Consider the following 115,343-nt stretch of genomic DNA (forward strand, 5'->3'; position numbering starts at 1 on the left):
CGCCCACTTGCCGTCTGAGACGTAAAGCTTGGTTGTAGAATGAAACTGCTTTTTTCTTTTCTCCTAAGTTACTATTAAGTTACTATAAACAATGCCAATATAATCGAGAGTATGAGCTTGCCAACTATAATCGCCAACCTCTTGAAATATAGGTAAAGCTTGATTAAAAAATGAGAGAGCTTTTTGATTTTCTTCTAAGTCTATGTAGATACTGCCAATATAATAGAGATTGATAGCTTCTCCACAGTGATAACCCACTTGCTGTCTGAGAAGTAAAGCTTGGTTGTAGAATGAAAGTGCTTTTTCTTTTTCTCCTGAAATATTGTAAAGATTGCCAATATTATTGAGAGTCGTAGCTTCCCCAAGGCGATCGCCCACTATTTCAGATAGATGTAAAGATTGATTATAAAACGAAAGTGCTTTTTCCTTTTCCCCTAAGTTTTTGTAGACAAGGCCAATATTATTGAGAGTAATGGCTTCCCCACGACGATTACCCAAATTTCGATCTAGAACTAAAGTTTGATTGTAGAATAAGATAGCTTTGTCATTTTCTCCTAAATCACTGTAGACAAGGCCAATATTATTGAGAGTCGTAGCTTCCCCACGGCGATCGCCTACCATTTTAGATAGAGGTAAAGCTTGATTGTATAATGAGAGAGCTTTTTCTTTTTCTCCTAAGTTACTATAGACAAGGCCAATGCCTGTGAGAGTGCTTGCTTCCCCACCCCGATCGCCTACTTGTCGTCTGAGAGGTAAAGCTTGATTGTAGTAATTGAGTGCTGTTTGTTTTTTTCCTAAATAACTGTAGACACGGCCAACATTATGGAGAGTAGTTGCTTCCCCACCCCGATCGCCTACTTGCCGTCTGAGAGGTAAAGCTTGATTGTAGTAATTGAGTGCTGTTTGTTTTTCTCCTAAATCACTGTAGACACGGCCAACATTATGGAGAGTAGCTGCTTCCCTACTCAGGTTGCCAGTTTTTCTAAATAGTAATAGTGCCTCTTCCCATTTAGCGATCGCTTGACTCAGAGATTCTGCTGTTCCTTCTTGATACAGTTGCTTTGCTTCATCAAAGGCTTTTTCTGCTGCAACATTAGTGGGGTCTTGAGTCTTTTCTTCTGACTGTTGGGCTATTGTTGCCTCACTAATATTTGCCCCAACGGTAGTTGATAATAATGGGATACTGCCAACTATAGTTAAACTCAAAGAGACACAGCTACCCAATAATATATTAGTAATTGAATTGTGATTTTTGGCCTGTTTAATTCTCTTAACCATAGTTTTTTTCTATCCCCTGTCCATCAAGATTTTGGAGTATTTTATAACTCATATATTTCCCAAATTTGAAAGGTTATGCAAATTGAATCTATAATACTTCTAATAAAATTAGTTTTATAATTTCAATATGCAGATATCATCCCCCATAAAGGAACTTGCTGAAAAAGCAAAACAGGTACTCAATAAAATTACCTATCTCACCTTAGCAACAGTAGATCAAGAAGGACACCCTTGGAACTCACCTGTCTATTACGGCTTTGATGAAAATTACACATTTTATTGGTCATCATGGAAAGAAAATCAACACTCTCAAAATATTATTAATAATGGGCAGGTTTTTGCAGTTATTTATGATTCAACAGCAGTAAGTGGCAACGCATTTGGTGTTTATTTCCAAGGTATAGCTGAAGTTATTGAAGTAGAAAACGAAATATTCAATAAAGCAATTGATAGTATCTACACAAAAAATGGCAAGCCAAAAAGAGACAAAAAATATTTTCTTGACTCAGGACCACGACGTTTATTTCGGTTCATGCCAAAACTATTTGGGTTAATGTGACAGAACCTTATGAGGATTATTTTCTTGATAAAAGAGTAGAAATTACTCAAAAAATAAACCAATAAAAAAAAGCCTGCATTGCAGGCTTTTTGTAAATCTCAACCGTGACAACTTATAGCAGTCGAAACAAAGGTTAGGAGATTACTAAATGCTAAAACTATGTCAGATCTTACTTCTGACTTCTAACTTGCGGGTAGTGCCATAGCTTACTATTCCAATATCTCGAAAGATTCAACTTCCAATACTGGACCAATCATTGCGATCGTCATTACATCATCTCGCACGACACCTGTAACGTTCGCCTTCTGGTCAGACTTACATAGCTCGGTAGGAGCATCCTTTAGTTCATAAGTTACACTATCACTCACTAACGCCCAAGTACCAGTACCAAATCCTTGTTTTTCCACAGTACCATTCACTGTAATACTACTCATGTTAACCTTTCCTCTGTTCTAATTGCCAAACGTGCTAAACCTAAGCATAACAGGGCATTCAAAACTAGGAAAATTTGAGCAGGTATACCAGCACCTAATCCCCAAACAGCAGGATCGATAACTGCACTCACAATTAAACAGCTAGCCACACCAATAGTAGTACCGATCGCTACCCACTTCCATTGCTGATTACCTAATAAGAACACTATTAATAATGCTGGAATCAAAACACTAGCAAAAATGGGATTCAAAATACCACTACCTTGAATTGCTCCACCCAGTTCGGGTACAGAACTACCCATTACACGCATTGGCCATTGGGGTAAATCAAATACATAGAAACCACGCAGGAAAAATAACCCACTGCTACCAGCAACTAATCCAGTATGTAGGGGGAAACTCCAACTGAAAGGGAAATAATTCCGCAGTAACCAAGCTAATATATAAGACCCTAAAACCATTGCCAACTTCGGCAACAAGGCCACTGCGCCACCATCAAGCCAAAAACCAGGATTGAGATAACCGTTATCATACAACCACCGGAAGAAGTCGCGGAAAGTTATTTGACCTTTAATTGCTAACTTTACTGCTGCTGCTGCATCTAACTGACCCGCACCAAAATGATTTAATGGGTCTTCTTTTACAGTTCTGGCAGATTTTTTGAGAATATTAGTTATTTCTTCTGGGTCTTCAATACCACTAGCTTTTATTAATGCTGCCACACCTGCAACGTGGGGAGATGCCATACTTGTTCCTTGGAAGGAAGCAAATACACTCTTGCCATTTTCTGGGTTAATGGTTTCTTGCAGAATACCGCCAGCTTCATTTTGACCTTTAGTGGAACCGCCAGGAGCAGAAATATCAACTCCTGCACCAAAGTTGGAGTAGGGAGCTTTTTCTCCAGCGGGGTCAGTAGCAGAGACACCAACAACATGGGGATAACGAGCAGGATAGCTTGCTGAATTTTGGTTAGCATTGCCTGCCGCAGCAATGACAACTACCCCTTTATTGTGGGCATAGTTAATTGCTTCTTTCATTATTTGGCTTTCACCACCACCACCAAGACTCATATTAATAACGTCTGCACCGTTATCAGCAGCAAATTTTATGGACTCAGCAATATCGGAAACTGTACCACCACCACTAGCAGCTAATACTTTTAGGGGCATGATACTAGCTTCGTAGGCGATACCTGCTACACCATAGTTATTGTTGGTAGCTTGGGCAATAGTCCCTGCGACATGGGTACCGTGACCATTGTCGTCGGTAGCTGATGTGCGGTCGTTAACAAAATCGTACCCTGCTACAAATTTGGTTTTTTGCAGGTCTGGAACTTTGGAAACGCCTGTATCAATAACTGCTACTGTTATGCCGTCGCCTTTCGTTTCATTCCAAGCAGATTCGACATTGATACTCCGGAGGTTCCATTGTTTCCCGTACATGGGGTCGTTAGGAACGTCGTCACCACTTTCAAAGATGATGGCATCCTTGCTGTAGACATAGTTCGGTTCTATATATTCAGTATATTTGCCTAGAGAGCTTCTTAAATTTTTGAGGAGTTGGCGATCACCCTTGACAATATATACATTATCTGATAAAGAAAATTCACTATTTAAACGAGGTGTGACTTGGTATTCATCAGAGATTGTCCTTATTTGATCGACAATTTTAGTAACTCCGATATCTTCACGGAAGTCTAACACAATTGAGTCGTAGACTCCTTTATTGGCCAAACCAGAGAAATTAGATAAGGCCCAACCAAGTCCAATTAAGAATAAGCAGACAAACAGAAATTTTTTCATTGTTTGAGATATTCACTATACTGAGGACTTTTTTACTACTCTAGCTTAGAGTTTACAGTATTGGACGGAAATCTTACGACATGGCCTGCTTACAAGGTATGTTTTTGAGAATTATAGGGATAACCCGGGTCAGACAAAGTAGACTTGGGGGAAAAGTGGAGAAAGGGGAAAATAGAATCAGGTTGAAAAGTCCTCCGCAGCAACAAAAGGGAAGTAATACTAATTTCATCAACTTGGGGAGGTTTGATTTATATTCATTTAAGTAGCGATAGTGCTACGCACCGCTACGCGATCGCGCAATGTTTCACGAACCGCAATTAAAATTAGTCCTAATTTATTTTTACCTGTACCATTTTTGCCACAACCCCAATAATAATCAGTGGGAGAATTCTCTACAATTAACTCATCATCTGTTGACAGTAGAATTTCACGAATATCGGCATGAGTTTCAAATTTTTTTAATACACCTCGTTCCATAATTTCATCTTTGACTTGTTCCCAATCTGTTCGCAGTGGATATTTCCTACTGCGCCCCATTTTTGCTGCTTCTCTTGGGGTTTTTACCTCCCGAATTTTCTTATACCACAGAGGATCTGTAGTAGCAAATTTCTGAGCTTGAAAATAATGTTCATTTGTCACCCACCAATATCCTTCAAGTTCAAAACCATGTCGGGAAAAATTAGAAAAGCAACCATAAGGTTGTGAGCGAGTACCGTAAAAATAAATAGGCATATATCCAAAAAAATTTGCTGATAAATTGTTTGTAATATACTTAATATTAAACAGCAATTTTCTAGGGGCTGATGGCGATGAGCCCCTACAGGGTTTTGGTTGTAACAATGTGGTTCATCAATCTGAAAATTGCTGTACTGTAAAGTGCAAATTGCCTAACGTGCAAGTTATGAGAGCATTTTATGCGCTTTCTCAGTTACTAGGGGAACTCCGCCGATGAGTTTTCAGAACACACTCTTTAAAGGATGGCTACTTCTAAAGCCCACCTCTCGGGTTCTTCGCACTCCCCGTTCTCACGCGCCCACTGCGTTTAACAATGTTACTATTCCTCTCGTACTAAGTATGTAAGCTCTAAATGTTGGGTCACGCTAGGGTCAATTGCACAGGTTGGTGTTAAATAATTTCAATGAAAGCAACCTCCTTTAATCGTTTTATATTTTGAACATTTACTTGTTCAACGCCTCCACCAGGATTTGAATCTAGAACCTTCACTTTAGAAGAGTGTTGCTGTCGCAAATTTGGTGGGCTGTATAGGATTTGAACCTATGCACTTCCGCTTAAGAGGCGGCTGCTCTACCAACTGAGCTAACAACCCTGTTATTAGTGGAATGGGTCGCCAGAGACTTGAACTCTGAACCTTCCGCTTAAAAGGCGGCTACTCTAACCATTGAGTTAGCGACCCATGTTTCACACGATGATTGAAAGGGAGGTGTAGGCGGTAGGGGAGTATAATAAAAAAACGTTATATTTCCTACACTCTCCCCCTTTCAAAGCCTCGACGGGATTTGCACCCGCTTCTCCCTGGGTGAAAACCAGAGCGACTTATCTATTTGCCCACGAGGCTATGAGCGAGGGTGACGGGATTTGCGCCCGCGACCTCCTGTTCGACAGACAGGCGCTCTAGACTAACTAAGCTACACCCTCATTTTTGATCCTATATCAGCTTTGTAGTCGTTGACGACTACAAAGCTAATAGTTATTTGTAGTATAAAAAAATTTACTTTTCAAGGTTCAGAACTTATGAGTGAGTTACTTTTGTTTGTTCTCTCTCAACTGCCTTATAGCTTTATAATACATAAATACTACAAAGTTGTCAAGGGTCTAGGAAATTTTTTTTTCAACTTGGATAGAACCTTTGCCAAAACTGAATTTCAGAATCTCAACACCAAATATTAAGGAATGAAAGTTTTTATTTCTGGCGATGTACTTGTACTCTTCTATCTGGGTTTTGCTTCCTAACCCATAACAGGAATTTTTGCATTTGTGGTTCATGCTTGAGCTTTTCTATAGTATTCAATTCTTCAGCTAAACGCTTATTGTCAAAGAAAGCATGAATTTGGCGATGACAAGCGGAACATATATCAATAGTCGAGCCAGGTTCAGCTTTCTTGCGTTTGGTCTGTTGTCTAGGAATTAAGTGATGAACGCTTAAACGTTTCATCTCCCTATCACATAGTTCACATTGCATATTTTAAATTATTCTCTATTGTCTTTAACATTCCTCTATTGTCATTTTTCGGAATACTTCTCCCAATTTTTCCGATCGCCTTTCACAATATTGCTGAGAAATTAGAAATATTTGTTGTAGCAACCGAAATATGAAAAATCTTATCTGAGAAATACTTTTATAGGCGTTGGTGAATCAAGCTATGAAACATAAATTTTGCCAAATATAAAATCCTTTTCAGTTAATAGCTAGGCCATCGCCATTAAAACACAATCATAGCCGAAATCACCAACGCCCTTTTATATTTTAAACGAGTCAAAAATTATCGTTCCTACGATCCGAAGATGTTGGGTGGAGCAATAGTCTTGAAAATACCACTGTCATGATCGGTGTCCATAATTGGTTGGAGTTGAATCTCCCTGATCGTGCTTTAGTCATACCACAGTCCCCTTCTGTCAATTATAGCGCTACGCGTTAGGGAATAGGGAACAGGGAAGAGGGAACAACAGACTGTCAAAGGGTTTCATGGTTTAGAAATGTCCTAATCTTTGCTTCGAGTGCTATAATTCAACTTATAATATCATTTTTTTTTAGACAAATGACTAAACTCATCATAAAAATATCTTGGCTATAGGGTTTTTTGGAGTATTTATTTCCTCTTCCCAGTGAAGGTATTCCCTAAAACCTAGAACTTTGTACTTCATTCCTGATGATAATTGGTATATCGCCGAGTTATCAAAAACTAATAACCAAATAACTAAATTAGGATATTAACTGGCTCTCATGCTATTATTAAAAAGCGTCTAGCGCTCAGTCAAGTCAGTCATAAAAAAGCTGAAAAATGAAGCCTGAAAACTTACAGCTAATGATAATAAATACCCATGTAGAAATTACATTTATTACAACTACCGGATTAGATAATTATGAAACATAAATTAATCAGTTTAATATTGTTATTTATAGTCGGTTTAATATTAGTTACATGTAGTGGAAATAAACCTGAAAATTATCTACAAGAACCTCAATCAGAGAAAATATTAACAATTTGGTGGAATCGGGGATACTATTCAGAAGAAGATCGGTCTCTAGAAAAAGTGATTACTGAATGGCAAGAAAAAACTGACAACAAAGTTGAACTTTTGTTTTTTAGTCCAGATGACATTTTACAAGTAGCTATTGATGCTTTAGGAGCAGGTAAACCGCCTGATATATTTTTTTCTTATAGAGCAGGATATACTTTAATTCCTCAATGGGCTTGGCAGGGTAAATTACTAGATGTTTCAGATGTAATTGCACCTGTAAAAAAATTATACGATAATACTGCACTGAAGTCTGTTTATTTATACAACAATATTGAGTCAAAATTTTCTAATTATGCTGTACCAATAATGCAACGAGGTCTTCATATTCACTACTGGCATGATTTAATTCTTGAAGCAGGTTTAGGTGAGGAAATACCTCAAAAGTGGGATGAGTTCTGGCAGTTTTGGCAAAAGGCACAAAAAGTTCTGCGTCAACAAGGTAAAGATAATATTTATGCCTTGGGTTTGCCTATGTCTATTTATGGTTCAGATACTTACTTTGTATTTGAACAAATATTGGAGGCTAATAATTTAAAAATATTAGATAAACAAGGCAAATTACAAGTAGATAAACCAGAAGTCAGGCAAAAAATTATTGAGATTTTGGACTGGTATACCAGCTTTTATAAAAATGGGTATGTGCCAACTAATGCAGTTAATTGGATAAATTCAGATAATAATACTAATTTCCTCAATCGCAAGACTTTAATGACAATTAATCCAACTATGTCGATTCCTGCTTCTCAACAAGAAGATGAAGAAATTTACTTGAATCAAATGAGAACTATTGACTTTCCCAATAATCCTAATGAAACAGAACCTAGATATTTAGTATCTGTCAAACAACCTGTAATTTTTAAATCCTCTGCTCATCCTGAATTAGCGAAAGAATTTTTATCATATTTAATACAAGCAGATAATTTAGGAACTTATATTAAAGGTGGAAAAAGTCGCTATTTTCCGATTATGCCTCAACTATGGGAAGACCCCTTTTGGAGTAATACAAAAGATCCCCATATTTCTGTGGCATCTAAACAATTTAGTGAAGATCAGATTTCTTTATTTAACAATTCGATCAACCCTGCTGATTCTCAGGTAGATTCAGAAAATATTTGGGGTAAAGCGATGCAACAAGTGTTAATTGAAGGTGTATCACCAACTGAAGCAACAGATTTAGCTATTAAGCGAATGAAAGAAATATTTTCTCAATGGTAAACTAAGAAAAAAGAATAATCTTTAAACTTGATGATAATTATGAAAAATAAATTTTTAGCAATAATTGTATTATTCATACTTAGTTTTATCTTAGTAACTTGTAATGCAAGTCAGCCTCAAAATTCTGTCCAAAAATTTCAGTCAGAGAAAGTATTAACAATTTGGTGGAATCGGGGATATTATCCAGAGCAAGAAGAAGCTCTCAAAAAAATAGTTGCTGAGTGGGAAGACAAAACAGATAATAAAGTTGAACTTTTGTTTTTCAGTGAGGATGATATTTTGCAAGCGACTATTGATGGTTTAGAAACAGGTAAACCACCCGATCTTCTATTCTCAGAAAGAGCAGAATTTACTTTGATTCCTCAATGGGCGTGGGAGGGTAAATTACTAGATGTTTCAGATGTAATTGCACCTGTAAAAAATTTCTACAGCCATACTATTTTAAAGTCTGTTTATTTATACAATAATGTCAATCGTAAATCTTCTAATTATTCAGTACCAATAATGCAGCAAGGTCTCCATATCCACTACTGGTATGATTTAATTCGTGAAGCAAATTTGGGAGAAGAAATACCAAAAAATTGGGATGAATTTTGGCAGTTTTGGCAAAATGCACAAAAAAATTTACGTCAACAAGGCCAAACTAATATTTATGGTTTAGGTTTACCTATGTCTATTGATGGTACAGATACTTCTATTGTATTTGAACAAATTTTGGAAGCTAACAATTTACAAATACTAGATGAACAGGGCAAATTACAAATAGATAAAACAGCAGTCAGACAAAAAATTATAGAGATTTTAGACTGGTATACTAGCTTTTATAAAAATGGGTATGTTCCACCTAATGCGATTAATTGGCTTAATTATGATAATAATACTAATTTCCTTAATCGCAATACTTTAATGACAATTAATCCAAGTATGTCGATTCCTGGTTCCCAGCAAGAAGATGAAGAAATTTACTTGAATCAAATGAGAACTATTGACTTTCCCAATAATCCTAATGGAGCAAAACCTACATCTTTAGTTTCTATCAAACAACCTGTAATTTTTACATCTTCTGCTCATCCTAAACTAGCGAAAGAATTTTTATCATATTTAGTAGAACCAGAGAACTTAGGACCTTACATTAAAGGTTCCAGAGGTCGCTATTTTCCGATTATGCCTCAACTATGGAAAGACCCTTTTTGGACTAATAAAAAAGACCCTCATATTTCTGTCGCATCTCAACAGTTTACTGAATATCAGACTAGTTTATTCGATCATTCTAGGAGTCATGCTTATTCTCAAGTACATTCAGAAAACATTTGGAGTAAGGCAATGCAGCAAGTGTTAATTCAAGGTTTATCACCAACTGAGGCCACCGATATAGCTATTAACCAAATTCAAGAAATATTTTCTCAGTGGAAAACTCAAAGTTAAATATAATTTGGCAAAGTCAAAAATGTGGAGATAGAATCATGTACTTTTGGAAAAAAAGCCTCCTAATTCAAATAGTAGGTTCTTTTTTAGTTTTGTCCCTAGTGACAATATCAATTGTCGGATATACGACTTTTAGTCAAGCACGAGAATCTTTAAAAGAATCAGTATTTGAGAGGCTTAACTTTGCTGCTAAACTTAAAGAAAAGGAACTTAATTTCTGGGTATTAGATCGACGAAAAAATATCATAGCGCTCGCCGAGTTGCCAGAAATTAATAACCAAGCAAAAATACTACTAACAAGCAAAAAATATACTCCAGAATATGAATCATCTCAAGCTTTTCTCAAAACTTATTTAACATCTTTTGCTACTAATATTGATAGCTTACAAGAAATTTTTATTTTAAGCAGAAGTAGCAGAATTTTAGTTTCCAGTAATTCCAAAAAAGTAGGCAAATATCAACCTCTAGTTCAATATAGCGAAGTAACAAAATCTCCCACAGATAACTTAATATCAAACTTTTACCGCTCTGCTGAAACAGGTAAACCTATGATTACCTTTGCTATCCCTATTCTCAGTGAAAATGGTAAGAAACTAGGAATGTTTGCTACTCATCTTAACTTAGACAGAATTGATAGTATTATTCGCGAACAAGCAGGTTTAGGAGAAACAGCTGAAACTTATTTAGTAGGAAATATCGGTAGTAGTTTGTCGAGAAGAAATGTATTTGTTTCAGCTACAAAATTTGGTTCAGAGGAATTTCCTGATGGCATTAGTAGTCAAGCTATTAATGCTGCTATTAATGGCAAGAATGGCCAAGGGTTGTATATAAATTATAGAGGAATGCCAGTTATTGGTGTTTATAGGTGGCTGGAATATCAAGACTTAGCATTATTAGCAGAAATAGAGCAAACAGAAGCATTTGCACCTGCTCGTCATCTTGCTGGTTCAATTTTGCTAATTGGTTTGACATTAGCTTTAATGATGGCAATAGCTATGTTGTTATTAGGTCGTCAAATTGTACGACCAATTTTAGCGATCGCTCATACAGCTAAGTTAGTAAGTAAAGGCGATCTAACTCAAAAAGTGCCAGTATTAACTAAAAACGAAATTGGTTTACTTGCTCAGACTTTTAATGAAATGATTAAACAGTTAAACAATTCATATCAGGAACTATCTAATTACAGTCATATTTTAGAAGTTAAAGTTGATGAAAGAACCCAAGAATTAAAAGAAAAAAATACAGATTTAGAGCACACTCTTCAGAAGTTAAAACAAACTCAAGCTCAATTAATTCAGAATGAAAAAATGGTAGGTTTAGGTCAGTTAGTTGCCGGGGTTGCCCATGAAATAAACAACCCTGTTAGCTTTATCTATGGCAATATTTCACCCGCCAGAGATTATGCAGAAGATTTATTAGATTTACTCAACCTTTATCAGCAATATTATCCAGATCCGGTAGCTGAAATTAGAGAGAGACATAGTATAATAGAGCTAGATTTTATCAGAGAAGATTTTCCTAGTTTGCTGAATTCTATGGAAGAAGGTGCTATAAGAATTCAAGAAATAGTTTTATCCTTACGCAACTTTGCCCGTCACGATGAATCCAAACAAAAACAAGTTAATATTCACGAAGGTATAGATAGTACTCTATTAATTTTGCAAAATCGCCTGAAAAATAAGTCAGGATATCCAGAAATTAGGATAATTAAAGAATATGCTAATTTGCCATTAGTTGAATGTTTAGCAAGTCAAATCAATCAAGTTTTTATGAATATTTTGGCTAATGGTATTGATGCTTTAGAAATGTCATGGGAAAAATTCAAATCTAAATTTTGTTCTACTAAACCTCAGATAAAAATTAAGACAGAAGCTATAAATAAAGATTATATATCTATCCATATTATTGATAACGGACTAGGAATACCAGAACAAGTAAAACAGAGAATATTTGACCCTTTTTTTACAACTAAACCTGTCGGAAAAGGTACAGGTTTAGGGTTATCCCTGAGTTATCAAATTATAGTTGAAAAGCATGGGGGAAATTTTTACTGTAATTCTGTAGTTGGTCAGGGTACAGAATTTGTGATTGAATTACCGATAGTCTATGGTTATAACCCATGAAATATAATTTATATTATTGTTGATTTGACCTAACAAGCAGGGTTATTTTATATTACTTTTAAATGACTTAACTGACTTAGATCGCTACAAAAGACACAAGTTGACAAAAAGCAGCATATCTGGTCAAGCTGTGGCACAGCTTAACCAAACAACTAGAACTTCACCCCCGAAACTTAGCGGCGGCAGCAGGCCAATTTTCATCAGCGCGGGCAATATTACCTGGAATATCCCGTTCCCATCGAGCGCGAACCCTTAAACTGAAATTGAGATATAGTCTCCCTTCGACAATACTCCAGGCTTCTGGAACGATAGGGGCTGTGTATCCATTAGCAACGGCAAAAGCACAGAAACCCCCATACTGCGGGGCATATTGCTCTGGAGAAGCTACAAACAAGTCACGATTTTTGGCACTGGAAAACCACCAATTCACACCCATCCAGTTGTGAGTAAATTGTTTATTTCCTTGGACAGGTTGACCTACTTGAAAATACGCAACTGGGTCAGTACCTCGAATGGCAACTCCGTTTTCCGCAAAAATTGGCTCTGTGACACTGGTGATTTTAGATTCATCAGCTTTATTGGACGATACGGCAATAGCAGGATTGGTTGATACTTCCACTGATAGCTGAGGTGAATCTTTTGTTTTTCGGGAAGCACACCCCATGATCAACCCGAAACTAACTAAAGAGAGGACAAAATATCGACGTTTCATCTTAACTTTTGCTCAAAATGATTTTGGTATTGCAGGATCGACATCCTTAACTTAACTTAAGCCAGTCAAATGAGCAAACTATGAGAAATTCCTGAAACTCTTTGTAAAAAATCCTTCATATCGCTAGCATCGGGACTTTTAGTTTGAGGCAATCGGTTGTGACTCAACATTTCTTTGGCCATTGATGCGATATAAATACTTGTCAAATGTCTATTTTTTGATATTTTCTGTGATTTTTGGATGTTAACATATTATAGCGACCAATATAATACCTTAATATCCAGACGTTAAAAAAATGTTTTGCTACGCAATATGAAACGCGGAGCAGAACGGATTTCTATCCAACTAATTGCTGACTTCTGACAGCTTTGTTAAATTGTTTATCCCTAAATTATCAATATTTCAAAAGAAGATTTATATGGAAATATATATTGAAAGTAGAGGTTTTTCTCAGGATGATGATTACCGTTGGTTAAAGGTTACTGAAGAGAGTCAAACTAGAGTAGATAAAGAAGATTTGCCAACTATTATTCAAGAAGCAACTCAAATAATTGATAGTGAGTCTGCTTCAATCGTTTTGAGTCGAAAAAATAATAGTTTACTATTTTTATTAACAAGTATTGAACCTGTAGAGCGAGTAGATTTTGCCCATCGTCAAATTCGCATCTCTGTGGCTTGGTTGATGCCAGATTATCTGGATAATGAAAGAATTTTGCGGATGTTAGCTGCTACTGCTTTAGATACAGAAGAAAGACAATATTTAACAACACAAATTAGTCAAGCTGTAATCCTAGGAGGAGAGCTAGGGTTTCAAGTTAATTTTGAACATATAGAGAAATTAACTAACATTAGTGCAGCAAAAAAATCACTTCAAGATAAGTTGCCAAATACAGCTCAAAAAATTGCAGCAATTTCACCACAACGTCAAGAAGAATTAGCATCCGAATTGAAAGAATATTCCTTGCCAAATCAACAGGGTTTCATAGTAGTTGTTACGGAAATAAAAAAAGAGAAAGTTTTAATTGATGCTAATATTTGGCGTGGCTTATCTACTCTCGTTGTCTCTTCAGATTGGCAGATTATTAATCAAACCTTACCAGAAAAAAAATTTACTACTAAACTCTCAAAATACTTTAATAGTTTAATGATAATTATTGGGATTATTAGTGCGGTTTCTTTCTTAGCTAAAACTTTAAAATTTTAATAATTTAATTAAATTTATCAGGGATAAATAAAGGTAAACATTTCTGTGCCGAAATCCTCCAAAAACACCTCTTAACAGTCAGTCATGGTGCTTTTTATACCAATTTTATGTGAGTTTGTGAGGTTGTATAGAATTATGAAATCCATTAATTTATCCGTCTTTAATATATAGTCATTTCAATTTGATATTAATCATAAGTAATGCTAAAGTATGGGTTTTTATTCAGACTTTTAATTATCGCTCAATCTCTCAATACTAATTGCCCTAATCGACACAGTGATTTAATAACTAATAGCTGAATGGTTACAAATAAATTTTCCTAATTCATTCAAATAATTGTATAAAAATATACTATATTTTTGGGTTTTGTTAATTTTAATGAACGCAGTATGAAACAGATTAATTTGCTGATATCTTTGATTGGGGTAAACTTTGGTAAAATCTTAGAAATAGTAGATAATATCTGGCAAAACATAAGCTAGCAAAAACTGACAAAATTAACCTTACAAAGGAGAGCAAATATGCCAATTTCACAAATTTATAATCGAGATGTTTTTATTCTAATAGATCGTAGTGGTTCCATGACAATCTCTGATGCTACGACAGGTAGCAAAAATCGTTGGCAATATCTTCAAGAAACTGTACAAGGTCATGTATTTGAAATTCTGTCTGAACAAGATGATGATTATGGCAATATTTGTGATGAAGTAACTCTATATTTTTTCAATAGAAATCAACAGCCTACTAAAACTATTTATCTTAGAGATGCTGCCCAAGTACAATCTGCTTTTAAAGAAAATAAACCAGGTGGAGCAACTTATATTGCTCCGACTCTAAACGAGGCAATATCTCAGTGGTTTTCTAATCGAACTGATGATAAAGGTGCTTTTATAATTATCTATACTGATGGTCAAATTGATGATAATCAAGAGTTTATTAATGTTATTGGTAAAACTTGCTCTAATATAAATAGTCAGGATGAAATTAAAGTTTTAATGATTGGTGTAGGGAGTGATATTGAGACTAAGGGAGCTATAGATTTTTACTTAGGAATTGATTTGAATGCTAATAAATTTCAATCAAGACGAGGAGAAGATTGTAATATATTTATTTTTGACTTAATAGATGAAGTAATGGATGAGGGTATTATTGCTGCTCTTGAGCGTCAACTTGAGGGAGACCCTAGAAAAGGATTAGCGACTTGGGTCAAAGAAAGATATCCAAGTTTATATGCTAAATATTTTGGTTCTTAATATTTAATCATTCAGACATCAGCTATTAGCTATAAGCTATTGATTTTGGAGCAGGTAAAAGTAATTGAGAAGTTGGGAGAGAATTATTGATTATTTGCTGCATAGCTGACTGCTAAGAGCTGTTTGCGAAGCATTCCGTAATATTAATTATAAAAAAAGAAGGAAAAGGGAAAAATTATTTGTTTAATACTATTTATCCATTGAGCATTATAACTACTTTAACTGTTGTGTTTTTCCTATAGCAGTTTTGATTTCAGTAGACCACAGTAGACATCTCTAGAAAAGAGGGAGTAGGGAGTAGGGGGAAAGAATTGATAATTTTTGTGGGATACCCGCCCCTACTATTACAAAATTTTAGATGTGTCATACCACTACAATAATGAGCTGAATACTGACTTACTATATTTATTACCTTCTTCCTGAATTTTTAACCAAAAAAATATATATTGTGTTTTAAATCACATAGATTTTCTAGTATAAATCACATTGAATTCAGTATATAAGTCACGGCTATCTCCGCAAAAAAACTTAAAAATAAGAATAGTAAACTTGATGTTCATACGGAATTTATCAGATTCATGCTGAAGCTGAATATGATAGTTAACCAGTTAGGTTAAGTTTGCTTTAATCAATTGTTTTTAATAGTGGACACATCTACGAAATTATTGGGGTAAAGGAATAGTAAGAAATTTTGGTTAATCTTGATCCCCCTTTTTTTTACTTTTTGCCTTTTACCTTTTGTTTATCAACAAGACTACTCTATCACTGAGCATCTAAATTAAGTAATTACCCTGACCGGATTGAGAAATATATCTGTTGAAAGGTTTATTAATAGTCTATAAAATATCGGAGTAAAAACCATGCAAGCTAATTATATAAATCAACCAATGAGTAACGAAAAGTTAGAGCAGTTGGAAGCATTCGCTAAAATGATGATTGTCAGTTTTGTGTGGCAGACTTCCGGTTTAATGGAACAACCTAGCAAAATAAAACAGGATACTACAAAACAATCTCAAACTAATCCTGAAACAAAGTATTCTGAAAAAAAATAATGATAATATGGTTGTTGCTGTGCCGACACTACATAATTTTCTAACGAATATATTCTCTGAGAATACGGTGCCGCTTCGGATCTTCCAATTTTTTCAATGCTTTCGACTCTATTTGCCTAATTCTTTCCCGTGTTAAATTAAAAGTATCACCAATTTCTTTCAGGGTCTTTTCTTGACCATCATCCAAACCAAATCGCATCTGCAATACATTTTTTTCTCGTTCAGTTAAAGTTTTTAGAACAGTTTCTAGATCTTCTTGCAGACAATTTTTAAAGACATATTTTGCTGGTGTTTCGCCATCGAATTTGATCGCTTTCTGATAGATGATATTTTCTCCTTGACCTATAGGGTGGTCTAAAGATAAAGTTTCTTGGGCGCATTCTACAATAAATCGTAATTTCTCCGTTGTCATCTCCATGCGTGTAGCGACTTCTTCTGCAGTTATAGGAGAACATTCCATTGAAATTTGCTTAACTATTTTTTTTATTTGCGCAACAGTTTCGTAGAGATAAACTGGCAACCTGATCATCCGAGAATAGTCACAAATAGCTCTGGTAATAGCTTGTCGAATCCACCAAATACCATAAGTAGAAAACTTATAACCTTTTGTATGGTCAAATTTTTCTGCAGCACGAATTAATCCTATACTTCCTTCTTGAATTAAGTCTTGGAAGTCTAACCCACGGTTTTGATATCGTTTGGCAATTGATGTCACCAGTCGCAGGTTAGCTGTCACCATTTTATTTTTAGCTTGTCTACCTTTTCGCAGGCGAGCGCGCAGTTCCCATCTACTCATTTTTACTGCCGTTGCCCATTCTGTTTCATTAGGCGATCGCTTGAGCTTTTCCTCTAATTTTTCACGAATTTGCTCTAAAGCTAATAATTCATCAATTTGATGTGCTAAATGAATTTCTTCCTCAGCACCCAAGCGGGGGACTTGATTAATTTGCTTGTGATAAAGTTGAATTGAGTCTTCAGTAAATGTTGCGCTCGGCGGTTCTCTATCTGGGTCGTAGCCACTTTCAGTATTATATTTGTTTGTAAATTCTTCTGTAGATTTCCAAGAATTTAGAGCTACATTTTCTAGCCAGTAAATATCATAATAACTAGGATTTTTAGAGTCAATTATCCACCATTTAATTTTAAAATTTCTATGTTCTCTACTCTGAGGAGTAACTATTAGTAACTGATTATAGTTTTTTGTACAAATGAGTAATTTTTTTTTTTGATTCTAGACAGAGTTTGATAAATAGTTATTATTTTTTCTTGAAGTTTAGGATTAGTTTTAAATGCTTCTAGTCCTAACTCCAAAATAAATACTTCTAAATCATATTTTTCATAGTTATGAATTTTGTAAGCATCATAGACAGTTTGACTCCAATAACTTGGTAATTCTAATTGTTCTATATCTAAATGTTCTAATTGAAAATTATAGCCAAGTTTTTCAAACAAAGCTACTATTTTTTTGGGGCTACTAATTTTTCTTAGATCGTCTAGTTCTAATGAATCCCCTATCATTATCATCTATCTCCACAATTAATTTATCTTAATATGTTTGCTCCTCATAATATTGGAATTAAAAGCATTATTTTTTCTGTTTTTTTTCAATATAGGCAAATTTATGAGGAACATTTTTTTGTGTTTCCTGAATAATTATATGAGTTTTGAGAGCGATTGTTCTGGATACCGTTAGGACAATAGAACTTATACCGTTTCACGGAAGTCATGTATTCAAAAGTCATGCATTAAGATTTTATAGACTCAGAATTTTGACACGCTCAGTAATTTCAGGAAATGATTTCACATCTAAAGTTTGAAACTATTTGTGACATCTTTAAAGTGAATTGGTATTAGAACGATAGAAATCTGTTTCTCTTACACGAATATCTATTTTTTCCTGGTTACTCAAAGCTTCAAATTAAGCAAGGCTTTACCCTCAACCAAGACAAGCAATGATCGCGCTTGAGAAATTTTAGCTATCACTACCATCAAAGAGCTTTATGAATCTGTGTTTTTTTCTTGATACCACATTTATCTTAATAATGTCAATAATTATCATCAAAATCTTCAAATTATTATGTTTGGAGGCTATTGATCAGTATTATACATATATACCATATTAACAAAATTATGTCAAATTTTTATCGTTTCGACTAATATTTAAAGGAAACACTTAGGATTATTATTTATATTTAGTTCATAAATAACCTTAAAAATTAACAGCAAAATCTAATTTGCTAATTTTGATAATATATATTCATACATCTGTAATTAGCAGAGAAACGATTGAAGTAATTAATAATTATTAAATAATCATCAGCAAACTGATAGATTTTGACAATAAAATTAACAGTTTTTATCAGGAGAAACTAGGAGAAAAATATGGAAACTCTATTAGGTATTTGTCTAGGTGTTGGCTTAAGTGCAGCTTGTGGGTTTCGGATATTTGTACCTCCACTGGTGATGAGTATTGCAGCACAATCAGGACATTTACAACTGTCTGATGATTTTACTTGGATGGGCACCCCGGAAGCAACAGTTGCTTTTGGAGTAGGTGCATTCTTAGAAGTTGGTGCTTATTACATTCCTTGGGTAGATGAGTTACTAGATATTATTGCCACACCAACAGCAGTCATTGCAGGTACTATAATTACAGGTTCATTTGTCAGCGATATGAGTCCAATGCTACAGTGGACAATTGCAGTTATTGTGGGTGGAGGCTCGGCGGGAGCAGTACAAGGTTTAACAGATGTTACCAGGTTAGCTTCTACAGCTCTTACAGGAGGGTTTGCAAATCCTGGAGTTTCGACAATGGAGTTACTTAGTTCTACCGTCTTGTCAATGTTGGCGATTTCTGTACCAGTATTAGCCGCTGTAGTAGTATTTATAGTGATTTGGTTACTATGGTCAGGAGCAAAAGCTTTGCATCGTAAATTGAGTAAAAGAAATAATACAGAAATACCACCAACTCAAATAGAATAGATATCTCCAGAAAAGACGGAGCAGGGAGCAGGGATAAATAATCAATAGTTTATGTACAATAATTGATTTTAATTTTTATTATTGGATATCTATAATAAAACCAGGAGGTTCTATGGAACTTCTCTATAGGAGTTTGAGAAAAGTTTATATAAATAAATTATATAAACTCTGGAAATAACAATGATGATAAAGTTCTCTAGGAATTGCTTTTGAGCAAAAATTAATCTGAAGTTGACAAATTATTATAAATTTCTAGTCAAACTTATTATTTCAATCTGAATAAAAATGACACAAAAACATATTACCCTCATCACTGGTGCAAGTAGGGGAATAGGTTTCTCTACAGCAGAATACCTGGCCAAGCAAGGACATCTGGTAATTGGCCTAGCACGTCACATTCCAGAAAAACCCTTTCCTGGTCAATTTGTCACAGTTGATTTGAGCGATCGCCATGCCACAACAGAAACTCTGGCTAATTTAACCAACCAGTATGCTTTTGATGGAGTTGTGAATAATGTAGGGATAGTACAGCTACAACCACTAGAAGAGGTGACACTGGATAACTTAGATGCAGTTATTGACTTAAATTTGCGTGTGGCGATACAAACTGTTCAAGCAGTTGTGCCATCAATGAAGGCAAAAAAATGGGGTCGTATTGTTAATATTTCGAGTATTGCTGCTTTGGGAGCGCAAGACCGCACCAGTTATACTATAGCTAAAGCAGGAATGATCGGTTTGGCTCGTACTTGGGCTTTGGAGTTGATATCGAGTGGAATAACTGTTAATACTGTTGCTCCTGGAGGAATAGAAACAGAAATGACTAAACGTATTTGCCCACCTGGCAGTGAAGTTGAAAAGCGATGTATAAGTGGGATACCAATGAGACGTTTTGGTAAACCTTCGGAGGTAGCTGCAACTATTGGTTTTTTCTTTTCTGAAGAGGCAAGTTATATTACTGGGCAAACTCTTTTTGTAGATGGTGGTTGTAGCATTGATGTACATCCTTATTACAAAGGAAGATAAATTATTGATTCCTAATTTGTATCTAATCAATTAGAGATTTAATTAAATATTTAAAGATTCGGTAAAGAAACTCATTTTTTTTTAAAGATTCAGTAAAGAAGCTCTTTTACACTTGACCTGAGAAAAACAGTTATGCCAGTATATTAACAGAGAGGTAACGGTGTATGAAACTTATTTATCAATGTTGTATTTTGTGCAAATAAAAACGATTTTTTAATGAAAGCAATTTGATTGAATTAGATTGTAAAAGGTAAAACCCTATAAAGATAAATCATACACAATATTTAAGTGAATTTGCATTAAAAACTATCCCCATAAGTAGCTAATAGGGAATAGGTTTTGGGCAATTTTTATTTTGATTAAATACTTCGGTTTTTTCTACCTCTCTACTTACAAATTATAGATTGACAAATATTATGAACATCAAAACAATATTACAAAATGCCACCCTCAGCACAGCAGCTCTAGGTTTAATTTTCATGCCACGGACTGCTGCAGCAGCAGACCTAACATTCTACGACACTTTCGGACCTTCAAATTGCTCATTTTTCTGTACTACTCAGGAGTTGTGGAAAATAGATGCTCAAATAGGTGGTAATACGAAGGAACTATCCATCGGCTCCCCAGAAACTGGAGTTATAGCTGCTGACACTGCTGACTGGGTGTGGTCAAATGCTACAATTTTTGACTGGCGCTTACAATGGGATAACATTGACGAAATTGCCACCTTTATCATTTCTGGGGAGAATGGGCAAAGCGAAACCCTGATTTATGACCTTGCAGGGATTTCCCCTGTGAATGGAATGCAGCTTACTACTTTTGTCAGAGAAGAAGATCAAAAGTTGGCTGCAGGTACTAGCATCAACTTAACTCTTAACAGTGTTAATGGGGAGTCACTGGTAGCTCCAGCTAATGCAAATGCAACTAATACAGAGAATGCTGCTGATTCTCAAAACTTATACATTGCTAGCGATGCGTTTATCGACGGTTTTGAGTTGGGGGGTACAGTCAGTTTTGATTGGTCTACATTTAATCCGCAAGAGACAAATGCTAACTCCCGAGCCTTCTTTCAGTTTGAAGCAAACTATGCTGATTTAAACTTCCTGGATAATTATGGGTTAAAAGGAGAAACGGTGAGTACCTCTAACTATACTGCCTATACAGAAGTTCCGGAACCTACAAGTATTCTTGGGTTACTGACTTTGGGTAGTGGCGGTTTACTTACTAAGTTGACATCCTCTAAGAAAAATTTAAAGTAAAAAGAAGACTAGGAGTATTTGGGAGATAAGGAAGCTTTTTCAATTTGAAAAAGCTCTCTAACAGACTGTTAATGAAAGCGGAAAATTTGACTAAAATTAACGTCTTTCTTCCTTGTCCGTTTTGGTCTCCCAAATACCCTCCTGAATGACAACTATTTCCTGAATTAAAAAATAGCCCTACCGAAATTCCCAGAAAAATTCCCAGAAAATATTAATTTACCTGATGGGGAAGTTGTCTTACTTAAACCATCAAATCATTAAAATTTAACTATTCAAACGCACAGGTGAAATTCCAAAGGCAATCAACTGTGGCGGAATATCCCGCAGTACAGGCAACCGCAAAAAAGCAGGAATAGTAAACTGCTGATTTTGATTCAGCGCACGAGCAATAATCCTTTTTTGAGCTAACTCCTGAAACAATTGAATAACTCTAGTTGGAAACTCTCGTTGTCGCTGCACCTCTGCCAAATCCCACAAATGCCAACTTCCACGTTTGAGGGGTTCGCTCAGAATATTTGTGGTAACAACTGCATCTTGAATAGCATAGTTAATACCTACACCACCCACAGGTGACATGACATGAGCAGCATCGCCGATGAGCAGTAAACCTGGTAGATACCACCTAGGAAGGCGACTCGACTCTACAGATAGAAAAGCAATATTAGACCAATCTTCTAGTAGATGAGCACGATCGCTAAATTCTGGCACTAACTCAACCAAAGACTTTCGCAAAAAATCTATACCAGCATTACGCAGATTTGCAAAAGCACCCTTAGAAATCATATAAGCTACTTGCCAGAAATCTGATCGATCGAGCAAGACTATCATCTTACCATTACCGATGCGACCTGATAAACCATCAGTTTCCTCTGGCTTGCGTGGCAAACGAAACCACATCACATCCATTGGTGGAGAAGTTTTAATTGGTTCAAACCCTGCTAATTGACGCATTCGCGAGAAACGACCATCTGCTCCCACTGTTAATAATGCTCTAACTTCGTGCCAACCTCCATGACCGCGATAACGCACCCCACGCACTACTCCATCCTCTTCAATAATTTCCTGGACGTTTGCACCCATGATTAAATTAAAATTGGGATATTGTTGCGCCTCAGTAGCAATAAAATCTAAAAATTTGGCTTGTGGCAAGATAGTAATATAGGGATATGGAGTTTTTAAGCGACTGAAGTTAGTGAGAGTAATGTCTCCAGTGGGAGAATTTAACTTGAGTGTCCGAACTTTGGAATGGGGTAACTCTAGCAAACGGTCAGCTAAACCTATTTGCGCCATTATTTCCATTACGGAAGGATGAATAGTATCTCCTCGAAAATCGCGATCAAAGTCTTGATGTAATTCCAATAAAGTAACTGGGATACCTTGACGTGCTAACAATAATCCCAATACAACTCCTGCTGGACCACCACCAACTATACAACAAGTTGTTTGTTGTACATCAATAATTTCGTGGGTATGATTAGTCATTTTATTTAAGTTTTTCTTTTAATTGATTTAACTGTTCGGCAGTTAGTTTAATTTCTACTTCTAATAACTGCTTGGCATCCTGAAATAAGAGAATATTATTTTCGACAAAGATTTCGGGATTATTCAGTTCGATTCTTTGATATTGAACTTTTGGTAATACAACTCGAATTACCAGTTTTTGTTGAGACTGTGGAAAAATATATAATTCCTGACGAGTATGATGTAGTGCTAATTTTTGCACAGTTGTATTACTTTCTGTGGCAGAATTAGGTTTCTGCCAATAAAGAGTAATGCCACGGATTTCTGGTTGAGAAATGAGAAATATTTCATCAAATCTTTGTGGTTCCCAATCAAGTTCTGAAATATCTCCACTATCAGGAATTAGTCGTTGTCGCCAAGTAACTTCTTTTCCTTCTAGAGCTGCCCACCATTGACGAATAGTATCTAGATTCTTGGGATTTTGTGGATTATTACTGCCGAGTTGCCAAATAGTTTGAAGTTGCATAATTTTGCAGATAATTATTAACTACAAATTAATTACTAAGAGACTGTTTGTCAAATAAGTCGAATCAGAGATGCGTAGTGATTAAAACCTCAAAGCAGTAGTACTTCAAGAGATTTAAATTTGGTAGATACCAGAGGTAGAAAAGTACATTATATTCCCAGATTTTTAACTGACAAATAGTTGTCTTGATTTCTTCCTCCCTATACTCTATTGGCTATTCCCTGTTTCCTATATCCTTTTTATATTTCCTTGACAAACAGTCTCTAATATAATACAGCATTTCTCACTAACCGTGAGGTACGCTTGTCTTTTTTCTTTCCTGTTTCCTATTCCCTCAAACTGATAATTTTTTATACCATTTTAAAAAAAGGCAGTTACATCTGATTTTTTGATTTCTTCCTACAATAAAAAAATGGAAACCCCATGAATTCTATAAATTCAACCTTTTTTTCTCTTTTTTATCATGTTTTTTTTCCTGTTACCTGTTCCCTATTCCCTGTTCCCTGTGTTGTGACTGTAGCAATATTTTATGGAATTGGTATTACTTTAGTAATGTGGGAATTGCTAAAGATACTACCTGGTCATTCCTTGGCCATGGCAAATTTTAAAATTTTCTATTATAATATTACTTAATGGTAAATGGGGGGGGAGAAAATTGGAATCATAATGCTCAAAAATACTCACCAACTATTTACCAGTTTCTCAGGTAAGTCTCAGATTTTTCAAAGACTATCTTAATATCAATTGTAGATACTTTGTAAGTGAAGATTGAAATTAATTAATTGGAGTATAAAAATCATGAAAAACATCAACAAAAAATTAGCTTTAGCTACTGCAATGACTGGTGTATTAGCTGTTGGTATCGCTACTCTAGGTAGTAATCAGGAAGCTCTTGCTGGAAAAGAAGGTATGGAAAAATGTGCTGGTGTTGTTAAAGCTGGCATGAATGATTGCGGTGCTAATGGCCATACCTGTGCAGGTATGGCTAAGAAAGACTCAGATCCTAACGAGTGGATCTATGTTCCTGAAGGTACTTGTGAGAAAATTGTTGGTGCAAGAATCTATGTTCCAGAATCTTAATATATATTAGCTAAAAAGTTAAGTGATTATTGCCAGGTATTTTTGAATAAATTCATGGTTTAAAGATAATGAGAATAGAATAGAGAAGGGGATAATTTTATCTAATAATACATAGACCCCTTTTCCTCTATTTATTTCCCTTCAATTAAATCAACTGAAAACTTAAGAATGCCATATTTTTTTCATAAAAATAGTTTATGACAACCGATTTACAATCTAAAAAATTAGAACTTGATATTAGTCCGAAGTTGCAAATAAACCGAGATTTATCCTACATTCAATCAGCATCAATTAAAGGTGCAGGAATTGCTTTACGTTCCCTCCATTATCAATATATACTTACTCAAAAACCTAAAGTAAATTGGTTTGAAGTTTTATCAGATAACTATTTTTGTGCAGGTGGTTTGCCACTGTTTCATTTAGAAAAAATTCGTCAAGATTATCCAGTTACTCTACACGGAGTAGGAATGTCTCTCGGGTCAACAGATCCATTAGATTTAGATTATTTAACTCGCTTAAAAAATTTAGCAGCAAAAGTTGAACCAGATTTAATTTCCGACCATTTATCTTGGATATCTGTTAATGGTCACTATCTTAACGATTTAATTCCTCTTGTTTATACAGAAGAGGTAATGGATTTTGTGGCAGCCCGAATTCTGCAAGTACAGGAATTTTTAGGAAGGCAAATTTTGATTGAAAATCCCTCCCCATACTTAAGTTTTACAGATTCAACTATGTCAGAATGGGAGTTTATTGAGGGATTAGTTAAAAAAGCAGACTGTTACTTACTTTTGGATGTAAATAATCTTTATGTTAATGCCATAAATAATGGAATTGACCCTCTAAAATATCTAGATGGTATCCCAAAAACAAGAGTTAAACAAATTCATTTAGCAGGTTACGAAGAAAAAGAAAATTATTTATTAGATACCCACGGTTATCCCGTACATCCTCCAGTCTGGGAATTATATCAAGAAGCATTAACAAGATTTGGTGCTGTACCAACTTTAATAGAATGGGATACTGATATTCCCAGTTTTGAAGTATTAATGGCAGAAGCAAATAAAGCTGAAAAATTATTAGAAAATGTAAGGTAATGGAAGCGATCGCTCTACAAAACTTATTTCTGCGAGCTGTGTGGGAAAGAGACACTATTAGCATAGAAGAATTAAGCAAACATATTAAAGCACCGAATAATTTAGCACCTGCGGAAAGTTTAGCAATTTACCGAAATAATGTTGTTGGTAATTTGAGTAATACATTAACCTCAATTTATCCTATTTGCTGCCAGTTAGTCGGTGAAAAGTTTTTTAATGCAACTGCATTAAAATTTATTAATCAGTTTCCTTGTTTATCACCAGATTTAGGAGATTATGGAGAACAATTTTCAGATTTTCTTGCTAATTTTGAACCTGTAAAAAATTTACCCTATTTACCAGATGTAGCACGTTTAGAATGGCATTGGCATCGCGTTTTTTGTGGTGAAGATACAAAGGGTTTGGATTTCCAAGCTTTGGGTGAAATTCCTCAAGAAAGATGGGGGGAGTTGATTTTTTATTTACCAAAAAATAGTGTACTTTTAGAGTCTGTTTATCCTATCCATCGAATTTGGCAAGTTAATCAACCTGATTATCAAGGCGATGAGATAGTAAGTTTAGATGAAGGTGGGGTAAAAATATTTTTATGGCGACAAAATTATGATATGCGAATTGATTTACCTAATGATGAGGAGTGGGAATTATTAACTGCTTTTCAAGGAAATTATCCATTTGAAAGTATATGTGAAAAACTTGTCGATGTTGAGCCTCAAGTAGATGTTGGTTCCTTACTCCCATTGTTTGTTCAACGAGGTTGGATTACTGATTTTTCTATTGATAATATTTAAGCATTCAGCAGTTAGCTACCAGCTATCAGCTTTTAGTTATTAACTCCCAGAGAAGTAGCAAGTAGTCTTTTCAGCAGAATTCAAAATTATGGATGAAATTAGTAAACTAGCTAACTTTAGTAACTTATTATATTCATGCATCTGAATACTGAGTGCTTACGATAATATTGACTAAGTAGGTATGTGTAATTATAGCGATTTTAACTTGATGAATATTAATATGTAAAAAGGAGTAGAATTTCACCTGATTTTTTAAGAAGAAATAAATTGTCAATTATTAAGTAGTTTAATGCAGATATTAGTATCTAATAAATAGCTCACAATAAAGGTTCTCTTTCCTGATATTCTGGTTGAGGTCAAGGTTCATCTTCCCAACCTCTTATAACCTCTTCAAAAAATCCCCGTTGCCATCCTTCATCTTTCGGCTTAATTTCCCCCTCAAGTTCTAAAGCTTTCTCTAAGCGTTGATATCACGGAATTTTTTTATGAAGTTTGTGGCAATATCTGGTGATTTTACCCACAACTAAAGCTATCAGTATAAAGACTGTTGTATGAATTTGCCTCTTGGCAAATATCCAGATTTTCAGATTGAGAAAATATAGTGGCAAAAGTCAAAAGTAATCTATGACTGAGTTTAATCATTTAACAATCTCCTATTCTAATGCTTCAATTGCTATAATACTAAGCTATCGCTCACTTTGATAATCATAAATAGGTAAAAAATTGAAAAGTAGGGACGTTCCATGAAACATCCCTACGGGGTTGACTGTTCGCTGTAAAATTAATACCTCTTCCCCAACCCCTCTCCTGGGAGGAGAGGGGAGAAGGAATATTCTTCTCCTTCTCTTGTAGAAAAGGGGGTGGCGGCGTTAGGTTATACTAAAACGTTCCGTTACGACGGATTGCTAAATCTCTTTCCGAGTATAAATTTCAGCCGTATAATACACCCTACAAGTTTTGCTCCTGACTCCTGACTCCTGACTCCTTCTTCAGTAATAATTCTGTATCGCCTTCACCTCTAACGCTTCCGACTTCAACGCTCGGATCGCTGCTGCCGTCGCTTTCGCCCCCGCAATAGTCGTAATTAAGGGTATTTTATAATCCAATGCACTCCTTCGAATTTTAATTCCATCTGCACGGGCTTCCTCTCCAGAAGGAGTTATAATAATTAACTGAATGATTCCATTTTTAATTCCATCCAAAACATTAGGTCGCCCTTCATGCAACTTCAGCGTTAAACCCACATCTAAACCATGCAAACACAATACCTTCCGAGTTCCTTCAGTTGCCACCACTTTCAAACCTAAGTCAATTAAATCTTTAACCACAGGTACAACGGCTTCCTTATGACGATCGCTCATCGACACAAATACTGTTCCCTCTAAAGGTAATTTTTGCCCTGCGGATAACTGTGCTTTAGCAAAAGCTTTACCAAATTCAACATCAATACCCATTGCCTCACCAGTCGAGCGCATTTCAGGTCCTAATAAAGTATCTGTACCAGGGAATTTAGCAAATGGTAACACTGCCTCTTTCACAGAAACATGAGCGGGTATCTGTTCCTCTACAAAACCCAATTCTTCTAATTTTTTCCCAGACATGACTCGCGATGCCATTTTTGCCAAGGGTGTTCCTATTGCCTTAGACACAAAAGGTACTGTTCGCGATGCGCGGGGGTTTGCTTCCAAAATATAGACTGTTTCCCCTTGTACTGCAAACTGAATATTCATTAACCCGATAACATTCAACGCTTTTGCTAGAGCAACAGTCCATTGGCGAATTGTTTCCACCGCAGCAGGAGCTAAAGTTTGATAAGGAATGGAACAAGCAGAGTCTCCAGAGTGAATACCTGCCTCCTCAATATGTTCCATGATGCCACCGATAACTACCTGGCCTGTCGCATCAGCAATAGCATCCACATCTACCTCAATAGCATTTACCAAGAATTTGTCAATTAAAATTGGATGGTCGGGTTCCACCTGTACCGCAAAGGTCATATAACGTTCCAACTCTTGGTCAGAATAAACAATTTCCATTGCTCGACCTCCCAAAACATAGGAAGGTCGTACCACTACTGGATAACCAATTTTCTGCGCTACTGCTAAAGCATCCTCAAAACTACGAGCAAGACCGTTTGCTGCTTGACGAATATCTAAATCTCGTAAAATCTTCTCAAACCTTTCCCTGTCTTCAGCAGTATCAATAGAGTCTGGAGAAGTTCCCCATATTTTGGTTTGACTCTCTCCTTCCTCTAAATATTTTTGCAGGGGAACAGCTAATTTTAGAGGTGTTTGTCCGCCAAACTGAACAATAATTCCTTCCGGGCTTTCTGCCTCAATAATATTCAGTACATCCTCTTTAGTCAAAGGTTCAAAATAGAGGCGATCGCTTGTATCATAGTCAGTCGATACAGTTTCTGGGTTGGAGTTAACCATTATTGTTTCAAACCCATCCTCTCCCAAAGCATAACTAGCATGACAGCAACAATAGTCAAATTCTATTCCCTGACCGATGCGGTTTGGTCCCCCTCCAAGAATCATTACTTTGCGTTTTTCAGAGGGTAAAATTTCTGAGTCTTCTTCATAAGTAGAATAATAGTAAGGTGTCAGTGCCTCAAATTCTGCTGCACAAGTATCCACCGTTTTATAAGCAGGTTTAACTCCCAAACTCAACCGATAACTTCTAACTTCATCTTCATTAGTCTTACTGCAATAAGCAATTTGGCGATCGCTAAAACCTTGACGTTTAATATCCCACATCTGCTCTTTTGTCAATTCATTCAGCGAAGTGCGTTTAATCAATTTTTCTGTCTCTACTAACTCCTGCAGTTTATCCAGAAACCAAATATCTATTCCAGTCAACTCATACACTTCTTCTACAGTCATTCCCAGTAATAAAGCATGACGGACTGTAAACATTCTCTCTGGGTTAGGCGTGCGTAACCCCGCTCTTACCTGTTCTAAACTGGGTACTTTTTCCCAGCGATCGCCACCAAAACCACCTCTACCTGTTTCTAGTGAACGCAAAGCTTTCTGGAACGACTCCTGAAATGTGCGACCTATTGCCATTGCCTCGCCAACCGACTTCATCTGGGTAGTTAATACTGATTGGGAACCAGGAAATTTCTCAAAGGCAAACCTGGGAATTTTCGTAACTACATAATCAATAGTAGGTTCAAAACTCGCAGGCGTCTTTTTCGTAATATCATTCGGAATTTCATCCAGACTATAACCAACTGCCAACTTTGCTGCCATTTTCGCGATGGGAAAACCAGTTGCTTTTGACGCCAAAGCAGAAGAGCGACTAACCCGTGGGTTCATCTCAATTACAATAACATCCCCATTCACCGGGTTCACCGCAAACTGAATATTTGACCCCCCAGTTTCCACACCTATTTCCCGAATAATTTTAATCGAAGCATCCCGCAGTCGCTGATATTCCTTATCCGTCAACGTTTGCGCCGGAGCAACAGTAATAGAGTCTCCTGTATGTACCCCCATCGGGTCAATATTTTCAATTGAGCAAATAATCACCACATTATCTGCTAAATCTCGCATTACTTCCAGTTCGTATTCCTTCCAACCAATTAGGGATTTTTCCACCAAAATTTGAGACACCGGACTAGCATCTATGCCCGCTTGTGCCATAACCTCATATTCTTCTTGGTTATAGGCAATACCGCCACCAGTCCCCCCTAAAGTAAAAGCAGGACGGATAATTAGAGGATATGTTCCTATTTGTTGAGCGATCGCCTTGGCCTCTTCCCAATTACTAGCAATACCAGATGGACAAACTTCGATACCTATCCGGCCCATTGCTTCCTTAAACAATTGACGGTCTTCAGCCATTTCAATCGCTGGTAATTTTGCCCCGATTAAATCAACGCCATATTTGGCTAAAGTTCCATTTTTTGCCAGAGAAACTGCTATATTCAAAGCAGTCTGACCGCCCATTGTTGGTAATAGGGCATCCGGTCTTTCTTTAGCAATAACTTTTTCTACAAGTTCTGGAGTTAGAGGTTCAATATAGGTACGTTCGGCAATTTCTGGATCTGTCATAATTGTGGCAGGATTAGAATTTACCAACACTACCTCGAATCCTTCTTCCCTAAGAGCTTTACAAGCTTGTGTTCCACTATAATCAAATTCACAGGCTTGGCCAATTACAATCGGACCAGAACCAACCAGTAGGATTTTACGTATATCTTGGCGTCGCGGCATAGACTTATTTTTACTTCAGAATTAAGACTTAATCCAAAGTATTTTAATAGTTGGTATAGTAGTTGTGTGACTATATACAGACCAATTTTATATTTGATTGTTATACCCATTCGGGTATCAATCGTCACTCAGAATACCAGATTATTTTAAATTTTGAAGAGCTAAATTAAAGAAATGGATAATCCAGAAATTTTAATATTATGTGTAGTGGGTATTCTTTCGATTTTTGCTGGAATCTTTGATTGGGGCTGGTGGATGAACTCTAGTAAAGCCAGATTTTTTGTAGGTTGATTTGGTAGAGAGAGCGCGCGGTTATTTTATGTGATACTAGGACTATTTTTTATGATACTGCCATTTTTTATATTATATAAATAATTAGTTATAGAGCATTGCTGATTGGATAATAATATTCAATCTTTAATAAAATCTATAACCAAAGACTCAGAAATGCTGATTATTCTATAGGAAGTTGCACATTACGTTTGTTGATAAAATTAATTTGATTCTTAAACTTTATTTAGATATGCAATATGCCCAGAAATCCTGATGAATTTGCTATACACCTATTACTAGAAGGTGGCGCTCGTGAAGAAGTACGTTTTCCTACTCTTAAAGATTTTCAAACCTGGTACAGTGGCGTTGTAGTTCCAAAGCATGACTCTCAAGAGTTTGTGAATGTACCTATTAAGACTATTCAAGGAGAATATATGGTGGTTCGCCCTTCAGCTATAATTGCCATTAGAGTTGAACCTATATTTAATTCTAGTGTGGAAAGATTTTAAATGAACTCTCAGGTCATAGGTATTGATATAGGGGGAACAGCAATTAAACTGGGATGTTTTGGTATGGATGGAGTATGTCATCAATCTTTGACTATACCAACTCCTAAACCTGCTACTCCAAAAGCAGTTATTGATGTAATAGAACAGACAATATCTATTCTGAGAAAAGAACAGGCAGACAACTTAGGAGCCATTCAAGGAATAGGTATTGGAGTACCAGGTCCTGTTGATGGTGAAGGTAGAATATCTAGGATCGCAATAAACTTGGCTGATTGGCAAGAGGTTCCTCTAGCCGAATTGTTGGAGAAAAAAACTGGTTTACCAATAGTTATAGCTAATGATGCTAATTGTGCTGGCTTAGGAGAATCTTGGCTAGGGGCAGGTAGTCAGTTTAAAAATATGATTATGCTTACCCTGGGTACCGGTGTTGGAGGAGCGATTATTTTGGATGGCCAATTATTCGTGGGTCATCAAGGTACGGCTGGAGAGTTGGGGTTAATTACTTTAAATCCTGATGGACCTGATTGTAATAGTGGTAATAATGGATCTTTAGAACAATATGTTTCTGTTCAAGCGGTTCGCCGAGATACAGGAAAAGAACCTTTAGAATTAGCCAATTTAGCTTTAGCTGGGGATAAGTTTGCCCTAGAATTTTGGCAAAACTACGGACGAATTTTAGGAGCAGGGTTAACAAGTTTGATTTATATCTTAACTCCAGAAGCAATAATTATTGGTGGTGGAATTAGTGCTGCATCAGAACTTTTTTTGCCTGTAACTAAGGTGGAAATTGAACGACGAGTTCTTTTTAGTTCTTATTTAAACCTACAATTATTAACTGCCAAATTAGGTAATGAAGCTGGTATTGTGGGAGCTGCTAAATTAGCTTTGACTAAATTTTTAGATAAATAATTTGAGAGTTGTTAGGTAAGCATTTAGCTATTAGAATTAGAATTTAACATTTTCTCTGAAATTTTCTCACACAGTATTGAATCAGAGCATGAGGGTTAGGGGGTAGGGAATAGAAATAATTTTAAGGGATTTGTAGTCAGATAATTTTATCTTAATCTCTTAATAATAATTCTTTTAACAAAGGCAATTATAAATTTTGCTACGCAACATGAAAGGTGGTAGTATTGGGGAATCTAATAGACTGATAGATGACAGATGAATGTTTAGGTTTTGGGAAAAAGATAATAAGAAATAGGGTATGCTTAATTATAACTAAGTTAGGTGTATTTAATATCAAGTATATTACTATCAAATTCTATCATGGAAAAGAATACCCAGTTACTTTATTGATAAATTCCGAAACTTTTTTATAAGCTTCTGGGTCACTATTAGGGTTAATAATAATATCTTTTGTACTATCTGGTAACCAGAAAGTTATTCGACCATTAGGTTCCCAAGCAAATGTAGTAATACAACTCAAATTTATCAACCATTCATGGCGGTCATAAATAATTTTTACCCAGAATTTATTATGAATTTCATACCCTATTTCTATATTTTTTTTAATATATTCTAGAACTAACTGATAGTCATGTTCGGAATTTTGCTGATTTAATATGATTGGCTGACTGCTATTTGGCAACCAAAAAGTTATCCGCTTATTTTGCTGACAAGAAAAAGCAGTAATACTGTCAAGGTCGATCAAGTATATACTTCTTTCATAATTTATTTTAATCCAGTAGGCCACAGGACCCCCTAAAATCTTTGATTTCTTGCATTTCCCCACATCCTGCAAGTTACCCTAAAAGTCTTATAAACATTATTTATTTAACCTTGATATTGTCAGTCAGTATCTAATCAAAAAGATTTCTTATTTAACAAAATGTTAGCAGAAGTCACTACCTAAAATCTTATCAAGAAAGCAAGATTTTAGGGGGAAATAAATGTCAAGTATTGAATTAACTGTAGTCATACCTCCTTTATTTCTGTAGTTAGGTATTCTCGGTCTGTATTTGATCTTTTCTTATTTATAGAGTTTAAAGAGACCATAATAATAGTTAAATGATTTAGGTACAATTCTGAGTTTTTTTATGCTGCAAGTTGAGATGTAAAACTTTTTCGTTTTTATCCCCCGATTAAAACACTGAGACTTTCAACGGAGGCTTTTCCTAAATAAATATTAGTCTGATTCAGGCTCTAAAACTCGATCAAAACAATCAATAAATATGCTGAAAAAGACATTTAACCAAATATTTATAGTTGTTATAACTAAGATATATAACCTGTGCTAACTACATTCTCTTGGGTAGCTTCAGCATTATTTACAGATAAATCATCACAATTTTCTTGTTGACTAGCTGCTAGGAAAAAGCGATGAAAGAGAGGGTGGGGACTGCTAGGTCGAGATTGAAATTCTGGATGAAATTGAGTAGCAATAAAGAAAGGATGAGTAGGAAGTTCAATAATTTCTACTAGCCTACCATCAGGAGATGTTCCACTTACAACATATCCTGTTTCTAAGAACAAGTTCCGGTAAGCATTATTAAATTCATATCGATGTCTATGGCGTTCATAAATTACTTCTTGTTGATAAGTTTTAAATGCTAATGTATCCCCTTGAAGACGGCAAGGATAAAGTCCCAGTCGCATAGTGCCACCCAAGTCTACTACATCTTGTTGTTCTGGCAATAAATTAATCACTGGATTTGGTGTTTGAGGGTCAAATTCGGCACTATGGGCAGCATCCAATTCTGCTATGTTGCGTGCCCACTCAATTACTGCACATTGCATTCCTAGACATAACCCCAAAAAAGGAATTTTATTTAGTCTGGCATATTGAACTGTAGCTATTTTCCCATCAATACCTCTCACACCAAACCCACCTGGCACAATAATTCCATTAGCATTTTCTAGATAGGTCTTGGCTCCCTTGGCCTCTACATCTTCAGCATTGACCCAATGCAGATTTAAGTCCACACCAACAGCGATGGCTGCATGACGCAATGCTTCTACCACTGATAGATAAGCATCACTGAGTTGAATATATTTACCTACTATGGCAATTTCTATAGTAATAGCAGTAGATGAGTTGCCCTGGTTCGTTTGTATTTCTTCTTTGTCTCTATGGTAAAGACGATTGACCAAAGTTTGCCACTGGTTAAGATTTGGTTGGCGTTGCTCCATTCTTAATAATTCTAGAGCTTGGACTGCTAATCCTTCTGTTTCTAACATTAGAGGAACTTCATAGATACTTTGGGCATCTTGAGATGTAACTACAGATTCTACAGGTACATCACAGAACTCGGACATTTTTTCCTTTAAGCTTTGACTAAGTTGGCGATCGCATCGACAGACCAAAATATCTGGCTGAATACCAATGGAGCGTAATTCTTTAACAGAATGTTGAGTGGGCTTAGTTTTCATCTCCCCTGCAGAAGCAATCCAGGGGACCAGTGTTACATGGACATACAAAACGTTATTTCGTCCCACATCTTTACGAAATTGACGAATTGCTTCTAAAAATGGTTGAGATTCGATATCTCCTACTGTCCCCCCTATTTCTGTAATTACTACATCTGGATTGGCATTTCTAGCAACCCTATGTATTCTTTCTTTTATTTCGTTGGTAATATGGGGGATAACTTGAACTGTTCCCCCTTGATAGTCCCCTCGTCTTTCTTTATTAATTACTGCCTGATAGATTGAACCTTGAGTAACACTGTTGAGGCGAGACATTGAGGTATCTGTAAATCGTTCATAGTGACCTAAGTCTAGGTCTGTTTCTGCCCCATCTTCTGTGACAAACACTTCTCCATGTTGGAAAGGACTCATAGTCCCTGGATCTACATTGATATAAGGATCTAGTTTGAGAATGGAGACGGAATAATCCCGTGATTTAAGCAAACGACCTAAGCTTGCTGCTACAATTCCTTTACCAATACTAGATACTACTCCACCAGTTATGAATACAAATTTAGTCATAGGTTTTTTTTAGAAGGATAGAAGGAAGTTGTAAACTGTAGATTAGTCTCACTAACTTATACTAGCCATGCTTTTGGTATACCCTGCTGTTGGGCATAGCAAAGGGAATATTGGACTAGACTCATCTATATTACATTTTTTCTATCTCATATCTTTTTTAGGGAATTATCAAGAATTTACTAATCTCTAGCTTTGGCAAAAGTACCATATACAGTAATTAAAAACTATAGCGCTACAGTTAACCTAACTATTATCCCTTTCTATCTCATATCTATCTTAGGGGGTCGTTGCATAATCTAGATAATTATGAATATTTACACTACTTGTTCTCATTCCTGTTGATTAGAATTACTTCCCATCCCTAAAAAATCAAATCAGAGCCGCTAATTTCAGCAAAAGTATCCTAATATACTAATTAGGACTGGTCGATTAACTCTTAAAGTGTTTACAGATCAAGCCTTGAGCCTTTATCTAGCCAAAAGACACAAGCTTTTCAGTCCCTAGAGCTGCCAAAATTGATAATTTTAGCAGATAAAGGCACAAAAATCAAGGGATAATTGCTCCTCCTACCACCTCCATAATTTCCATTTATCCTGATTTATAACTTCTACCCTCACTCATAAAACTCTTTCAGCAAAACTTAATTAAAAACTATAGTGCTATATTTAATCTAAGTTTTATCCTTTTCTATATAAATATCTAGTCTTTAACAGTGTAAATTATAGTTGATAATTAATCAATTCTATTTAAAGCCTCTCCTAATAATTGATAATTAGATAGAATTTCCATTATCCATTGTTAAAGAGGTAATTATTCATTATCGATTAATGAAATAAATAATAATTATTGGCAAGATAAATTATCATAATCTAATAACTAAAAACTATAGCGCTATAGTTAATCTAACTTTTATTCCACTAAAATCTATAAACGCGAAACAAACTATCTTCAGTGGTGCTGATCGTAAGTCGAGTTAAAAATTTAAGATTTAATTTTTGCTAACTAAAATTTAGCCTTGATAGTGAAAGAGTAATCTCCACCAGGTTCTAGTTGATAATCCCACTTTTCTAAAAACCTACCTAGAGGCTCTTGAATTAGGGCGCGGCCTTGAGAAGGTTGAATATAGAGAGTTTTTCCCTGTCTAAAACGCCATTTAAAGTACCAACCAAAAGCACCAGCACTAACCTCTCCTTCGATAGTGCCTTTTTGCCAAGAGTGGCGAGTTACTCTGACATAAGCAGTAGTTTGTGGTAAACCCTTAGAACTCATTAATAGTTATCAAGTCAATCTTTCAATCACTCAAAAATTATTTCTACTGGACTGACACAGCTAAACTCTGTGCATTAGGGCGGATTTATTTGATTCAATATTATCTATTAATATGTATTAATTTGAACTGGAACCAGCTATTACTATTTCAACATTTGAGTTGTGTCACTGAACTACAAATCTTGATAGAAAACCTTGAAAATACTTTTTGAATATTTAATTAATCTTCTGATAGCATAATAGTCCTACTGTTATAGAGACTCATCGCTTTTTCGATTCCTTGTTTGAGAGAAAGTTCTACTGCATCTACAACCAGTTCCAACACTTGAGTCATTAATTTATTTTCTGTGGGGCTAAACTTTCCTAAAACATGACTAATAGTTTTTGGGTCTCCACTTTCAGCAGTAACATTTTTTGGCTTACCAATACCTATTCGCAAACGAGGAAAATCTTGGGTTCCCAAATGAGCGATCGCCGACTTAATTCCGTTATGGCCACCTGCTGAACCTGACAAACGTAGTCGTAGTCGCCCTATGGGTAAATCCATATCATCATATATTATCAGGACAGAAGAAGGTGGTAGTTTATACCAATCTACCACTGCACGAATTGCTTGTCCCGACCTATTCATATAAGTTAAGGGCTTCAACAAGTAATTTTTTTCAGCTTTTATGCTTCTGCCTTCTCCAAATTCTGCTTTAAATTTACGATTTTCTGATAAAGGAATTTGCCATATATTAGCTAGATTATCAACTGCAGCAAATCCTATATTATGTCGAGTTTGATTATATTTTGGTTCTGGGTTTCCTAAACCTACAATTAATTTAGGAATAACTAATTTTTGCCCAGGCGCAACCTCTTTCATTCACTTAAAATTAAAAATTCTATCCCAACAGTATAATAATCTTTTAGATTGGCTCAGGTGATTTTTTTCTACTTTTGCAAATTAGCTTTTCTGGGATATATCTGTGGGAGAAGAAATATTTACGACTTCCTTGGGTTCTGATTCAGGTTGATATTTACTTGGTTGAGGTACTTCTTCTAACTGTTTTGCTTCCCGTTTAAATTCATTTTCAAACTCTTTAGCTCCTGCCTTAAAACTATTGAGAGCCTGTCCTAAACTACGACCAATTTCTGGCAGTTTCTTCGGACCAAATATTAAAAGAGCTACTACCAGAATAACAATCATTTCTGGGAGACCAATGCCAAATATATTCATCTTGTTTTACTCCTAAAAATTTACTTGCAGTTGGCATAAAATTGATAGCTAGGGCTGAAGAAATTCAAGTTAACTAAATTTCTTAGCCCCACTACCTAAATTTAATTTATTTAGTTAGACTTGCCCAGTCAACATCTACATTCTCTAACAACAAGGAAGAGTTGTAGATTTGTAAAATAATCAACAAGAAGACAAAGAATAAGCCCATAAAAACGGCCATTAATGGTGTAGTTCCCCAACCGGGAGATACTTTACCATACTCTGAGTTTAAGGGTTTGAGGATGTCTCCTAATCCAGTTTTTTGTGACATAATTTTCGATGTAATCTATTTTCAGCAGAAAATTTTAATGTTTTGTAATATTGTATATGTATAACACTCATAATTTTAATGAATTATATGGAACCTGCAACAGTTCTTAGTATTTCGATAGCTGTAATGGTTGTGGCCATTACAGGTTTCTCTGTTTATACAGCCTTTGGACCTCCCTCAAAGGAATTGGCCGATCCTTTTGATGACCATGAAGATTAAGGGTTAATGGCTATAGAAGGTAAGCTGTCACAGATATACGGATATATTGTAGATAGCTGACCTAACTTTGGTAGATACAGGTGTCGCGATTACTGGCACAGAAATTATCAAATTCTTCAACCATATTGACAGCAAGAATTTAACTTCTGACTGCTTCTATGGCTGACCTAACTTGAAAGATGTCCCTAAGAGGTATCGCTTGATAGAGCTGGGATTACAGAGACTTAATTCAAGAACAGAAAATAAGAGCTAATTCAGCTAAAGGGTAAATTAGTAAGGTTGTCGATATTATATGTTTGATCTGGGGAGTTGCAGTTATAGGTAATTGTCACAGCACATTGACAGAACAATTGGGATTCAAGCCTCCCACTTTTAGGGCAACTTTTTATATAATTTTTTACTTACAGCATTCGGTATTGACAATACTCACCTTAAATTCCAATTATAGCAAGACTTTTGAGAATTTATATCATGCATCCCCGCTTCAGCATCAGATGAAACTTCAACCCTCTGAGAACCATTTACTTGGTATTAATCCTCGTACCTGTTTCTTGTATTCTGGGGAATATCTGCGCTAAGATAAAGATTTGCTTCTTGCCGAGGAACTACCTCTGACAAAAGAGTTTTGCTAAAGTAAATTGTGTCACCGAGCCAAACCCTAACAACTCAAGCAGACGAGTATGTTAACAAAAAGCAGTTAAGATGATTTTTTAAACACTTTATAGTTTTAGTTTAATGGGCAACATATTTGGACATTTGTTTCGGGTAACAACCTTCGGTGAATCCCACGGAGGAGGAGTAGGAGTTATAATTGATGGTTGCCCACCAAAGCTAGAAATAGATGTCAAAGAAATTCAATATGAGTTAGACCGTAGACGTCCAGGACAAAGCAAGATTACCACACCCCGTAAAGAAACTGATACTTGTGAAATACTGTCTGGGGTATTTGAAGGTCAAACCTTGGGTACACCAATTATGATTTTGGTGAGAAATAAGGATGCTCGTCCCCAGGATTATCAGGAGATGTCTATTAAATATCGTCCATCTCATGCTGATGCAACTTATGATGCTAAATATGGTATTAGAAATTGGCAAGGTGGGGGGCGATCTTCGGCCAGAGAGACAATTGGACGAGTGGCTGCAGGGGCGATCGCTAAAAAAATTCTGCAACAATATTCTGGTGTGGAAATTGTGGGGTATGTGAAGCGGATCAAGAATTTAGAGGCTATTGTAGATCCAAAAACAGTAACTATAGAACAGGTAGAAGGTAATATTGTTCGTTGTCCAGATACTGAATGTGCAGAAAGAATGATTGAATTAGTGGAAAAAATCCGGGATGTGGGAGATTCTGTGGGAGGTGTGGTAGAATGTACTGCCCGGAATGTGCCAAAAGCTTTGGGTTCTCCAGTATTTGATAAACTAGAGGCAGATTTAGCTAAAGGTGTAATGTCCTTGCCAGCGAGCAAAGGATTTGAAATTGGTTCTGGTTTTGCAGGTACTACTCTGACAGGTAGCGAGCATAATGATGAATTTTATACAGATGAACAAGGTGAGATTCGCACCGTGACCAACCGTTCTGGAGGGATACAGGGTGGTATATCTAACGGAGAAAATATTGTATTGCGGGCTGCATTTAAACCAACTGCAACAATAAGGAAAGAGCAGCGGACTGTTAGTCGTGAAGGTGAGGAGACATTTCTCGCGGCCAAAGGAAGACATGACCCTTGTGTTTTACCTAGAGCTGTGCCTATGGTAGAAGCAATGGTGGCTATAGTTCTATGTGACCACTTATTACGTCATCATGGACAATGTAAGAGCTTAAGGTAAGAAAATTTGTATGGAAACTAAACCTTCTTCTGTAGTGCTAACCCAAGATAATATTGATTATGCTAAGTTATCTGAAAATCTAGGGGATTTTGTAGTTAAGTTCTGGGGAGTGCGAGGTAGTGTTCCGACTCCTGGAAAAGATACTGTTAGATATGGTGGAAATACTTCCTGCATAGAAATGCAAATCGCTGATAAGCGTTTGATATTTGATGGAGGTACTGGGATGCGAGAACTAGGAAAAGAATTAATGCAAGAAACTCCAGTAGAGGCTTATATATTTTTCACTCATTATCATTGGGATCATATTCAAGGTTTTCCATTGTTTACTCCTGCTTTTACTAAAGGAAATTGTTTTCATATCTATGGAGCAATTCCTCCAGAAGGGGAGTCAATGAAACAGCATTTTATAGATAGAGTATTACATTATAACTCTCCTGTGCCACTCAAAGGTATGCAGGCAGACTTGCGATTTTATGAACTCCAGCATGGGCAAAAAATGATGCTTCATGGTATAGAGATTGAGACTGGTTCCCTAAATCATCCTAATACGGCAATGGGATACAGGGTGACATGGAATGGAAGGAGTGTGGTTTATTGTTCTGATACGGAGCATTTTCCTGATGGTTTGGATGAAAGTGTGGTTAATTTGGCACGGAATGCTGATGTACTAATCTATGATGCTATGTACACTGATGATGAGTATCATAATCCCCAGTCCTCAAAAGTTGGTTGGGGACATTCGACTTGGCAGGAAGCAATTAAGGTTGCTGAAGCTGCTGGGGTGAAGCGAGTGGTAATTTTTCACCATGAACCAACTCATAGTGATGATTTTTTGGATCGGATGGCAGAAAAAGTAAAATCAGCTTTTCCTCTGGCAGTTATGGCCAGAGAAGGTTTAGTTCTGCCAGTAGGGATTTAATATTGGAAATTAGTTTAGTACAGACTTAGTAATAACTGTTTACGATATTCTTTACTTACAGGATGGTCATCTCCTAAGATGTTAAATATCGCTAATATTGCTTTGCGTGCGCCGTCATCTTTATATTTACGATTCTTGCTGACTATATCTAAAAATAATTTCAGCCCTTGTTCATAGTTATCTGATAATGTCAAGCTACAGGCTTTTGCATAAGTTTGATCTATTTCACTTTCACCTGGATTTTCTGATTCCTGTTTAAAGTGAATTAATGCTTTTACTGCCTGTACTTGGGGATAAAATTCCCGGTTATTCTCCCCAATAGTTTCAATCAGCTTTTCTGCTTCTTTTAACTGATTTAATCTTACTAGAAACTTAGCAGCTTCTATGATGATAGTAACATTATTAGGATATTTGTGAAAGAGCCGATCTAAAAGATTTTTTGCTTGTTCAAATTGACCAGATTTTGTTAGATTTTGTAGTTCTTCTATATCTGTTTCTAGTTCTGAGTGAAGATTAAGTTCTCCTAGAAAATTTCGTAGTTTTGGTTCTGAGAGAACTCCGACAAAACCTGGTTTAACTTCTCCTTGAGTTACAACTCTTACATCTGGTACTCCTTCTATACCATAAGTTTGAGCTAAGTCTGGACTCTGATCGACATCAACTTTGGCTAGGATAAAGTCATATTCTTGAACCAACTTTTCTAAGATTGGTTTTAGCATTTTACAAGGACCACACCAAGTAGCGTAGAAGTCTACTAAAACTGGTTTTTTGTAGGAATTTTTTAAGACTTCGGTAGCAAAGTTTGTATTGTCAGCTTCTATAGAGATGCCCATTGAATTCTTAGAATTAGAATATTTTGTGTTATTAACTATTATGTCGGACTCCAGCAAATTTTTGGGAATATGAAGTTAAATTTTTCGATTATTTTAAAGACCTCGTCCTTAAGGGCGGGGTTGTAAATTAAGAATTAACAAATTTAGCTATAAGTTTCAGTTCTGATAAAAAAAAGATTAATTTGTCTGATAGTTATACAGAATAAATATATAATCATTTATTTTTCTTTTTATTTTCAGCAAAAAAAATCCTAGCAGTAATGAAATGAGCAATTGAATCGGAGAATTTTACAAAAAATATCATCTCGGGTTTAATTATTATAAAAAATACTATTTCTCAATAGTAATGCTATATTTGATTGCCATCTTTCCATTTACACATAACAAGTTTGGGAGTTAGGAGTCAGAATTCAGGACTCTTGAGTCATTAGTTCAATCAGAAATGGGTCTGAAATAGGGAGTATTTCCTGCCCATAAAATTTGGTATTAGATACACACCTACAGCACTGTCAAAAATAGCACTATTTTTGATCGATAGTATTCAGATATAGCAATCCTATTTCAATTGTAATATTTTTTTGGTAGTTAGGAGTCAGGAGTCAGGAGTCAGGAGTTAGGAGTGAGAATTTTGAAGGTTTTTCATCAATCTTAACTATTATAAAAATTCTCACAAATCATTTAGGATTGCTATATTCTTCTGTTCTCTATTTCTTATTCCCTTTCAACTCAATTTTTTTGTCCTAATTAAAAAATGCACTGTTATAAATATTTTATTGATAAATCTCAAATAAACAATGTCATCAAGAAATAGTTCAAATTTGAATACCCCTGAAGAATATGCTAACCTTGCCAGCATATATGCTCAAGAAAAAAGATGGGATTTAGCAATTCACAACTACCAGCAAGCTATTGTGCTAAGACCTAATTGTTCTTGGTATTACTATCACTTAGCACAAGCTTTATATGAACAAGAAAATTGGGATAATGCTATCAAAAATTACTACCGCGCCATTACGTTAAATCATAATTTTTCTTGGTCTTATTATAATTTAGGGAATGCTTTAAGCAAATTAAAACAATGGGAAGAGGCGATTTATGCTTACAAAAATGCAATTAAAATAGATCCTAATTTTCCTTGGTCTTACTACAATTTAGCCAATGCCTTAATAGAATTACAAAAATGGGATGAAGCTATATATAACTATCTATATGTCATCCTATTCCTGACAGAATTACCAGGAATTTACAGTAAATTAGGAGATGCTCTAGAAGAAAAATATCAGTCAAATTTAGATGAAGTAATTAAAGATTACTGCCAAGTTATTCAACACTTGGATGAATATTCTCTTGAGGATAAATTATTACAACTTTTACAACAAAATCCTAATTTATCTGTACAAGTAGCAAATGGTTTAACTAAAGCTAGTAAAATTAACGGGGCAATTATTTTCTATAAAAAAGCTTTAGAGTTTAATCAAGATGACCTAAGGATTTATGAAAAGCTAAAGGAAGTATTAGATAAAAAAAATCAGTTAGAACGAGAAATATTAGAACTCAGAAAAGAAATACAATTAAACCCAAATAGTAGCTCTTACTATAATCTAGGTATTGCTTTAACTCGACAACAAAAATGGGAGGAAGCAGTTATTGCTTATCGTCAAGGTATTGAAATTAATCCAGACCTATCTTGGTGGTTTTATTACAATATATGGGAAGCTTTTGCTAGGGAAGATAAACTAAGAGAAATACTAACTTTTTTCGAGATATTTCAGAAAGCTCATCCAGATTCTTTTTGCTCTTACTTGAATGTAGGAGAAGCTCTAACTCGTTTGGGTAAAATTGAGGAAGCTATACCTTATTATCAAACTGCTTGTTATCAGCAAACTAAGAAATTTTACCCTGACTTGGTGTCTCAACCCTCGAATTTAGAAGCAGCGCAAAGACCTAATTTTATAATTATTGGAGTTCAGAAAGGAGGTACTACTTCACTTTATAGTTATCTTACTCAACATCCACAAATTATTCCTCCGATTAAAAAAGAAATGGATTTTTGGTCTTGGAAATTTAATGGATCAATTAATTGGTATCTAGCTCATTTTCCAGGAATTCCAGAGGGAAAAAATTTATTGACTGGGGAAGCCAGTCCTAGTTATTTCGACCATCCGAATGCTGCTAGGAGAATTTACCAATTTTTCCCAAAAATTAAGTTGATCATACTATTGAGAAATCCTGTAGATCGAGCTATATCTCAATATCATCAATGGCTAAGATTAAATTGGGAAAATCGATCTTTAGAAGAGGCAATTGAATCAGATTTAGAGAAACTAACAAAAGCTCCTGAAAAAGTTAATTATTGGATGAAGGAATTAAATTATTTAGCAAGGGGAGTATATATTGAGTTTTTGAAGGAATGGATGAGTTTATTCTCAAGGGAACAGTTTCTTATTTTGAAAAGTGAAGATTTTTATGCACATCCTGAAGCTAGTATGCAGAAAGTTTTAAATTTTTTAGATTTGCCAGAATATAAGCTATTAGATTACAAGAATTATAATGCTGGGAATTATTCACAAATTGACCCATTAATCCGTAGAAGGTTAAGGGATTATTTCGGAGTTCATAACCAAAGATTAGAAGAATATTTAGGGATAAAATTTAATTGGGAGTAATCTCAGAAATTGTTTGTAAAGGAAATATAAAAAGGAGATAGGGAACAGGGAACAGGGAACAGGAAACAGGGAACAGGGAACAGGGAACAGGGAACAGGGAACAGGGAATAGAGAATAAAGAAAACAATCAAGACAAATATTTGTCTGAAAAATCTAGGAATATATGTATTGAATACTTCTCTATATACCAAATTTAAATGCCTTTAAGTCTTACTGCTTTTAGATTTTAGCCACTCGTATCCTTTCTTAATACTTATTTTCTCAAAAAAATAGAAATTTAGCAGCTAGTGTAGAGTGAAATTATGATGCATGAGATTTATAGAGGTTGCATTGATTAACCACAATATAAAAACATAGGAGTCGAGAGTCATATTTAAAGGGAGTATATGTTGAATTTTTATAGGGATGGATGAGTTTATTCCCACAGGAACAATTCCTAATTTTGAAAAGTGAAGATTTTTATCCTAATCCAAAAGGTAGTATGCAGAAAGTTTTAAATTTTTTAGATTTGCCAGAATACGAACTGTTGGAGTATAAGAATTATCATGCTGGGAATTATGTACAAATCGACTCATCAATGGGTAGGAGGTTAAGGGATTATTTCGGAGTTCATAACCAAAGATTAGAAGAATATTTAGGGATGAAATTTAATTGGGAGTAATCTCAAAAAAATAGAAATGTTTAAGGTAGTGTTAGGCTAAAATGATGATGGATGAGATTTATATGAGAAACGAAAAAATTTGCTAGAGGTTGCTTTTCTATAGCTAGCAATAACTACAGATAAATTATCCTTATATTGTTTAAATTCTCAGAAAATTTTATTTGAAAAAGTTTAATAGAGGAGGTAGGAGATAAACTGCACAGACATAATAGAATAAATTTTCTGCTCAGTTATACCGAAAGACTTTAGAGGACTAATAAAGAGTAAAAGTTTTGATGGTAGTGCATAGTAATAGTACAGGAAGTGTGAGAAGTGTGGGAGGTGTGGGAAAAAAATATATATTATCACCATTACTATACAGGACTACCAAAGTTTTAAATTTTTGCTTAAACATATCGGCCTCATTCAGTGAGATTTAACTCCTCCTGTATTTTTCCTTCTTTTAAAAAAGAAATATGTATTCAAATTTAACTCCAGAAATGTCAGCTTTTAGTTTATGTCAAGAAGCAGAGTCTTATTTAAAAGCAGAAAAATTAGATGAAGCTTATTTGGCTTGTGAAAAGGCTCTAGAAATATTACCATTTTATCCTTTGGCTTGCAAAAGTATGGGAAATATTTTGCAAGTTATGGGAAAATTAGATGAAGCAATAAATTGGTATGCACAAGCAATTATCCAACAACCAAATTGGGCAGAAGCTTATACAAATATTGGCAGTTTATATGCTAAACAAAAAAATTGGCAGCCAGCTATAGCTTGTTATGAAAAAGCTATAGAATTACAACCAAATTTGGCTGGTACTTATCGTAATTTATCTCGAATTTGCCAACAGTTAGGAGATTTGAGTTTGGCAAAAAAATATTGGCTTAAAGCGCAAAAAATAGAGTCAGAAAAAACAGCTTTAGAAAAGGTAAATCAAGGAAATATTCTATCTGATGAAGGTAAAACAGAAGACGCTATATCTTATTATCGTGAGGCTATAGAATTAAATCCTAGTTTATCGGAAGCCTACTCGAAATTAGCAGAAGTTTTAGTTAGTCAGGGAAAATTAAAGGATGCTATCGATTGTTATCAAAGTTTAATTGAACTCTTACCCAAAAATTGGCTAATTCCCCATAAATTAGGAAAAATTTTCCGAGAAACAGGTAAGTTAAATGACGCAGTAGAGACATTTGAACTTGCTATAGAACTTAATCCAAAATTTCCTTGGTCTCAGAAACATTTAGCAGATATTTTGTATGAACAAGGGAAGTTAAATCGAGCGCTTACTTGTTACCAAAAACTTATGAAAAGTCACCCTAATATTTGGGATACTTACTGTAAAATTGGAGAAATCTTTATCAAGCAAGGGGAAATAAATCAAGCAGTTTTTGTCTACCGTAGAGGTCTCAAAGTAAATCCTAATTTAGCAAGATTTCACTACAAATTGGGGGAAGCACTAAGTAAACAACAAAAATGGTGTGCAGCAATTAAAGCTTATCATCAAGCGATAGAATTAAAAGCAGATAACTATTTATTTCATTTCAAATTAGCAAATGCTTTACAAAATATAGGAAAATTAGATGAGGCTATCATTAGTTATGAAACAGCTATAGAAATTAATTCTAAATCCTGTTGGTTATACGCATCATTAGGACAAGTGTATATTCAACAAAAAAATTGGTCTTATGCTGTCGAATGTTTTAGACAAGCAATACAAATTAAACCAGACTATGATAAAGCTTACCAAAAAATAGCCTATATTTTTGAGCAGCTAGGTGACTACGAAGCAGCAGAAAAATGTAGAAATAAACAGGAGTTACCATATTAAAGAGGAAAATAAATTTGCTGACTAATTTATTAACTAATATGAAAATTGATAGTGGGAGAGAGTTTTGCAGTCAGAGGCAGAGAGAAATCAGAAAAAAATCGTGAATATTCTTTATCTAACTACTGAAAAAATTAATGTAGCAGTATTTTAATAATAAATAATATTGATGTAATCTTTGATCACTTCCTACTCCGCAAAAAGTTGAAAAATTTATTGGTAAAAAATAAACTTTATTATTGAAAAAAAATCAAACATTAGCAGAAAATAATGTCTCAAATATCCTGCATTTTCAAGGAAATAGAAATCGTTCAAGAGATCAAATTGACTAAGAGAAGAAAATTCAGTACTTCAAGCCTCTTTATTGCATGAGGTACTGATAACTGATAACTGATAACTGAAATAATATGTCTAATAATGAAAAAATAGAAACAGTAGCTATTAATTTTAATCAACTAGCAGAAGCTAGTTTAGCCCAAGGAAAATTAGATGAAGCTTATGCCGCTTGTTTAAAAGCATTAAATAGCCAACCAGAATTTGCACCAGCTTGTAAAACTATAGGTGATATTTTTCAAGCAAAAGGTAATTTAGAAGCAGCAATAAGTTACTACAATAAAGCTATAAAAATACTACCAGATTTTGCTGAAGCTCATGCTAACCTTGGTAGTATGTACGCTAAACAACAAAACTGGGAAAAAGCAATTTTTTATTATCAAAAAGCTATCTATATTAAACCAGATTTAGCAGGAGTTTATCGGAATTTAGCCAAAGTCTGGCAGTGCATTGATAAAGAAGAATTAGCCACAGAATATACTTATAAATCACTGGTTTTAGAACCTGAATCAGCTACAGCTAAAGAACACTTGAATTTAGGAAATAAATTGTTAGAATTAGGCCAGATTGAAGCAGCAATTAACTGTTATAAGTATGCCATTAAGCTACAACCAAATTTATCAGAATCATATCAAAAATTAGGATATTTGCTTACTAAAAAGGGGGAATTAGAGTCAGCATTAGTAGTTTTAAATCAGGGAATAAAAATAACTCCTAACAATCCTAAATTTTACTACTTACTAGGAGAGATTTTACAAGAAAAAAAAGAATATGATTTAGCTAATTTTGCCTATAGTCGAGCTATAGAATTGAATCCAGAAAATTATTTATTCCACAAAAAATTAGGAGATGTTTGGCAAAAAAAAGGTGAGCTAGAGAAAGGGATAGTCTGTTACCAAAAAGCTACAGAAATCAACCCTGATTTCTTTTGGGGTTACTATAGTTTAGGCAATATATATACTAAACAACAAAAATGGGATGAAGCAATTTATGCTTACCAAAAAGTAACTATTCTCAATCCAAATTTTTCTGGTGCATACTATAACTTAGCCGATGCTTTTTTGCACAACTCCCAAAAAGACAAAGCTACTATTACTTACTTAGAAGCTGTTAGACTTAGACCAGAACATTCTTGGTTTTCTCATCATTCAGTATTATGGAAACAACTATTAAAAAGTAGGAGTAATGAAGTATTAAATTTATATCAATATGCCACTAAAAAAGATCCAAATAGTATTTTATGTCATCTTAATCTAGGGGAAATTTTTACAGAAAAAGGCAATATAAAAGAAGCCATTACCAGCTATAAAGCAGCCTGTTATAACAAAATACGAGAATTAAATCCTGTCTTTGTTGAAAAGTATTGGGACTTGAATAATGTATCACGTCCTAATTTCATTATTATTGGTTCTCAAAAAAGTGGTACGACTTCTTTAGCAAATTACATTAGTCAACATCCCCAAGTTTTACCATCTATTAAGAAAGAAACTCATTTTTGGTCAGGGGAATTTCATCAAGGAATAGATTGGTATTTGGCTCATTTCCCTCCCATTCCTCAGTCGCAAAATTTTATTACTGGGGAAGCTACTCCTAACTATTTAGTCACTGATAAAGTTCCAGAAAGAATCTATAGTTTACTGCCTAATATTAAATTATTGGTAATCTTAAGAAATCCAGTAGATCGAGCATTTTCTCAATACCATCACTGGCAGAGATTAAACTGGGAATATCGCTCTTTTGAAGTGGCAATTAATCAGGAATTAGAAATACTTAAAAGTACTCCCATGCAACCCCAAGGAGACAGAAAATATTGGAAATTATCAGGAAATTATATAGGGAGAGGTGTTTATATAGAATTCATCCAAAAATGGATGACAGTGTTTCCTAGGGAACAGTTTTTAATTTTGAGAGGAGAAGACCTGTATCAAACACCAGATAATACTATGAAAGAAGTGTTTAATTTTTTAGGTTTGCCAGAATATAAGCTTGCCAAATATAAAAAGTTAAATTCTGGTTCTTATTCACCAATTTCTGATTTGCTCCGTCAAAGATTATCTGAATATTTTCAACCTCATAATCAGAGATTAGAAGAATATTTGGAAATGAAGTTTAATTGGTAAATTTTAAGACGCTGCATAAGGAATAATTGGGTATTATTTATATAAATAAATTACCGAAAAATTAAGGTATAAAGACTCTCCATTTATGGATAAAAAGCAGTCATTTGCGGAGCATTCCGTAGGATGGAATGGCGTTATACCAATTCTCAAAAATTTTGCTATACTTAGAAACTGGCAAAAATAACTTTCCTTCATAACTGAAGTTACCAAATATAAAGTATTTGCTGCAACAAATAAGATTTATAAATAGAAAATCCAAGTATAGCAAAGTTTATGGTAATTGGTATTAGCGGAGCGGCTCTGCAAGAGCGGGTTTCCCGAATAATGCAGAGTTGCTCCGAAGTGTGCCATATCCAATCGACCAAGAAAAGAAAAAAATTCCTTTTAGCCCAATCCTCTTATTTATAAAAAGAGATAATTATTATAGCAGTTTTCATTAACATAGAATACAGAGATTTTTGGTTTAAAGGCGGAAGGCATGCACTTCTGTAGTCTACTTTTGTGAAAACCGCTATAATTGTTAATTATTAATTGCTGAACATACTTTTGAGGTACTAAATTCTAGGTTTTAAAGAACAGCAAAGAGAAAATATAGGTTTACCTCTTGCTGAGTGAGAAACACTATATCATTAGTCATTAACTATTTACTCTTAGGAGTTAGGCAAAATATGTCAGATATAGAGAATCAAGAAACATTAGCATTTAATTTCAAGCAAAAAGCTGAAAGATATTTATCTCAAGGAAAGTTAGATGAAGCCTATGCGAATTGTTCTAAAGCTTTAGAAATTTTACCTAACTCTGGAGAAATTTATAAAATATTGGGTAATATTTCCCAAAGAATGGGGCAGTTTAAATCAGCTAAAAAATCTTACAAACAGGCAATTAAATATAATCCAAATTTAGCAGAGGCTCATGCAAATTTAGGTAGCATAAGTGCCAGGAAAAAGCAATGGAAACGAGCCATAAAATATTATGAAAAAGCTATTAGTCTTCAACCTTATTTTCCTGGTTTTTATCGAAATTTAGCTAAAATATGGCAATGTCTAGGGGAGCATAAGTTAGCAACAGAATGTAGCCATAAAGCACTTAGCTTAGAAACTAAATACGATAGTAAAATCAATAAGAAAGAAATATTTTCAGCTAGTGAAGTAAATCTATTAGCTTCTCAAACAATTAACTGCCAGACCGAGAGAATTTTTCAAAGTAGAAAAGTATATTCACAAACTGCATTTGTAACAGTCATACCAGAAGGAAAAGGTTTTGCTAATGTAGGGGTCATTGCAGTGATGACCCCAGAGAATAAGTTAGTAGCAGAAGTTTCTACAGGAAATACTGAATTAATTAGTTCTCCATCAGAATTACCGACTATCTATAATATAGAAGGAACAGTGGCTTTTTTATCAATAAAATGGGGTAAGAATAATTATTTTCATTGGATGTTTGATATAATCACCAGAATTTATTTATTACGTCTTAGTAACTTAAAAATAGATAAAATTGTAGTTAATGAATGCAATGAAAAATTTCAGCTAGAGACGCTAGAATCTCTTGGTATATCCCAAGATAAAATTATAGAAAGCGAAAATTATCCCTATATAAAAGCTGAACAACTATTAGTTCCTTCCTTCTCTTATTCTGATGGAAAATATCTAAGAATTCCGAAATGGGGATGTGATTTTTTAAGAAATTCCTTTTTGCCAGAAGAAACCAAAGAAAAAATATATCATCAAACAAAAAGGATATATCTTAGTCGGAAACAAGCCTCACGACGAAAAGTAATTAATGAGGAGAAGGTAATTAATTTTTTGGAGAAATTTGGTTTTGAAAGTATTGCTTTAGGATCAATTTCTGTTGCAGAGCAAGCAGTATTATTAGCTAGTGCTAAATTTGTCATTGCGCCCCATGGTGCTGCTTTAACTAACCTTGTATTTTGCAATCCTGGTACTAAAGTTATAGAAATTTTTGCTCCAGACTATTTGGTTAAATATTATTGGATAGTTAGCAATGTATGTGGCTTAGAATATTACTACTTATTAGGGGAGCAGTTTGAAGAAAAGTCTCCTAGTGAACCAGCAAAGAAAAATATTTTTGTTGATTTACAGAAACTATTAAGCTTGATGAAACTGGCAGAAATTATTTAATTATCTGAAATAGTGAAAACTCATTTAATATTGGTTAATAAGATTAATTAAGTACCTAAACAAAATTATTTACCTATTCCAATTCGATCTAATCTTTACAAGGCAATGAATTCAGCTTTGCTAACTGTGTAATTAATATTGTGTACCTGCTTATATGTAAGCATTTAGCATTTAGCACTTAGCTATCAGTTTATTAGCTTATCAAACATATCTACATTTCTTGCCACAGAATTGTATGGTTTGACAATTCAAACTCATATTTCTTATGCTTCAATTCTCTAGTTTAAAATGTAATATAATTTAAAAAGAGGCTTATTTTATTTATTAAAAAGCTGAGAGCTGACTGCTAATAGCTTAATGCTTACAATGATATAATTTTAAATGAGGTGAGCAAGAGTAATGGTAAAGTTAATGGAAAATCCAGAAGTAGCAGCATTAAAATTAAATCAAGAAGCAGAATCTTATCTAACTCAAGGAGATTTTGATAAAGCTTATGCCACTTGTTTACAAGCTTTAGAATTAGTTCCAGATTTTGCCCCAGCTAGCAATACTATAGGGCAAATAATGGAAAAAATAGATGCCTTAGATTCAGCTATTGTTTGGTACAAAAAAGCCATCGAACAACAACCAAATTTAGCTGAAACTCACGCTCACTTAGGAAACATTTATCTCAAACAAAAAAAGTTAGAGTTAGCTATTTTCTCCTACCAAAAAGCCATCGAACAACAACCAAATTTTGCCAGTGCTTACCTTGCTTTAGTAGAAATATACCATCAAATAGAAAAGCCAGAATTAGCAGCTTCTTGTCAATATCAAGCATTTACTTTAAAACCAGAATTGGCAACAGATTTAGAATATTTGAAATTAGCAAAGACGCTATTAACATACAACCAAAAACAAGAAGCGATCGCCTGTTATGAGAGATCGCTTAAATTAAATCCAAACCTATCTCAAGCACATCATAATTTAGGAGAAATTTATAGTCGAGAAGAAAAATGGCAAGCAGCTATATTAAGTTATCAAACAGCTATTCAACTTAACCCAGAATTTTCTTGGTCTCATCACAGCTTAGGTAAAGCTTTTGCCAATATTCAGCAGTGGGAAAAAGCAATTTCTTCTTATAAAGAAGCACTTCAACTAAATCCTCAAGCTGCTGTTACTTATCATTGTCTGGGAGATGCTTTAGTTAACCAAAAACAATTAGATAAAGCTATTTTTGCTTATCAAAAATCCACAGAATTACAACCAGAAACTTGGGTAGTTCATCATAAGTTAGCTAATATTTTCCAAGAAAAAGGAGAGTTAGATGCAGCCATCCTTGCCTACCATGAAGCTATTAAACTGAATCCTGATTTTCTCTGGTCTTACTACAGTTTAGGAGAAACATTTATCAAACTTCAAAGATGGAATGAAGCAGTAGTAGCTTATCTTTATGCCTTTAAAATTAATCAAAATGTACCAAATATCCACGAACAACTCGGATATGCTCTGGAAAAACAATCTCAATCAAATCTAAAAGAAACTATTAACTATTATTCCCAGATTATTCAAAATCATCAACAACAGAAACCTAGCCCCATCAAAGAATTATCAATTCAGCCAGAAACTCCAGAATTTTACTTAAAACTCGGAAATTTACTAGGGCAAAAAAATATATTTAATCCAGCAATAATCATTTATAATATAGGTTTGCACCTCCAGCAAAATCATCCAGAAATTACCAGGCAACTTGCCCAACTAGAAAACAAAAAAAATCAATTAGACCAGGAACTCACTGATTGTCAAAATACTATTAACAAAAATCCCAAAAAATTCATAGCTCACTATAAACTAGGGAATATATTACTTAAACTTCAGAAATTAAATCAAGCTGCCGAAGCTTATTTGAAAGCAATTAAAATCAGACCTGAATATCCCTGGTTTTTCTTCTATTCTAATTTATTAAATTTTCTGATTAAACAAGGAAAAGTACAGCAAGTATTAGAATTTTTTCAAAAAGTTACTCAAGAAAACCCAGAAAGTATTTGGTGTTACGTTAACCTTGGAGAAATTCTTACAGCAACAGGAAAAATAGATGCAGCAATCAAAAATTATCAAACTGCCTCCTACAACAAAACTAGCCAATCTCATCCTATTTTTGTTGAACAAAATTGGGATTTAAAAAATACTAATGGTCCTAACTTTATTATTATTGGTGCTCAAAAAAGTGGTACAACTTCACTAGAAAATTATATTGTTCAACATCCCCAGGTAATACCAGCAATAAAAAAAGAAACACATTTTTGGTATCGAGACTTCGAGAAAGGAATTAATTGGTATCTCGCACATTTTCCTCCCATTCCAAAATCCCAGAATTTTATCACTGGAGAAGCAACCCCTAACTATCTAGAAAACTATCAGAGTGCCGAACGAATATATAATGTATTTCCCGAAGTAAAATTATTAGTAATATTAAGAAACCCTGTGGATAGAGCCTTCTCTCAATACAATCATTGGCTGAGGTTAAATTGGGACGATCGCTCATTTGAAACAGCCATAAATTCAGAGTTAGAAATACTCAGCAAAAATCCAGAAAAACCTCAAGGAGACAAAAATTATTGGCAGCAAACAGGTAACTATATAGGACGTGGTATTTATGTAGAATTTATCAAAAAATGGTTGGCAGTATTTCCCAGAGAGCAAATACTGATTTTAAAAGGAGAAAACCTTTATCAAAAACCTGTAGAGACTATGAAAGAAGTCTTTGAATTTTTAGGATTACCAGAACATCAACTGCCTGAATATAGAAAATTAAACCCTGGGCATTATTCACCAATAAATGATGAGATGCGCCAGAAATTGAGTGAATATTTTCAACCTTATAATCAAAGATTAGAAAAATATTTAGGAATCGAGTTTAACTGGAAATAATACTGAACTTGCCTCAGTTTTTGGGAATAGTTACAATAAAATATAGGTACAATTAGACAATCTCGTAATTTTTACTTAAAGGAGTAGTTGATGACAAGAAAAATTTTAAAAGGAAAAGACGAAAAGATGCTGAATAAAGGTCTAAAAAAAGATATTAAGTGGACTCCTAAAAAATTAACCCTTGCTGGAATAGGTTTATTAGTTCCCTATACAGCAATATTAGTCTATGTTACATCTTTTGGAGTTCCTTTAGGTTTAATAATTGTGCTGATCTTATTTCCTTTGATATTTTTCGGAGGCTTTTCTCTGCTATACTTTTTAACAAAAAATCTGTGATAAGTACCTACCAAATACTTTAGACCTTGCTGAAAAAGTCTTTGCTCGGGCGTAAACAGAGAAAGGTTCTCAACCTGATTATCCATATAATAGTCATAGATTTTCCTTAAAAGTAGGAATATATTGAGACACCTCACCCCTTTTTTGTTGTACAATTTATGCTGTACTTAAATATGACTAAAAGTTTACATCCACATAGGAAAAGGATTTAATTTCTCTTCCGTTAAAGACTCTTTTAACCATCCCATTTTAACAGGAACATCATAGAGTCTTCCTAACCCTAACCGCTTCCACATATGACGCATTCCTGGAACAATTACCTTAGCTACCCTCAACCCAATATCACTACGAGTCTGGTCTAATACTAACAGTTCCATATCATTTTGCTCAACAATTTGCTGACACAATTTAACATCTTCCAGTAAATCGTCACTAGCTAATGGAAAATAATCACTACTTTTTTTAGAAATAACTTCATTATCAGGAACCAAATAAGGTTGATTAATTAAAGTAGCAGTTTCCCACCATTTAAGTGCTAATTCATCACCAGATGAGGGATAATTTGTCGTGCCATCATCTTTCAAAGATAGTACATTAGGTAATATTTGATTCGCCTCAGTTAACGCTCGACTAATAGCTATTGCCGGGTCAAAATGCGCCCCATATCCTAATACAATATCCTCCACTTCTCTATCCTTTCTAGGACTAATAGCTGCAAAACAAGGAATATTCAAATCGCTAGTAATATCCAACACCCATAAATCCCGATTCAGACTTTGATAATATCTTTTTAACTGTTGAAAATAAGGCTGTTCAAAACTGTCTAAATCTACTTGAGGTCTTGACAATTTATTATACCACCATAAAGCCACACAATCCCGTTCTACTAACTCCATAAACCCTTGTAAAATTGCCTCCTCTATGGTATTTCCCGCCGCACATCCATTAGAATCTCCCCAACAATCTAAATCATCAAATTCAGCATACCCATAGTAACAGTAAGCAGTGGGTAAATATTTAAACTCTTGAGCAGTTAAAGACCATACAGGAGTCCAATTAATTACTCTCGTTTCATCAAAAGGTTCTGGTACTTTTTGAAACCACCCTTTACACTCAATATTCCATTCTTTTCGATTTTGATATTGTTGCTCACTAAAAATCATGCACTGATTAGGATGAATAGCTTTATCTGCTAATTCTTGATAACTCCCTTTTTCTCTAATTTCATCCCCTTGAAACACTCCAGAATAACGTTCGATCGCTTCACAAAAACCACTAGCTCTTGATTGACTATCAGTTCTTCCTTTCCCAGAACTTCTTCCTCCCATATTTTGACGCAAGCTATCTAAATCGTCAAAAACATTACGAAAATGATGTCTAGCAACATAAGTATGAAGTAATCCTTGACTCGGAATTTTAGCTAACTCTCGCACCACACCCGTAATCGGACTAATATGATGTTGATACTTTCTCAAAGTTTCTTCAGGAGAACAAAAACGATGCCCGCCATCAGCAGTAAAAGCTTTTTTCCGGTGTCCTAAAACTACTGGTAAAGGTTGTTTTGTAAATGTTTTTCCACAACTAGAACATTGAGGGCGTTTAACCAAAATATGGTTTTGAGTTTCTAGGGTTAGGTGGTCATAAGTAATCAAATTTCCTTCTAATCTAGGATTACTTTTTTGAATAATCCATTTAAAAATTTCTGTGGCAGCTATGGTTAAAGTTGTTTGAATTGTGCCTTGAGAAAAATAGAGGGGAAGCGTTAAAAGTTTTGCCTGTTCTTTATTTCTATTAATAAACTCTTCAATAGGTCGATTATCTCGCCAACGTTGTGCAAAACAATCCCAACATCCTGTTTGATTAGGTTGAAATAAAGGACCTATCCAAGAGATAGTTCCTAATGGTTTGATTAACATCCAAGGAGCTTCAGATGCTAAAGCTTGTCGATTAAATTCAGCTAAATTAGGATGGAGATAATCGTCGGTTAAAATAATCGTTAAATCTCCTTCATCAGCTACTTGAATTTGAAAAGATTTTAAGAGGTTAATCAAATATTTGTCTGTTACTGTACCTAATGTTTTGACTGTAATTTTAGTTGATTGTAATTGTTCGTAAGCTTGGGATTGAGAAATACCGAGATGATGACAAAGAATAGCTAAATCAGCAGGTAATAATTCATTTTTTTCTAATAGGTATCCTTGTTTATTTAGCTGAAAGAGAGCTTCTTGAATTTTTATGGTAAAGTTCAGAACCTCTTGGAATAAATTAGGATTGTCTGGTGTTAAATTTTTCTCTTGGAGAATTTCTAATTGGAGAATATCGATAATCTCATCAACATTTCGTTGACCATCAATTAACTGAATTAAACGATAATAAAGGGGGTCTTGTAAACAGACGGATTCTCTTTCGGATATGAAAAATACTGTATCCGGTTCTAGGGTTTCAACTAAGTAAGCGGGATTAAAATTAGGTTGATTGAGCATATCAGTTATCAGTTATCAGTTATCAGTGTTCAATACTGAAACATTAAGATTGAAATTCGGGATTTTCTTTTTTATCTCCTTCAAAGAGAAGGTTTGAGAATTTATTTCTTGGTCAAATTATTTTGCCAAAATCATTTTATTCTATAGAAGCAATTTAGTATCTTTGCTCACGATTAAATTTTTGAGTTACGAGTCGGGAGTGGAATAGAGGCAATACAGAAAAAAGATTGAAAAATTCTCCCTTACTTCTCTACTTTTAAGATTAGCTATAGCGGTTTTCAGTCTAGTGAGGTACATCAACGATCCCCCTAAATCCCCCTTAAAAAGGGGGATTTAGGGGGGATCTCCAGGGCTGTACCTCACTAACCTGGGAAATGCTATATTGCCTATAGAGCAATCAGAAATTCATTTACTGAAGCACCCAGCGGTGATGGGTGATGAAATTTTCCTTCTATTACCACCAGAGCAATCAGAAATTCATTTACTGAAGCACCCAGCGGTGATGGGTGGTGAAATTTTGCTTCTATTGCTCTATACGCAATAGTCAATTCATTTTATGAAGCTTCCACCAAAGGTGATGAGTAGTAGAATTTTCCTTCTATTACCACCAGAGCAATTATAAATTTATTTTCTTAAGCACCCAGCCAGCAGAAATAAATAATAAACCATTTTAGCTGTGTCGATCTATAGCCCTACGCATTAAGGTGTTTGACATTTCTAAATGCTGAAACCCTTTGACAATTCCCTATTCCCTAGCGCTATACTACAAACATTTTCATTCTATAAAGCTCCCAAAAAAATCCCAAAGGATGTTTGGTTGCATACTCACAAAAATTGTGATATCATAAAATTTAAGTGAAGTTGTTCGTCTATACACATGATTATTTATTCAACCCATAAAGAATTAAGGTACAACCCAATTTAAAATGAAATTAACTCTCAGAATTTTCCATGCTTAAAGGCTACCAAATTATTGATGCAGACTCCCATGTAATTGAGCCTCCCCAGATGTGGGCAAAATACATCGAACCTCAATTCCAAGACTTTGCCCCCTCGCCAGATATGAAAATAAAAGGGGAAGCGATCGCCGAAAAAATCTCCCAACAAGTAGAAAAAGAGGGAAATAGGCAAATGATGGAAGCTCATCCCCATGCTTATTTGAACCACTACGATGTCGAATCCCATGTCCAAGCAATGGTATTGATGGGAGTAGATATTGCCTTTATTTATCCCACTTCCGGACTCTGGTTATTTGCAATCGACACCTTGCCCGCAGAAGTCATCGGCGCTTTTACCCGTGCCTATAATACCTGGCTATATGAGGAATTTTGTAGCTATGACCCCAGTCGGTTAAAAGGAGTCGGTGCCATGAATCTCCATGACCCCCAGGAGATGGTGAAAGAGCTACATCGGATTGTAAATTTTGGCTGGAAGGCAGTTTTTTTACGCCCTAACCCCGTCAAAGGGAGAATTTTAAGCGATTCGGCATACGAACCTTTCTGGAGGGCTTGCGAAGAATTAGATATAGCTGTTGGTCTCCACGAAGCAACCCACGGTCGCTTACCCACTACAGGAGCAGATAGATTTAATAGTCGTTTTGCCCTCCATGCTTGTTCTCACCCCATGGAACAGATGATGGCTATGTTGGCCTTAATTGAAGGGGGAGTCTTAGAGCGTCATCCGAAGTTGCGGGTAGGATTTTTAGAGTCTGGTTGTGGTTGGCTTCCCTATTGGTTATGGCGGTTGGATGAAGAATACAAAAATTTACATTGGGAAGTCAAAGATATGGTAAAGTTGATGCCGTCTGAATATTTTCGCCGTCAATGTTATATCGCGGTCGATCCATCTGAACCTTATCTGACTCAGATTATTGAGTTTATCGGTTCTGATAATTTAATTTTTGGTTCAGATTATCCACACATGGATCATCAGCCAGATATTGTGAAAAATGTTGTAGAGCTTGATAGTAAGTTATCTCAGGAGATAGTGAAAAAAATCGTTTGGGATAATCCTAGAGGTTTCTATGATTTTGAATAATTGAGTTATTCATTAGAGTTGTTGGGAATTAAGCACAAAAAATGGCTAAAACCCTTATCAATAAAGGCTTACAACGTATTTGACTCCGAGATACTTAAACCCTTATATAGCAAGCTTTTGAGCATTTTAAATTTTTATTTCCAAACAACTCTATTATTGGGGAAAAAACAAACTTTATAATTCATCAAGGAGCAATAATTATGTCGAGAAGATTGATTTTGAAGTATGAGAATTATTTGGCAAGTGTAGGAGATTCAAATCGGGATGGTGATTTTACACCAACGACTGGTCAAATAATACGGCGGATGCTTCAACAAGTAAAAGTAATTTCTATATTAATTACATATATATGGAGGTATAATCAGCCAGGTTCTACCGATGAGCAGTTATTGACAGCTCAAAGGTTGCAATACTATTTCCGACATACTGTTCCCGATCCACAATGGGATAAAAATCCAGAAGTAAAAAGACTCTTTCCTGGTGTTACTGAGCCTCCAGTGCTCGAAGATTTAATGGGTGCTGAACTTGGTGAAGGTATTCCAGGTGAAGTATTGAGTACTGTTTTTGCTCATCCCATAAATTATGAATTTCCGATTTTTGAAAAGATAGCTATTGAGCACAAAATGGTATCATTTGAAATTGATACTGGTATATTTAACGGCTGGATCACAGATCCTGACCCAAATTCTCCTCATATGTTGACAGTCGTGATTGCCTTTCCTCCTCGCCCAGCACTTGGTGATGCAACGGTAACAAATACTGAATTAGAAAATTGGATCAATGATCGATCCCTGAATAAATTTATGTCTGATAACCCTTATATTCCTACCTGTAGTTCTTAGTAATAGGACTGACCAAAAATTTTGATGTAACGGCTAAGGGGAACTCCCTTCCTCTATAAATTATTAATTACGGTCTGCTGAAAAAATTGGTAGGTGGGGCTAGGACGCGGGGACACGGAGATGGGTGGAGCTGGCAAATTTTTCAGCCATTTTATGTGCAGAAATTTTCTGCTGAAATTCCAGAAAATTTCCGTATTTTGAAGCCAATAAGCAGCCCATAATTAGCAGAATTACTGAATATAAAAAGCTCAATAGCCTTAGATATCCTAACTTTTAGCTTTATGAGCGCAACCACTAATTATTAGGAGAGGCTTTAAACTGGATTGATAAATTATCCATTATCCATTGGTAATATGATATATAGGGCACAGGAGGCGGGCATCACTTCTGTATAAACTGCTACTCCGGCTGAGAGTTGGAAAATCTCGCCTTCTTGTCCAAACGCAACATTTGGAGTATTTTAAAGTCCCATCCTAGCAAGAAAGGAAGTAAAGTTAAATAAATAAATTTTAAGAATCTCTCATTAACCAAGCACGGTTTTAATGGGAGATTATTTTCTTGATTGACTCTTGCGCTACTAACTAATTGGCAATGAGCAACAGGGAGAATCAAAAGCTGATTATGTAATATAACTAATATATACATACAGCTCTTTGCATCACAATTAAGTACAATAATCGGAACAATAAACTTTGGGCAAATCAGGGATTAATTCTACTTACTAGACTATACTGATTAATGTGCAAAGGGCTGTAGATAGGACTTTAAGCTCCTCTAAAATAACTCCATATCAACTATGAACTATGCCAATAATAATAATTATCAAATTATCGGAAAAATCTATGAAAGTGCTAATTCCTTAGTTTATCAAGGTATTCTCACAGCAGATAGTCAACCTATTATTATTAAAATCCTGAAAGAAAATTATCCTACTCCTTCAGAACTCACCCGTTATAAACAGGAATATGAAATTACTCGTTCTTTGAGTCATGTAGATAGTATTGTTAAAGTTTATGATTTACAGCGATATAAGAATAGTTTGGTAATGCTTTTAGAGGACTTTGGCGGTCAATCTTTAAAGTCTTTATTATCCCAGAGTCAATTAAGTTTAGAAGAATTTCTGACAATTGCTATTAAGATAACTGAAAGTTTAGCAATAATTCATACAAATAATATCATCCACAAAGATATTAATTCTTCTAATATTATCTATAATCCTCAAACAGGTCAACTAAAAATCATCGACTTTGGGATTTCTACCCGCTTATCCCAAGAATTTATGACAGTTATTCCCCCTCATCAACTGGAAGGAACTTTAGCATATATAGCTCCAGAACAAACGGGTAGAATGAACCGAGGAATAGATTATCGGAGTGATTTTTATTCTGTTGGTGTGACTTTTTATGAACTTTTAACTAATAAACTTCCTTTTGAAACAACTGACCCAATAGAGTTAGTTCATTGTCATATTGCACAACAACCTTTACCACCCCATGAACTAAATTATAATATTCCTTTAGCTGTATCTAATATTGTCATCAAATTATTAGCTAAAGCTCCAGAGGAAAGATATCAAAATGCTTTGGGAATTCAAGCTGATTTAGAAACTTGCCTTCATCAATTAAAGTCTCTAGGAAAAATTTCTCAGTTTGCTTTAGGAAGTCAGGATATTGCCGAGAAATTTCATATTCCTCAAAAACTCTATGGTCGAGAACAGGAAGTTGCTCAACTTTTAACTACGTTTGAGAAAGTTACTCAAGGTACAAGGGAAATGATTCTAATTTCTGGTTATTCAGGAATTGGTAAATCTGCTTTAGTTAATGAAATTCATAAACCTATTACACGGCAACGAGGACAATTTATTAGTGGTAAATTTGACCAATTCCAGCGAGATATTCCTTATTCAGCTATTTCTCAAGCTTTTCAAGATTTAATCCGTAAATTACTAAGTGAACCAGAAATAATCCTACAAATTTGGAAAAATAAAATTTTAGAAGCTTTAGGAAATAATGGTCAAATTATTATTGATGTAATTCCTGAAGTTGCAAAAATTATTGGTCAACAACCACCAGTTGAACAGCTAGGTCGAACTGAAAGTCAAAATCGCTTTAATTTATTTTTTCATAGATTTATGGAGGTTTTTTGTCAGAAAGAACATCCTTTAGTTATCTTTATTGATGATTTACAATGGGCAGATTTACCTTCTCTGAATTTAATTGAGCAATTAATGTCAGATTCTGACAACCAATATTTGCTGATGATTGGAGCATATCGAGATAATGAAGTTAGTTCAACCCATCCTTTAGTAAATACCTTAGAGAAAATTAAGCAAGCTAAAGTTTTAGTTAATGAAATTACTCTTTATCCTTTAAAACTTACACACATAAATCACTTAATTGCTGATACTCTAAGTTGCAGTTCAGAGGTTGTAAAACCTTTAGCTGAATTAGTTTCAAAAAAAACTGGTGGTAATCCTTTTTTCCTGACTCAACTTCTCTATTCTTTGTACCAAGAAAATTTAGTAGTATTTCAACCTCCTCAATCTTTTCTTAATGCAGAAGATAATCAAAAATGTTATTGGCAATGGGATATAGATCATATTGAAAGGGTGTCTATTACCGATAATGTAGTTGAATTGATGGTAAGTAAAATTGAAAAATTAGAGCTAAAAACTCAAAATATTCTCAAGTTAGCGGCTTGTATTGGTAACCAATTTAATTTAGAAATTCTGGCGATTATTAATGGAAAATCTCAAACAATTACTGCTCAAGAATTAGAGTATGCTATTCAGGAAGGACTAATAAATCCTCTGGATAATAACTATAAAATTTCTTTACTTTGGGATGCTGAAGAATTATCAAATCAGCTCTCGGAAAATTATTTTGAATTGGCAAAATATATCCCCTACAAATTTTTACATGACCGAGTACAACAAGCTGCCTATTCTCTAATTTCAGAAGCAGAAAAAAAACAAGTGCATCTACAAATAGGTCGTCTGCTACTGAGAAATATTGCAGAATATGAGTTGCAAAATAAGATTTTTGATATTGTCAATCAACTGAATCAAGGGTTAACCTTAATTACCGAACAATTAGAAAGAGATGAATTGGCAAAATTAAATCTTCAAGCAGGTAAAAAAGCCAAAGATTCTACTGCCTATGAACCTGCGCGGATATATTTAGAAACAGCCCTTGAATTACTATCACCGGATAGCTGGAAAACTCAATCTAATTTAACTTTAGAAATTTATACAGAAACTGTAGAAGTTGAATACCTAAATACTCGATTTGATCGAGCTGAAGCTTTATCATCTATTGTGCTTCAAAACACTAAAGAAATTCTCTATACTATTAAAATTTATGAATTAAAAATTCAATCTTATTATGCTCAACTTCAACTACAAGAAGCTATAGATACTGCTCTAGAAATTTTAAGTAAGCTAGGAATTGTTATCTCTTCTGATATTAGTCTAATGCAGGAAAAAGTAGCTCAAGAACAGGAATATATAAAGTCATTATTGAGAGATAAATCTATTGCCGAATTAGCCGAGCTACCAACAATGACTGACCCTGAAAAACTAGCTGCTGTTCGATTATTAATGAGTATAGCTACTTCTGCCATTATTTGTAATCCTCAACTGTATCCTTTAGTAACCTTAACCACTGTTAGTCTTTGTATTAAATATGGAAACTCACCTTTAGCAGCTAGCGCCTATGTCTTTTATGGACTATTTTTATGTGGAGGGATGCAAGATATTGATACTGGATATGAGTATGGAAAATTATCTTTAGGTTTGTTAAATAAGTATGATACTGATGAGGCTAAACCATTTGTTATTCATCATTATTATGGATTTATTCGTCATTGGAAAGAACCTTTTAAAAAAATCAGTCTCAGAGATTTTGAAGATACAATTCAAATTGCAATGGAATTGGGAGACTTGGGTAAGGTTGGTTACAATGTTATCTCTCATTCTCTTCTTTCAATTTTTAGAGGTTGGAATCTAGAAGATATTAAACCAAAGTTTGAGGCTTATAGTAATTTAATTCTCAAATTACAACAAGAATATGAATTTTATTACTATGAAGCTTGTAAAAAAATGGCTTTAAGTTTATTACAAGAACACCGAGATAATAACTATCTGCTATTTAAAAAATCTCAGTCAGAAGAAGAAAATTTAATACAGTCTTGGATTGATGCTGATACACAATGGCTGCTGTTTATTTATTGTCTAAGTAAAACTTTTACCTGCTATTTTTTCAAAGATTATCACATAGGATTAGAGACGGCTTATTTATCTGAAAAATATGGGGAATCTGTTTCTGCTTATCTAATTTATCCCCAGAATATTTTTTACTCTGCATTAACTCTTTTAGCTGCTTATCCTCAAGTCGATAGCGAACAAAAAAAGATTATCCTAGAAAAAGTTGCACAGTATCAAACAAAGATTTTTTCTTTTCAGGAAAATTGTCCTGAGAATTATGGAAATAAATATGATTTAGTGGCAGCAGAAAAAGCACGAGTTTTAGGAGAAAATTGGCAAGCACAAGAATTGTATGAAAAAGCGATTCAAGGTGCAAAAAAACATGAATTTATCCATGAAGAAGCTTTAGCTTATGAACGAGCAGCAGAATTTTATCTCGCCCTTGATAGAGAAGAAATCGGTCAATTGTACTTAAGAAATGCCCATCATTGTTACAGTCGTTGGGGTGCGACAGCTAAAGTCAAACAGTTAGAATCAGAATATCCCCAGTATTTCTTAGGAGTAACCGATAGAAGTCAATCAAAAGGTATTAGTACAACTATTTCTACCACCGGATCTAGTGGAGAAATTCTTGATTTAGCAACAGTTATTAAAGCATCTCAAGCAATTTCTGGTGAAATTAAATTGGAAAATCTCCTGCACAATTTAATGAAAATTCTGATTGAAAATGCCGGGGCACAAACAGGTTTTTTGATTCTCAACCATAAAGGTAGTTGGGTTATAGAAGGTAAAGGAACAATAAATAGCGATGAAGTTACAATATTACAATCAATTCCGATAGAGTTTGTAGATCCTGAAACATCAATTCCGATTTTACCAACTACGATAATCAATTATGTAATCCGCAGTCAAGAAAATATTGTACTCAACGATGCTACCCACCAAGGACAATTTATTGATGACCCTTATATTATTGCCAAACAAAGTAAATCAATTCTCTGTACTCCTTTAATTAATCAAGGTAAATTAAGTGGAATTATTTATTTAGAGAATAATTTAACCACAAGTGCATTTACCTCAAAACGAGTCGAACTTTTAAATATACTTTCTGTTCAAGCTGCTATATCTATTGACAATTCAAGACTTTATGCACAAGTTAGGGAAAACGAAAGTAGGTTGGCTCAATTTTTGAATGCTATGCCAGTTGGCGTGGCAATTCTAGATGCTTCCTGTAGTCCCTACTACCTTAACCAAGTTGGCGAGGAATTATTGGGTAAGGGACTAACATCAAATATCACAGCAGAACAAATACCCTCAATTTATCAACTTTATAAAACAAGCACAGGTGAAATATACCCATCAGAAGACCTGACTTTGATCCGAGTTTTACAAGGCGAAAGTTTAAGCACGGACGATGTTGAAGTTCGCCAAGATAACAAGGTAATTCCTCTGGAAAGTTTTTCTACACCTATTTATGACGAACAAGGAAAAATTACTTATGCCATTTGCGCTTTTCTAGACATTACAGAACGAAAAAAAGCCGAAGCCGATCGCCAACGTTTTACTAATGAACTATTTCAACTTAATAAAGCTTACGAACGTTTTGTTCCTAAGCAGTTTCTTGAATTTTTAGATAAAGAAAGCATTGTTGATGTAGAATTAGGCGACCAAGTACAATTAGAAATGTCAGTTTTATTTTCCGATGTTCGTAATTTTACTACAATGTCGGAAGCAATGACTCCTGATGAGAATTTTCGCTTTATTAATTCTTTTTTATCAAGGATGGAACCGGCAATTTTAGAGAATCAAGGTTTTATTGATAAGTACATCGGCGATGCAATAATGGCTTTATTTTCTGGAGATGCAGATAATGCAGTGAAAGCTGGTATTTCTATGCTCAAGCGACTGAACAAATATAACCAAGAACGTATTAATTCTGGCGAGCCTCCTATTGGTATTGGTGTCGGTATTAATACTGGTCTTCTTATGTTGGGTACTGTCGGTGGCCAAAATCGCATGGATGGTAGTGTGATTAGTGATGCTGTCAACTTGGCTGCTAGGGTGGAAAGTTTGACGAAAAATTATGGGGTGTCGTTGTTAATTACGGAACAGACTTTTTCACGACTGACACAACCAAGTAACTATGCCATTCGCTCTATAGATACAGTAAAAGTCAAGGGTAAATCGCAAAAGGTAACTATTTATGAAGTTTTTGATACCGATATGCCTGAAGTGAAGGAAGGTAAACTCAAAACCCTAGAACAGTTTACACAAGCCATATTCCTTTATAAGTCTGGTCGGTCATTGGAAGCAAGGCAACTGTTTGCAGAATGCTTGAAAGTGAATCCCAGCGATGTAGTTGCTAAAATATACCTCGAACGTTTATTCATTCCTTAACATTCTCCTGAGGTTGTGCAACTGTAACAACGGGAGTACTTGACAGGCTTTAGGCCGGCAGATAGATATTTATAGAACCCCTAAGCGTATCTTTATAAATATGCGCGTTAGCTAGGAGTTAGGAGACAGGAGTTAGGAGACAGGAGACAGGAGACAGGAGACAGGAGTTCAAGAATTAAGAATTAAGAATTTAGAATTACCTCTCATTGAAAATAAGAGGATTGACGAACAGGAAAATTTTTATTTATTATCCCCTATCCAAGGGGAGGCTTTAAACCACAATATTTCGGTAAGAGGTAAGAGGGAAGATGTGGGGAGAAATAATAAAAAAAATTCAACACTCCTTGAGATAATTTTTCCTCATTCTTGATGCACGAAAAGACAAGACTAGCATAATTATATAGATCTCAAATGGGTTCTATAGGGCTAAAGCCCTACTACAAACAAAAAGTTTTTGTTCGCTTATTATTCAGATTTGATATCACGATATCTGACTATTACGAATCACCCAACCCATTAAATTTTGCCATTCAGAAGTTTTAGCCAATTTATCAGCATCTAAATCATCCCCCATATTCTCAGAAAATCCTGTGAAACTCTCAATCCAATTAATCACCGTTCCCACAGGTAAATAGGGGGAATATTTCCAAGACTTTTGTAAATACTCCACCATCTCAGAATAAAAACCTGTATAGTACAAATACCAAGAACTCCAAACCAAAGTATTGTAACGCACCTGCTTTTCCAATAACCTAACCCCCAAAGGTAGAGACTCAGAGGTAAAAAACTTATCCAAAACCCGATTAATAGATCGCGCCTGAGAAACTCCATCCCGCATAGTATTCCGATCGTGCTGACGATAACAAACAGTAGACTGTCGTAACCAATCAGCCTCACAACCCTGCAAAGCCAAACGCAATAACAAGTCTACATCCTCCGCTTGACCTAATCCTGCTTCAAAACTCCCCACCTGTTTTAACCAATGTCGCCGAAACATCAAAGTACCCATTGTGCCAATTGGTTTCCACCGCAACCATCCTTCCAAATCTAACTTAGGCACATAATTCCAAGGTGTCTCATCCTTAATAGTATCACCCTGCTGATTCACTCTGCGCCATCCACTGTGAACAATTCCTAAATTTGGTTGGGCGTCAAATACTCCCACTTGAGCAGTCAGTTTATCCGGTAAGAAAAAATCATCTGCATCCAAAAAAGCGATTAATTCTCCCCGCGCCAAATCAATACCATGATTCCGAGCAGCTGAAACCCCTTGATTTTCTTGATATACATAATTGATCGTCTCAATATAAGGTTGCAGCGCCAAACGGGTATTGTCTGTAGAGCCATCATCAATCACAATGATTTCATAAGATTGATAGGTTTGGGCTAAAATGCTTTCTATCGCTTGACTAATATAGCGATCGCAATTGTATACGGGTATAATCACACTCACCCGTGGAGTTGTAGCAGTAGTTGACATCAAAATTATTCCTGATGAATATCAATATGTTTATAGGTATTTTACTGATTTAGGTTTTTAGTAGTCTATCCTTTACTTATATCCTACTTAGTAACCTCACATTCAGAATAATAATCTATAAATATATACTGCTACGCAGAAGGCAATCAGATAAAAGTCGATCGCAAAAGATTTTCAGCTTTTACCAATTTCCTAAAATATTTGCCGAGTGCTATGCCTAATTTTTTCCAATGCAACTATCTATGTATAGATTTAGACTTGCCTAATGTAGAGGAGCAAAAAAATAAAGAGTCCCTAATTGCTTTCCAGTATAACTGATAAAATTTATCAGTATCTACTGAGGGACTCAAAGTTTCTATAATACGTTGTCCTACCAGAGAGAAGAACACCATAAGCAATGTGATTATTATTATGAACCTAATGAAAAAACTTGTCAATACTTTTTTGAGATTTTACTAAAAAAATTTGCATTAATAATGCTTATTACCAACATAAACAAGTTATGTTGCTAAAATTTAGTTATTTTTTAAGGTTTTGCTGAGTTGTGTTGCAAAAATTAATGATAAAAAATCTCAAAATATACTTGACAAAATCAGAAATTTATTGAATATTAGTTGCAATAAGTATGTAATATACTTTCACTTACAAGGCCAATATCTATGACAACTGTCATTATGATTTAATCTTTTCCAGAAAAATCAAAAACTATTGATTTGTGGACTTGTAATGGACTTTTAAACCTGAAGGCAAAAAAATGACCACTACAAATTAGTGGCCAAAGATATGTATTTTGATTGAAAATATGATACCACAATTAGCGACCAAAGAAAAATCTTCCACTCATTTCAACAATACAGAATAAGGACTGAGTATCAAGTTGATGCTAAGATGAGCGATCGCATTCTCAAGAGAATCAGCTCACGACTAAAAATTACAGAAAATTAGAATCTATCTTGAGGCAGTTTTATTCCTAATACTGCCATAAATGTTGTCTTTTTTGAGAAAATTTTGCTAATAGTAGCAGTATTTTTTTATATAAAAGTCATCTAATTTTCTGTGATTAAAAATAGATAATTTTGGCAAAATTATCAGTCTTACTAACCTAATTTTTGATAATTTAATCTCTATAAAATAGAGACAAAAAATAGCGCAAAAGCCATCTTTACTGTAATTGCTGAGACATTAGCAATTGTAAATTATATTGTCTATAATCAGATTAATAATCTCTTAATTGTTTTTCTATATCTTTTCAAAAAAAAGTAATTAATCATACAGTTTTTCTGATTTATTTCAACAATTATGTTGAGTATAGGCAGTTACTAATTAATGTATAAAAATTAGTATGTACTGTTTTGAAAAACTATTGACCATAATTCAAAGAGGTAAAACTTCATGCAAACTTATGGTACTCCAGAAGTTAAATACGATTGGTGGGCTGGAAATGCCCGCTTCGCTAAACTATCTGGTTTATTCATATCTGCTCATGCAGGTCAAGCAGCTCTAATTACTTTTTGGGCTGGAGCATTTACTCTGTTTGAAATATCTCAATATTCCCCCGATTTACCCATGGGAGAACAGGGTTTAATCTTACTTCCTCACCTAGCAACTTTAGGTTTAGGAATTGGAAAAGGTGGAGCAGTTGTAGATACTTATCCCTATTTTGTAATTGGTGTTGTACATCTAATTTCATCAGCAGTATTAGGTGCAGGAGCGCTTTTTCACACCTTTAAAGCTCCAGAAAGTTTAAAAGATGCAACAGGTGGAGCGAAGAACTTTCACTTTGAATGGGATGACCCTAAAAAACTCGGTATTATCTTAGGTCATCACCTACTTTTCTTAGGATTTGGTGCTTTATTATTAGTAGCCAAAGCTATGTATTTTGGTGGGCTTTATGATGCGACAACTCAAACAGTTCATGTAGTAACAAATCCCACTCTTGATCCATTAGTAATATATGGATATCAAACTCATTTTGCCACTATTAGTAGTTTAGAAGACTTAGTTGGAGGTCACATTTATGTGGGATTTCTTCTAGTTTTAGGTGGCATTTGGCACATTATTAAGGAACCTCTTCCTTGGGCGAAGCGGGTTCTCATATTCTCTGGTGAAGCAATTCTTTCTTACTCTCTAGGTGGAATTGCTCTAGCAGCATTTGTTGCAGCTTATTTCTGTGCCGTTAATACTTTAGCTTATCCTGTAGAGTTTTACGGTCCAGTTTTGGATATTAAGTTGGGAATTACTCCTTATTTTGCGGACAGTGTAGAGTTGCCTTTAGGTATTCATACTGCTCGTTGTTGGTTGGCAAATTCTCATTTCTTCTTAGGATTCTTCTTCTTACAAGGTCATCTCTGGCACGCTCTGCGAGCTATGGGTTTTGACTTTAAGCGTGTTGAAAATGCTTTAAATAGTGTAGCAGAAGAATCTTAATCTGATAAGTGTTTGAGAGTTGGAATTTTTGAATCTGATTTCTGAGATTCCAACTCTCAATCTATATCTCTGGAAGGGTTATACTAGAAAGCCTGTAGCCAATCTGTTGGCAAGTGATTCGGGAAGCGAAAAATTGCTATAACTAAGAAATTTTGCTTTAGGGCTTGACAACCGAACTGTAGTTGTGAGTAAATATAAATAGTAAATAGAAATCTTTCGCATTTATCTTGAGGAGAATACTGTAGGATAGGTTAAATGAAAGCACAACCTAAAAGATTCGACATCTCCAGAAACGAAATTTTAGCCTAAGAATTACAAGGTTTTGAGATTAATTTCAGAGAAGTTTATTATGTATCGCTTTTTAGTTTTTGCTGCTTTACCTAAACCATATCATTAATCAACAGGAGATAAAATTATATTGAGTTTTATTTTGCTAGCTTATTGAAAATTTTTATCAAATTTTCCCTAGGGTATAAATTAATAGATTTTGAGCGCAGCAGTTAGATATCACTTCAGACAAAAATTAAAATTTAAGCATAACTATTTTTTGCTAGATAGCCTTTAACTTGATTATAGCTACTACTTAATCAAAGAATAAACAATTTAAAATTCTCAAATAATATCTGAAAAATCATTAATATCTATCTAACAAATTTTAAAATAGATAAAATATGATAGTAACATTTTTTTATTTGATAAATCACGTATAGGAAATCGAAAAAAATGACAGATTCAAAAAAACTAGCTTCATCGAAAATAAAACGATATGAAAACAACTGCGATCGCAAATATTTTTTCAAGGATTTAGAAGCAGAAAATAGTTATCAAAGTCAAACAATAATTACAAACAAAAATATGAACAAACTACACAGTGATTGGTCTGGTTATTGTGATGAATTAGACTATGACTAAGTTCTAATTCAAGAGTTTGAAAAGTTCTCAAACCAATATCTAAAGTATAAGAAAAAAAACTACTACTACGGAGGTAAAAATGTCAAAAATCGGTCTTTTTGTTGGTAGCACAACAGGTAAAACTGAAGAAGCTGCAGAAATTATTCAGAAAGAATTTGGTGGTGACGGAGTAGTTACTATCCATAATATGACTGATGTAAGTCCTGAAGATTTTAATGGTTATCAAAATTTAATTATTGCCAGTCCTACCTGGAATATTGGTGAACTACAAAGTGACTGGGAAGGTTTCTTTGATGAACTAGATAATATTGATTTCAACGGCAAAAAAGTTGCCTATTTTGGTACAGGAGACCAAATAGGATATGCTGATAATTTTCAAGATGCCATGGGTATGTTGGAGGAAAAAATCTCTAGTTTAGGAGGTACTACTGTTGGACATTGGTCTACAGATGGTTATGATTTTACTGAATCCAAAGCAGTTAAAAATGGCAAGTTTATAGGGTTAGCCCTAGATGAAGATAATCAAGCCGAATTAACAGAAGAACGGATTAAAACATGGGTAGGACAAGTGAAAACAGATTTTGGAGTTTAGTCTAATTTAATTAACAAAGTTCTCAGATTTTACTAAAGTTAATTAAGTCAAATAAATTCCTTTAACTTTCAAATTTTATAATAGAAGGAAGATTTCTGAAAAAACGGAAAGTAATGTTTGAGAAATATCTAGTTGAGACCCAAAAAATAATACTAGAAAACCTCAATATATACTTCTAATTTCAGATACTTCCTTCTCCCAAAATTATCATCTACTCAAAGGTACTATTTATTTATTAGTATCTTAATAACTTAGGAGAATGAAGAGCAATGTCTAAAATTCCAGATGTATTGTGGTTAAATACCAGCCCTAGTCTACAAATTTTTAATCAGCGATTAATTCGTTACTTATCTAGAAAAGTTTTAATTGCAGAATGGGATTATTTGCAAACTCCCGACGATCCTTGTGTTCCAGATATAGCTGTAACTTTACTTCATGATTATCTCAAATCTATAAATAAACCTATTCATCTTATTGGTCATAGTACAAGTGGATTAGTAGGATTAATGTATGCTCGTAAATATCCAGAAAGAGTGAAATCTTTAACCTTATTATCTGTAGGTGTTCATCCCACAGTTGATTGGCAAGCACATTATTATGTACATCGCCATCTTTTACCTTGTAGTCGTGAAATAAGTTTGGCTAATATGGTAAAAAGTTTATTTGGCGAGCAAGATAGAAAAATTACTCAAAATTTAGTCAGGATATTGGAGAGAGATTTAGATTTATCTCCATCTCCTCATTCATTATTAAAACGCCAAAGTATGATTCCGAGAGAAGTTCCTGTACCTTTAATGGTATGTGGTAGCCATGATGATGTAATTATCGATCCTAATTTAATTCAAGGATGGCAACCATTTTTAAAACCAGAAGATCGGATTTGGGAATGTCCTGAAGGTCGTTATTTTTTCCATCATTTTTCACCTCTAAATGTAGCCAAACCACTTCTAGAATTTTGGCAAGAAAATAGCTTAGTTTTATCGGATATCACTCCACAAGTAATAGCAAGTTAAATGTTCTATTGCTGATATTTGCACAGTAGTTAATTAGAATATCATCATTGCTAATTATGGCTTGCTGATTAAGCATAAAAGCATTTACAGATAAAGGCTAAAGTCTTTTTAGTGCTAAAAAAGTGCCAGCTTTTAGGAGGGAATTACTGAAAATGTCAGCATTTTAGCAGACAATAGAGAAAAAAATCTCAGACAATTATTCCTCCTATATCCTCTGTAATTCCCATTATTCCTCACTGTAGGTCGCAAATCTGACGAAGCCCCTACTTCAATGCTCCCCTCATACATCAGACTTTTTCAGCAAATCCTAATTAGTTACTGATTTCAAGCATAAAATAGTGTCTTATTTGACATTATTTTTAACTTATAAACCCTATAACTAATATAGTTAGCGATCGCTTCAGTTTTTGGCTAGTTATACTACTACCTCTAGCTAGGAATTTTTCACCAAGCATTTATTTTATATAGTTGAAACTATGATTAATTTTCTCCCTGAAGAAATACTTCAAAGTCTAGCTCGTACCATTTTTATGATTGGTATGATATCACTAATTATTATAGGTTTACGTAATTTTTATGTAACGTTTCAGTCAGGAATAAGTTATCTTAAACGACTACATCAAATTCCCTGTAGTCGCTGTACATTTTTTACAGGAGACTATCGTTTAAAATGTACTGTACATCCTTACAGCGCACTTACTGAAACAGCAATAAATTGTAGTGACTATGAAACAAATAATAATCTAGCAAAAGCCTTACAAGTATGTGAAGCTAATTCACAATACTCTCATTCCCAAGGTACAAACCCAGCAACTCACAATTAATTTACTCAAAAAAAATTAGCTGAGAAGTAACTGTTGCATAAGAGGCAAAAAAACCTAAATTTGGTAGGGGGTTTGTTCATTAATTGATAATGGATAATGAAAACTATCTCTAATTATCCATTATCGATTGGTAAGCAAACCCCTACGAGACCTATACTACTGGATTTGATATAACTGATAGCTGATGACTGATGAATGTTAGTGCAGCATTCCCCAGGAAATGCTCACAAAAATACAGATTCTGCAACATAAATAGGAGAAGAAAAGTGAGCTTAAATTCAGTAATTACTGCATCCCCTAAATTAAAGTGCCATCAATTTAAACGCCGTCAACTAATGCCATTGACAGATGTATTATTATGGCGAATAGATTCTGGAGTAGTTCGTACTCTAACCAAAAATGAAGAAGAAAATATCATTACTCTAGGATTTTGGGGTCAAGGAGACATTGTTGGTCAACCTTTATTTCCTTTGTATCCTTATCAAGTTGAATGTTTAACTATTGTCGAGGCAAGTATTTTACCAAGGGGTTATTTTTATGCTCAAGAAGTAATGCTTTCTCATATTCAAAGAACTCAAGAACTCTTAAGAATTATTCATTCTAGAAAAATCAAATGGCGACTATTGAGATTATTAAAATGGTTAGCAGATCGATTTGGGAATCAACTGCCAGAAGGGCAAATACTTGATATTCGGTTAACCCATCAAGAAATAGCTGACATTATTAGTACCAGTCGTGTAACAGTAACGCGACTACTAAATCAGTTTGAACAGGAAAATAAAATTGGGTGGTCACACAGTAACTGTTTAATTCTTTTTAATCACTAAAAAGACAATTGGTCAACTCTTGCAATACTTTTAATCCTTTCCTCGAACCTCGAATAAGTTGCAAACCAGCAAGTGGTTGTCGAAACATAGCGATCGCTAATGGTAAGGATCGTAAATTTCCAGATGATGTTATAGCAGAAGAGAGATCGGGAAGGTCATAGTAACTGTCATCGCTGACTACTCTCACCATCGCCACAGAAACAGAAAGATTAGCAAAGAAATTGAGAATAGCAAAACCTTCCATATCTACTACTTGTGCACCAGTATTTTTTCCCAGTAGTTGTTTTTCCTCCGCCTTGTAGATGAAGCGATCGCTAGTTAAGCTTCTAACTAGAGATGCTTTTCCTTGTAAATGTGTTTGCAATTCGCTAGTCAAAACATCATTGCACTTTTGCCGAAGTAACTGAGACTCATCAAATAAAACACACTCATCATAAATAACCACATCTCCAGGTTGATATTGACTAGAGAGACTACCGCATAATCCCATTACCAATACTCTTGATGGTTGCTGAGAGCAAAAATCCTGTTTTTCTTGCCATTGATGCAAATACCGAGTCACAGATGTAAAACCAATTGGTAGAGGTAATAATTTTGGAGCTACAGATAACCTACAGCTAAGACCTCGCTTCACAGACTTAAATTCTGGCCCTTGGACAACTAAAATTGTATCAATCATTTCCATTAGATTTCAAGAATTAAGAATTTAGAATTTAGAATTTAGAATTACCTCTCATTGAAAATAAGAGGATTGACGAACAGGAAAATTTTTATTTATTATCCCCTATCCAAGGGGAGGCTTTAAACCACAATATTTCGGTAAAAGTTTAAAATAATTCTAAGGTTTTGGCTATGTTAGTAACATATCTGAGAATTAGTTAGAAATATAAGTAATGGCATTGGTAAATCAAAAGATGAAATTTGTCTTGGCAACTCCTTCCTGGTTGTCCTCACCGGGGTTGGCACAGGGGAGTTACCCCAAAAGATAAATCATCCCATTAATTACCAATATCTAAGTAACAAAACAAGAAAGGATCATTTATAAATGTCAACATCTTATATATTTAGTGATGCTCAAAATATTAAAGAATTAGAGCGACTACAGGCGATCGAACAAATTTTTGACCCCAAAACTCGCCAACGAATTTTAACAACCGGAATTACGAACAAATGGCAATGTTTGGAAGTGGGAGCAGGAGCAGGATCTATCGCCCAATGGTTAGCAACAATTGTTGGAGAAAGTGGAAAAGTGGTGGCAGTGGATATAGATACTCGTTTTTTAGCGAATGTTCAATCATCGAATCTTGAGGTATTACAAGCAGATGTTCGCCATCTTGCCCTCGAAAATCAATCCTTTGACTTAATCCATGTACGTTACCTACTTATCCATATCCTAGACTTTGAAGTTGCCTTATCAAAGATGTTAGATTTGCTCAAACCTGGTGGATGGATAGTGATTGAAGAACCAGATTTTTCTGCAGCTAAAGCTGTTGTGGGAGATAATAGAATGTGTCAATCTTTCAATCAAGTTAATCTTGCTATTGAGCAGATGTTTGCAGATAAAGGAATGGATTACGCTTTAGGGAGGAAGTTGCCAGAGATATTTCAGAAGTATGACTGGCAAAAGTTATCCCTAGAAAATGATACTCCTATTTCTGCTGGAGGATCGGGAATAGCCAAAATGATGAAAATGTCTACAATGCAGCTTGCACAAAAATATATTGCAACTGGTAAAGCAACCCAGTCTGACATTGAAAACTTTTATTTGTTTGCAGATGACTCCAATTCATCAGCTATTTATTATGCCACAGTAGGAGTTATTGCTCAAAAATCTGATGTCATATCAAATCCGGTAGCATTGGTTTAATTAGACAAAGAGTGTGGGGAGGGTGGGAAGTGTCGGAAGTGCGGAGAGATGGGGAGCATTGACTTAATCAAAGAATAACGATATAATACGTTATAAACTGTACTATTAGACAGATTGTGTTTGCTGCGCACATGAAACACAAATAAATGAAATGAAATCCATTAGAACCAAGCTCAAACTGAATAACCAGCAAAAAACTCTGATGGCTCAACACGCGGGGTATAGCAGATGGTGCTATAACTGGGGTTTAAGTTTGTGGAATGCTGCTTACAGAGATGGTTACAAGCCTAATGCTCGAAAGTTAAGAGAGGTTTTTACCAATCACACAAAACCACTTTACCCTTGGATGAAAAACTTGTCATCAAGGGTCTATCAATATGCTTTCATCAATTTAGGTGAAGCATTTAAGAGGTTCTTTAAAGGGTTGGGTAAGCGTCCAAGGTTTAAGAAGAAAGGTAAACATGATTCCTTCACAATTGATAATTGTGGAAAACCAATAGAACTAAACGGATGGAGCCACAAATTACCTTTTATTGGTATTGTCAAAACTTATGAACCCATTGAGGCAACAACTAAAAAAATCACCATTAGTAGACAAGCAGGTGATTGGTATTTGAGCTGTAGCCATGAATTTCAGGCCATAACCACACCAAAAAAAACTGATGTTATCGGTGTAGATTTAGGTGTGAAAACCTTAGCAACTTTAAGTGATGGAAAGGTATTCAAAAGTGTAAAATCCTATCAGAGTATGACAGCTAAGTTATCTCGGCTGCAATACCTACATCGTCATAAAAAGGTTGGCTCTGCTAACTGGAGGGAAGCACAACTGAAGATAGCCAAGTTGCATAGAAAAGTAGCCAACATCCGCAAAGACGCACTTCATAAATTGACAACATACTTAGCCAAAAACCACGGCAGTATTGTCATAGAAGATTTAAATGTCAGCGGAATGTTACGCAATCATAAGCTAGCGAAATCTATAGCCGACCAAGGATTTTATGAGTTTAGGCGACAGCTAGAATATAAGTGTCAATGGTACGGATCTGAGTTGGTAGTCATTGATAGATTCTTTCCATCATCAAAAACTTGCTCAAACTGCGGTCATGTCCAAGATATGCCGTTAAATGTAAGGACTTATGACTGCCCTGAGTGTGGCTTGTCAATAGACAGAGATTTAAACGCTAGTATTAATTTGAGAGATGCGGTCGGCTTGACCGTCAATGCTTGTGGATGAGTAGCCGCCGACGGTCTCAGTTGAAGCAGGAAGTAAACAGTAAAATGTCATGTTATGACGTTTTATATCGGTTTTATGAAGCAGTAGCAAATAGGTATGAAAAACTGATTTCCATACATTGTCGGTCGTGTTGTTTCCACGGTAGGATGGAAACAAGCTGGTTTCCCACTTACCGAATTTTTATGATTAAATTAATATAGGGTTTGCTGATTAAGTCTAAAAGCATTTACAGGTAAAGATTTTACCCTTTTTTATACTAAAAAAATGCCAGCAGAGGTCAGTTTGATGCTTAAATAATATTATACTTTAATAATCCTATCAATTCAATCTAATTGTAGGGGAGTCCATGGAACTTTCCTACTTTTTCTGCTGTTCAGGTAATTTAGTGATGCCTGATGTTATGAAAATAATTAAACTACAAATTACCACTATCGGTACTACTGGCAAAAATCCTAAAGCGAAACTTTTAGGAATAATACCTACCTGAAAACCAATAACTGCTATCTCACCAAAAATAATCGAAATCATACAACTCAGAGGTGAAATATTTTTGCCATATAAAGCAGCAATAACTGTAGGAAATAATACTGCTAAACCAGTAAAAGCTTGAGTAGCGATCGCTGCAATTGTCGCCGGAGGATTTGCTGCTAAAATTAGACCAATTATTGCTAAAATAACGATTAAAATTTTGCCGACAAAAGTTTGTTCTTTTAGGGAAGCTTGGGGGCGAATATAAACAATATAAATATCCCTAGTCATCATAGAACTTAATGCTAAAAGTTGAGAATCAAGGGTTGACATGAAGGCTGCCAATGCTCCTACCATTACTAATGAAGCAATGCCAGTTGAGGTATATTCAGCTAACATCATGGGAAAAATTCTATCTGCTTCTTTTCCCACTAAATCGGGAAAATTAATATGACCCCACATTCCAATTAAAACCGGACAAATAAACATTGTGCAAGTAATTAATGGATATAAACTAGCAGAAAGTTTGAGTGAATTAGCACTTTTCGGAGTATAAAAACGCATAAACATTTGGGGAAACATCGGCACACTTAAACCCCAAAGCAACATATAACTAAACCATTTGTGGGGAGTGAAAAAGTTATTCATGCCAGAACGAGAAAAAAGGTCTGGTTTGAGTTGATAAACAGTTTGATTAGCTTCATCAAAGCCACCGATATTTTGGGAGATAGCAACTACTGCAACTATCATTAAAACAAACATTAATACCCCTTGCAAAACATCGGTTAAGGCTACACTTTTCATTCCCCCCACAAACACATATAAAACAATGATGAAAGTCAAAAAAGCTGCTCCCCAAAAATAGGGAATTTGCCCATTAGTTAAATTTTCTATCATATAACCGCCACCGATTGGTTGTAGGGTTAAATAAGGTATGGTAAAAATTACCATCACGGCTAAAAATAGTAGTTTAAGTGGTTGACTGGGGAGACGATTTTCGATTAATTCTGAAGGAGTAATTAAACCTTTTTCTTTACCGAAAAGCCAAACTTTATAACCGATGAAATAAAATGTAATTCCGACTAAGGCAGTACCAAATCCTATCATTGGATAAAAACTGATGCCAATTCGATAACCAGCACCAGAAAGTCCGAGAAAAGCAAAGGCACTAAAATTTGTGGCAATAAGAGTAAAAAATAGAACTACAGAGCCGATTTTTCTATCTGCTAGAAAGTAATCTTCTGGTGTATTTTGTTGGCTACGATAACCAATAATTCCAACGATTAAAGTAGAGAGTAAATATGCACCAATAAACAAGTAAGGAATTAGGTTTTCGACCATGATTAATTTTCCTCTTCAGTTTCAGATTTCCAGAAAGTTTGAGAGAAAATAAAAATAGCACAGGCGAGGATAATTTGCAAACCAATAAAATAGAAAACCCAGGGTGGGAGATGGAGAAAGGAAAAAGAAATAGTTTGTTTCCATGACCAAAAGTCTAGGGAAAGTAGGAAAATTATGGTAAAGCAGAAACACCAGAAATAGGCAGATTTGAAAATGTTGAAGTTGTTCATATTTTAATTAGGGAGTAGGGAGTAGGGAATAGGGAAGACAGGAGTTAGCAAATAGTTATGATTTCCTTTATCCTGAAGATTTTAGGACTGACCTATTATATTACTATTTTGCCATATATATTATAAGGGACCTTGGATACAAGGTCCCTATAACTTTTTAATTTATCTGAAAATTGTATTAATTAGTATAAGGATTGGGCTTAATATCAGGAATTTCAAAATTACATTCTCTCAATACATCTTTTAATTGTGGTGAAATCGCATTCTTAAATATCATAAAAACTAGCAATGGATTAATATGAGGATCGTGATTTTTGTACCACTCATCAACTGCCTTTTCAAAATCTGGTTTTGATTGCTGAAATTTATCTCCATATTTAACAGAGCATCGCATTAATCTTCCTGCAAGTTCCATAGGTGTTGGTCTTGTTTCTTTTGTCGCCCACTTTTCTGGAAATTCTTGTTTAAAACAAAGACAATTCAAAATATAATTAACGTTGGGTGAATATCCATAAGCAACGTGATTAAATCCTAAACAAGCTGCACATTGAATTAGCTCTTTGAGTGTAAATTGATATTTATAATTACCTGATGATTCGTACTGTTCTTTGCCTATTTTATAGCAATGATCGCCATTTGGTTCGACTAAAATAATCCCTTTTCTGGCAACTCTCAACATCTCATAAATACACAAGTATGGTCTCGGTAAATGATGCAAAGATTCTTTAATAAAACAGTAATCAACGGAATTATCTGCAAATGATAAATTTTCGGCATCTTCTTTGGCAAAATCATCAATTAAGTTTCTTTTTTTGGCAACTTCTAGCATTTCTGTAGCAATATCAGTGGCGATTGCTTTATTGCCAAATTTTTTAGCAATTTGTGCCTCATGTCCACCCTTACCATCCCCTATAGTAACAATTTCACTAGGTGCTATGTGTTGAAAAAACTTCTCTAGTTTATGAAGAGGATAGTTTCTCGACCAACTATGTGAATTTTCTACATCTAAATAAGTACAACTCTTATCATCTTCCACAATTTTTTTAAAGGAATTACTGTGGCTAGATTCTTGTTTTATTTTTATGTTTTCGTAATTGTTCATTGTCTACAATATTCTTTAGCTTTTTCAAAATTCAAGAACTCTCAAAACGTAAGCATTCAGCTATTAGCACTCAGCAATAAGCTTTTGTTTCTGTGAAGTAATTAAACATATTGACTATAGAGAGTTAAGGTTTTATATGTTCTTTAAATCATACTTCAGTAAGAATTTTAGTGTTTCAATATTGTCATCTAACTTCCTATATATCTGAAGCTAATTTCTGACGGCTGAATGCTTACTTCAAAACATGGGAATTTTTTGTCTAGCAAAAAATTCCCTGTTGATTTAATTCAAATTAAAATCAACTTTATCCAAAATATCTGGGATATTTGAATTTGACTGAATTGGTACCCATTTTCCAGAAGAATAATTGTTTCTTTGCCCCCACTTTAATGCTTGCTGAGAGAAAGTAGACAAGGGAGCTATTAGGATATTAGATGTAGATAAAAGTAAGAAATCTCTAATTTCATCTGATAGCTGATTATCTGAATAAAGCAACTGATTATTTTTTAGTAACTGTTGATTTGACTCCGATATTTCAAACTCTCCATTGTGAGCAATGAAAACATTAACATCTGTATTTTCAAACTTCTTAAATATCGAACTTATAAGCTCGTTATAAAATGCAGAATCTTTATAATATCGACCTCCTTGCCAATTTTTATAATCACCTTGACGAATATGTATGCCAATATTGTTAGTATTTTGATTTAGTGATTTTTTGGCAAAGTCAATTGATGCTTTTGACGGTCGTAAATATAAATTTTCATTGCAATGTCCATCAGGAAATTTGAAAGGATAAGGGTCGTTTACAATGACTAATTTGTGTTTTTTAAAGAACTCAACTAAATCGGTTGGTATCTCAGACCAATTAGTATTCCCATTAGGATCTATATACGCAAGAATTTCAGGTATTATTGAAGAAGCAAAGGCAAAATCACTTACAGAATCTTTCTCTTTTACCTCATTCATACTTTGAACAATTCGTCCTAAAAATCCTCTAAACTTTTCTGACTGATAAAAGATTGATTCTTCCCAGTTTAAAGGCATACTAAATACATCACTAGAATCATCACATAATTCCCCTAGTATTTGTTCTGCATTTGGCAACCAAAAGGTAAAATCATGTCTTTTACACCAATTAATTGCTTGTTCTACCCAAACTAAGGTATTACCAAGGCGTAAATTATTACCTCCTTGACGAAAACAAATAATAGTATTCATAATGCGTAATCACCCGGTATACAACAAAGAACATCATAAGGTATATGTCCATCAATTCTTTTTAAAACATAAGATGGATTAATTTCCCAAATTAATCTGTACATTTCATTTAAGTTAACAGACCAACCAGCACTTCTATTTTCAATTAAACGCATATCATCAATTAAGATAATATCTTTTTTTTCTTTTCTAGTAGCTAATATTTGTTCTAGCTCTGCAACAATGGGGCAACGTTCTGAACCTTCGCCACCACCATTCATGCTTTGTATATGTGCATCAAGCCAAAATGTTATATTACTACTTACTTCTTGGATAGTTGGTTTCAAAACAAATCCTGAATCACCATGGATAATTTGAACTTTTTTATGTTCAATTTCTTTCTCAAATCTCACAGAATTTTCTTCAACAAGAGGTGCGAAAACTTCAAGAGTTAATATTTTATCAAACCCTGCATTTAAGGCTGCTTTTACACCTCCACCATGAAAGGTTCCTGTTTCTACAAAAACCGGGTTAATAAATTGTTTCAAATCAAATTTCATAGACATAGAGTATGCTCCAAAATATTGTTAATTAATTATCTTCAGTAAACAAAGAAAATCAGATAACTGAATCAAGTAACTTCTGCTAGAAAATAACTGGCATTAATTACCAAAAATTTCTTGAAAATCTGGTTTATAAGACTTCCTAAGTTTATGGAAAAAATTTGCCTGAAAATAATTAAATGGATCTACATCAACCACACCGAAACGCTTAAAAATATCATCTAAAACATTAACAAATTTTTCTCTGTATTCTTGTGCTTTTTCGATATGCTTCTCTCTAATGCGCTGTGGATCGCGTGGATTCCGGACAAATTCTTCTACTGCTAAAGCAACTGCATCTGGCGTTGGTTCACAAATAATTGAGTTATATTCGTCATACCAAACATGGCGTCCTCCTTTTGAGGGTGTAGAAACAACAGGTACTCCAGATAAAAGATATTCACTGGAGGCAAAACAAGCACCTTCAGTTTCAGATAAAATTAAACCACAGTAAGCTTGATTAATTTTTTCACATACTTCTTCTGATGATAATTGGCGATCGTTCAAATATTTATGAGGAGGAATTTCTGAGGCAGTATTTCCGTGATTATTTCCTGCTACAAGTGCTAATTGAGATACTTTAGAAGCAAGAAAATGTCTTTTAAATGCACTGCGACGACCTACATAAATAGCATTATAAATTTTATCGAGATTCAGTGGTTGCATAACTAAGTTTTCGTCAATCCAAGCATTCTGATTAATCACCTCTCCTTGAAAACCTTTTGCTGCAAAATTTTCCATTTCTAGAGGGCAATTGTACAGAAAGAAGAATTGGGTTTTATCTAAGTTCAGCAGGGAAAAAATTTTATCAGCTTCTTTAGCAAAAGAAGGGCTATGATACCAACCACAATAAACGAAAAAAAAGTCTGTTTCCCGAAAATGTTGATGCCATTCAGACATCCATTTCCAATTGTGTTGGATGTTTTCTATAATAAAAATCCTGCATTTTTGACTCTCGTAATACACCCTGAATGGGAAGGCTGGATTAGGCCAAGTATAGGAGGGTTTAAAGTCATGTTTACCGATATTTTGAGTTTCTGAATTTACGACTTTCATAGAGTTTTTTTTGCCTCCAATTATGTTAACTAGCTATTAGTTTCTAGAGTTTTTGTTTGTAGTTGGGCTTTAGCCCGAATATAATGATTGCAAGGGCTAAAGCCCAACTACGAGCCAATTATGCTCCTGACCACTATTCAATTTCAAACAAAAAGAGATTTGACAAAATCAATGTGTTCATTTTTCCTCATTTTGTTATAAAAATTATTTTGGAAATAGCTTGATGCTTCGACATCAACTCCAAAGCACTTAAAAACATCAGCTACTACCTGAATAAACTTTTCTCTGTACTCTTTTGCTTGCTCTATATGTTGCTGACGAATGCGTTGTGCATCAGGAGGGTTTTGCACAAATTTTTCTACTGCAGATGCAACTGCTTCTGGCGTTGCCTCGCAAATAATGGAGTTATGTTCGTTATACCAAACGTCACGTCCTCCCAAGGAAGATGTGGATACGACTGGTATGCCACACAATAGATATTCGCTGGAAGTTTGACAAGCTCCTTCTTCTGCGGATAAAACTAAACCACAATGAGATTGATTGATTTCTTCCCACATTTCTGTTGGCGATAGTTGTTGCTCATTGAGATATTTGTATGGAGGTGTATCAGTAAAAGCTTTTCCATGATTAGCTTTTGTTACTAATGCTAATGGGGAAACTTGAGCTGCCAGTTGAGGGCGTTTAGATTTCTTGTTAAAGTCTACATAAATGCCATCGTATATTTTCTCCTTCCCAAGATGCTGCACGATCGCCTTCTCATCAAGCCAGGCATTTTGGTTAATGACATCGCCTTGAAAACCTTTTTCTGCAAAATTTTCCATTTCCAAAGGGGAATTATACATGAAGAAAAATTGTTTCTTATCTAATTTAAGTACGGAAAAAATTGCCTCTGCTTCATCAGCAAAAGTTGGACTTTGATACCAACCTGTCATCACGAAGAAGAAATCTGTTTTGCGGAAACGTTCGTGACATTCTGCCATCCATTTCCAGTTATGCTGAATATTTTCGATGATGAAAATTCGGCAGTTGGGGCTATCATAATATAATCTGAATGGGAATGTTGGGTTCGGCCAAGTATAGGATGGTTTGAAGTCTTCTTTAGTTAATTTCTTAGTTGCTAACAAATTAGCTACTTTCTTTAAACCTTTGGATGCTTTGTTTTTGGGTTTGGTTGCTCCCAGATCGCCTGACGCATATTGGAAAAATAATTTCGTGATGTCATATACAAAGCAGTCTCCTCCGTATCTCATCCACAGTTGTTTGAGTGCTTCACGTTTTTTGTGGAGGAGTGCATCGTCTTTTTGTATTTCTGTCAAGCGATCGGGTAGCGCTTTGATATCTTCTAATTTTTCCGAACAAGTAACTGTTGCTGCATCCCAGAGTGCGCGATCGCCAGGGGGTAAGTAAGTGTCAGCTAAAACAACTGGTATCGCTCCCAAACCAATAGCTTCCCAGAGACGAATTGAATTTGGACCAGATCCCGATGGGCAAAGGGCGAATACACTTTCCTGCATCACTTGTGTAAATTCTTCTGATGCCGAGTTATCTACAAGACCATCAGTTTTTTCCACCTTTTTGAGAATTTGATGATCGTAGACAATTTTGTTGTAATGCCATTGATTTCTTGCTATTATTAATCCTCGGTTATCATCTGATAAAGTATCAATAATTTTAGTTCTTGAATCTGTCAAATAAGATTTGTTCGGGCGAGTTCCCACAAATGAGTATAAATATTTATTTTCTGTTTCTGTTGCCTCAATATCAATTGCTTGTACGGGATAAAGTGGGAAAGGATGCAATGAAATATGTGGATAAGAAGGGAGAACATTTTCATCTTTTTTTGTATGTGACCAAAAAATGTCAGTAATACCAACTTCGCCAAAAATTTCTTCAAATTCTAACATTCGGATATGTTGACAAACTGTGATAATTTTTTTGTATTTTTTCAGTTCATCTTGAAAGCTATTCAACTTTTCTATTAAGACATTGGCTTCGGTTTTATCTTGACTGTGAAATAGTTTGTCAATCAATGTTGCCCAAGGGAATCCAAAATAAACAACATTTTGCTCAAAGTTATCTTTGGTTAAGAATTTATTTGCCATTTGATAGGCATATTTTTCTGTAATTGCCGGGTACTGCCAATCAGAGTCAAATCCTAAAACATTGTGGATTATTTTCTTTTCCTTAGATTTTTCCTTGTCGCTATTTTCTGATTTTTTACTTTCTTCCTTTTGATTCTTTTTATTCAAAGAATCCCATGTTTTATTGATTTGTAATCCGCTCACATTAGATGAGTTTAATGTCCACAAATCTATTTGTATTTTAGATGGTTCATTAATTACAATACTTGGGTAAACCCATGCTGTACCACCCAAAATGCTTGTATCACCATATTTATCGTAGTATCTTAATTGACTTTCCTGAACGTGGACTGTTTTAATATGATGACATGGGTTATAAACTGGGGCACCATGAATGGCAAATAAGTAAGCAATTTTATTATCGCAGCGAGGCACTCCTAAAGAAATTCTTAGAGAATTTTTAAAGGATGTTGTAAATTTAAAATTTCCAGAAACAGCCCAAACATCTTGTGACCAATGAGGACTTTTGTGTAATGTTTGATTTCCGGCTTCTTTTTCATAACGACTTAAAGCTACAAACCCTTGTGGATCGGCAGCAAATATTTCTCGGATGCGGGCAATAGATTCATCAAAATAGATGTCAGTATTGGCAAGTATTGAAATTTGATTCTGACATTTTTGCTCGGTTAATTCTACCCAGTCAAGATAGGTAGGTCTGGCAGATATTTTGACAATTTCAATCTTGGGACTTTCGACTTCTGGGATATGATCGTCATCTATTACTAGAACAATTTTTTCAATTTCATCACATTCTGTATTTTTTTCCAGACAATAAATTAATTCCTTTTGTCTTTCTGAATGTTTGGCTTTGTAATAAGGTGTAAATAAGATTATTTTTGGTTCTTGAGTAACTGCTTTCTGAGAACTATAAACTTCTCCTTGGAAATCTGCAATTTTCTCTTGTTTAACATCTAATTCTGGAGATGATTCAACATTTTTTGCCCACTTTTGTAATTGCCCCAACGCCTGTCCTAAACGGAACAAAACTTGATTTGACTCCCCAGATAAAAGCATTCCCTGACGATAATATTCTGCTGCTTCCAACCATTGTTCCAATTTACCAAAAGCTTCTGCTAAAGCTAAACAACACTCACCTCCATCGGGGTTTATTTCTAGACTACGACGGTAAAATTCCACTGCCTCTGACCACTCCTGTTGCTCAGACTTAGCGACTCCCAAATAATAATACGCTGCTGCTGAATGGGAAGTCTCAAAGGAGTCAGCAGAATATGCTATCGCCTGTTGGAGATACTCTTGTGCTTCTGACCATTGCTTCAACTTAACTAAGACTGTCCCCAAACCTAGATAAAACTCAGACGTATCTGTTTTGAGCCTTACTGCTTGACGCAAATAACCAACAGCTTCCTCCAACTCACCCTGTTGATGCAAAAGCGCTCCTAACTTGTAGAGATACCAGGGTGCTTGAGAGTTAATAGCTACTGCCTGACGATAAGCAGCGATCGCTTCTGACCATTTCTCTAAGTTAACTAAAACATCTCCTAATTTATAATAACCCCAAGCAAAATCAGGATTCAATTTAACAGCTTGGTCATAAACTTTAGCTGCTTCTGACCATTGCCCTAAGTTAACTAAAACATCCCCTAAATTATTATAAGACCAAGAAAAATCTGGCTTGAATTCTATGGATTTATTATAAGCACCAACCGCAGCTTCTAACTCTTCTTTTTCTTGGAAAAGATTACCTAACTTATGATGCACGTCCCATAATTCAGGTTTAATTTCAACTGCTTTTTTATAAACCTTAATTGCTTCTTCTTTCTTGTCCTTATCTACTAAAGCATCACCTAAATACTGATAAGCATCGGCAAAATTTGGATCTACTGAAATTGCTTTACGGTAAGCATTTATTGCTTGGGAAAGTTGCCCTACTTTTACTAATATTTCTGCTAACTTAAAATAAGATAGAGAAGAGTTTGGGTTTAATTCTATGGCATTGCGGTAAGCTGAAACTGCCTCAGAAAATTTTTCTTGTTTAATTAATATCTGGCCTAAATTATGATGAGCTTGCCATAGATTGGGTTGAATTTCAATTAATTTTTGAGAGAGAGTTACTGCTGCTTCTATCTGGTTTTGGTTGACTAAAATATTGGCTAAAGAGTAGTAAGCTTCTGTAAAATATGGATCGGTTTCAATAGCTGTACGGTAACAAGTAATAGCTTCTTCTAATTTTCCTTGTTTAGCCGAAATTTGCCCTAATCTATAGTGGGTTTTGGCATACTTAGGGTCTTGCATAGTTTGATTTTTTGTATCGGTTTTTGTGTCTATTAGCATAGTAAATTAATTTAATTACGATATTTTTTAGTCATCAAAATACATAGCTTGGCGCAGGCAAAAGGAATAGACAAAAAGGAGGAGATAAAGATGATTAGATAAAGTTAATAACTATAGCACTACGCATTTAGGTTAGGAGATTGCTAAATGCTAAAACACACTCACAGATTGCTTTTGAATTTTGAATGTCAGATGTGCGTCTTACATTCTGTTGGCGTAGCCTTTTCGCAGGAAATGGAGACCTCAGAATTACACACTCGCTTTTAACTTTTGACTTGCCGCTATATCATGCGTTAATACTTTAGGGTGACAACTACTTTATATTTATACTTTGGTATTTTTCCCAAATCCTAAAAATTATTCAAATTTGGTATAAAATACTTATAGTGTTTCTCACTAAGCTAAATCTATCTTTTTTTCTTTCCTATTCCCTCTATTGGTACGCGTTCCCTAAAATCTAGAATTTTGTACCTAACAAGTATAGGAATTGCTATATAACTATTTACCCAAACCTAAAATTAGTTCATTATAGATTTTTCTAGATTTTTTACTTCTATCAGGAATTTTTTTAACTTTTACTTAGCTTAGAATATTTTGCAACTTGGTGAGATACAGTTTAACGTTAATATATTTTCCCTCTTTCCTACTCCCTAATAGCAAAACTTGTAGGGTGCGTTATACGGCTAAATTTAGAGTGTGAAAGGAATTTAATAATCCGTCGTAACGCACTATTTTAGATGTGTCATACCAAATCCAGTGATTATATACTGATTATGGAGTAAGGCAATAAGTAATATCATGTCCCGTTGAACAGTGATAATTAAAGCTCGTAGTAGGGCTTTAGCCCTAAGATAGGTATTTATCGGGCTAAAGCCCTACTACAAACAAAAACTTTTTTATCACTGTTCAACCGGACATGATATAATGATCAATAGCAGTAGGGTGCGTTATACGGCTAGAATGTTAGACTGTGAAAGGCATTTAACAATCCGTCGTAACGCACCATTTTAGATGTATCAATCCACTACTAAATGCTGTTTACTGAGCATTTCCATAGGAAAAATTTAGTGAAAGATTACTTTTAACTTGTGCATAGTGCTATACCCCAGAATTTTCTCCCTTATTAACTAGAAAACTGCTGTAAATTAATAGCTTGACGGTAAATTTTTACCGCTTCTTCTATTTCGCCAATTTCTTGTAGTGCATCTCCTAATTGCTGATGTACTTCCCAAATATCGGGTTTTAATCCTATTAATGTTTGAGTATCTAAGTCTAACTGTAATAAAGATAAAGCTTGCCGATAATAATGAATAGCTTCATGCCAGTTTTTCTGCACTGCTAATATTTTTCCTATGTCATAATTAGCACCAGCTAAGTTAGGATTTATTTTCAGTGCTTGATGATAACAATTAATGGCATGATCTATCTGATTTTTATCTTGAAAAGCTTTCCCCATTATTTGAAAAGCTTCTGGCTCTGGTTTAATTTTAATTGCTCTTTCACAGGAGGCGATCGCTTCTGCAAACAATCCTTCTAAATAATAAGTATTGGCTTCTTTTAATATTTCTTTAATTTGTTCTTTTTGAGTGTGCTTTTTCTGATTTTGCACTGCTCTATCTAACTGCCGTGCTTGACGATTTTCTAGTTTTATTTCTGTTGCATTTGGTTGATGAAGATTCTGGTGTGGAATTTCTAACTTGGTTGATATACGAGAATTCATATTAACCTTTAAATTGTTCTGATTTTGATTTTTATCTGCCCATATTTCCTTGGCTTTATGGTGATAACTAACTGCTTCATCTAATCTACCAAGATGTTTTAAAGCAACACTAAGATTATAGTAAACTGTAGGGAAATTAGGATTTAATTCTATAGAGTTTTGATAACAAGATACTGCCTGAGTAATTTGCCCTTGCCTATACAATTTATTTCCTAAATTAAAATGATCGTTAGCTGTTACTTTTTTAGGTTCTAGAGAATAAGCTTTATACCAACAATCTATTGCTGTTTTTGGTTGACCCAACTCATTCCAAAGTTTGGCTAATTTGCGATAATTATCAGCCACATTTGGTTCAATTTTTGCTGCTTTTTGATAACAAGTAATTGCTGACTGCCAAGATTTATGTTCAGCATACAAATTTCCTAATCGTTTATAAATTGAGGCATTATTTGGCTCAATTTCAAGAGCTGTTTTGTAATTTTTCTCTGCTTCTTTAATTTGCCTAATTTTTTGCTGAGAATTTCCAAGAATTATGTAAGCTGCTACTGCATCTATTTTGATAGAAATAGCTTGCTGACATTGGGAAATAGCTTGTTCATACAATCCCTGCTGATAATATTTTTGAGCTTCCTGAATATAAATCTCAGGAAGATTTACCGTACCATTAGGTGGTAAAGCAGATTTTAAATTTATTGGTGTTTGCTGATCTATTTGGGGAATTTCGTCTGCTTTTAAACCAGAGTGAATAATTTGATTATTGTTAGTTTTGGTTGGAGTATTTAGAACCGTTTTTTCTCCCTCCAGATTCCAATAAATATTAGTTAAATCTGGTTCGATTATTAGAGGTTTATTGGGATGTACAGTTTGGATAATTCCTGTAGAATTTCCATTGAGCTGAGGCTGACTATTTTCTAACAGAGATAAAGATGATTCTAGATAATTGTCCGATAAGTCATTTTTTAAATTAAATGTTGATGTGACTGTATTTACTAAGTCACTAACAACTCTTTCAAAATTTTTGAGTTTTTGAACAATATGAATTGCATTTTCAGCTCTAACCTGTTGAATTATTCCTTGAGTATTTTGATGATTTTCTACTGTTAGTAAATTGAGAGAATTGACTTGATTTTGCCAGTGATGAGGAAATACTGGTGTGGTAGGTTTCTTTGTTCCTTGCAGCTTTAATGCTTCCCCTAAATTTTCGTAAGCTCCTAATAAATTAGGATTTAATTCTATCGCCCGACAATAACAGGATATTGCTTTATCAATTACGTTTTGTCGCAGCAGAGTATTTCCTAATATTAAATGTTCTTCTGCTGTGGCTTTTTCTGGTTCTAAAGTGTAAGCTCGATACCAACAGTTATAAGCTTCTGTTTGCTTGCCGATTTGTGTCCAAGCTGTAGCTAGTTTGCGGTAAGCATCGGCATAATTTTGCTTGAGAGAAAGAGATTTTTTATAGCATTCAATTGCTTCCGTCCATTGTTGCTGTTGGGCATATAAACTGCCGATATTTAGATATATTTCTGGGTCATTTGGTTGAACAGAAAGACCTTTTTTATAGGACTGCCAAGCTGCCTCTATTTGCCCTTGAGATTGCAACATTTTGCCTAGAGTTTTGTAGGTGGCTGTGGCATCACTGGAAATTGCTATTTTGCTTGCTTCATTTGATGATTCTGAAGTTGATTTTGTGACTTTATTAGGTTGATTTATTTTTTGATTAGCAGGTTCTAAAGAGTAAGCTTGTCTACGACATTCTGCTGCTTCAGTGTGGTTGCCAATTTTTTCATAAGCTCTGGCTAAGTTTCGGTAAGCTGCTGCTAAGTCTGGCTTGATTTCTATAGCTTTTTGATAATACCTTATCGCTTCTTGCCACTGTTCTTTTTGAACAGATAATGTACCTAAATTAACATAAGCTTCAGCAAAATTTGGCTGATATTCTATTGATTTTGTATACCAATACCAGGCGGTTTCTAGTTCACCTTGAGTATGAAGAATATTGCCTAAAGTTTTACAAGCAGGGGCATAATCTGGTTGATGTTTTAAGGCTTGCTCACAGGTTGTTTTTGCTGATTCTAATTCTTTTTGCTTTAAGTATAATTCTGCCCGTTGATGTAACTCAGCAGCAATTTGTGGGGAGTTAGCTTTTGGTGACATTTTTTTATCTAGTGGTTTAATAGGTGGGTTGCTCTGTTGGTTAGATAAATTTTCCCTGATGGCTAATTGTTGATATTTCTGAATAGATGCTTTTATCTCACAACTGAAAACTGTTTCTAGTATTTTTGTATTTTCAATAATCCCAGTAATTTTCAGAACTTTTTCTAAAGAATTAAGATTAACAATAATATCTTCCGTCAGAGGATTTTGATACATTAATTGACGGATGGGATAACAAGTAAAATCCTCTCCTTTTAAATAGTAATGCTCCAGTCCGAGTTGTTGGCTAATCACCCAATAATAATGTCTTATATAGTTAGGTGACACCAATTCTATAACTTTAGTTCCTGGACGACAAAACATAATATTTGTCAGTCCACTACCATGAGCGGCAATAATCACTTTGGCATGAGCAAATATGGCTATTTGTTCTGTCAAAGTCATTGATTCTGGCTCAATACAAACAAAACCTAGTTGGCTTAACTTGGATATAACTTCTTCTTCATTAAAGACTCGTCTGTATCGTGAATTATTTCTACTAATATATATCCGTTCTGGATAAGATTTTGTGGGTTGATTTTCGGTTGTCCTTTCCTGTTTTATTCTCTCTAAAAATACCCGACGCTGAAATTCTAAACCCCAGGATGGTAGCCAACCTAAATATCCGGGAAATGAAGGTACAATTAATTGTTTTGCCTGAATATAAGGATGGCGATCGCTCTCTAATATTTTCTCTTCGGGAATGCCTAATATTTTCAAACTTTCTCTTTGAAATGGCTGTTGATAACTATTAACTAAAAACCAATCTATTTCTTCTAAGTCTATACCATGAATTTTTAGGATTTCTAACCTCGGCAATATATCGACCATCCAATGAAAATATACATTGCCAGATAATCCTGATAATACTGCTACTGTACCATCTATTTTTTCTAACTCTGGTAGTTCTTCTAATTCAAAAATTCGATGTTTATTTGGATCATAATTTTGGCATCCTGGCAATTCACCAGGATATTCGCTAGAAAGCTCTTTTACAAGTTGATTATCTTGATTAATAATTGCTATAGCATTACAAATCATCCAAGAATTTTGCTGGGGTACAACCCATGCCTTACCTTGTGGTAATTTCGTTACAAATGTTTCTGGTTCTGATATTTTTAATGAGTTATTTTTGCCTGGAATATTTGCAGTTGTTGGATTTTCTGAACAACTATAAATTCTATTCCCTAAGTGGATAGGATTAAATTGTTCAAAAATTCGTCTCAAGCATGGTTGACAATTTAATCCTTGACAGGAAGATGATAATAATTTCTGGTTTTTCTGAGATTTTTTTGATTTTGATAAACTCTGCAAATTTTCTGATATTTGCGGATGATTAGGATAAATAGCCAATCCCAGATGATAAATAATAATTGCTGAATTTATCCGATTTTGCTCAACTAAACTATTACCTAGCTTGACATAATACTCTGCTGCTACTGGTTGAATATCTAAAGCTTTTTTATAGTAAAACTCTGCTTGGTTATGTCTGCCATATTCGGCTGAAACATTCCCTAGATGTAAGTAGGTTTCTACCAATAATTGAGAAATTTCTGTCAGAGATGATGAACTTTGGGAATTATATTGTTGTAGGGATATTAAAAACTTGGCACAGGCAACTTTTGCTTTGTCTAATTCATCTGTACTTTCTACTAATAAACTAGCCCATTTACAATAACCTTTAACAAACGAATTATTCTTAATAACTGTTTGTAAATGAGTCATTGCTTCTGACAGTTTTCCCTGTTCCATAAGGGAATAACCACTGTCAGTATAAGCTGTAATATTTTCTGGTTCTAGTTGTATGATTTGCTGAAAATATTCAACCGCTTCTTGATGTAATGCCCGATATTGGTATACTTTGCCAATGTGATAACGAGCTATACTAAATCGAGGTTCTAATTTTAGGGATTTTTCAAAGTAGACTATTGCCTGGTCTAGTTGACTTTTTAGTAACAGACCTTGACCAATATTATTGTGAATAGTAAAATCATCTGGCTTGAGCAACAAAGCTTTTTTAAACACAGAAATTGCTGCATCAGCTTTACCCTGCTGCAGCAAAATACAACCCCAGTTACTGTAGGAATTAACTACAGAATCTAAATGGTTACTATTCTCAATTTTTGATAAATTTATTGCTTGTTGATAACTATCAATTGCTGGTGCTAATAAACCTTGATTTTGCAAGACAATGCCCAAATTATAATAAGTATTAACATCATCTGGTTGGAGAGCAATTGCTTTTTGATAACTCTGATATGCTCCTAATAAATCTCCCTGTTGATACAGTACAATGCCTAAATTATAATGAACTTGTTGTAAATTTGGATTGTCATTAAGTGCCTGTTGATAGTAAAAAGTTGCCTCTTCTAATTTGCCTTCTTGCTGGCACAATGAACCTTGGATTGCTATATTTTCAGCTTCATCTATTAGTTTAATAACAGGAGCATTTTGCATATATTATTTTTCTCCCTGATTTGCTAAGTCTATATAGATATTCTGTGAATATTTCCCCTCTTCGGGGCAATCTAAAGATAATTTTTGTAGATGTTTGCCAGGAAAAAATTTTGGCTCAAAGATAGTTGTGATGAAAAAATACGGAGTGTTATAAGAAACCGGGTTTATAGGAGACAGATGTCGGTATAGTGGCATTTCATATAAACCCGGTTTCTCTGCTTTATTTATACCGACACTACCGAATTTGATATTATTCCCAATTGTGCAATCCCAAAATAGACGTAAATGCCTTAAAACCTGATGATAAAAATATATATACGATTGTTTGAGATGCTTCCCTGTGGAAATTAATTTATTCTTTTTGTTAGTTAATTAGATAATTTCAAAGTCATCTGCTGTGGGAGTATCTTGAGCAAATGGAGTTTCAAGGAACGCGAACTGTTGTACTGTATTGTCATCTTGAACAAAGTAAAGCTCTCCACTTGTGTCATAAACTACATTAGTAGAACCATTAGGATTGAAATTACTAATATCTGTGACTGTTTCCAGTATAATTTGGTCTCCAGCATTACCAAGAATAATATCCTGATCTATCTGAATAATGTCACCATCTGTAGTTCCCCTGAAGTCTGTGAGAGTGTCAATACCTCCAGAAGCATTAATATCAAAGATATAAACATCTGCTCCACCGCCACCATCAATAATGTCATTACCTATACTACCAATAAAGGTGTCTGCACCCTCACCTCCTATCAGAGTATCATCACCCGCTCCACCTCGGAGGAAGTCATTACCAATACCACCGCTTAGGCAGTCATTACCATCACCACCGAAGATGATATCGTTGTCTATACCACCTAAAACTATATCGTTACCTTCACCAGCAAATATTAGGTTTTCTCCAGAAATACCCTCAATAATGTCATCACCTATACCCCCTCGCATAGTATCATTGCCCTTACCACCTCGGATGGAGTCATTACCATCACCACCGACAAGACTATCTGCACCAGCACCACCATAAATGGTGTCATCACCATCTCCACCAAGCACTGTATCATTATAACCAGGTTGACCTACATTATCTCCAAGAATATAGTCATTTCCACTACCACCATCTATGAAGTCTGCACCAGTATCTCCTATGGCAGTATCATTATCTGCACCACCTTCTATGATGTCATCTCCAGCACCACCGTCGAGAATGTCATTACCAGCGTTACCTTTTACTGTGTCTGTACCAGAACCACCTTCTACAGTATCGTCCCCTAGACCACCTACAACAAAGTCATTGTCACCTCCACCAAGTATGCGGTCATTACCCTCACCACCGCCTATGCTGTCATTGCCACCTTTGCCTTCTATGGAGTCATCGCCATCACCACCATTAACTATATCATTGCTTCCCAGGGCATTGATACTATCGTTGCCAGACGTTCCCTCTAGCTCATCAGGATTTGGAGTAGCTGTGATAAATGTCGTACCGTTAAAGAAAAAGGAACTACTTGGTGTTGGATTGGTTATTATTACTTCACTCATAACTTTTTTATTCGTTAAGATTGACTATATATATTAACAATAATTTCAGACAAAATCCCTATTTTATTTTTTTTTATTTAAATCAAAATTTAGGTTTTAAAATAGTTATTCTATGGCTTTAAGTTCAATCCGGTTATTTTATTTAAATTAGATTTTTTTGCTGATTTTTGTGACAATTAAAGTAAATACTTTAGATATAAAATTAATTAAAATCATGGATGAAAGTATAATTACTTATAAATAAGCTAAATTATCATATCAAATTAGATATAAATACTTATTGATTAACTAAATTAATTATTCTACGTTTGAAAGATTACTAGCTAACAAGTATTCACTCAAACTTAAATACCTAGAATCCGGATAAATTTTAATTAAATAAATACAAATAAAAAGTAGGAAAATAATGATTTGTGCCAACAGCAACAGAGCAAGCTAAAATGATTTGCAAGTGATCGATAGGTAGGTCGAATTAAACGTTAAAAATTGTAGGGTGGTTTTAACTAAAAGCCTTGACAAATGAGCCATTTCTTCCTAAAAATCAGCCCTACTAAGTTAGATTTATTTATCAAAATAATTGGGTCATTAAGCCCGCTTTTTAAGGCGAAATGTTTTTGAAGGGTTCCTCTAATTGCGGTTACAAAAACCACTTTCGACTTTTATAGGGGTGATTCGCGTTTGCAGAGCATTCCGTTCCCCCAACCCTTATACTATAAAGTAGGGCTGTTTAATTCTTGGTTAAGATAGAAGGGGAGCAGGGAGAACGGGAGAATTATCCACGCTTTACCCAGGATTTTCGCTCCTTTTATCGATAAATAATTTTGGTGATTCAATGGATTTTTCAGAAATACCCTTGATTTCACCAAGATTCTTTGGGAACTTTTCCAACTCTCCACCCCAATTAATTGCCCCTAAATCCTACTTATATCCCCAAATCCCTCTTTCGATGTCCCCAACTCCCCTTAATCGATTATTTATTTGACTTTGAAACAGCGTCCGATAAAGCAAGGGTGGAAATATTCTCCCCCTTCCCTAGTAGGGCTATGCTTTATATCATGTCTGGTTGAACAGTGATAATTAAAGCTCATAGAATTGCTCTAGCCCTAAGATAGGTATTTATCGGGCTAGAGCAATTCTACAAACAAAAACTTTTTTATCACTAATTATCCGGACATGATATTACCCACATTAAGATCGAATTCCTTACAGGATAGGGGGAGAGGTGGAAGAGGGGGAAGAGAAGACAAACCTACCATTTTTTATATCTAGGACAGAGGTGACTAAAAGTGAATAACGCAATTTCACCATTTGCCAACTATGACTAGCTACTAAACCATCTCCCCACACTTCCCACACTCCCCACCCTGCAATGCTTATAAGACTTATGGGTAAGGGATAGCCTGGTAGGGAAGGGGGTTAGGGGGTTAGGTTTTTTTTAGCCATAATATTTAAAAAATAACAGGACTGACGCAACTGTACTAATTATAGTGGGTGTATCTGGAATAATGACGAATTTATATGCTACATATAGCGGTACTGCGTAAGTCCTGAAATTAATATAGGTATTACTTGTAACTTCACGAGTGTCAGGGTGAAAATTAGGGATATTAGTAAACTAATGACAAAATCTAGTAGTGGATAAAACAGAGTTTGTTGCTTGATTTAACTATTTTGTATACTATCTTCTAAGAAATTTAACTCTGTCAGGGTATTTAGACAAAAAAGTTGAGCACTCGTTTCAGGGGCTAACTTAAAACGCAAGTCAGAAATTAAAAGTAATTGCTGACTGAATTTTCGGTGTCCAAACGCTTCGCAAACACCATTTAGGAATGTCAAATACCTAAATGGGCTGCTACACAAAAATATCCCCTAAATTGAAGATGATCTATAAATCTCTTCTGATTTTCATTTGTCCCAAGTGTGGAGGACGAAATCTGATCATAGGCCAATGTGATTACTATTGCAGAGACTCTAAGTATTAGATGGCCAAGAATTAAGTCTTACGATTAGATAACCTTAATAACGTTAATTTGGAGTAAAATGGAGTATAACTCAATCAAACAGTTAGAGAATGAAAACTGTAATCATAGCCATCATTTTGATGCAGAAAACTAAATTGATTACTTCAAATACGATACACTTCTATTCTGACCTCAACACCTTTAGCCGTCATAGTTTTGACAAGACGAGTATAAGTTCGACTTTTGATATGTTTTCTGTCCACGACTAATAGAGATATTGACAATATCTCCTGTTTTAACATGGGTATATTATGGATTAGGATAGAGTTGGGAGAGAAATAAAAAAATCTAAACCCTATCTATAAATTTAGTCAGTTTTACTGATTTTTTGTATGGCAAGTGGAGGAGCGTATATTAGCTGAGTTTTGAATTTAGCTTTGAGAATCTGGCTCAGAACTATATTTTACTTTTTCCCAGATAATAGTAGCAAGGAAACATAATATCATTAAGTAAAATGGTATGCCTATCATAATTTATACTCCTAATTTTGATGATAATTGCTAGTGCTTTATATTTTTGAGCTTCAGTTATAACTTCATTGCTGCAAGAAATTTTATATCATTTCTCTATGAAGTTGCACTTAATAAAAGATGATAATTGTCAGTGTAATCAGGTCTGAGCAAAATTATTAAGTGGATTCTTACAAACAAATTGTATTACTAACTATTGCCCCAAAATATCAAAGATATTTCTATAATTCAATTATGACACACTTAACTCTTAATTGTCATCCTATCTGGCAAAACTAGGGTGTATTGAAGAGAGAATTTATCAACAAACAAAAATCACACTGAAGATATACTTAGTTAAAAATAAAGTCCTATATATTCATTAGCAATCAGATTTTTTTTCAATTACTTAAAAATAACTTCCATATAAGAATTGGGATTTTCAGCAACCCAACCTAAAGGGGAATTATATCTAATTTCAAAATGTAGATGAGCTTCCTCGAAATCAGGTTGCCCTGTCTGACCAACTTTACCTAAAAGTTCTGCTTGTTCAATTTTTTGACCAGTTTTAACATTGATAGAATCTAAATGAGCATAACGAGTTTGTTTGCCAGAAATATGATTAATTACGACTAAATTTCCATAATTTCCTTGTTTACCAGCAAATGCCACAATACCTTCTCCGATTGAAAAAACTGATGTGCCAGTATCAGCAATTAAATCTAAACCACTATGAAAAACTACTTTATTTTTAATCGGATGTAGCAACCAACCATAACCTAAAATTACCCTAGCTTCAAAAGGTAAAGGATAACCTGTTAATAAAGATGTTTTTGGCGGTGTTTTTCGTCCCGGAGACCAATTTACTCCTGGTAAAAAAACTATGTCTGGTGTTTGTTGAGCTGGTGTTTCTGGACAACCATTTACTTCATATAAAGCGTCAGCACGGATATTATAATTTTCTGCAACATTTTTCCAGGTTTTACCAGTAGGTACTTTTACGGCAATACCGTTATAAGGAGGAATGACAATCTCAGTACCTACGGTTACTTGTCCTTTTTGTAGCACTCGATTAAATGCTAATAAGGTTGGGGGTATTAGGTTGTATTGTTGGGCGATGCTTTCAATAGTCTCTCCGGGGGTGACGGTATGGCGTTGGAAACGAGATAATGCAGGTGGGGGACAAACTTTTTGTGCTTCTTCTGAGATGGAAGTAGTAGGAACTTTTATCCGTTGAGGTTGGGCGTTAACCTGCATTACTAACGCTGGATTCATTAAGAATAATAATGTAGTTGCAAGGTAAAAGCAGGGTTGATAAATCATCGGCAATCAAATTGTATAAATCTACTAGAAAAAAATATGGTGGACAAATAAAACTTGATTTACCATGATATTGATAACTCAATTTCTGCCCACCTTACTATTTAATGTTACTTAATTTTAGCGATCGCCTAAATTTAACCTAAACTTTAAATTTCTCCGTTATCCGCTTCATCGTCTTGTTGAAATTTTGCCGACTATTAAACGCGGAAATGCGGAAGTAACCTTCACCTGCTGCACCAAAACCTGAACCAGCTGTACCCACAACATTACAATTTTGCAACAGCTTATCGAAAAAATCCCAATTCAACAAAAATATAGATTACGCCACCAATAATTAACCCAAATTAATCAGCTAAATCAAATAACTACGCTTCAAACCAAAATTAATACCGCCTTCCCAATCAGATGTTAAATAATCTCTAATATCAAGTTCGGTTAAATAGTTATTATAATTAAAGCTCGTAGTAGGGCTTCAGCCCTACTACAAACAAAAACTTTATTATAAGTAATTATCCGAACATAATATAACATAAACAAATAAATGCTCTACTACATCTGCATATATAGGGTTCTTAATATACCCTTCTTGAAACCGAAACTCTCTATCCGTATTCTTTTGTTTTCTTAATACATACAGCAGTTTCCGAAGTTATGAGGTACATATATTAACGGTTAAGAATTTAGAATGCGCGAATTTAGAGTTTAGAAGTTATCCAGGTTATGACTACTACGAAGTTTACTGGAAATGTTTGCAGACTCAGTTGTATGTTAGTTAGTTCGGAATCTGCTGGAAGTGCTGTTACTGTACCTCATAATAACGGGAAGCGCTGTATATAATGGCTAAATATAGGATTAAGGATAAATAAAGTCTGATTTTCCTCTGTAATTTTTTCTATTAAACCTCGTCTTTCTAAAGATAGTAATGTTTGAAATAATTCTGGTGATGATAATTGAGATTTTTCTAATAGTTGGGCAACTGAAACAGATTTTGCTGGTTCGCTGAGTTGAGATAGCATTTGTTTTTCTAATTCAGACAACCTTTGAAAATGCTGCTGTAAAATATTGGTTAATTCATCGGATAAAAATAGGGGTTGATAACTTAAATATTGAGCTACACTCCCGCCAAATAAATTTTTAATTGTCTCTCCTATAAGTTTTAACCATTGGGGATTACTTTGATAGAAATTTATCAACTCTTGCCATTTTTCTTCATCCAATAATTCTCTATTTTTGAGCATCTCACGCGCTTCCTTTTCTGTTAAACCAGTTAACTGAAATAAACGTACTGGTGAGTCATCATCGATAAAGTTGAAAATTTCTAAAGGTGGTTCCCAACTGTTGAGAATAAAACAACTATTGTGAGGAAGTTCGCCGATAATTTTAAATAGGTTGCCATAGTTTTCATATCCTGGTTTATAGTTGCCGACAAGTTGCTTACTAGTGAGTATTTGTTGTACGTCATCTAGAATAATTAGACATCGCATATCTCGTAATTTTTCTATCAGGATTGAAAGTTGAGCATCGGTGTTATTCGGAAGGTTTATTTCTGCTACGTTGGAGATAATTTGAATTAAATTTTTGAGAGTTATGTTTAGGGGTGGAGATGTGCGGAGGGTGCGCCAGATGATGTGGTCAAAATTAGATTCTATTTCTGGGATGAGGTGACGAATAATGGTGCTTTTACCGATACCGCTTATTCCTGAGACGGTGATGAGACGACAGTGATGTTTGAGTATCCAGGTTTTGAGGGTGGCGAGTTGGGTGGAGCGATCATAGAATATTTTTTTGATATCTGGTGCGTCTCGGAGGTCGAGTTTTGGGAGTGGGGTGTTATTTTCGTTTGTTGTTTTTGTGGTGGGTAATTTTTGTTTTGTTTCTGAGGAATGGGTGTTATCTGTACAGAGATTAATATTACCTTTTACATAATTACTTTGTCGTCCGAAATTAAATACATTTGAAATATTAGAAACTTGATATCTTTCCATCGCAGCGCGGAAATTTGACTTATGAATTTTTTCTTTTAATTCCTGAGAAATAAGTTGCCATAAATTTGAAGCGACATTACCAACGTGAAATTTAGTGCAGTGGTATTCTTGAGCAACCTTTGAGTATTTTTCCCCTTGCCAAGTAGCACGTAATATTGCTTTTTGGAGACTATCAAGGTGTTTGCCAGTTTTGTCGAAAACTATATCATCAACAAAGTTTAAAACTTCATTAAGAGTCATTAGTCAAATTTAATTAGGAATAAATTCCTATTATATCTGATGTTTTCTGATATTTCAGAAAAAAAATCTGATATTTTCTGATAATTCTGTTTAGTCATACATTATTTTTTGTGAGATTTTATCAGTAGCAACTCTGATTATTTGTTGTAGTAAATTATTAGGTATTAGGTTACTTGGCGAAACTGTCAAAACTTTTTTGACTTTTAAGCAAGTAATTAATATAGTCAAGCTGTTCAGATTTAAGGATAAATATCATGCCTAAAAACTTCAAAAAAATAGGCTATTGTTTTGTAGCAACAACACTATTGATACTTGGTATTAGTTCTAAAACAAATAGTCAAAATACTGCTCCCGGTTTATGTCTGAGACATACAAGAATAAGTGGTTCATCTGGAAATGTGATAGATACTAATTGGATATGTTCAAGAGCAGGTGATTTTAGCCAATGGATTGGATTAGGAGATGATACTGGTTGGAAGGATCAAGAATTAGCTTTTAGAGCAATTGGTGGCGCAAAAATTTGTTTGGAGCATACTAGAGTTAGCCCTGCTAGTGGATTACTTAGAAGTAGCAAATGTAGCAAATCTTATAATGATATTCAGTCAGTAGGTTTAGGAGACGATACTGGTTGGAAAGATCAAAAATTGACTTTTACTATTTATACTCCTAAAGAGAATTACGAAATGTGTTTACAACATAGAAGAAGAAGTGGTAGTTCAGGAAAAGTAATTAATACTGGTTGGAAATGTGCCTGTGAGTATGATATGGCAACCATTTATTTAGGAGATGATACTGGTTGGAAAGACCAAAATTTAAGATTTACAGTAAGGAATAGATAATGACTTCAGAAAATAAAGGATAACTGCTTCTTTAAAAACGAATCTAAAAGTTTTCCCATTTTAAAATTAGATATTGATGCTCCACAAGGACGGTATGACCGCACAGAATACTGGATATATCTAGAGAGTTCTGACAATAAAAAGTTTCCTCAAAAAGACATAACAAGTTATAAAAATTCTCAGGGAGGTAACTCTAGAAAACCAGAATTTTGTGTAACTAATATGGCTTTTAATTTATCTTCTAGAAATTATCAAAAAATAGGAACCAGAATTTGTCCTGGTTATAATGTGAATAAGAAATATAATTTACCTGAAGGTACATACTTTGTCAGGTTTTATAGGGTTTCTCCTGAGAAAAATCAGATAGTTTTTCGCTAGATTTAGTTATGGTGGGCAAATTTTGACGCATCTATATCAACCGTAAAATTTGCGAGATTTGCCTACTCTATTTATTGCTTTAATCTCTAATTACAAAGACTTAACCGATCTAACCATTTCTACCAAAATTCCTATTATCTTCCTCGAATCTTTAATATAGTAATTCTCTACATTAATAAACACTACATTCTTTTCCAATTTCAAAAATTTCCAGACATGACCTGTCGTAACTGCACCATAAATAAAAGGAACATTTTTACCATCTTGTTGATTATATATTTCCGCCCCAACCATTTCTGCAATACATTGTCCTAAACCACTAACTATAGTTTTCATTTTTAGCTTTTACAAGAACAATTACAGTAGTATCTAAATATAGTTGTTCGGGAGATTCACTAATAATAAAATCACAAAATCCATTCAACCCCTTATCCCTATCAACAGAGAAATCTATACCCGAAAAAAAACTAATTTGCAGTTGTCTCTTAATCTCCAGCAAAATATTAATAATTATCAGCTCAGAACTTGCTTTTTATGTAGCGATCGCTAGGGCAATAGGTACATTTTGCTTTAAATCTCAGCTAAAAGATTACTAATTTCTACAGGTTCAACACTGATAACTGATAACTGACAGGAAATTTCTTGGATAAACCCGATTTATGTCTAATTAATAACGAGCGCTCGAAATAAAAAAATAGGTTTATTCCCATGATTAGTCTTTTCCAGGAAATTTCTTAGATATAGCAATTCCAAGAGTTATGAAGTACATTTGTAATCTCCCTAAATCCCCCTTAGAAAGCGGGGTAGGGAGGATAAAAGTGTACCTCATAGATTAAAGAATTGCTATAAACCCGGTTTCTGGGTAAGTTAAAAGCGATCGCCTCTCACCTAAATTTTAAATTTCTCAGTTATCCGCTTCATCGCCTCGTTGACATTTTCCCGACTATTAAAAGCAGAAATTCGGAAGTAACCTTCACCCGCAGCACCAAAACCTGAACCGGGAGTACCGACAACATTACAATTTTGCAACAACTTATCAAAGAAATCCCAACTTGACAAACCTGTGGGAGTCTGCACCCAAACATAAGGCGCATTTACTCCACCATAAACAGTTAACCCTGCTGCTTGTAACTGAGAGCAAATAATTTTGGCATTCTCTAAATAAAATTCGATCAATGCTCTAACTTGCGCTTTCCCTTCCTCGGAGTAAACTGCTTCTGCACCTCGCTGCACAATATAAGAAACTCCATTAAATTTAGTGCAATGACGGCGGTTCCACAATTTCCATAATTCTACATCGCTACCATCAGCAGCTTTCCCTTTGAGAGTTTTAGGTATTACAGTCAGCGCACAACGGGTACCAGTAAAACCAGCATTTTTAGAAAAGGAGCGAAATTCGATCGCGCATTCTCTTGCTCCTTCTATCTCATAAATAGAATGGGGAAGACTTGCATCAGTAATAAAAGCTTCATAAGCAGCATCGAACAAAATAATGGCATTATTCGCTTTGGCATAATTTACCCATGTTTGCAAATATTCTTTAGTGGCAGTCGCACCCGTGGGGTTATTGGGAAAACACAAATAAATCAAATCTACCTTTTCAGTAGGAATTTCGGCAGTGAAATTATTTTCGGCTGTTATTGGTAAATAAACTAAACCCTCATATTCCCCTTTTTCATTTACATCACCAGTATTACCTGCCATTACATTAGTATCTACATACACTGGGTATACTGGATCTGTCACAGCGATAGTATTATTGTTGCCAAAAATATCCAAAATATTACCACTATCACACTTCGATCCATCAGAAATGAAAATTTCCGAGGCATCAATATCACATCCTCTAGCTTGGAAGTCTTGAGTCGCAATTTTCTCCCGTAACCAACCATAACCTTGCTCTGGGCCATAACCTTTAAAAGTCGAGCGATCGCCCATTTCTGCCACAGCTTTAGTCATGGCCTGAAGACAAGCTTCTGGCAATGGTTCGGTTACATCCCCAATACCCAATTTAATAATTTGGGCCTCTGGGTTTGCTTCAGCGAAAGTATTAACCCGTCTAGCTATTTCTGGGAATAGGTATCCTGCTTTGAGTTTGAGATAATTATCGTTAATTGTTGCCATGGTAGATTAAAAAAGTCACTTACAACATTAGACCTTTTGGAAAACTTAAAGTCAAATATCAGTTATCACTTGTCACTTTAGGAGCCAGGAGACAGGAGTGAGTAATCAGAATAAATATGTTTAAATATGATTTATTTGCTTGAATATCACTTTTTAATCAAAGTAAAATTTGATGAAATTATTTTAATTACCCTAATTATTTCTAAGATTCTTTTTTCAAATTCGTATAAGTAAGTAGTTGTGCTTTTAGGAATTTTATAGTTGAGAGAGGGAACCGAGAGTCAATAGGATGTTTCAATAATCAACAATTAATAATTACCTCTTATTATAAAGAAGATGATTTTGCTCAAAGAAATTGTTGATTTTTTCCCTATGAATGTAGAGGCTTTATACCTTAATTTTTCGGTAATTAATTTTGCTTACGCACTTAGCATTAATAGAAATAGTTAATTTATCTCACTTTTAACTTCTGACTTCTGACTTTTAACTTCAGTTATGACTCCCGCCATACCGAACCATTAAAACCAGTAATTTTTTCTGGTAATTCCTGTGAGTTAATAACTGCGAATTTTTTCATGTCGTAAGTAGTGTAAAAACTATTGCTTTGTTCCAGATTAATATCTACAACAGTCAAAGTATTTATCGGAGCTAAATTACTATTAAGTAAAACGCGAGGTCCGCTTCCTACAGCACCAGTATAAAGCAATTTTAAATTACCTTTATAACCAGGAAAATAAGCATGATGATGACCGCTAATATATAGATGTACATTATATTGTTCTAGCAAAGTTTGTAACTTTTCAGCTTCAGTCAAAACATCACCAAATTTATTTCTGCCAACTGCTACAGCATAAAGAGGTAAATGCCCCATCACTATTCGCATTTTTGCTGTTTGTGCTTGACTACTTTCTAGACTTTTTTCTACCCATTCTAATTGTTGATTAGGAATCTGAAATGTAGAAGCATCCCAAATTAAATAAAAGATTTCTTTGTGTAGGAAACTATAGTAAAAAGGAAACTCATCTCCCTCGAAAAATTCTAGGTTTAGATCATTTTGATGTTGACTCCAATAATTCTCTGCTAGTCTACGCTCCTTGGCAAATATAAATTTTCCAGACTTAATATAACCAGAACCATCGTGATTGCCAATAGTAATAGCAAATGGTTGTTTAGTTTGACGTAATGGTGTGGCAATGTAGCGGTCAAAACTATTCCACATAGCTTGAATATTTTCTTCAGTCAGTGATAGTTTTTGTCCGGCAACCATGTCACCTGCACAAAGCACTAAATCTGGTTGCCATTCAGAAATAAAAGGAATAGTTTTTTCCACTTGAGATTCATAAGTTGTGGAACCATATCTACTGTTTAAGTCACTAATAACTACGAGTCGAATATCTCCTTTTTTCGGAGCAAACATTCCTGGAGGTGCAGGTGTAGATAGAGTTGGAATTTGTGAAGGAGAAATATTAGAAGTTTCTGGAAGTTGGGAATTAGTCTTTTCAAGATTTATAGTCTTGTTTGGCTGAAATATTCTGCGGAAAATTATAGTTAATCCCAATCCAAATGCACTGCCCAGAAAAATGAGTAAATTACGACGGTTAAATCTCATGTTTTTTGCCATAAATTAGTCATATAAATTATAGATAGAAATCAGGAATGATTAATGAGATATTTAAAAGGAATTAATAACTATCAAAATCCTTTTATATTCTGACTCCTGTAGGGGCGATTTCCTAAGGTCATGCTCCACAAACGCGAATCGCCTCTACCTAAAATATTACAACTGAAATATAAGTGCTATAGCAATTGTTTATAACTTTAATCATTTATCTGAAATATTCTCGAAAAAATTACAGCTAATCACAATTTCAATAAATACGATCTCTGAACTTATAAATCCACTTTATTCCCCAGAGAATTTAATCTGCAAACTTTCCAACTGCAAATTTATCAATTATAAACAAAAATACTATTTACTTGCCAGAACTAAAGGATCATTTTATTGAACTATTTTTAACCTAAAAATAAACAATTAATGACTATTTTTATTTTATGATTTTTATCAGTATTTCCTCAAGTCATGAAATAAGTAAGCATTTAGCTATTAGCAATCATGAATCAGCTTTTTTTTGAAGGTATTAAAGACATTTACTATGGATATTTAAGCTTTTTATATGTGCTTTAAACCATGCTTAATTCAGAATATTAATGTTTCAATATTGTCATCTAACCTCCTGCATATCTGAAGCTAATAGCTGAATGTTGATATGGAGTTTTAATTTTCTTGTTATGTCTAACTTTTTCCTAATCCGCTCTTCCTTATTAGTTATCAGCAATCTAATTTTAAGCCTATTAATAGGACTAGGACTATTCTCACAAACAACCTTTGCTCAATCTACTCCTAACTCAAAACATCCTAAATCTTGCAAAAATTCAGAATATTCAACTATCAGAAATATCCCTGGATACTACACTCAATCAATTCCTAACTATTTCTAACTTGATGACAAACCAAGAAATAGGATTAGCTAACTTAATAAAAATCATCAGAGAACAAACGATTGTTGCTGTAAATAATAGCTCTAATCCTTGGCCGACAATTCACGAACGAGCCAGATTAGCCAAAGTTCCGATAATTATGTATCACGACATTTTACCCAAGAAAAAAGTATCTTTTGATGTCACAGTAGAAAAATTTGAAAAGCATCTGGAATTAATCAGAAAAAATGGAGTAACCCCGATTAGTTTAGAGCAACTAATTCAGCACTTATGCACAGGAAAACCATTACCAGCTAAACCAATAGTCCTGACTTTCGATGACGGATATATTGGTAATTATCAAATAGTTTATCCCCTTCTCAAAAAATACAATTATCCAGCAGTTTTTTCAGTATATACAGACAAAATAGAAGGCAAAATAGTTGGTTGTTCTACCCTCACCTCGGAACAATTAGAAGAAATGGCCGCAAATCCATTAGTAACAATTGCATCTCATAGTATTACTCATCCCAAAGATTTAACCAAATTATCTGACCGAGAACTTCAAGAATAATTATTAAAATCGAAGCAAATTTTGCAGAACAAATTAGGGATAAATATTCACTATTTTACTTATCCAGAAGGTAAATATGACGAGCGTGTTAGTGCTTGGATAAAAGTAGCAGGGTATGAAGCAGCACTAACAATGAAAAATAACAAAAATATCTTCAGTAATGAATCAAAAAGTTTATTAGTAATAGACCGCTTCGGTCAATCAGAATTAAAAAAAGCAATTTCTCAAACTGATGGCGGATTACAACTACCTGCCTGGAAATTAGGGTTTGATTTTAATAGTCAAATTATTAAAAATAAAGTTTTGCCACAAGATATTCCCCTAGTTTTAATTTCTGGAGGAAAACCAATCACTATTCATGTAGATAGTCGCTATCAAGTGAAAGATATTGTGGTAAAAAATCAGGCGATCGCTGGAGTAGATGGGCCATTTTTTTCTATGGAAAAACCAGATTCTAACGAAGTTATAGGTCCGATTTTTAGTCAGAATACAAAAAAATTTATACCTGAAGATAGCTATGACAATAATAAATTAAAGAATCGTCCCCTAGTATTAATTAGTGAGAATAAAGTAGATTTTATTCCTTTTAATCCCAAACATCATAACACTATAAAAGGTCTCCAAAAAGAAATGCCAAATTTTACAGATGCCTTTGTCGGATCTGCATTTTTAGTCAGAAATTCTCAACCACAACTAGCAGAAACTTTTGGCGAATTATTCAAATTTAATGAACCCCGTCATCGAGCATTTTGGGGTATTCATCGTAGTGGTCAACCTATGATTGGAGTATCTTATAAAAGAGTTGGTTCAGTTAAACTTGGTCAACTTTTAGCACAGATAAGATTTCGAGATGCAGTAATGTTAGATTCTGGAGCTAGTACATCTCTAGCTTATCAAGGTAAATTTTTAGTGAGATATACTCTACGTCCTGTTCTTCATATAGTTGCCTTAGTTTCTCCAAAGTCAACTTCAAAATTAACTTGTGTTGTAGCTCAATATTAATAAAAATCAAGCAATACCAATTTGATCAATTTTTATTATATGAAATACTAAAATTTTTCCTACAAATACTTAGGCCGTTTTAAGGATTCAAGAATCTGTAGGAATGTAATAATTCAGCAGTTAGCTATTAGTTAGCCTGCTGCGGAGGAGCTTCGCTTTTTCCTGACGGAATGCTCCGCAAACATGTCGCGTAGTGAAACAGAGAAGCTGTCTTTTGCAGAGGAGTTTTCCTTGGGAATGCTAAGTATTCATGTCGCGAAGCGTTTCATGTCGGCTCTTAGCCGAAAATGTTAACAGCTTTATTACTATTAAGGAAAGAAAAAGTAATTGAGAGATTTCAAAGAATTAAAAGTATGGATAAAATTCCATTGGTCAACCTTAATAGTCTATCGAACCACATAGTTAATTAAAAAGCTGTTTGCGTAGAATTCCACAGGATGAGCTGACCACTAATAGCTGAATGTTTAGGATTGTAGGGACTATAAACTATAGAAAAGCTAATTTTAGATATTTCCCAAACTAATATAAATTATCTATATGTCAGTCGTATTTTACTTATTGATAAATTCTCTATAAATTCAGGAAAAGGTAACATTAGCAAGAGTTTCATACTTGATTATCTATCACAGCTGCCTATCTGAAATTAGTAACAACAACTATATTTTTCTTCCATTATCAAAAAAATATATACTTGATTTCTTGTTGTTTTTCTCTCAAAAGTATTTTCAACATTCCAATGGAAATGCTATATTAGTTAAATTAAAATATTTTATCTTAAAAAGTTATGTTATACATAATATTTAAGGCAGTTCAGGGTGCATACAACAATTAAAAATTGCTTGTAGGTTTCTTAATGTAGTAGGTGAAATTTAATCAAACAGCTATTAATTATTAGTTGACAGAATTAGTTTTACAAGTCTATACCCCCCTTAACCGAACACAATTTTAAGAAGCTTAAATTTGGCCAACAGCTTCCTATAGGCAGCTAAAATAGTAGTTATGTTCACTCTAGTCCTACTAAATCATGCATCAACAACAAAATTCTAGATTCAGAGAAACTCTTTTAATTATTAATGATAATCCTAAAAGTTTAAAACTGTTGACTGAGTTGTTATCTACCCAGGGGTATAAAGTGGAAATTGCCACCAGTAGTAAGCAAGTTCTAGAAACTATTCATTTCATACTTCCAGACCTTATTTTATTAGAAGTAAAAATGCCAGACATGGATGGCTATCAAATCTGTGAAGTTCTGAAAAGAGATGAACAAACTTGCCATATCCCTGTGATTTTTATCTCTACTTTGGATGGAGTGATGGATAAGATTAAAGCTTTTACTGTGGGAGGGGTAGATTATATAACTCAACCATTTGAATTAATTGAGATTTTAGCCAGGATTGAAAATCAATTGCGTTTGCGTTCTCTACAGCAGGAATTACAACAACAAAATGCTAGATTACAACTATTATTAAAAACGACTCATGCTATTAGTGAAGCATCTGATTTTGAGTCAGCTTTAGAAGTGATTCTCGCAGAAATTTGCCAAACTATGAATTGGGATTTTGGGGAAGCATGGATTCCTAACCAAGATACTACCATGCTCAGATTTAGTAGAGGTTGGTATGCTAGTAACAGTAATAATGGCACTTTACCACCTACTTTGAAGTTTCGACAACAAAATCAAATTATTACTTTTAGCTCTCATCCAGGTTTCCTAGAAAGAGTTTTCTCTTCTCAGCAGACAGAATGGCTAGAAGACATTTCTCAGGCACAATATTCTGTTTCTATTTGTTCTGAAATTGCTGAAAAAATAGGTATTAAATCTGCTTTAGGAATTCCTATTATCCTAGATAAAAATGTTTTAGCTATTTTAGTTTTTTTCCAAAAAAGTTCTCGCTCCTTAGATCAAAATTCTATGCAATTAGTTAATGGTGTTGCCACTCAATTAGGTGGATTAATTCAACGAAAAAAAGCAGAACTAGCTCTCAAAAAAGCTAATCAAGATTTACAAGTAATTGCTAGTTTAGATAGTTTAACTTCCCTGGCTAATCGTCGTAAATTTGATGAATATTTTCACCAAAAATGGGAACAACTTAGACAAGAAAAACAGCCTTTATCTCTGATAATTTGTGATGTAGACTATTTCAAATATTACAATGATTATTATGGACACCCAGAGGGAGATCAGTGTCTCAAAAAAGTTGCTCAGGCGATTAGTAAAGTTGCTATATTTCCTACTGATTTAGTATGTCGTTATGGTGGAGAAGAATTTGGAATTATATTACCCAATACAACTCTTGATGAAGCTTTACGAAGAGCAGAATTAATTAGATTGGAAATCAAAAACCTTCAGATATCTCATGCTTATTCAAAAACAAGTTCTTATGTTACTGTAAGTTTAGGAGTAAGTAGTATAGTTCCTAATTTTCAATTATCGCCTCGTACATTATTAATAGATGCTGATCAGTCACTTTATAAAGCCAAAGAACAGGGACGCAATTGTGTTGTTGCCCATAGAAATAGCTGTGTCTGTTAATTAATTTGTTAATTAAGTATTCAACGAAAATTAATTTTTTTTATATTTAATATTTAATGGTTATGTTAAGTAGGTCAGCTAAATGATTTTTATAGTAGTCACAATTATTATTAGGACTGTTAAAACCTTCTTGATTCTATCAAATTTAGTCAAAGCAATAATTTTAATTCTGACTTCAGTTATATATTTACTGGTGTTGTAGACAAGTAGATTTTTTGTTCCCAGTTAAACTGTTTCCTACTTACAGATATTAAATTAATTTTGCACAGGTACTTAATATCATAATAATACCAAATCTATTTAAGTTTAATTAGTGATTAAACACTTATTCTCTAGATCCAGAATAATCTCGTTATACTTACCACGGCCTGATTCATAAGTATTCAACCCTAAATAATATAATTTTATCCTTTCTCTCTTCTCTCCTGACTCCTCCTTAATTATTTATCAGTGATTTGACCAAAGATGATATTAATTGCATTTATCCTTAATTAATCAAAAACCTTTCCATAAAACTTTAATAAACTATTAAATTTAACGACTTGATTTTCTATATATTTCCACTAAAACTCCAATAAATGAGCCAAATATCCCCCCAACAATTCCTCCCCAAAATGGAATAAGTAGTGGGCTAAAACAAACATAAAATCCATCCCAACCATCAGCACAATTTAGAGGTTGAATTTTTTGACGAGCGATAATAATAAAAAAAACTGTACTCAAAAGTGAAGTAAAAGTTGCTGCATTAAATATTCTCATCGTACATCTGAAATGAGTAATTAAGTTAGTAATTCCACCAACTATTCCTCCAATAGTACCTCCGATGATAATTCCTACACAAGCACCAAATAATGAAACAAACCATACAAATACTATGGGAAGTATACTACTCATAAAATCCTCCTAATTTGATTACTTTTAACTCCTCCAAAAAACTTTTAACCTACTAAAAATACTTACAACCAATGCCACTATAAATGTATAAATAAATCCCCTAAACAATCCTAAACTTGGTGTTTGAGTTATTTGTGCAATTTCTTCATACCATCCAGTTAATTTGAAGAGAGGTAAAAGCAAGTTACCTAAGACTACATAAGCTATCAAGGGATTTTGCCCATTATAAATCAATAATTTGATTAGACCTTTATGTTAAAAATAATCGCTAATTACAGTAAATAGAATTAACAGAAAAATCGAAATTCCTGTGGTAATGAAAAAGTAACTAATAGTAGAAGTATCTTTTTTTTATGCCACTTTGAAAAGGCTCAAAAGCTAATCCTAATACTAGCCAATAAACACCCAAACTATAAAGTTGATTTAGTAAATTTTCTATCTAATTACCTGGTTGCTGGAATAATAACCAACCGGAACCACATAAAACTACAGTTATTAAAGTTGTTTGTAAAACCAGCCTAGATTGTAACCCAACCAATAACACCAAGTCAATAGTCACCATTAATACTGCAATAATTAACACACGACTAGCTGGCCATTTTTATCCTATAGAATCATCATTATTGGTTTCATTATTTTTCATCCAATTTAAAATTAAATCTCCAGCAATAGTACCTGGAATGAGAATAAATAAATATTTCAAATAATCAAATCTAAAAATCCAAGGCAAAGGAGAGTCATACCAAAACTCTTTCACCCATCCATCATCAGTAGCAGAAAATCTTAGCCCTAATAATATTCCTAATAATCCTAAACGTAACCACAAATTAGATTTAGTAAATAACCAAATAATTTAACCAAAAACAGCCATATTTGTTAAGACTATGAGAATAATATCACTCCGTTCTAAAGAAAATTTACTACCATCAAGATATGTTAATCTACTCAGAACTAAAATACACAAACTCCAGCCAGCTATAATCATAAATTGATTGAGAAACTTGGGAAAAAATTTAGGTAAACGGGCAAACATTAAAAAGAGGATGAAAAATCCTAGTAAAGCTAATTGCCACTTTTCAGGAGTTTCCTCTATATTGTTAATAATGTGGGGTCGGAAATGTTGCAAAACTATAGCAAAAGTGCCCAACAAAAATCCTCTTTTCAGTATAAACAAAAATATTTGACTGTATCGCCAGTTTTTATTAATTAATCTAGATAAAGCTAGGGGTATTGATGTTCCCATTGCAAATAAGAAAATAGGAAAAACAATATTTACCCAAGTTAATCCAGGAATATCAGGATTAAATACATAATTTGGTGGCGGAGTTTGAGCATGATACATCCAAGCTGGCAATGTTACATCACGAGGAATTATGCCAGATAATACCATCATTAAAATAGCAAATCCACGCAAAGCATCTAAAACATCTGCAAGTTTTCTAGAGGTTGCTTGTTTTACCATTGTGATATAGGAAATAGTTTAGATGAAAATGTCAAAAAAATAAATTGAAATATACTTGCTGCTTAACATTATATTAATTAGAAAACTTGAGGTTGTAGTTGATTTTTACTAATTTTATATTTCTAATCTTTTAAAGCTATACCCACAATGCTACCTCCACCTTTGGCTTTAGCTAGACGCATTGCTAAAGCAACTTCAGGTAATTTTTTGCCATATCCTATACTGCCAGTTAATCCAGTTTTCTCTTTATAAATTCTCTGTAAATCCTTTAATAAACTTGCCTGATAAGGTGCTTTAAAGAGAATATTGTCTCCTTCTGCAAAAAGTACACTTTTGTGATCTTTTGTTGTTTTGTAGATTAACTTTTTCAACTCTCTAATAACTTCATGTACTATCTGACTTCTCTGTCTTACTTCATCTTCACTTGATTGTTCAAATGCTATTTCTAAATAGTCACCTGCAGAATCACAATCGAACCCAAAATAAAAAATTGCCGGATTTTTATCTGTTGGGGTTTATAGAATTTG

78 protein-coding genes, 3 tRNA genes and 3 pseudogenes are annotated in these 115,343 nt (G+C 34.5%); 40 read left to right on the forward strand and 44 right to left on the reverse strand.

Annotated elements, in window-relative coordinates:
• Positions 1-63: 63 nt before the first annotated feature.
• Positions 64-1,278 (reverse strand): tetratricopeptide repeat protein, encoded by a 1,215-nt coding sequence (locus ACP6PL_RS00125; protein WP_426541284.1) that lies wholly within the window; start codon positions 1,276-1,278, stop codon positions 64-66.
• Positions 1,279-1,405: 127 nt separating this feature from the next.
• Here ACP6PL_RS00125 and ACP6PL_RS00130 point away from each other — a divergent pair, with 127 nt between their 5' ends.
• The gene (locus ACP6PL_RS00130) at positions 1,406-1,837 is read left to right on the forward strand and encodes a pyridoxamine 5'-phosphate oxidase family protein (protein WP_426541286.1); all 432 of its coding nucleotides are present in this window, start codon (positions 1,406-1,408) and stop codon (positions 1,835-1,837) included.
• Between the two features lie 209 nt (positions 1,838-2,046).
• On the opposite strand, the gene ACP6PL_RS00135 is transcribed toward ACP6PL_RS00130, so the two are convergent.
• The 7 genes from ACP6PL_RS00135 to ACP6PL_RS00165 all read right to left on the reverse strand — a co-directional run bounded on the left by ACP6PL_RS00135 (position 2,047) and on the right by ACP6PL_RS00165 (position 6,273).
• Positions 2,047-2,271, reverse strand: coding sequence for a hypothetical protein (locus ACP6PL_RS00135; RefSeq protein ID WP_426541288.1), 225 nt, complete (start codon positions 2,269-2,271; stop codon positions 2,047-2,049).
• On the reverse strand, positions 2,268-4,073 hold the full coding sequence (locus tag ACP6PL_RS00140; protein ID WP_426541290.1) for a S8 family peptidase: 1,806 nt from the start codon (positions 4,071-4,073) through the stop codon (positions 2,268-2,270). The genes ACP6PL_RS00135 and ACP6PL_RS00140 overlap by 4 nt, the downstream gene beginning before the upstream one ends.
• A gap of 258 nt (positions 4,074-4,331) precedes the next feature.
• Positions 4,332-4,805 (reverse strand): NADAR family protein, encoded by a 474-nt coding sequence (locus ACP6PL_RS00145; protein ID WP_426541292.1) that lies wholly within the window; start codon positions 4,803-4,805, stop codon positions 4,332-4,334.
• A 519-nt stretch (positions 4,806-5,324) separates the two neighbouring features.
• Positions 5,325-5,400: transfer RNA gene (locus tag ACP6PL_RS00150), tRNA-Lys, on the reverse strand.
• Between the two features lie 14 nt (positions 5,401-5,414).
• Positions 5,415-5,487, reverse strand: a tRNA-Lys gene (locus ACP6PL_RS00155).
• A gap of 167 nt (positions 5,488-5,654) precedes the next feature.
• A tRNA-Asp gene (locus ACP6PL_RS00160) sits at positions 5,655-5,729 on the reverse strand.
• Between the two features lie 265 nt (positions 5,730-5,994).
• Positions 5,995-6,273, reverse strand: coding sequence for an HNH endonuclease (locus ACP6PL_RS00165; protein ID WP_426541294.1), 279 nt, complete (start codon positions 6,271-6,273; stop codon positions 5,995-5,997).
• 902 nt (positions 6,274-7,175) lie between these two features.
• Here ACP6PL_RS00165 and ACP6PL_RS00170 point away from each other — a divergent pair.
• Genes ACP6PL_RS00170 through ACP6PL_RS00180 form a run of 3 tightly spaced genes read left to right on the forward strand, consistent with a single transcriptional unit; the run spans position 7,176 to position 12,097 of the window.
• Positions 7,176-8,549: an ABC transporter substrate-binding protein gene (locus tag ACP6PL_RS00170; RefSeq protein ID WP_426541297.1), complete on the forward strand. Its 1,374-nt coding sequence runs from the start codon at positions 7,176-7,178 to the stop codon at positions 8,547-8,549.
• Positions 8,550-8,588: 39 nt separating this feature from the next.
• Complete coding sequence (locus ACP6PL_RS00175; RefSeq protein WP_426541299.1) at positions 8,589-9,974, forward strand: ABC transporter substrate-binding protein; 1,386 nt, start codon at positions 8,589-8,591, stop codon at positions 9,972-9,974.
• A gap of 38 nt (positions 9,975-10,012) precedes the next feature.
• Positions 10,013-12,097, forward strand: a complete 2,085-nt coding sequence (locus ACP6PL_RS00180) for a sensor histidine kinase (protein WP_426541301.1) — start codon at positions 10,013-10,015, stop codon at positions 12,095-12,097.
• 160 nt (positions 12,098-12,257) lie between these two features.
• Here ACP6PL_RS00180 and ACP6PL_RS00185 read toward each other — a convergent pair whose 3' ends face one another.
• Complete coding sequence (locus ACP6PL_RS00185) at positions 12,258-12,809, reverse strand: YHS domain-containing (seleno)protein (RefSeq protein ID WP_426541303.1); 552 nt, start codon at positions 12,807-12,809, stop codon at positions 12,258-12,260.
• A 418-nt stretch (positions 12,810-13,227) separates the two neighbouring features.
• Here ACP6PL_RS00185 and ACP6PL_RS00190 point away from each other — a divergent pair, with 418 nt between their 5' ends.
• The 3 genes from ACP6PL_RS00190 to ACP6PL_RS00200 all read left to right on the forward strand — a co-directional run bounded on the left by ACP6PL_RS00190 (position 13,228) and on the right by ACP6PL_RS00200 (position 16,318).
• A complete protein-coding gene (locus ACP6PL_RS00190; protein ID WP_426541305.1) occupies positions 13,228-14,013 on the forward strand; it encodes a hypothetical protein in 786 nt (261 codons plus the stop codon).
• Between the two features lie 521 nt (positions 14,014-14,534).
• On the forward strand, positions 14,535-15,266 hold the full coding sequence (locus ACP6PL_RS00195) for a VWA domain-containing protein (RefSeq protein ID WP_426541307.1): 732 nt from the start codon (positions 14,535-14,537) through the stop codon (positions 15,264-15,266).
• Between the two features lie 860 nt (positions 15,267-16,126).
• Complete coding sequence (locus tag ACP6PL_RS00200; RefSeq protein WP_426541309.1) at positions 16,127-16,318, forward strand: hypothetical protein; 192 nt, start codon at positions 16,127-16,129, stop codon at positions 16,316-16,318.
• Positions 16,319-16,358: 40 nt separating this feature from the next.
• On the opposite strand, the pseudogene ACP6PL_RS00205 reads toward ACP6PL_RS00200, so the two are convergent.
• Both ACP6PL_RS00205 and ACP6PL_RS00210 read right to left on the reverse strand, forming a co-directional pair.
• Positions 16,359-17,300, reverse strand: a pseudogene (locus ACP6PL_RS00205) (sigma-70 family RNA polymerase sigma factor); the annotation flags it as partial.
• A 197-nt stretch (positions 17,301-17,497) separates the two neighbouring features.
• On the reverse strand, positions 17,498-17,836 hold the full coding sequence (locus tag ACP6PL_RS00210; RefSeq protein ID WP_426541311.1) for a hypothetical protein: 339 nt from the start codon (positions 17,834-17,836) through the stop codon (positions 17,498-17,500).
• 864 nt (positions 17,837-18,700) lie between these two features.
• Between ACP6PL_RS00210 and ACP6PL_RS00215 the strand changes: the two genes are divergently transcribed.
• The 3 genes from ACP6PL_RS00215 to ACP6PL_RS00225 all read left to right on the forward strand — a co-directional run bounded on the left by ACP6PL_RS00215 (position 18,701) and on the right by ACP6PL_RS00225 (position 21,582).
• Positions 18,701-19,300, forward strand: coding sequence for a DUF4126 domain-containing protein (locus ACP6PL_RS00215; RefSeq protein WP_426541313.1), 600 nt, complete (start codon positions 18,701-18,703; stop codon positions 19,298-19,300).
• A 285-nt stretch (positions 19,301-19,585) separates the two neighbouring features.
• A complete protein-coding gene (locus ACP6PL_RS00220) occupies positions 19,586-20,323 on the forward strand; it encodes an SDR family oxidoreductase (protein WP_426541315.1) in 738 nt (245 codons plus the stop codon).
• Positions 20,324-20,739: 416 nt separating this feature from the next.
• Complete coding sequence (locus ACP6PL_RS00225; protein ID WP_426541317.1) at positions 20,740-21,582, forward strand: choice-of-anchor W domain-containing protein; 843 nt, start codon at positions 20,740-20,742, stop codon at positions 21,580-21,582.
• Between the two features lie 264 nt (positions 21,583-21,846).
• On the opposite strand, the gene ACP6PL_RS00230 is transcribed toward ACP6PL_RS00225, so the two are convergent.
• Both ACP6PL_RS00230 and ACP6PL_RS00235 read right to left on the reverse strand, forming a co-directional pair.
• Entirely contained in the window at positions 21,847-23,064 is a 1,218-nt protein-coding gene (locus tag ACP6PL_RS00230) for an FAD-dependent oxidoreductase (RefSeq protein WP_426541319.1), read from the reverse strand.
• Between the two features lies 1 nt (position 23,065).
• Positions 23,066-23,569: a hypothetical protein gene (locus ACP6PL_RS00235; protein WP_426541321.1), complete on the reverse strand. Its 504-nt coding sequence runs from the start codon at positions 23,567-23,569 to the stop codon at positions 23,066-23,068.
• Between the two features lie 798 nt (positions 23,570-24,367).
• On the opposite strand from ACP6PL_RS00235, the gene ACP6PL_RS00240 reads away from it, so the two are divergent.
• From ACP6PL_RS00240 to ACP6PL_RS00250, 3 genes are all read left to right on the forward strand, one after another.
• Positions 24,368-24,649: a BufA1 family periplasmic bufferin-type metallophore gene (locus tag ACP6PL_RS00240; RefSeq protein ID WP_426541323.1), complete on the forward strand. Its 282-nt coding sequence runs from the start codon at positions 24,368-24,370 to the stop codon at positions 24,647-24,649.
• 197 nt (positions 24,650-24,846) lie between these two features.
• On the forward strand, positions 24,847-25,746 hold the full coding sequence (gene bufB, locus ACP6PL_RS00245; RefSeq protein WP_426541325.1) for an MNIO family bufferin maturase: 900 nt from the start codon (positions 24,847-24,849) through the stop codon (positions 25,744-25,746).
• Positions 25,746-26,534, forward strand: coding sequence for an HvfC/BufC family peptide modification chaperone (locus ACP6PL_RS00250; RefSeq protein WP_426541327.1), 789 nt, complete (start codon positions 25,746-25,748; stop codon positions 26,532-26,534). Before bufB ends, ACP6PL_RS00250 begins: the two co-directional genes overlap by 1 nt.
• Before the next feature lie 513 nt (positions 26,535-27,047).
• On the opposite strand, the gene ACP6PL_RS00255 is transcribed toward ACP6PL_RS00250, so the two are convergent.
• Both ACP6PL_RS00255 and carB read right to left on the reverse strand, forming a co-directional pair.
• Positions 27,048-27,176: a hypothetical protein gene (locus ACP6PL_RS00255; protein WP_426541329.1), complete on the reverse strand. Its 129-nt coding sequence runs from the start codon at positions 27,174-27,176 to the stop codon at positions 27,048-27,050.
• A gap of 347 nt (positions 27,177-27,523) precedes the next feature.
• Positions 27,524-30,754, reverse strand: coding sequence for a carbamoyl-phosphate synthase large subunit (gene carB / locus ACP6PL_RS00260; RefSeq protein WP_426541331.1), 3,231 nt, complete (start codon positions 30,752-30,754; stop codon positions 27,524-27,526).
• A 530-nt stretch (positions 30,755-31,284) separates the two neighbouring features.
• On the opposite strand from carB, the gene ACP6PL_RS00265 reads away from it, so the two are divergent.
• Positions 31,285-31,536 (forward strand): hypothetical protein, encoded by a 252-nt coding sequence (locus ACP6PL_RS00265; protein ID WP_426541333.1) that lies wholly within the window; start codon positions 31,285-31,287, stop codon positions 31,534-31,536.
• A complete protein-coding gene (locus ACP6PL_RS00270) occupies positions 31,537-32,445 on the forward strand; it encodes an ROK family protein (RefSeq protein ID WP_426541335.1) in 909 nt (302 codons plus the stop codon).
• 358 nt (positions 32,446-32,803) lie between these two features.
• Here ACP6PL_RS00270 and ACP6PL_RS00275 read toward each other — a convergent pair whose 3' ends face one another.
• The 6 genes from ACP6PL_RS00275 to psbH all read right to left on the reverse strand — a co-directional run bounded on the left by ACP6PL_RS00275 (position 32,804) and on the right by psbH (position 38,264).
• A complete protein-coding gene (locus ACP6PL_RS00275; RefSeq protein ID WP_426541337.1) occupies positions 32,804-33,232 on the reverse strand; it encodes a hypothetical protein in 429 nt (142 codons plus the stop codon).
• Between the two features lie 521 nt (positions 33,233-33,753).
• Positions 33,754-35,466, reverse strand: coding sequence for a CTP synthase (locus ACP6PL_RS00280; protein ID WP_426541339.1), 1,713 nt, complete (start codon positions 35,464-35,466; stop codon positions 33,754-33,756).
• A gap of 1,002 nt (positions 35,467-36,468) precedes the next feature.
• Positions 36,469-36,735: a DUF3146 family protein gene (locus tag ACP6PL_RS00285; protein ID WP_426541341.1), complete on the reverse strand. Its 267-nt coding sequence runs from the start codon at positions 36,733-36,735 to the stop codon at positions 36,469-36,471.
• A 220-nt stretch (positions 36,736-36,955) separates the two neighbouring features.
• Positions 36,956-37,600: an aminoacyl-tRNA hydrolase gene (pth, locus tag ACP6PL_RS00290; RefSeq protein ID WP_426541343.1), complete on the reverse strand. Its 645-nt coding sequence runs from the start codon at positions 37,598-37,600 to the stop codon at positions 36,956-36,958.
• 81 nt (positions 37,601-37,681) lie between these two features.
• Entirely contained in the window at positions 37,682-37,954 is a 273-nt protein-coding gene (locus ACP6PL_RS00295; RefSeq protein WP_426541345.1) for a TatA/E family twin arginine-targeting protein translocase, read from the reverse strand.
• A 106-nt stretch (positions 37,955-38,060) separates the two neighbouring features.
• Positions 38,061-38,264, reverse strand: a complete 204-nt coding sequence (gene psbH / locus ACP6PL_RS00300; protein ID WP_426541347.1) for a photosystem II reaction center phosphoprotein PsbH — start codon at positions 38,262-38,264, stop codon at positions 38,061-38,063.
• Between the two features lie 87 nt (positions 38,265-38,351).
• On the opposite strand from psbH, the gene psbN reads away from it, so the two are divergent.
• The 3 genes from psbN to ACP6PL_RS00315 all read left to right on the forward strand — a co-directional run bounded on the left by psbN (position 38,352) and on the right by ACP6PL_RS00315 (position 41,229).
• Positions 38,352-38,483, forward strand: coding sequence for a photosystem II reaction center protein PsbN (psbN, locus tag ACP6PL_RS00305; protein WP_426541349.1), 132 nt, complete (start codon positions 38,352-38,354; stop codon positions 38,481-38,483).
• A 735-nt stretch (positions 38,484-39,218) separates the two neighbouring features.
• On the forward strand, positions 39,219-40,310 hold the full coding sequence (gene aroC, locus ACP6PL_RS00310; RefSeq protein WP_426541351.1) for a chorismate synthase: 1,092 nt from the start codon (positions 39,219-39,221) through the stop codon (positions 40,308-40,310).
• A gap of 10 nt (positions 40,311-40,320) precedes the next feature.
• The gene (locus ACP6PL_RS00315; RefSeq protein ID WP_426541353.1) at positions 40,321-41,229 is read left to right on the forward strand and encodes an MBL fold metallo-hydrolase; all 909 of its coding nucleotides are present in this window, start codon (positions 40,321-40,323) and stop codon (positions 41,227-41,229) included.
• Between the two features lie 14 nt (positions 41,230-41,243).
• On the opposite strand, the gene ACP6PL_RS00320 is transcribed toward ACP6PL_RS00315, so the two are convergent.
• Positions 41,244-42,062, reverse strand: coding sequence for a tetratricopeptide repeat protein (locus tag ACP6PL_RS00320; protein WP_426541355.1), 819 nt, complete (start codon positions 42,060-42,062; stop codon positions 41,244-41,246).
• 794 nt (positions 42,063-42,856) lie between these two features.
• On the opposite strand from ACP6PL_RS00320, the gene ACP6PL_RS00325 reads away from it, so the two are divergent.
• The 7 genes from ACP6PL_RS00325 (at position 42,857) to ACP6PL_RS00355 (ending at position 55,034) form a co-directional block, all read left to right on the forward strand.
• The gene (locus ACP6PL_RS00325; RefSeq protein ID WP_426541357.1) at positions 42,857-44,728 is read left to right on the forward strand and encodes a tetratricopeptide repeat-containing sulfotransferase family protein; all 1,872 of its coding nucleotides are present in this window, start codon (positions 42,857-42,859) and stop codon (positions 44,726-44,728) included.
• Positions 44,729-45,137: 409 nt separating this feature from the next.
• The gene (locus ACP6PL_RS00330) at positions 45,138-45,389 is read left to right on the forward strand and encodes a hypothetical protein (protein WP_426541359.1); all 252 of its coding nucleotides are present in this window, start codon (positions 45,138-45,140) and stop codon (positions 45,387-45,389) included.
• A gap of 455 nt (positions 45,390-45,844) precedes the next feature.
• A complete protein-coding gene (locus ACP6PL_RS00335; RefSeq protein ID WP_426541361.1) occupies positions 45,845-47,197 on the forward strand; it encodes a tetratricopeptide repeat protein in 1,353 nt (450 codons plus the stop codon).
• Positions 47,198-47,601: 404 nt separating this feature from the next.
• A complete protein-coding gene (locus ACP6PL_RS00340) occupies positions 47,602-49,647 on the forward strand; it encodes a tetratricopeptide repeat-containing sulfotransferase family protein (RefSeq protein WP_426541363.1) in 2,046 nt (681 codons plus the stop codon).
• 668 nt (positions 49,648-50,315) lie between these two features.
• On the forward strand, positions 50,316-51,788 hold the full coding sequence (locus ACP6PL_RS00345) for a glycosyltransferase 61 family protein (RefSeq protein WP_426541365.1): 1,473 nt from the start codon (positions 50,316-50,318) through the stop codon (positions 51,786-51,788).
• Positions 51,789-52,187: 399 nt separating this feature from the next.
• Positions 52,188-54,698 carry a tetratricopeptide repeat-containing sulfotransferase family protein gene (locus tag ACP6PL_RS00350; RefSeq protein ID WP_426541367.1) on the forward strand — a complete coding sequence of 837 codons (2,511 nt, stop codon included), beginning with the start codon at positions 52,188-52,190 and terminating at the stop codon, positions 54,696-54,698.
• Positions 54,699-54,788: 90 nt separating this feature from the next.
• Positions 54,789-55,034, forward strand: coding sequence for a hypothetical protein (locus ACP6PL_RS00355; RefSeq protein ID WP_426541369.1), 246 nt, complete (start codon positions 54,789-54,791; stop codon positions 55,032-55,034).
• Between the two features lie 185 nt (positions 55,035-55,219).
• Here the strand turns inward: ACP6PL_RS00355 and ACP6PL_RS00360 are convergent, their stop codons facing one another.
• Together ACP6PL_RS00360 and ACP6PL_RS00365 are read right to left on the reverse strand one after the other, a co-directional pair.
• Positions 55,220-57,517: a TOMM precursor leader peptide-binding protein gene (locus tag ACP6PL_RS00360; RefSeq protein WP_426541371.1), complete on the reverse strand. Its 2,298-nt coding sequence runs from the start codon at positions 57,515-57,517 to the stop codon at positions 55,220-55,222.
• Between the two features lie 386 nt (positions 57,518-57,903).
• Positions 57,904-58,065, reverse strand: a complete 162-nt coding sequence (locus tag ACP6PL_RS00365; RefSeq protein ID WP_426541373.1) for a hypothetical protein — start codon at positions 58,063-58,065, stop codon at positions 57,904-57,906.
• Positions 58,066-58,468: 403 nt separating this feature from the next.
• On the opposite strand from ACP6PL_RS00365, the gene ACP6PL_RS00370 reads away from it, so the two are divergent.
• The 3 genes from ACP6PL_RS00370 (at position 58,469) to ACP6PL_RS00380 (ending at position 66,997) form a co-directional block, all read left to right on the forward strand.
• Positions 58,469-59,554, forward strand: a complete 1,086-nt coding sequence (locus ACP6PL_RS00370; RefSeq protein WP_426541375.1) for an amidohydrolase family protein — start codon at positions 58,469-58,471, stop codon at positions 59,552-59,554.
• A 200-nt stretch (positions 59,555-59,754) separates the two neighbouring features.
• Positions 59,755-60,396, forward strand: a complete 642-nt coding sequence (locus tag ACP6PL_RS00375) for a hypothetical protein (protein WP_426541377.1) — start codon at positions 59,755-59,757, stop codon at positions 60,394-60,396.
• Positions 60,397-61,192: 796 nt separating this feature from the next.
• On the forward strand, positions 61,193-66,997 hold the full coding sequence (locus ACP6PL_RS00380) for an AAA family ATPase (protein WP_426541379.1): 5,805 nt from the start codon (positions 61,193-61,195) through the stop codon (positions 66,995-66,997).
• Positions 66,998-67,478: 481 nt separating this feature from the next.
• On the opposite strand, the gene ACP6PL_RS00385 is transcribed toward ACP6PL_RS00380, so the two are convergent.
• Complete coding sequence (locus tag ACP6PL_RS00385) at positions 67,479-68,477, reverse strand: glycosyltransferase family 2 protein (RefSeq protein ID WP_426541380.1); 999 nt, start codon at positions 68,475-68,477, stop codon at positions 67,479-67,481.
• 1,392 nt (positions 68,478-69,869) lie between these two features.
• Here ACP6PL_RS00385 and ACP6PL_RS00390 point away from each other — a divergent pair.
• From ACP6PL_RS00390 to ACP6PL_RS00415, 6 genes are all read left to right on the forward strand, one after another.
• Positions 69,870-70,904: a chlorophyll a/b binding light-harvesting protein gene (locus ACP6PL_RS00390; protein ID WP_426541382.1), complete on the forward strand. Its 1,035-nt coding sequence runs from the start codon at positions 69,870-69,872 to the stop codon at positions 70,902-70,904.
• A 723-nt stretch (positions 70,905-71,627) separates the two neighbouring features.
• Entirely contained in the window at positions 71,628-71,816 is a 189-nt protein-coding gene (locus ACP6PL_RS00395; protein ID WP_426541384.1) for a hypothetical protein, read from the forward strand.
• A 79-nt stretch (positions 71,817-71,895) separates the two neighbouring features.
• Positions 71,896-72,408: a flavodoxin FldA gene (gene fldA, locus ACP6PL_RS00400; RefSeq protein WP_426541386.1), complete on the forward strand. Its 513-nt coding sequence runs from the start codon at positions 71,896-71,898 to the stop codon at positions 72,406-72,408.
• A 269-nt stretch (positions 72,409-72,677) separates the two neighbouring features.
• Positions 72,678-73,421 carry an alpha/beta hydrolase gene (locus ACP6PL_RS00405; protein ID WP_426541388.1) on the forward strand — a complete coding sequence of 248 codons (744 nt, stop codon included), beginning with the start codon at positions 72,678-72,680 and terminating at the stop codon, positions 73,419-73,421.
• Positions 73,422-73,897: 476 nt separating this feature from the next.
• Positions 73,898-74,245, forward strand: coding sequence for a hypothetical protein (locus ACP6PL_RS00410; protein ID WP_426541390.1), 348 nt, complete (start codon positions 73,898-73,900; stop codon positions 74,243-74,245).
• A gap of 266 nt (positions 74,246-74,511) precedes the next feature.
• Positions 74,512-75,072, forward strand: coding sequence for a Crp/Fnr family transcriptional regulator (locus tag ACP6PL_RS00415; RefSeq protein ID WP_426541392.1), 561 nt, complete (start codon positions 74,512-74,514; stop codon positions 75,070-75,072).
• On the opposite strand, the gene ACP6PL_RS00420 is transcribed toward ACP6PL_RS00415, so the two are convergent.
• Positions 75,062-75,751 carry a phosphorylase family protein gene (locus ACP6PL_RS00420; protein ID WP_426541394.1) on the reverse strand — a complete coding sequence of 230 codons (690 nt, stop codon included), beginning with the start codon at positions 75,749-75,751 and terminating at the stop codon, positions 75,062-75,064. The genes ACP6PL_RS00415 and ACP6PL_RS00420 overlap by 11 nt on opposite strands.
• Positions 75,752-76,117: 366 nt before the next feature.
• Here ACP6PL_RS00420 and ACP6PL_RS00425 point away from each other — a divergent pair, with 366 nt between their 5' ends.
• Positions 76,118-76,939: a class I SAM-dependent methyltransferase gene (locus tag ACP6PL_RS00425; protein ID WP_426541396.1), complete on the forward strand. Its 822-nt coding sequence runs from the start codon at positions 76,118-76,120 to the stop codon at positions 76,937-76,939.
• 151 nt (positions 76,940-77,090) lie between these two features.
• The gene (locus ACP6PL_RS00430; RefSeq protein ID WP_426541398.1) at positions 77,091-78,173 is read left to right on the forward strand and encodes an RNA-guided endonuclease InsQ/TnpB family protein; all 1,083 of its coding nucleotides are present in this window, start codon (positions 77,091-77,093) and stop codon (positions 78,171-78,173) included.
• 357 nt (positions 78,174-78,530) lie between these two features.
• On the opposite strand, the gene ACP6PL_RS00435 is transcribed toward ACP6PL_RS00430, so the two are convergent.
• From ACP6PL_RS00435 to ACP6PL_RS00485, 11 genes and pseudogenes are all read right to left on the reverse strand, one after another.
• Entirely contained in the window at positions 78,531-79,982 is a 1,452-nt protein-coding gene (locus ACP6PL_RS00435; RefSeq protein WP_426541400.1) for a sodium:solute symporter family transporter, read from the reverse strand.
• Positions 79,983-80,390: 408 nt separating this feature from the next.
• The gene (locus tag ACP6PL_RS00440; protein WP_426541402.1) at positions 80,391-81,314 is read right to left on the reverse strand and encodes a class I SAM-dependent methyltransferase; all 924 of its coding nucleotides are present in this window, start codon (positions 81,312-81,314) and stop codon (positions 80,391-80,393) included.
• A gap of 282 nt (positions 81,315-81,596) precedes the next feature.
• Positions 81,597-82,535, reverse strand: coding sequence for an O-fucosyltransferase family protein (locus ACP6PL_RS00445; RefSeq protein ID WP_426541404.1), 939 nt, complete (start codon positions 82,533-82,535; stop codon positions 81,597-81,599).
• Positions 82,532-83,080 carry a hypothetical protein gene (locus ACP6PL_RS00450; RefSeq protein WP_426541406.1) on the reverse strand — a complete coding sequence of 183 codons (549 nt, stop codon included), beginning with the start codon at positions 83,078-83,080 and terminating at the stop codon, positions 82,532-82,534. Before ACP6PL_RS00450 ends, ACP6PL_RS00445 begins: the two co-directional genes overlap by 4 nt.
• A 96-nt stretch (positions 83,081-83,176) precedes the next feature.
• Complete coding sequence (locus ACP6PL_RS00455) at positions 83,177-84,016, reverse strand: glycosyltransferase (protein ID WP_426541408.1); 840 nt, start codon at positions 84,014-84,016, stop codon at positions 83,177-83,179.
• Between the two features lie 299 nt (positions 84,017-84,315).
• Positions 84,316-88,605: a tetratricopeptide repeat protein gene (locus ACP6PL_RS00460; RefSeq protein WP_426541410.1), complete on the reverse strand. Its 4,290-nt coding sequence runs from the start codon at positions 88,603-88,605 to the stop codon at positions 84,316-84,318.
• Positions 88,606-89,728: 1,123 nt separating this feature from the next.
• Entirely contained in the window at positions 89,729-94,975 is a 5,247-nt protein-coding gene (locus ACP6PL_RS00465) for a tetratricopeptide repeat protein (protein WP_426541412.1), read from the reverse strand.
• Between the two features lie 372 nt (positions 94,976-95,347).
• The gene (locus tag ACP6PL_RS00470; protein WP_426541414.1) at positions 95,348-96,514 is read right to left on the reverse strand and encodes a calcium-binding protein; all 1,167 of its coding nucleotides are present in this window, start codon (positions 96,512-96,514) and stop codon (positions 95,348-95,350) included.
• A 2,875-nt stretch (positions 96,515-99,389) separates the two neighbouring features.
• Complete coding sequence (locus ACP6PL_RS00475) at positions 99,390-100,259, reverse strand: LysM peptidoglycan-binding domain-containing M23 family metallopeptidase (protein WP_426541416.1); 870 nt, start codon at positions 100,257-100,259, stop codon at positions 99,390-99,392.
• Between the two features lie 187 nt (positions 100,260-100,446).
• Positions 100,447-100,617 (reverse strand): annotated as a pseudogene (locus ACP6PL_RS00480) (LL-diaminopimelate aminotransferase); the annotation flags it as partial.
• A gap of 499 nt (positions 100,618-101,116) precedes the next feature.
• On the reverse strand, positions 101,117-102,532 hold the full coding sequence (locus tag ACP6PL_RS00485) for a helix-turn-helix domain-containing protein (RefSeq protein WP_426541418.1): 1,416 nt from the start codon (positions 102,530-102,532) through the stop codon (positions 101,117-101,119).
• Positions 102,533-102,786: 254 nt separating this feature from the next.
• Between ACP6PL_RS00485 and ACP6PL_RS00490 the strand changes: the two genes are divergently transcribed.
• On the forward strand, positions 102,787-103,371 hold the full coding sequence (locus tag ACP6PL_RS00490) for a hypothetical protein (RefSeq protein WP_426541420.1): 585 nt from the start codon (positions 102,787-102,789) through the stop codon (positions 103,369-103,371).
• 468 nt (positions 103,372-103,839) lie between these two features.
• Here ACP6PL_RS00490 and ACP6PL_RS00495 read toward each other — a convergent pair whose 3' ends face one another.
• The 3 genes from ACP6PL_RS00495 to ACP6PL_RS00505 all read right to left on the reverse strand — a co-directional run bounded on the left by ACP6PL_RS00495 (position 103,840) and on the right by ACP6PL_RS00505 (position 107,494).
• Entirely contained in the window at positions 103,840-104,085 is a 246-nt protein-coding gene (locus ACP6PL_RS00495) for a hypothetical protein (protein ID WP_426541422.1), read from the reverse strand.
• 552 nt (positions 104,086-104,637) lie between these two features.
• Positions 104,638-105,873 (reverse strand): LL-diaminopimelate aminotransferase, encoded by a 1,236-nt coding sequence (locus ACP6PL_RS00500; protein WP_426541424.1) that lies wholly within the window; start codon positions 105,871-105,873, stop codon positions 104,638-104,640.
• Between the two features lie 493 nt (positions 105,874-106,366).
• Entirely contained in the window at positions 106,367-107,494 is a 1,128-nt protein-coding gene (locus tag ACP6PL_RS00505) for a metallophosphoesterase family protein (protein WP_426541426.1), read from the reverse strand.
• A 765-nt stretch (positions 107,495-108,259) separates the two neighbouring features.
• Here ACP6PL_RS00505 and ACP6PL_RS00510 point away from each other — a divergent pair.
• The 3 genes from ACP6PL_RS00510 to ACP6PL_RS00520 all read left to right on the forward strand — a co-directional run bounded on the left by ACP6PL_RS00510 (position 108,260) and on the right by ACP6PL_RS00520 (position 112,460).
• Positions 108,260-108,925 carry a polysaccharide deacetylase family protein gene (locus ACP6PL_RS00510; protein WP_426541427.1) on the forward strand — a complete coding sequence of 222 codons (666 nt, stop codon included), beginning with the start codon at positions 108,260-108,262 and terminating at the stop codon, positions 108,923-108,925.
• A 21-nt stretch (positions 108,926-108,946) separates the two neighbouring features.
• Positions 108,947-109,927, forward strand: coding sequence for a phosphodiester glycosidase family protein (locus tag ACP6PL_RS00515; RefSeq protein WP_426541429.1), 981 nt, complete (start codon positions 108,947-108,949; stop codon positions 109,925-109,927).
• A 1,024-nt stretch (positions 109,928-110,951) separates the two neighbouring features.
• Entirely contained in the window at positions 110,952-112,460 is a 1,509-nt protein-coding gene (locus tag ACP6PL_RS00520) for a diguanylate cyclase domain-containing protein (protein ID WP_426541431.1), read from the forward strand.
• A 534-nt stretch (positions 112,461-112,994) separates the two neighbouring features.
• Here ACP6PL_RS00520 and ACP6PL_RS00525 read toward each other — a convergent pair.
• The 4 genes and pseudogenes from ACP6PL_RS00525 to ACP6PL_RS00540 form a co-directional block, all read right to left on the reverse strand.
• The gene (locus ACP6PL_RS00525; RefSeq protein ID WP_426541433.1) at positions 112,995-113,354 is read right to left on the reverse strand and encodes a hypothetical protein; all 360 of its coding nucleotides are present in this window, start codon (positions 113,352-113,354) and stop codon (positions 112,995-112,997) included.
• 439 nt (positions 113,355-113,793) lie between these two features.
• A complete protein-coding gene (locus ACP6PL_RS00530; RefSeq protein ID WP_426541435.1) occupies positions 113,794-113,916 on the reverse strand; it encodes a hypothetical protein in 123 nt (40 codons plus the stop codon).
• A gap of 39 nt (positions 113,917-113,955) precedes the next feature.
• Positions 113,956-114,816, reverse strand: a pseudogene (locus tag ACP6PL_RS00535) (DUF5009 domain-containing protein).
• A gap of 122 nt (positions 114,817-114,938) precedes the next feature.
• Positions 114,939-115,307, reverse strand: coding sequence for a mCpol domain-containing protein (locus tag ACP6PL_RS00540; protein ID WP_426541476.1), 369 nt, complete (start codon positions 115,305-115,307; stop codon positions 114,939-114,941).
• Positions 115,308-115,343: the final 36 nt, after the last annotated feature.

The sequence above is a fragment of the Dapis purpurea BLCC-M126 genome, assembly GCF_050015975.1.
Classification (GTDB): domain Bacteria; phylum Cyanobacteriota; class Cyanobacteriia; order Cyanobacteriales; family Microcoleaceae; genus Trichodesmium.

Coding starts and splice junctions, on each gene's coding strand:
- ACP6PL_RS00450 (WP_426541406.1), bottom strand. CDS start 83,080: ATGTCTATGAAATTTGATTTGAAACAATTTATTAACCCGGTTTTTGTA.
- ACP6PL_RS00170 (WP_426541297.1), top strand. CDS start 7,176: ATGAAACATAAATTAATCAGTTTAATATTGTTATTTATAGTCGGTTTA.
- ACP6PL_RS00430 (WP_426541398.1), top strand. CDS start 77,091: ATGAAATCCATTAGAACCAAGCTCAAACTGAATAACCAGCAAAAAACT.
- ACP6PL_RS00350 (WP_426541367.1), top strand. CDS start 52,188: ATGGTAAAGTTAATGGAAAATCCAGAAGTAGCAGCATTAAAATTAAAT.
- ACP6PL_RS00125 (WP_426541284.1), bottom strand. CDS start 1,278: ATGGTTAAGAGAATTAAACAGGCCAAAAATCACAATTCAATTACTAAT.
- ACP6PL_RS00485 (WP_426541418.1), bottom strand. CDS start 102,532: ATGACTCTTAATGAAGTTTTAAACTTTGTTGATGATATAGTTTTCGAC.
- ACP6PL_RS00455 (WP_426541408.1), bottom strand. CDS start 84,016: ATGTCTGAATGGCATCAACATTTTCGGGAAACAGACTTTTTTTTCGTT.
- ACP6PL_RS00465 (WP_426541412.1), bottom strand. CDS start 94,975: ATGCAAAATGCTCCTGTTATTAAACTAATAGATGAAGCTGAAAATATA.
- ACP6PL_RS00490 (WP_426541420.1), top strand. CDS start 102,787: ATGCCTAAAAACTTCAAAAAAATAGGCTATTGTTTTGTAGCAACAACA.
- ACP6PL_RS00530 (WP_426541435.1), bottom strand. CDS start 113,916: ATGGTGACTATTGACTTGGTGTTATTGGTTGGGTTACAATCTAGGCTG.
- ACP6PL_RS00265 (WP_426541333.1), top strand. CDS start 31,285: ATGCCCAGAAATCCTGATGAATTTGCTATACACCTATTACTAGAAGGT.
- ACP6PL_RS00190 (WP_426541305.1), top strand. CDS start 13,228: ATGGAAATATATATTGAAAGTAGAGGTTTTTCTCAGGATGATGATTAC.
- ACP6PL_RS00440 (WP_426541402.1), bottom strand. CDS start 81,314: ATGAACAATTACGAAAACATAAAAATAAAACAAGAATCTAGCCACAGT.
- ACP6PL_RS00500 (WP_426541424.1), bottom strand. CDS start 105,873: ATGGCAACAATTAACGATAATTATCTCAAACTCAAAGCAGGATACCTA.
- ACP6PL_RS00375 (WP_426541377.1), top strand. CDS start 59,755: ATGTCGAGAAGATTGATTTTGAAGTATGAGAATTATTTGGCAAGTGTA.
- ACP6PL_RS00185 (WP_426541303.1), bottom strand. CDS start 12,809: ATGAAACGTCGATATTTTGTCCTCTCTTTAGTTAGTTTCGGGTTGATC.
- ACP6PL_RS00235 (WP_426541321.1), bottom strand. CDS start 23,569: ATGCAACTTCAAACTATTTGGCAACTCGGCAGTAATAATCCACAAAAT.
- ACP6PL_RS00210 (WP_426541311.1), bottom strand. CDS start 17,836: ATGATAGGGGATTCATTAGAACTAGACGATCTAAGAAAAATTAGTAGC.
- ACP6PL_RS00395 (WP_426541384.1), top strand. CDS start 71,628: ATGACAGATTCAAAAAAACTAGCTTCATCGAAAATAAAACGATATGAA.
- psbN (WP_426541349.1), top strand. CDS start 38,352: ATGGAACCTGCAACAGTTCTTAGTATTTCGATAGCTGTAATGGTTGTG.
- ACP6PL_RS00220 (WP_426541315.1), top strand. CDS start 19,586: ATGACACAAAAACATATTACCCTCATCACTGGTGCAAGTAGGGGAATA.
- ACP6PL_RS00295 (WP_426541345.1), bottom strand. CDS start 37,954: ATGAATATATTTGGCATTGGTCTCCCAGAAATGATTGTTATTCTGGTA.
- psbH (WP_426541347.1), bottom strand. CDS start 38,264: ATGTCACAAAAAACTGGATTAGGAGACATCCTCAAACCCTTAAACTCA.
- ACP6PL_RS00230 (WP_426541319.1), bottom strand. CDS start 23,064: ATGACTAATCATACCCACGAAATTATTGATGTACAACAAACAACTTGT.
- ACP6PL_RS00445 (WP_426541404.1), bottom strand. CDS start 82,535: ATGAATACTATTATTTGTTTTCGTCAAGGAGGTAATAATTTACGCCTT.
- ACP6PL_RS00135 (WP_426541288.1), bottom strand. CDS start 2,271: ATGAGTAGTATTACAGTGAATGGTACTGTGGAAAAACAAGGATTTGGT.
- ACP6PL_RS00130 (WP_426541286.1), top strand. CDS start 1,406: ATGCAGATATCATCCCCCATAAAGGAACTTGCTGAAAAAGCAAAACAG.
- ACP6PL_RS00405 (WP_426541388.1), top strand. CDS start 72,678: ATGTCTAAAATTCCAGATGTATTGTGGTTAAATACCAGCCCTAGTCTA.
- ACP6PL_RS00330 (WP_426541359.1), top strand. CDS start 45,138: ATGAGTTTATTCCCACAGGAACAATTCCTAATTTTGAAAAGTGAAGAT.
- pth (WP_426541343.1), bottom strand. CDS start 37,600: ATGAAAGAGGTTGCGCCTGGGCAAAAATTAGTTATTCCTAAATTAATT.
- ACP6PL_RS00140 (WP_426541290.1), bottom strand. CDS start 4,073: ATGAAAAAATTTCTGTTTGTCTGCTTATTCTTAATTGGACTTGGTTGG.
- ACP6PL_RS00145 (WP_426541292.1), bottom strand. CDS start 4,805: ATGCCTATTTATTTTTACGGTACTCGCTCACAACCTTATGGTTGCTTT.
- carB (WP_426541331.1), bottom strand. CDS start 30,754: ATGCCGCGACGCCAAGATATACGTAAAATCCTACTGGTTGGTTCTGGT.
- ACP6PL_RS00420 (WP_426541394.1), bottom strand. CDS start 75,751: ATGATTGATACAATTTTAGTTGTCCAAGGGCCAGAATTTAAGTCTGTG.
- ACP6PL_RS00475 (WP_426541416.1), bottom strand. CDS start 100,259: ATGAATCCAGCGTTAGTAATGCAGGTTAACGCCCAACCTCAACGGATA.
- ACP6PL_RS00390 (WP_426541382.1), top strand. CDS start 69,870: ATGCAAACTTATGGTACTCCAGAAGTTAAATACGATTGGTGGGCTGGA.
- ACP6PL_RS00470 (WP_426541414.1), bottom strand. CDS start 96,514: ATGAGTGAAGTAATAATAACCAATCCAACACCAAGTAGTTCCTTTTTC.
- ACP6PL_RS00340 (WP_426541363.1), top strand. CDS start 47,602: ATGTCTAATAATGAAAAAATAGAAACAGTAGCTATTAATTTTAATCAA.
- ACP6PL_RS00495 (WP_426541422.1), bottom strand. CDS start 104,085: ATGAAAACTATAGTTAGTGGTTTAGGACAATGTATTGCAGAAATGGTT.
- ACP6PL_RS00315 (WP_426541353.1), top strand. CDS start 40,321: ATGGAAACTAAACCTTCTTCTGTAGTGCTAACCCAAGATAATATTGAT.
- ACP6PL_RS00195 (WP_426541307.1), top strand. CDS start 14,535: ATGCCAATTTCACAAATTTATAATCGAGATGTTTTTATTCTAATAGAT.
- ACP6PL_RS00175 (WP_426541299.1), top strand. CDS start 8,589: ATGAAAAATAAATTTTTAGCAATAATTGTATTATTCATACTTAGTTTT.
- ACP6PL_RS00225 (WP_426541317.1), top strand. CDS start 20,740: ATGAACATCAAAACAATATTACAAAATGCCACCCTCAGCACAGCAGCT.
- ACP6PL_RS00505 (WP_426541426.1), bottom strand. CDS start 107,494: ATGGCAAAAAACATGAGATTTAACCGTCGTAATTTACTCATTTTTCTG.
- ACP6PL_RS00385 (WP_426541380.1), bottom strand. CDS start 68,477: ATGTCAACTACTGCTACAACTCCACGGGTGAGTGTGATTATACCCGTA.
- ACP6PL_RS00250 (WP_426541327.1), top strand. CDS start 25,746: ATGGAAGCGATCGCTCTACAAAACTTATTTCTGCGAGCTGTGTGGGAA.
- ACP6PL_RS00180 (WP_426541301.1), top strand. CDS start 10,013: ATGTACTTTTGGAAAAAAAGCCTCCTAATTCAAATAGTAGGTTCTTTT.
- ACP6PL_RS00280 (WP_426541339.1), bottom strand. CDS start 35,466: ATGACTAAATTTGTATTCATAACTGGTGGAGTAGTATCTAGTATTGGT.
- ACP6PL_RS00320 (WP_426541355.1), bottom strand. CDS start 42,062: ATGGGCATCTCTATAGAAGCTGACAATACAAACTTTGCTACCGAAGTC.
- ACP6PL_RS00525 (WP_426541433.1), bottom strand. CDS start 113,354: ATGAGTAGTATACTTCCCATAGTATTTGTATGGTTTGTTTCATTATTT.
- ACP6PL_RS00200 (WP_426541309.1), top strand. CDS start 16,127: ATGCAAGCTAATTATATAAATCAACCAATGAGTAACGAAAAGTTAGAG.
- bufB (WP_426541325.1), top strand. CDS start 24,847: ATGACAACCGATTTACAATCTAAAAAATTAGAACTTGATATTAGTCCG.
- ACP6PL_RS00425 (WP_426541396.1), top strand. CDS start 76,118: ATGTCAACATCTTATATATTTAGTGATGCTCAAAATATTAAAGAATTA.
- ACP6PL_RS00435 (WP_426541400.1), bottom strand. CDS start 79,982: ATGGTCGAAAACCTAATTCCTTACTTGTTTATTGGTGCATATTTACTC.
- ACP6PL_RS00460 (WP_426541410.1), bottom strand. CDS start 88,605: ATGCTAATAGACACAAAAACCGATACAAAAAATCAAACTATGCAAGAC.
- ACP6PL_RS00345 (WP_426541365.1), top strand. CDS start 50,316: ATGTCAGATATAGAGAATCAAGAAACATTAGCATTTAATTTCAAGCAA.
- ACP6PL_RS00240 (WP_426541323.1), top strand. CDS start 24,368: ATGAAAAACATCAACAAAAAATTAGCTTTAGCTACTGCAATGACTGGT.
- ACP6PL_RS00285 (WP_426541341.1), bottom strand. CDS start 36,735: ATGAGTTCTAAGGGTTTACCACAAACTACTGCTTATGTCAGAGTAACT.
- fldA (WP_426541386.1), top strand. CDS start 71,896: ATGTCAAAAATCGGTCTTTTTGTTGGTAGCACAACAGGTAAAACTGAA.
- ACP6PL_RS00270 (WP_426541335.1), top strand. CDS start 31,537: ATGAACTCTCAGGTCATAGGTATTGATATAGGGGGAACAGCAATTAAA.
- ACP6PL_RS00520 (WP_426541431.1), top strand. CDS start 110,952: ATGCATCAACAACAAAATTCTAGATTCAGAGAAACTCTTTTAATTATT.
- ACP6PL_RS00325 (WP_426541357.1), top strand. CDS start 42,857: ATGTCATCAAGAAATAGTTCAAATTTGAATACCCCTGAAGAATATGCT.
- ACP6PL_RS00410 (WP_426541390.1), top strand. CDS start 73,898: ATGATTAATTTTCTCCCTGAAGAAATACTTCAAAGTCTAGCTCGTACC.
- ACP6PL_RS00370 (WP_426541375.1), top strand. CDS start 58,469: ATGCTTAAAGGCTACCAAATTATTGATGCAGACTCCCATGTAATTGAG.
- aroC (WP_426541351.1), top strand. CDS start 39,219: ATGGGCAACATATTTGGACATTTGTTTCGGGTAACAACCTTCGGTGAA.
- ACP6PL_RS00335 (WP_426541361.1), top strand. CDS start 45,845: ATGTATTCAAATTTAACTCCAGAAATGTCAGCTTTTAGTTTATGTCAA.
- ACP6PL_RS00165 (WP_426541294.1), bottom strand. CDS start 6,273: ATGCAATGTGAACTATGTGATAGGGAGATGAAACGTTTAAGCGTTCAT.
- ACP6PL_RS00355 (WP_426541369.1), top strand. CDS start 54,789: ATGACAAGAAAAATTTTAAAAGGAAAAGACGAAAAGATGCTGAATAAA.
- ACP6PL_RS00360 (WP_426541371.1), bottom strand. CDS start 57,517: ATGCTCAATCAACCTAATTTTAATCCCGCTTACTTAGTTGAAACCCTA.
- ACP6PL_RS00380 (WP_426541379.1), top strand. CDS start 61,193: ATGAACTATGCCAATAATAATAATTATCAAATTATCGGAAAAATCTAT.
- ACP6PL_RS00215 (WP_426541313.1), top strand. CDS start 18,701: ATGGAAACTCTATTAGGTATTTGTCTAGGTGTTGGCTTAAGTGCAGCT.
- ACP6PL_RS00255 (WP_426541329.1), bottom strand. CDS start 27,176: ATGATTAAACTCAGTCATAGATTACTTTTGACTTTTGCCACTATATTT.